Origin of the sequence: uncultured Chitinophaga sp., from assembly GCF_902168175.1 — a bacterium.
Lineage (GTDB): Bacteria > Bacteroidota > Bacteroidia > Chitinophagales > Chitinophagaceae > Chitinophaga.
Genome location: NZ_CABHOU010000069.1, coordinates 1 through 115,343 on the forward strand (window position 1 = coordinate 1; position 115,343 = coordinate 115,343).

Annotated in this window: 99 protein-coding genes and 1 tRNA gene; 48 read left to right on the forward strand and 52 right to left on the reverse strand. The window is 47.4% G+C overall.

Annotation, left to right across the window (positions count from 1 at the left end; translation table 11 throughout):
• The coding region (locus QZT80_RS14250; RefSeq protein WP_295123330.1) for an ATP-binding protein at window positions 1–144 on the forward strand (144 nt) is incomplete at its 5' end.
• Window positions 145–173: 29 nt separating this feature from the next.
• Here the strand turns inward: QZT80_RS14250 and QZT80_RS14255 are convergent.
• Window positions 174–878: a hypothetical protein gene (locus tag QZT80_RS14255; protein ID WP_295123017.1), complete on the reverse strand. Its 705-nt coding sequence runs from the start codon at window positions 876–878 to the stop codon at window positions 174–176.
• Between the two features lie 666 nt (window positions 879–1,544).
• On the opposite strand from QZT80_RS14255, the gene QZT80_RS14260 reads away from it, so the two are divergent.
• The 4 genes from QZT80_RS14260 (at window position 1,545) to QZT80_RS14275 (ending at window position 9,897) form a co-directional block, all read left to right on the forward strand.
• Entirely contained in the window at window positions 1,545–5,540 is a 3,996-nt protein-coding gene (locus QZT80_RS14260) for a caspase family protein (protein WP_295123019.1), read from the forward strand.
• A gap of 4 nt (window positions 5,541–5,544) precedes the next feature.
• Window positions 5,545–6,372 carry a hypothetical protein gene (locus QZT80_RS14265; RefSeq protein WP_295123022.1) on the forward strand — a complete coding sequence of 276 codons (828 nt, stop codon included), beginning with the start codon at window positions 5,545–5,547 and terminating at the stop codon, window positions 6,370–6,372.
• Between the two features lie 177 nt (window positions 6,373–6,549).
• The gene (locus QZT80_RS14270; RefSeq protein WP_295123025.1) at window positions 6,550–7,953 is read left to right on the forward strand and encodes an alkaline phosphatase; all 1,404 of its coding nucleotides are present in this window, start codon (window positions 6,550–6,552) and stop codon (window positions 7,951–7,953) included.
• A gap of 138 nt (window positions 7,954–8,091) precedes the next feature.
• Entirely contained in the window at window positions 8,092–9,897 is a 1,806-nt protein-coding gene (locus QZT80_RS14275) for a hypothetical protein (protein ID WP_295123028.1), read from the forward strand.
• On the opposite strand, the gene QZT80_RS14280 is transcribed toward QZT80_RS14275, so the two are convergent.
• From QZT80_RS14280 to lptC, 6 genes are all read right to left on the reverse strand, one after another.
• A complete protein-coding gene (locus QZT80_RS14280; RefSeq protein WP_295123031.1) occupies window positions 9,894–11,285 on the reverse strand; it encodes a serine hydrolase in 1,392 nt (463 codons plus the stop codon). The two genes, QZT80_RS14275 and QZT80_RS14280, sit on opposite strands and share 4 nt — an antisense overlap.
• 29 nt (window positions 11,286–11,314) lie before the next feature.
• Complete coding sequence (locus QZT80_RS14285; RefSeq protein WP_295123034.1) at window positions 11,315–12,742, reverse strand: M56 family metallopeptidase; 1,428 nt, start codon at window positions 12,740–12,742, stop codon at window positions 11,315–11,317.
• 1 nt (window position 12,743) lies between these two features.
• Window positions 12,744–13,127, reverse strand: coding sequence for a BlaI/MecI/CopY family transcriptional regulator (locus tag QZT80_RS14290; protein WP_295123037.1), 384 nt, complete (start codon window positions 13,125–13,127; stop codon window positions 12,744–12,746).
• Window positions 13,128–13,396: 269 nt separating this feature from the next.
• Window positions 13,397–13,606 carry a hypothetical protein gene (locus tag QZT80_RS14295; RefSeq protein ID WP_295123040.1) on the reverse strand — a complete coding sequence of 70 codons (210 nt, stop codon included), beginning with the start codon at window positions 13,604–13,606 and terminating at the stop codon, window positions 13,397–13,399.
• Window positions 13,607–13,944: 338 nt separating this feature from the next.
• Window positions 13,945–14,018, reverse strand: a tRNA-Pro gene (locus QZT80_RS14300).
• Between the two features lie 72 nt (window positions 14,019–14,090).
• On the reverse strand, window positions 14,091–14,672 hold the full coding sequence (gene lptC, locus QZT80_RS14305) for an LPS export ABC transporter periplasmic protein LptC (RefSeq protein WP_295123043.1): 582 nt from the start codon (window positions 14,670–14,672) through the stop codon (window positions 14,091–14,093).
• Between the two features lie 286 nt (window positions 14,673–14,958).
• Here lptC and QZT80_RS14310 point away from each other — a divergent pair, with 286 nt between their 5' ends.
• The 6 genes from QZT80_RS14310 to QZT80_RS14335 all read left to right on the forward strand — a co-directional run bounded on the left by QZT80_RS14310 (window position 14,959) and on the right by QZT80_RS14335 (window position 21,052).
• Window positions 14,959–15,936, forward strand: a complete 978-nt coding sequence (locus tag QZT80_RS14310; protein ID WP_295123046.1) for a helix-turn-helix domain-containing protein — start codon at window positions 14,959–14,961, stop codon at window positions 15,934–15,936.
• 175 nt (window positions 15,937–16,111) lie between these two features.
• Complete coding sequence (locus QZT80_RS14315) at window positions 16,112–17,377, forward strand: dihydroorotase family protein (protein WP_295123048.1); 1,266 nt, start codon at window positions 16,112–16,114, stop codon at window positions 17,375–17,377.
• Between the two features lie 10 nt (window positions 17,378–17,387).
• The gene (locus tag QZT80_RS14320; RefSeq protein ID WP_295123051.1) at window positions 17,388–17,876 is read left to right on the forward strand and encodes a DUF4199 domain-containing protein; all 489 of its coding nucleotides are present in this window, start codon (window positions 17,388–17,390) and stop codon (window positions 17,874–17,876) included.
• Window positions 17,877–17,897: 21 nt separating this feature from the next.
• Window positions 17,898–18,848 carry a glycosyltransferase family 2 protein gene (locus QZT80_RS14325; protein WP_295123054.1) on the forward strand — a complete coding sequence of 317 codons (951 nt, stop codon included), beginning with the start codon at window positions 17,898–17,900 and terminating at the stop codon, window positions 18,846–18,848.
• Between the two features lie 11 nt (window positions 18,849–18,859).
• Window positions 18,860–20,005 (forward strand): glycosyltransferase, encoded by a 1,146-nt coding sequence (locus tag QZT80_RS14330; RefSeq protein WP_295123057.1) that lies wholly within the window; start codon window positions 18,860–18,862, stop codon window positions 20,003–20,005.
• Between the two features lie 66 nt (window positions 20,006–20,071).
• Window positions 20,072–21,052 (forward strand): hypothetical protein, encoded by a 981-nt coding sequence (locus tag QZT80_RS14335; protein ID WP_295123060.1) that lies wholly within the window; start codon window positions 20,072–20,074, stop codon window positions 21,050–21,052.
• An 862-nt stretch (window positions 21,053–21,914) separates the two neighbouring features.
• Here QZT80_RS14335 and QZT80_RS14340 read toward each other — a convergent pair.
• The 4 genes from QZT80_RS14340 to QZT80_RS14355 are packed head-to-tail and all read right to left on the reverse strand — an operon-like array spanning window position 21,915 to window position 27,626.
• Window positions 21,915–24,443 carry a DNA gyrase/topoisomerase IV subunit A gene (locus QZT80_RS14340; protein ID WP_295123062.1) on the reverse strand — a complete coding sequence of 843 codons (2,529 nt, stop codon included), beginning with the start codon at window positions 24,441–24,443 and terminating at the stop codon, window positions 21,915–21,917.
• Window positions 24,444–24,453: 10 nt separating this feature from the next.
• On the reverse strand, window positions 24,454–24,861 hold the full coding sequence (locus QZT80_RS14345; RefSeq protein ID WP_295123064.1) for a hypothetical protein: 408 nt from the start codon (window positions 24,859–24,861) through the stop codon (window positions 24,454–24,456).
• Window positions 24,854–25,720, reverse strand: a complete 867-nt coding sequence (locus QZT80_RS14350; protein WP_295123068.1) for a DUF1835 domain-containing protein — start codon at window positions 25,718–25,720, stop codon at window positions 24,854–24,856. Before QZT80_RS14350 ends, QZT80_RS14345 begins: the two co-directional genes overlap by 8 nt.
• A 13-nt stretch (window positions 25,721–25,733) precedes the next feature.
• Window positions 25,734–27,626, reverse strand: coding sequence for a DNA topoisomerase IV subunit B (locus tag QZT80_RS14355; RefSeq protein ID WP_295123070.1), 1,893 nt, complete (start codon window positions 27,624–27,626; stop codon window positions 25,734–25,736).
• A 470-nt stretch (window positions 27,627–28,096) separates the two neighbouring features.
• Between QZT80_RS14355 and QZT80_RS14360 the strand changes: the two genes are divergently transcribed.
• Window positions 28,097–28,252 carry a hypothetical protein gene (locus QZT80_RS14360; protein WP_295123073.1) on the forward strand — a complete coding sequence of 52 codons (156 nt, stop codon included), beginning with the start codon at window positions 28,097–28,099 and terminating at the stop codon, window positions 28,250–28,252.
• A gap of 305 nt (window positions 28,253–28,557) precedes the next feature.
• A complete protein-coding gene (locus QZT80_RS14365) occupies window positions 28,558–29,118 on the forward strand; it encodes a hypothetical protein (RefSeq protein WP_295123076.1) in 561 nt (186 codons plus the stop codon).
• 68 nt (window positions 29,119–29,186) lie between these two features.
• On the opposite strand, the gene QZT80_RS14370 is transcribed toward QZT80_RS14365, so the two are convergent.
• Together QZT80_RS14370 and QZT80_RS14375 are read right to left on the reverse strand one after the other, a co-directional pair.
• Window positions 29,187–29,849, reverse strand: a complete 663-nt coding sequence (locus tag QZT80_RS14370; RefSeq protein WP_295123079.1) for a response regulator transcription factor — start codon at window positions 29,847–29,849, stop codon at window positions 29,187–29,189.
• A 52-nt stretch (window positions 29,850–29,901) separates the two neighbouring features.
• Window positions 29,902–32,973 carry a sensor histidine kinase gene (locus tag QZT80_RS14375; RefSeq protein ID WP_295123082.1) on the reverse strand — a complete coding sequence of 1,024 codons (3,072 nt, stop codon included), beginning with the start codon at window positions 32,971–32,973 and terminating at the stop codon, window positions 29,902–29,904.
• Window positions 32,974–33,114: 141 nt separating this feature from the next.
• On the opposite strand from QZT80_RS14375, the gene QZT80_RS14380 reads away from it, so the two are divergent.
• From QZT80_RS14380 to QZT80_RS14390, 3 genes are all read left to right on the forward strand, one after another.
• On the forward strand, window positions 33,115–34,146 hold the full coding sequence (locus QZT80_RS14380; protein ID WP_295123085.1) for an oxidoreductase: 1,032 nt from the start codon (window positions 33,115–33,117) through the stop codon (window positions 34,144–34,146).
• A 261-nt stretch (window positions 34,147–34,407) separates the two neighbouring features.
• Entirely contained in the window at window positions 34,408–36,801 is a 2,394-nt protein-coding gene (locus tag QZT80_RS14385) for a glycoside hydrolase family 31 protein (protein ID WP_295123088.1), read from the forward strand.
• Window positions 36,802–36,931: 130 nt separating this feature from the next.
• A complete protein-coding gene (locus QZT80_RS14390) occupies window positions 36,932–38,155 on the forward strand; it encodes a sterol desaturase family protein (protein WP_295123091.1) in 1,224 nt (407 codons plus the stop codon).
• A gap of 68 nt (window positions 38,156–38,223) precedes the next feature.
• Here QZT80_RS14390 and QZT80_RS14395 read toward each other — a convergent pair whose 3' ends face one another.
• The 20 genes from QZT80_RS14395 to QZT80_RS14490 form a co-directional block, all read right to left on the reverse strand.
• A complete protein-coding gene (locus tag QZT80_RS14395) occupies window positions 38,224–39,396 on the reverse strand; it encodes a HAMP domain-containing sensor histidine kinase (RefSeq protein WP_295123094.1) in 1,173 nt (390 codons plus the stop codon).
• Between the two features lie 602 nt (window positions 39,397–39,998).
• A complete protein-coding gene (locus tag QZT80_RS14400; protein ID WP_295123097.1) occupies window positions 39,999–40,589 on the reverse strand; it encodes a hypothetical protein in 591 nt (196 codons plus the stop codon).
• A gap of 185 nt (window positions 40,590–40,774) precedes the next feature.
• On the reverse strand, window positions 40,775–41,674 hold the full coding sequence (locus QZT80_RS14405; RefSeq protein WP_295123100.1) for a DUF4382 domain-containing protein: 900 nt from the start codon (window positions 41,672–41,674) through the stop codon (window positions 40,775–40,777).
• A gap of 288 nt (window positions 41,675–41,962) precedes the next feature.
• The gene (locus tag QZT80_RS14410) at window positions 41,963–42,118 is read right to left on the reverse strand and encodes a lmo0937 family membrane protein (protein WP_295123103.1); all 156 of its coding nucleotides are present in this window, start codon (window positions 42,116–42,118) and stop codon (window positions 41,963–41,965) included.
• A 117-nt stretch (window positions 42,119–42,235) separates the two neighbouring features.
• Complete coding sequence (gene glgB / locus QZT80_RS14415; RefSeq protein ID WP_295123106.1) at window positions 42,236–44,485, reverse strand: 1,4-alpha-glucan branching protein GlgB; 2,250 nt, start codon at window positions 44,483–44,485, stop codon at window positions 42,236–42,238.
• Window positions 44,486–44,613: 128 nt separating this feature from the next.
• A complete protein-coding gene (locus tag QZT80_RS14420) occupies window positions 44,614–46,404 on the reverse strand; it encodes a DEAD/DEAH box helicase (protein ID WP_295123109.1) in 1,791 nt (596 codons plus the stop codon).
• A 79-nt stretch (window positions 46,405–46,483) separates the two neighbouring features.
• Window positions 46,484–47,791, reverse strand: coding sequence for a 30S ribosomal protein S12 methylthiotransferase RimO (rimO, locus tag QZT80_RS14425; protein ID WP_295123112.1), 1,308 nt, complete (start codon window positions 47,789–47,791; stop codon window positions 46,484–46,486).
• A gap of 185 nt (window positions 47,792–47,976) precedes the next feature.
• A complete protein-coding gene (locus QZT80_RS14430) occupies window positions 47,977–48,852 on the reverse strand; it encodes a cupin-like domain-containing protein (protein ID WP_295123115.1) in 876 nt (291 codons plus the stop codon).
• Between the two features lie 293 nt (window positions 48,853–49,145).
• Complete coding sequence (gene ftsY / locus QZT80_RS14435; protein ID WP_295123119.1) at window positions 49,146–50,105, reverse strand: signal recognition particle-docking protein FtsY; 960 nt, start codon at window positions 50,103–50,105, stop codon at window positions 49,146–49,148.
• Between the two features lie 89 nt (window positions 50,106–50,194).
• Window positions 50,195–50,368, reverse strand: a complete 174-nt coding sequence (locus tag QZT80_RS14440) for a DUF4295 family protein (protein ID WP_295123122.1) — start codon at window positions 50,366–50,368, stop codon at window positions 50,195–50,197.
• A gap of 95 nt (window positions 50,369–50,463) precedes the next feature.
• Entirely contained in the window at window positions 50,464–50,646 is a 183-nt protein-coding gene (gene rpmG, locus QZT80_RS14445) for a 50S ribosomal protein L33 (protein ID WP_295123126.1), read from the reverse strand.
• 31 nt (window positions 50,647–50,677) lie between these two features.
• The gene (rpmB, locus tag QZT80_RS14450; protein WP_295123129.1) at window positions 50,678–50,914 is read right to left on the reverse strand and encodes a 50S ribosomal protein L28; all 237 of its coding nucleotides are present in this window, start codon (window positions 50,912–50,914) and stop codon (window positions 50,678–50,680) included.
• A gap of 158 nt (window positions 50,915–51,072) precedes the next feature.
• Complete coding sequence (locus tag QZT80_RS14455) at window positions 51,073–51,663, reverse strand: carboxymuconolactone decarboxylase family protein (RefSeq protein WP_295123131.1); 591 nt, start codon at window positions 51,661–51,663, stop codon at window positions 51,073–51,075.
• A 62-nt stretch (window positions 51,664–51,725) separates the two neighbouring features.
• A complete protein-coding gene (locus QZT80_RS14460; protein WP_295123134.1) occupies window positions 51,726–52,280 on the reverse strand; it encodes a peroxiredoxin in 555 nt (184 codons plus the stop codon).
• A gap of 520 nt (window positions 52,281–52,800) precedes the next feature.
• Entirely contained in the window at window positions 52,801–53,703 is a 903-nt protein-coding gene (locus QZT80_RS14465; RefSeq protein ID WP_295123137.1) for a serine hydrolase, read from the reverse strand.
• A 69-nt stretch (window positions 53,704–53,772) separates the two neighbouring features.
• Window positions 53,773–54,504, reverse strand: coding sequence for a bacillithiol biosynthesis deacetylase BshB1 (gene bshB1 / locus QZT80_RS14470; protein ID WP_295123140.1), 732 nt, complete (start codon window positions 54,502–54,504; stop codon window positions 53,773–53,775).
• A gap of 89 nt (window positions 54,505–54,593) precedes the next feature.
• On the reverse strand, window positions 54,594–55,205 hold the full coding sequence (locus QZT80_RS14475) for a DUF4294 domain-containing protein (protein WP_295123144.1): 612 nt from the start codon (window positions 55,203–55,205) through the stop codon (window positions 54,594–54,596).
• Between the two features lie 1,068 nt (window positions 55,206–56,273).
• Window positions 56,274–57,278 (reverse strand): alpha/beta fold hydrolase, encoded by a 1,005-nt coding sequence (locus tag QZT80_RS14480; RefSeq protein WP_295123146.1) that lies wholly within the window; start codon window positions 57,276–57,278, stop codon window positions 56,274–56,276.
• A gap of 74 nt (window positions 57,279–57,352) precedes the next feature.
• A complete protein-coding gene (ccsA, locus tag QZT80_RS14485) occupies window positions 57,353–59,812 on the reverse strand; it encodes a cytochrome c biogenesis protein CcsA (RefSeq protein WP_295123149.1) in 2,460 nt (819 codons plus the stop codon).
• 159 nt (window positions 59,813–59,971) lie between these two features.
• Complete coding sequence (locus tag QZT80_RS14490; protein WP_295123152.1) at window positions 59,972–60,370, reverse strand: cytochrome c maturation protein CcmE; 399 nt, start codon at window positions 60,368–60,370, stop codon at window positions 59,972–59,974.
• Between the two features lie 156 nt (window positions 60,371–60,526).
• Here QZT80_RS14490 and QZT80_RS14495 point away from each other — a divergent pair, with 156 nt between their 5' ends.
• From QZT80_RS14495 to QZT80_RS14505, 3 genes are read left to right on the forward strand one after another with little or no spacing between them, the layout of a single operon-like run.
• Window positions 60,527–61,570, forward strand: coding sequence for an agmatinase family protein (locus tag QZT80_RS14495; RefSeq protein ID WP_295123155.1), 1,044 nt, complete (start codon window positions 60,527–60,529; stop codon window positions 61,568–61,570).
• The gene (locus QZT80_RS14500) at window positions 61,563–62,171 is read left to right on the forward strand and encodes a hypothetical protein (RefSeq protein ID WP_295123158.1); all 609 of its coding nucleotides are present in this window, start codon (window positions 61,563–61,565) and stop codon (window positions 62,169–62,171) included. The genes QZT80_RS14495 and QZT80_RS14500 overlap by 8 nt, the downstream gene beginning before the upstream one ends.
• Before the next feature lie 10 nt (window positions 62,172–62,181).
• Complete coding sequence (locus QZT80_RS14505) at window positions 62,182–63,477, forward strand: radical SAM protein (protein WP_295123161.1); 1,296 nt, start codon at window positions 62,182–62,184, stop codon at window positions 63,475–63,477.
• Here QZT80_RS14505 and QZT80_RS14510 read toward each other — a convergent pair.
• Window positions 63,474–64,685 carry an MFS transporter gene (locus QZT80_RS14510; RefSeq protein ID WP_295123164.1) on the reverse strand — a complete coding sequence of 404 codons (1,212 nt, stop codon included), beginning with the start codon at window positions 64,683–64,685 and terminating at the stop codon, window positions 63,474–63,476. The genes QZT80_RS14505 and QZT80_RS14510 overlap by 4 nt on opposite strands.
• A gap of 72 nt (window positions 64,686–64,757) precedes the next feature.
• Between QZT80_RS14510 and QZT80_RS14515 the strand changes: the two genes are divergently transcribed.
• The 4 genes from QZT80_RS14515 to QZT80_RS14530 all read left to right on the forward strand — a co-directional run bounded on the left by QZT80_RS14515 (window position 64,758) and on the right by QZT80_RS14530 (window position 69,443).
• Complete coding sequence (locus tag QZT80_RS14515; protein ID WP_295123167.1) at window positions 64,758–65,531, forward strand: sulfite exporter TauE/SafE family protein; 774 nt, start codon at window positions 64,758–64,760, stop codon at window positions 65,529–65,531.
• Between the two features lie 96 nt (window positions 65,532–65,627).
• Entirely contained in the window at window positions 65,628–66,521 is an 894-nt protein-coding gene (locus QZT80_RS14520; RefSeq protein ID WP_295123170.1) for a hypothetical protein, read from the forward strand.
• 134 nt (window positions 66,522–66,655) lie between these two features.
• Window positions 66,656–68,137, forward strand: a complete 1,482-nt coding sequence (locus QZT80_RS14525) for a DUF5723 family protein (protein WP_295123174.1) — start codon at window positions 66,656–66,658, stop codon at window positions 68,135–68,137.
• A gap of 19 nt (window positions 68,138–68,156) precedes the next feature.
• Window positions 68,157–69,443: a folylpolyglutamate synthase/dihydrofolate synthase family protein gene (locus tag QZT80_RS14530; RefSeq protein WP_295123177.1), complete on the forward strand. Its 1,287-nt coding sequence runs from the start codon at window positions 68,157–68,159 to the stop codon at window positions 69,441–69,443.
• 27 nt (window positions 69,444–69,470) lie between these two features.
• Here QZT80_RS14530 and QZT80_RS14535 read toward each other — a convergent pair whose 3' ends face one another.
• The 5 genes from QZT80_RS14535 to fbp all read right to left on the reverse strand — a co-directional run bounded on the left by QZT80_RS14535 (window position 69,471) and on the right by fbp (window position 73,105).
• Window positions 69,471–70,022 carry an NUDIX hydrolase gene (locus tag QZT80_RS14535; protein ID WP_295123180.1) on the reverse strand — a complete coding sequence of 184 codons (552 nt, stop codon included), beginning with the start codon at window positions 70,020–70,022 and terminating at the stop codon, window positions 69,471–69,473.
• A gap of 9 nt (window positions 70,023–70,031) precedes the next feature.
• Window positions 70,032–70,565, reverse strand: coding sequence for a YfiT family bacillithiol transferase (locus QZT80_RS14540; protein WP_295123182.1), 534 nt, complete (start codon window positions 70,563–70,565; stop codon window positions 70,032–70,034).
• 28 nt (window positions 70,566–70,593) lie between these two features.
• Entirely contained in the window at window positions 70,594–71,358 is a 765-nt protein-coding gene (locus tag QZT80_RS14545; protein WP_295123185.1) for an ABC transporter ATP-binding protein, read from the reverse strand.
• A 144-nt stretch (window positions 71,359–71,502) separates the two neighbouring features.
• Window positions 71,503–72,024 (reverse strand): CAP domain-containing protein, encoded by a 522-nt coding sequence (locus QZT80_RS14550; RefSeq protein WP_295123188.1) that lies wholly within the window; start codon window positions 72,022–72,024, stop codon window positions 71,503–71,505.
• Between the two features lie 67 nt (window positions 72,025–72,091).
• Window positions 72,092–73,105 (reverse strand): class 1 fructose-bisphosphatase, encoded by a 1,014-nt coding sequence (gene fbp, locus QZT80_RS14555; RefSeq protein ID WP_295123191.1) that lies wholly within the window; start codon window positions 73,103–73,105, stop codon window positions 72,092–72,094.
• A 145-nt stretch (window positions 73,106–73,250) separates the two neighbouring features.
• On the opposite strand from fbp, the gene QZT80_RS14560 reads away from it, so the two are divergent.
• On the forward strand, window positions 73,251–74,537 hold the full coding sequence (locus tag QZT80_RS14560) for an aspartate kinase (protein ID WP_295123194.1): 1,287 nt from the start codon (window positions 73,251–73,253) through the stop codon (window positions 74,535–74,537).
• A 36-nt stretch (window positions 74,538–74,573) separates the two neighbouring features.
• Here the strand turns inward: QZT80_RS14560 and QZT80_RS14565 are convergent, their stop codons facing one another.
• Complete coding sequence (locus QZT80_RS14565; RefSeq protein WP_295123197.1) at window positions 74,574–75,017, reverse strand: CBS domain-containing protein; 444 nt, start codon at window positions 75,015–75,017, stop codon at window positions 74,574–74,576.
• Window positions 75,018–75,403: 386 nt separating this feature from the next.
• On the reverse strand, window positions 75,404–77,218 hold the full coding sequence (locus tag QZT80_RS14570; RefSeq protein ID WP_295123200.1) for a beta-galactosidase family protein: 1,815 nt from the start codon (window positions 77,216–77,218) through the stop codon (window positions 75,404–75,406).
• A 157-nt stretch (window positions 77,219–77,375) separates the two neighbouring features.
• Between QZT80_RS14570 and QZT80_RS14575 the strand changes: the two genes are divergently transcribed.
• The 10 genes from QZT80_RS14575 to QZT80_RS14620 all read left to right on the forward strand — a co-directional run bounded on the left by QZT80_RS14575 (window position 77,376) and on the right by QZT80_RS14620 (window position 89,867).
• Complete coding sequence (locus QZT80_RS14575) at window positions 77,376–77,534, forward strand: NYN domain-containing protein (protein ID WP_295123203.1); 159 nt, start codon at window positions 77,376–77,378, stop codon at window positions 77,532–77,534.
• A gap of 5 nt (window positions 77,535–77,539) precedes the next feature.
• Window positions 77,540–78,136, forward strand: coding sequence for an NYN domain-containing protein (locus tag QZT80_RS14580; RefSeq protein ID WP_295123206.1), 597 nt, complete (start codon window positions 77,540–77,542; stop codon window positions 78,134–78,136).
• A gap of 188 nt (window positions 78,137–78,324) precedes the next feature.
• Complete coding sequence (locus tag QZT80_RS14585) at window positions 78,325–78,894, forward strand: RNA polymerase sigma-70 factor (RefSeq protein WP_295123209.1); 570 nt, start codon at window positions 78,325–78,327, stop codon at window positions 78,892–78,894.
• An 80-nt stretch (window positions 78,895–78,974) separates the two neighbouring features.
• Window positions 78,975–80,195, forward strand: coding sequence for a FecR family protein (locus QZT80_RS14590; RefSeq protein WP_295123212.1), 1,221 nt, complete (start codon window positions 78,975–78,977; stop codon window positions 80,193–80,195).
• Between the two features lie 131 nt (window positions 80,196–80,326).
• Window positions 80,327–83,770, forward strand: coding sequence for a SusC/RagA family TonB-linked outer membrane protein (locus QZT80_RS14595; RefSeq protein ID WP_295123215.1), 3,444 nt, complete (start codon window positions 80,327–80,329; stop codon window positions 83,768–83,770).
• A gap of 24 nt (window positions 83,771–83,794) precedes the next feature.
• A complete protein-coding gene (locus QZT80_RS14600) occupies window positions 83,795–85,261 on the forward strand; it encodes a RagB/SusD family nutrient uptake outer membrane protein (RefSeq protein WP_295123216.1) in 1,467 nt (488 codons plus the stop codon).
• A 25-nt stretch (window positions 85,262–85,286) separates the two neighbouring features.
• Complete coding sequence (locus QZT80_RS14605; RefSeq protein WP_295123219.1) at window positions 85,287–86,141, forward strand: DUF4843 domain-containing protein; 855 nt, start codon at window positions 85,287–85,289, stop codon at window positions 86,139–86,141.
• A 23-nt stretch (window positions 86,142–86,164) separates the two neighbouring features.
• A complete protein-coding gene (locus QZT80_RS14610) occupies window positions 86,165–87,721 on the forward strand; it encodes a PKD-like family lipoprotein (RefSeq protein ID WP_295123222.1) in 1,557 nt (518 codons plus the stop codon).
• Window positions 87,722–87,732: 11 nt separating this feature from the next.
• The gene (locus tag QZT80_RS14615; RefSeq protein ID WP_295123225.1) at window positions 87,733–88,878 is read left to right on the forward strand and encodes a TlpA disulfide reductase family protein; all 1,146 of its coding nucleotides are present in this window, start codon (window positions 87,733–87,735) and stop codon (window positions 88,876–88,878) included.
• A 287-nt stretch (window positions 88,879–89,165) separates the two neighbouring features.
• A complete protein-coding gene (locus tag QZT80_RS14620) occupies window positions 89,166–89,867 on the forward strand; it encodes a hypothetical protein (protein ID WP_295123227.1) in 702 nt (233 codons plus the stop codon).
• Window positions 89,868–89,920: 53 nt separating this feature from the next.
• On the opposite strand, the gene QZT80_RS14625 is transcribed toward QZT80_RS14620, so the two are convergent.
• From QZT80_RS14625 to QZT80_RS14655, 7 genes are all read right to left on the reverse strand, one after another.
• Entirely contained in the window at window positions 89,921–91,618 is a 1,698-nt protein-coding gene (locus tag QZT80_RS14625) for a GMC family oxidoreductase (RefSeq protein WP_295123229.1), read from the reverse strand.
• A gap of 38 nt (window positions 91,619–91,656) precedes the next feature.
• Complete coding sequence (locus QZT80_RS14630) at window positions 91,657–92,229, reverse strand: gluconate 2-dehydrogenase subunit 3 family protein (RefSeq protein WP_295123232.1); 573 nt, start codon at window positions 92,227–92,229, stop codon at window positions 91,657–91,659.
• Window positions 92,230–92,478: 249 nt separating this feature from the next.
• Window positions 92,479–93,228, reverse strand: coding sequence for a L,D-transpeptidase family protein (locus QZT80_RS14635; RefSeq protein WP_295123235.1), 750 nt, complete (start codon window positions 93,226–93,228; stop codon window positions 92,479–92,481).
• A 299-nt stretch (window positions 93,229–93,527) separates the two neighbouring features.
• The gene (gene hppD, locus QZT80_RS14640) at window positions 93,528–94,655 is read right to left on the reverse strand and encodes a 4-hydroxyphenylpyruvate dioxygenase (protein WP_295123238.1); all 1,128 of its coding nucleotides are present in this window, start codon (window positions 94,653–94,655) and stop codon (window positions 93,528–93,530) included.
• Window positions 94,656–94,693: 38 nt separating this feature from the next.
• Window positions 94,694–95,686: an aldo/keto reductase gene (locus QZT80_RS14645; RefSeq protein WP_295123241.1), complete on the reverse strand. Its 993-nt coding sequence runs from the start codon at window positions 95,684–95,686 to the stop codon at window positions 94,694–94,696.
• 33 nt (window positions 95,687–95,719) lie between these two features.
• On the reverse strand, window positions 95,720–96,877 hold the full coding sequence (locus QZT80_RS14650; protein WP_295123244.1) for a homogentisate 1,2-dioxygenase: 1,158 nt from the start codon (window positions 96,875–96,877) through the stop codon (window positions 95,720–95,722).
• Window positions 96,878–97,303: 426 nt separating this feature from the next.
• Window positions 97,304–97,825 (reverse strand): ORF6N domain-containing protein, encoded by a 522-nt coding sequence (locus tag QZT80_RS14655; protein ID WP_295123247.1) that lies wholly within the window; start codon window positions 97,823–97,825, stop codon window positions 97,304–97,306.
• Between the two features lie 476 nt (window positions 97,826–98,301).
• Between QZT80_RS14655 and thrA the strand changes: the two genes are divergently transcribed.
• From thrA to rpe, 5 genes are all read left to right on the forward strand, one after another.
• Window positions 98,302–100,746 (forward strand): bifunctional aspartate kinase/homoserine dehydrogenase I, encoded by a 2,445-nt coding sequence (gene thrA, locus QZT80_RS14660; protein ID WP_295123250.1) that lies wholly within the window; start codon window positions 98,302–98,304, stop codon window positions 100,744–100,746.
• A 14-nt stretch (window positions 100,747–100,760) separates the two neighbouring features.
• Window positions 100,761–101,696, forward strand: coding sequence for a homoserine kinase (locus QZT80_RS14665; protein WP_295123253.1), 936 nt, complete (start codon window positions 100,761–100,763; stop codon window positions 101,694–101,696).
• Between the two features lie 20 nt (window positions 101,697–101,716).
• Complete coding sequence (thrC, locus tag QZT80_RS14670) at window positions 101,717–103,027, forward strand: threonine synthase (protein ID WP_295123256.1); 1,311 nt, start codon at window positions 101,717–101,719, stop codon at window positions 103,025–103,027.
• A gap of 88 nt (window positions 103,028–103,115) precedes the next feature.
• Window positions 103,116–104,144 carry a tetratricopeptide repeat protein gene (locus tag QZT80_RS14675; protein WP_295123259.1) on the forward strand — a complete coding sequence of 343 codons (1,029 nt, stop codon included), beginning with the start codon at window positions 103,116–103,118 and terminating at the stop codon, window positions 104,142–104,144.
• Between the two features lie 30 nt (window positions 104,145–104,174).
• Window positions 104,175–104,834 carry a ribulose-phosphate 3-epimerase gene (gene rpe, locus QZT80_RS14680; RefSeq protein ID WP_295123261.1) on the forward strand — a complete coding sequence of 220 codons (660 nt, stop codon included), beginning with the start codon at window positions 104,175–104,177 and terminating at the stop codon, window positions 104,832–104,834.
• Here rpe and QZT80_RS14685 read toward each other — a convergent pair.
• Both QZT80_RS14685 and QZT80_RS14690 read right to left on the reverse strand, forming a co-directional pair.
• Window positions 104,831–105,223: a response regulator gene (locus QZT80_RS14685; protein WP_295123264.1), complete on the reverse strand. Its 393-nt coding sequence runs from the start codon at window positions 105,221–105,223 to the stop codon at window positions 104,831–104,833. The genes rpe and QZT80_RS14685 overlap by 4 nt on opposite strands.
• 6 nt (window positions 105,224–105,229) lie before the next feature.
• Entirely contained in the window at window positions 105,230–108,247 is a 3,018-nt protein-coding gene (locus QZT80_RS14690; RefSeq protein WP_295123267.1) for a PAS domain S-box protein, read from the reverse strand.
• 374 nt (window positions 108,248–108,621) lie between these two features.
• On the opposite strand from QZT80_RS14690, the gene QZT80_RS26735 reads away from it, so the two are divergent.
• The 5 genes from QZT80_RS26735 (at window position 108,622) to QZT80_RS14710 (ending at window position 111,307) form a co-directional block, all read left to right on the forward strand.
• Window positions 108,622–108,762: an AIR carboxylase family protein gene (locus tag QZT80_RS26735; protein ID WP_367112870.1), complete on the forward strand. Its 141-nt coding sequence runs from the start codon at window positions 108,622–108,624 to the stop codon at window positions 108,760–108,762.
• Window positions 108,763–108,769: 7 nt separating this feature from the next.
• Entirely contained in the window at window positions 108,770–108,892 is a 123-nt protein-coding gene (locus QZT80_RS14695; protein WP_295123269.1) for a hypothetical protein, read from the forward strand.
• 89 nt (window positions 108,893–108,981) lie between these two features.
• Window positions 108,982–109,938: a PhoH family protein gene (locus tag QZT80_RS14700; RefSeq protein WP_295123272.1), complete on the forward strand. Its 957-nt coding sequence runs from the start codon at window positions 108,982–108,984 to the stop codon at window positions 109,936–109,938.
• A gap of 157 nt (window positions 109,939–110,095) precedes the next feature.
• The gene (locus tag QZT80_RS14705) at window positions 110,096–110,581 is read left to right on the forward strand and encodes a DUF4878 domain-containing protein (protein WP_295123275.1); all 486 of its coding nucleotides are present in this window, start codon (window positions 110,096–110,098) and stop codon (window positions 110,579–110,581) included.
• 189 nt (window positions 110,582–110,770) lie between these two features.
• Window positions 110,771–111,307: an inorganic diphosphatase gene (locus QZT80_RS14710; protein ID WP_295123278.1), complete on the forward strand. Its 537-nt coding sequence runs from the start codon at window positions 110,771–110,773 to the stop codon at window positions 111,305–111,307.
• Between the two features lie 56 nt (window positions 111,308–111,363).
• On the opposite strand, the gene QZT80_RS14715 is transcribed toward QZT80_RS14710, so the two are convergent.
• Entirely contained in the window at window positions 111,364–112,131 is a 768-nt protein-coding gene (locus QZT80_RS14715) for a C40 family peptidase (RefSeq protein WP_295123281.1), read from the reverse strand.
• A gap of 71 nt (window positions 112,132–112,202) precedes the next feature.
• On the opposite strand from QZT80_RS14715, the gene QZT80_RS14720 reads away from it, so the two are divergent.
• From QZT80_RS14720 to QZT80_RS14735, 4 genes are read left to right on the forward strand one after another with little or no spacing between them, the layout of a single operon-like run.
• Window positions 112,203–112,763: a sigma-70 family RNA polymerase sigma factor gene (locus QZT80_RS14720; protein ID WP_295123284.1), complete on the forward strand. Its 561-nt coding sequence runs from the start codon at window positions 112,203–112,205 to the stop codon at window positions 112,761–112,763.
• Window positions 112,764–112,815: 52 nt separating this feature from the next.
• The gene (locus QZT80_RS14725) at window positions 112,816–113,811 is read left to right on the forward strand and encodes a tetratricopeptide repeat protein (RefSeq protein ID WP_295123287.1); all 996 of its coding nucleotides are present in this window, start codon (window positions 112,816–112,818) and stop codon (window positions 113,809–113,811) included.
• Window positions 113,812–113,870: 59 nt separating this feature from the next.
• Window positions 113,871–114,458, forward strand: coding sequence for a sigma-70 family RNA polymerase sigma factor (locus QZT80_RS14730; RefSeq protein ID WP_295123290.1), 588 nt, complete (start codon window positions 113,871–113,873; stop codon window positions 114,456–114,458).
• A 26-nt stretch (window positions 114,459–114,484) separates the two neighbouring features.
• Entirely contained in the window at window positions 114,485–114,838 is a 354-nt protein-coding gene (locus tag QZT80_RS14735; protein ID WP_295123293.1) for an anti-sigma factor, read from the forward strand.
• Here QZT80_RS14735 and QZT80_RS14740 read toward each other — a convergent pair whose 3' ends face one another.
• Window positions 114,839–115,324: a nucleoside deaminase gene (locus tag QZT80_RS14740; protein ID WP_295123296.1), complete on the reverse strand. Its 486-nt coding sequence runs from the start codon at window positions 115,322–115,324 to the stop codon at window positions 114,839–114,841.
• Between the last annotated feature and the right edge of the window lie 19 nt (window positions 115,325–115,343).

The window sequence follows — 115,343 nt, forward strand, 5'->3', positions numbered from 1 at the left end:
GATCCCTCGCCACATGGATTTGGGACCGGCCTTGCTTTTTGCAGGAAGATCGTTCGTAACCACAAAGGCACTATATCAGCGCAATCCGAAAAAGGAAAGGGTACTATATTTACGATTACGTTGCCGCTTTCGCACAGGCCATAAGGTGCGAATACCAACAGTTTTCGCAAGTGTTATCCCGCCCCCTGCCTTACCTGGGGCATTTCAACATTTACCTTCCCTACGCTGCTTCCCCGCTTCCAGATAAACGCCTTTACAGGGTGTTTTACCGGAACAGGCCCCCGCATACCCACTGCTTCCAGTATCACTTCCATTTCTGTTTTTACCTGTAACAGCACCCTGTCTTCGTTACCGGGCATATCGCCGGCCACCACCTCTATACGGCCACCGCCTTTGTTGTTACATCTTGCACGGTATACCCACTCATCTCCTTCACCCTTCAGGGCATAGCCATCTTCTACCAGTTCGCCGTTAATATCGTAGATGGCAACATGCACGCGCTCCACCATAAAATCGTCGGTAGCCGTGACGTGTATTACATCGCCGCGATGGCCGGTGTAGGCCGTGGTATTAACATCTGTAATTTCAGGCGCATGGTAGTAGTCGCTCACAGCGCGGTTTTGCACGTTCCAATCACGCGGGATATCGTTTTTATACAGTGCAGTCCGCTGTTTATCAAACTTTACCTGCCTGCGGTAATAATCGTTCGCCCCTTTCCAGCGCTGCCTTTCGGCCTCCTGGGCCTCTGTGCCTTTGCCGGGGCGCTTGCAGGGCATTTTAGTAATCTCTATTTGTCCGTAACGTTTACGGACCACTACCTGCCCGGCAAACTGGCCTGTAGCGCCGGAGGAGATAGCATTGTAGTTTCTCAGGATCATGGTTTTTCTGTTTTGGTGTTTATAAATTTCGAGGCTTTCATCACGGGTCCAGTCAGCTCAAATCTGCTTCCCGGATGCAGGCTTAAACACCCGGGACTATTAATACCAAAACGAGCCAGAAGTAACCCAACTTTTTAAGGTTTTTTTCGCTATGGCAGAGCTTTAGCCCTTTCGTTGCCGTTTAATTGCCGGTTGGTTGCCGGTTGGTTACCGGGGACTAATTATGGTAGTAGTATTGCCCCACCGTTTGTCACTCCCCTGAGCGGTTAATGCTCTGCCCTTCAATAAGGACCCTATATCGATCCTATATCCATCCTTTATCCCCCGTTACCACAGGCCTGCGTTTCAGCGGACCTGGATATAGGATGGATATAGGATCGATATAGGATGTGTAGGTAATAATATGTTGTTCACCCGATCGGAAACTGCTTCGGTATGAACGAGATTTTTTTCCGGGAGGGAATTCTATTTAAAAACCTATATTTGATATAACGAGAGATAGTGATATATAAAAAAACAATTGATTAGCTTTTTTTGTTATTCAATTGCCCCAGTTGAGAAGCGATTACGTATGCAGACAGTGACCAGGATGAATTGCTTTTAATATCCCAAATAAAGACACCCCGGATGTAGTATTTAAATTTCCACACCCCATAAAATCATTTTATGCGTTTCGATTCATTACCTGAAATTGAAAAGCGCTTCAAAACGGAAGCCGGCCCTCACCTTAAACCTTTTTCCCTGCCAGTGCCGGGAGAACCGCAGTTAATGTTGAATGGCGTGTTGTATTCGCCACCGCGTACCGGCTACTACCACCCTACCCAACATCCGAAAGAAAGGATAGTGTTGCATTTTACGGCAGGCAATACCCGCTCGGACATGATGAGCCTTACCCAGCAAAACCGGCATGTATCGGTGGCCTTTGTGATAGCGAGAGATGGCACCATTTACCAGCTGTTCCCCTCCGCAGGATGGAGTGGTCACCTGGGAGCAGGCGTGGGTAACCAGGGTACGGGTAATGCAGAAGATAAAGCCACGATTGGCATAGAGATATCTAACTACGGTTACCTGGTGCCCCGCGAAGGGCAGCTGGAAACGATTTATTCCAGGTTAAAAAACCCGGCTACCGGTGTGGTAAGTGCGCCCGACCCCTATTGCAAACTTTCGCAAAAAGAAGCCTATACAGAAATTACCACCCCCTTCCGCGGACAAACCTATTACGCCAATTGTACACCAGAGCAGGTAGAAAGCACCGTCATTTTATTACGCTTCCTGACTGCCAAATACAATATTCCGCGTGAGTTTTTGCCCGAAGCCAAACGTTTTGTTACCACCAATGAAGTACTTACGTTTAAAGGCATTGTAACACATGTTAACTACCGCACTTCCGGCAAATGGGATATTGGTCCTGCCTTTGACTGGAATGCTTTGATCAGTGGCGTAAAAGCGCCTTCATTCGCTGCTAAAAGCGTACAGGCACGCGGGCTTACCAAAGCGCTGGACAGTGAAGAAGCAATAGCAGCGGAGTTTGCAAGCACCAGCAGTGTTGCCGATGAAATGGCGGAGACGACCGATAACGAAGGTTATAATCCAAATGATTTTGAAGATACAGCTGTGCAGGCCAAAGGAGGAGGTCATGGGGGCGGTAAACTGAAAGCCTTACTGGTAGGCATCAACGATTACCAGCAGGTGAACCCTTTAAGTGGATGTGTGAATGATGTACAGCAAATGGAAAAATACCTGTTCAACCGCACGGCCTTCTCCCCTGCCAAAGAAGATGTACGCGTACTTAAAAATGAGCAGGCTACCAGGGCGAACATTATCAGCGGTATAAGAGAGTTTTTGGCAGATGCCGGTGAAAACGACACCCTGCTTTTCTACTACTCCGGCCATGGTGCGCAGGAAGAGGCAGACGAAGTATGGGGAGAACTGGACGGCCTGCTGGAATGCCTGGTATGTTACGATGGCGATAGTGAGTACATGCACGAGTTCCTGTTAACCGATAAAGAACTGCGTTACCTGCTGCATGAACTGTACGAAAAAACAAAGGCGCATATCGTTACTATTTTCGACTGTTGCCATTCCGGCGATAACACACGTGGTGCATTGCAACTGGCCGCTTTGGGTTCCTCCGAAGCTGGTGGCAAAACGAACGGCTTTGATGCCGAGGGCGCGCATAGCCGCCGTGTAAGCGAAGTAGGGCCGAAACGTGAATGGGAACATTTCCTGTTTGCGAAAGAGAAACCCTACGCCAGCATTAAATCTAAAAAACCGGATACCTTTTTACCCGAAGCCCCGCATATACAAATGGCCGGCTGCGAAGACAACCAGTTGTCGCTGGAAGTGAACCGCTCGGGCGTATTTACCAAACGCCTGATCGCCACACTGGATGCAGCAGGCGGTAGTTTAAGCTACAACGCCCTGCGTGATCGTATCCGGCAGGCCTTACGCTTCTCCTTTGCGCAAACGCCCCGTGTATACGCCGCTAAAGAAGCGCAAACATTGCTTAGCAAAGGCTTCCTGAACCAACCAGTGCAAATGGGCGCCTTTGTGTCGGAAATAACTTTTAACAACAAAACCGGCTGGCAACTGAACCTGGGGGCCATCCATGGTTTGCAGCAAGATAGTACCATAGAGATTATTGATAGCGAGAGCGGTAAAAAATACAATGGCTCCCTGCAAAAGATCAATGTTGATTACTCATTCGTGGAAATAGACGGCAGTAAACAGCCGGATGATAAACTGGCGCATAAAGCGGTAGTACGCGGATTGATGACAGGACAGCTGCAACTGGAGCTGAACAACGTAAACGGTAACCCGGGCGACTTATCCGACCTGCTGGAGCAGCTGGAGCAAAAAGCAGAAGGTTACTACGACTTTGTATCCGGCGGCAAAGACGGTGAAAACAGTAAATCACCCGACTACACACTGCATATACGTGGCGGCGATGCGGTGGTTACGCTTCCCGGAGATACTTACCGTCCGCTCGTACTGCCATTACCCGCTGTGCAAAAAGAAGATAATGCGGCTATTGTAAACCTGCTGCAACACATTTCCCGCTGGCGTTTCCTGAAAAACCTGCGTAATCCGCATGTTCCGGACAACTTCCCGACATCGCCACTGGACATTAAGGTGACCCGCATTAATGCAGCCGGAAAGGCTGAACCGTTAAAGGTGAAGAGCGACAGTGTTACCGTAAGTTACGAACAGCGCACCGCACAATGGAAAGCGGAACTGGAAATAAAGATCACGAACACGCAGCAGCAGGACCTGTATGTGGCGGCCGTATTTTTAACCAGCCTTTTCCGGGCCGAAAAACATATGTTACCGGGCGACGGCGTACTAAAAATACCTGCTGGCGAAACAGTATCCGTGGGCTTTAAAAGTCGCCGTACGGTAAGCTTTACGATGGACGATTACATCAGGGAGTACAACTGGAGCGGTACTACAGAACATCTGAAATTTGTAGTAAGTACAGAACTGTTTAGTGCCGATGCTTTACAAATGGAGGGGCTGCAGGAGCCTTACACGTTAAAGGACAGAACAGGCAATTCCCGTTTACGCTCCGGGACCAGGGGGTTAGATGGTCCGGACGAGCCCCGGGACCTGAAACTCGAAGGCTGGACTACGCAGCATTTGCAGATACAGTTATTAAATCCCTTGTACAACACCATCCAGGCCTCTGTTTTAAAAGCCCTGATGGAATATGACGAAACAGCATTTTATGCGGCAGGGCTTTACTACGATGTAACGCTGGACAAAAACGGGCAGCCTACAGAACTCGTATTGAAAGAAGAAATTACAGTGGTCCTGGATAAAGGGCTGTTGGCGAACTTTAAGATATGGGCTGGCAATAAAGTAGAAACGTTGCAACGCAAAAAGATGTACCGCAAGTTGAAAGACACCGGTCGCATACGTATTGTAGCCGAAGGCGACTCCTGGTTCCAGTACCCGATACTGGTGCAGGATACGCTTGATCATCTTTATAAAGTGTATGCCATCCGCAGTTTTGCCGAAGCAGGCGATACGATGGAAAACTACATGAAAGACCGTGAATACCTGGATGCAATTAAGGACGAAGAGGTAGATATATTCCTGGTAAGCGGCGGTGGTAATGATATACTTGGCAGCCAGTTCGAAGGCTTTTTGCGCGACACGCCGGAAGCCGGAGAAGACACGCCCAAGAAATACCTGAAGCCTGAGTTCTTTACCAAACTGCAACAACTGGAAGACTGGTATGTGGAGATGTTCAGGGAACTGCTGATACGTTACCCCGACCTGCACATCATTAGCCAGAGTTATGATTATATCATACCGATAGATACGGTGCAATTCCCCAAGACAACCAGCTGGCTTGGGCAATACATGATCAAAAAGAAAATAGAAGACCAGGCCGAACGCGAAAGAGTAATTGCCTTTATCGTAGACCGGTTTAACGAACACCTGAAAAGAGCGTTAGATAAATTCCCGCAGAACACCAGTTATGTAGATGCCCGTAAACTGGTGGACCGCGACAGCTGGTTCGATGAAATACATCCTACCAACGAAGGCTTTTCGCTGGTAGCCGACAAGTTCGTCGATGCCATCCGCAAAGGCCGGCCCGGTGCCACAAAACCACCCGTAGCCAGTAACACCCCTGTTCATGAACCTCAAAAACCATAATTAGATGTCATTTAGAAAACGGCTTTGTAAAAATCAAACCACTGAATTCCTTCGCGACACCTTTTCGGCCACGCCGCTGAAGGTGCCCGAAGAAAGAATGAAACCACTGATGGTATTGGCCTCGGTAAAAGATGAAACCAAGTTTCGCGGAGAGTTTAAATTCCTGTTGAAAGACACTTCCGCTTTTAATCTTCCCGTGCAAACCACCATCGTATCAGATGTATCCACAGAACGCACCAAAACCATGGACGCCGATGTTGGTTTTAACATACTCGATGGATTTTTTAAAGCCCTGAACTTTAACAGCATTGCCCTGGGCTTCGTGTTAAAAGGCGTTAAACAGATGTCGCTTTCCTTCACCAACGTACAGCGGCAGTGGATAGACCTGGGCGCATTAGGCCAGGCAGTAAGCAAAAACAATATCGATACCGAGAACGCCTCGCTGGCTGTATTTGAAGGTGACGAGGCCGCCGATATGTTGCTGGTAACAGACGCTATTGTAAGCAACAGTTTTTCGATCAACGATGAATCGGGCAGCGATACCTCATTTGATGCCAGCATTCCGCTGATAGAGAAATTCGTGGCCGATGGTAAACTGGCCGTGAAAGTGGCAAAAACATCTAAAACCACGATCACCTTTACCAACGAAACGCCCCTCACTTTTGCCTTTTCCTGCGTAAAACTGGAGTACGATGCCGCTTCAGGCAAAGTAGCGATACGGGAGAACGTTACACCGAAGAAAGGTTTGAAGCCCGGAGATCCCGAATTCCTTTCGCCGCATGTACTGCTGGACGAAAACGAAGCGCGGCCGGGAATGTTAAGCCTGGACTAAAAGATAGAAACGGGTGGCAATTGAATTGCCACCCGTTTTTGTTTAGACCATTTGAACGCCGGATAAATGTTTGGCCTTTGTGTTAGAGGCGATCACTATCAGTGCCGCAAGATTAACTTATTGTTAATTGGGCGGAATGGTTACCCCATCACAGAATAGCCACACATCTTTGCAGCCATGAAAAGAAGAGACTTTTTCCGCAATACATCCCTGGCCGCACTGGGCACCACCATTGCTGTTCCCGGGCGTAGCATAGCCGCCGCCATACAACCGAAGGCACAGGCAAAAAACATCATCTTTTTGGTAAGCGACGGGATGAGTACCGGCACACTTACTATGGCCCACATGCTGCTGCAACGTAAAGAAGGTCGCAGCTCGCAGTGGATAAAGCTTTACGAAGATGGGTTAGCGAAACGTTCCATGATGGATACCGCTTCGGCCAGCTCACTGGTGACGGATTCCGCAGCAGGCAGCTCTGCCTGGGGTGGTGGTGTACGTGTACCCAACGGATCGTTGAACGTGAGTGCCGACGGAACAGAACATCAGCCTATTCTCCAGAAATTTAAAGCTGCGGGTAAATCCGTAGGCTGCGTAACCACTGTGCCCATTACCCATGCCACTCCCGCAGGCTTTTGCGTAAATGTAAAAAGTCGCGGTGACCAGTCAGATATCGCGTTAAAATACCTCGACCTCCGTTTTGATATCATGATGGGCGGCGGACATGAGTTTTTCAGTGCCGATAAACGTAAAGATAAAGCCGATGTGTACGGCCAGTTCCAGCAGAAAGGTTATCAGGTAGTACGCGACCGTAACGCCATGTTATCGATACAACCAGGCAGTAACAAACCCGTACTGGGCGTGTTTCATGAAGACGGTCTGCCCTTTACCCTCGATGCCATGCAGGATACCGGCATTCAAAAAGCAATACCCTCGCTGGCCGAAATGACTAAAACCGCGATCGACTACATGAACACCAATAAAAAAGGTTTCGTGCTACAGGTGGAAGGCGGAAAAGTAGACTGGGCGGCACACTCCAACGATGCAGGTGCATTAATTTACGACCAGATCGCTTTTGATGATGCCATTAAAGTTGCGGTAGACTTTGCACTGAAAGATAAAAACACGTTGGTCTTCATCACTACCGATCACGGTAATGCCAACCCCGGCCTCTTTTACAGCGGCAAAGCCAATATCAATTTCGATAAAATACAGACCTATAAACAATCGAACGACTGGATACTGCATGGCATCACTAAAAACTTTAGCGCAGCACAAGTGATCGAACGTATTGAAGCAGCGCAGGGTTATGCCATTAAACAGGAAGAAGCCGCCGAACTCCTGTCCCACTACACAAAGATGGATGCTGATGGATTGTATAATCCCTACAAACTTCCCTTTAAAGAACTGGGCATGATACAAAGCGCGTACAATGGCATTGGCTGGGGCTCTATGGACCACTCCGCCGACCATGTGGAACTGGCCGTAATGGGGCCAGGCAGTGAGTTAGTGCCGTTGTTTGTAAAGAACTCCGACCTGCATAATATCATGTTAAAGGCGGCGGGAGTTGAGGTGAGGAAGTAAACGTATTCTTGGTCATAAGAAAGCCCTGAGGTTGTGATGACCTCGGGGCTTTTTAGTGGCGTCACTATTTTTTTCACTTTAGCGATAAATACATTTACTTTTGGAAGACCACCTTGCTGTGTATAAATGATAACCGATATGTCCATTGCTAATAGTACTGCAGATAATCTTGAAACGCTCTATAAAACCCGTGCTATTCACTTTTCACAGTTAGAAAGTCAGTTTACGATGAGAGGCCGGTTGTTGTCGTTATTCCGGCTTATTGCCGGTATCCTGATCATCATCGGAGTATTTATGTTCCTGTCGAACATATCTGTCACTTGGATGGCATCGACATTACTCAGTGCGGTAGTCTTCGTGATGCTGGTTGCTGCGCATGGCAGGGCAAACAGGCAGGCGGCTTATTTCGGGTGTTTAAAACGGCTCAATGAGCAGGAAGAAGCGGCATTAAAAGGCGACTATACCAATTTACCGGCAGGCGATGTATATGTCACTCCAGGCCACCCCTACTCCTACGACCTGGACATATTCGGTAAAAACTCCCTGTTCCAGATGCTGAACAGGACCTGCACCACAACCGGAGAACGATTACTGGTAACTACGCTCGAACAGAACGACGTTAATGCAGAAAAGGTACTGCAACGCCAGGAAGCCGTATCCGCCTTAACCCCCATGCTGGAATTCCGGCAACAGTTTATGGCTATTGGACGGGAAAACCAGGAAACGCCCAATGACATCGAACAATTGAACGCATGGTTACACTCCGAAAAAAGCCGCTTAAACAGGCCTTTCCTACGCGTACTGAGTTTTGTGCTGCCAGCTGTCTTTTTTTCTTTGATAGTACTGGCCATAGCGGGCATCGTATCATTCCCTTTCCTGATATTTTCCTTTCTGCTGAACCTGGCATTTATCCAGTCGCTTCACCATCAGCTCAACAAAATACATGCTGTTGTTTCCAACAAACATCACATACTGAATAAATATGCGCGGTTGCTGGAGCTGATGAACAGGCAGCCGTTTAACAGTGAGATCTTAACGGCTTTAGCGGGAGATAGTAAATACGCGCATGCCAGTATAAAATCACTGTCCGTAAAACTCAACTTCTTCGATCAGCGTTTAAACGACGTGGTAGGTTTTATCCTAAACGGATTTTTTCTTTTCGATCTTCACTGTATTGCGGCGATTGACAAGTGGAAAGCCCAACACCGTGAGCAGATGCCCAAGTGGCTGGATAGTATTTTCAAGGTAGACGAACTAAGTTCCCTTGCGAATTTCTCGTTTAATAATCCAGGGTATACGTATCCGGCATTTAGTACCTCCACCTTCTTTGAAGCTGAAAATTTAGGGCATCCGCTGATCAGGAAACACCCTTGTGTGGAGAACAATTTTACTTCTTTAACAGATGAAAAAGTGATCGTACTCACCGGTGCAAATATGTCGGGTAAAAGCACATTCCTCAGAACGATCGGCATTAATATGGTACTGGCCTATGCCGGCGCTCCTGTATATGCTACAACGTTCACCTGTAGCCTCGTGACACTGTACACCAGCATGCGTGTTACAGATTCACTGGGAGAAGATACCTCCTACTTCTACGCAGAAATTAGCCGTCTTTCGCAGATAGCAGATCAGTTAAGGGCAGGCAAACGCATGATGATACTGCTTGACGAGATACTGAAAGGCACCAACTCGGCAGATAAACTGCAAGGTTCCGTTGGTTTGATACAGGAGTTTTTAGCGTACGACTGCCTGTGTATCATCGCCACCCATGATCTTGCACTGGGGGAGCTCGAACAACAGCATCCCGGACAGGTAAGTAATTATTGTTTCGAAAGTCAGATTGAGGAAGACAAACTGACTTTCGACTACACGATCAATAAAGGGATCGCAAAAAATAAGAATGCGACCTTTTTGATGCGCAAGGCAGGGCTGATAAGGCGTTAGGGCTGTACTTGCCCCGTTTCATTCAACTGCAGCACTGGTTTACCCGTTTTACTCCAGGTAGATGGCATTGTGCCCACCCAGCTCGTTACCAGGTTATCTACTTTCCTGTTCTTCCCCCGCTTAAACTCCACCCATATAAAATCTTTATCCAGGTAAAATTGATCGGTATCGGAATGTTTTAATTCATACCTGCGTCCTTTGGGTCTTTGGAAATACATCTTCCCATCAGCCTCTGTAATGTTCACCTGTTCACCGCGGTCGTTTTCATAAAGTCCGGCGTAACCGCCGAGGTGCTGTCGTTCTATAGGGCTTTGCTTAAACTCAAACGGCTTGCCCGCCAGTTCTGCGGCGATGATGCGAGATAAAACCTGCGGGTTCAGCCCCGATTCTGAATTTAAAAGGATGACCACATAAATATCTTCCGCAGGCAGGTACAGCGTTTCAGACATAAATCCGGGTATCAGGCCACCATGGCGATGATACAGGCTGCCACGTAAAGTATCGATATACCATCCGAAACCATAGCGGGCCGATTGTCCATTGTTTAACTTTTGCGCGGCAAAAGCCTGTTCCAGTGTTTTTTTATTTAGCAGTATGCCCGACTTTAATGCCTGGTTCCATTTATACATGTCCATCGCTGTTGATAATATGCCACCGGAGGCGAAGAAGCCCTGCGTATCGTGGAGCGGCATATTAACGATACCCCTGCGAAAAACGCCATACCCTGTTGCACGTCGATTGATCAGCGGTTCATCGCTGGCTACATAGGAAGCGCTCATTCCTGCAGGTTTAAATATGTTTTCAATAATATATTCCTGGTAAGTTTTTCCACTGAGTTTTTCAATGATGTGACCAAGCACCTGGAAATTAGCATTGTTGTATTGCCATTTGCTACCGGCAGGAAAAGCCATGTTCCTGGCGGCATAACGTTCCGCCTCCGCCTGTGTGTTATCGCCCGCCGGGATGTGCAGTGAATCAGCGTACCCATTGCCATTTAAGCCAGAAGTATGCGATAACATTTGCCTGATCGTGATCTGCGATACGGGCGGTTTGCTGTTCACATATTTACCAAGACTGTCGTTCAGTGCAATAAGTCCCTTCTCCACCAGCTGAAGAATAGCCACAGCCGTAAACTGTTTTGTGTTGGAGGCGATGTAATACACCATACCCGTGTCACTAGGTACGCCCAGTTCCATTTGGGCCATACCAAAGGCTTTTTGATAAATGATCTTACCATCTTTGGCGACCAGCGCAGTTCCGCCGGGTTCATCAGGCTTAAACCGGTTCGTCATAAGCGTATCGATCTTATAAATAGTATTGTCCTGCGCCGAAGCGATTGGGCAATAGCATAGCAGGAGCACTGTCAGTGCTCTGAAAAAGATGTTCATATTTATGGAGATTTAAGTGGTAGCTTAGTCTAACGACCTTTCTTTCCATCCGCACTTAACCTGGCCATGGCCAATGCTTTACCGGCCCTGGCCTTGTTCCAGGCATCATCAATTCTGGCAAGCAATCCGAGGTAGCCGGGTAATTGTTCTTCAGGTATCACCGTTTCATTGATCGACAAGGCCACTAACTCATTTTGGGCGATCTGCACATGGTAGGTATTTCCTTCCCAATCCTTTACCGTCATAATCCTGTTCGCCATGTCCTCATTGCTTTTTTCAAAGCGGATGCTCGCCATGCGAAAGGCTGTATCTGCTGGTATTGAGGGCTTTTTTTCCTTAATTGCCTGCCTGGGTTTGGACTTCGGTTTAGGCTGGGATACTGCCTTATTAACAACCAGTTTTTGACGTGGCTGTACGGTATCAGGCGGCAGGGTGTTCGCCGCAACGACCGGCACATGGCTTTTCCGTCCTGAAACAACAAAGGCAGCGAGCGGCAGTGCGAGTACGATTAACAGCGCAATTGCCTTAGTCATAAACCCCGTTGGCCGGTCCCTGTTTTCAATCATGCGGTATAATCGCCTGGCGAGTGGACTGCCCTTAACACTTAGCTGAATAGGAGAAAAGCGATCGTGGGCAATATCGAATGCGAGCAGGCCTTTCAGGTACTCACTTTTATGGCTGGTATGCTTCAGCACCATATCATCGCAACAAATTTCCCGCTGTTCACGGATTAGGCGTGAAAGCCATACCCATCCCGGGTTAAAGAAGAATATTGTATCGGCAACATGCTGTAGCAGGTTGAAGAGGTAATCTTTACGATAGATATGGGCAAGTTCATGAAACAGGATCGCCTCCGCCTGCGCATAAGGCAGTTCAAATAAAAACCCGGCGGGAACGATTATTACCGGACGAAAGTGGCCCAATGTAAGCGGCACACTCACCTTCACCGATTCCAGTAACACGACATTTCTGGGGATTTTCAGGCGTTTGCTGAAGCTGGCAAGCCTGTCCTGCCATTGGCCTGCTGATACCAATGTTGCGGCAGATCGAAGTTGTTGCAGCTCATTAAGACTTCGACATAATCTGTACGTTCTGAAAAGCAGGACAATCGCCCATAAGAAAACGATCCAGCCAGCGTATCCGTCGATCCATGCAAGTATACCGCCATGCTCAATATGAGTGGTCTGCACCTGGAATATTCCGGCTGTATACCGTTCTTTAAGTATTGTGTGATGAGGCAAACTTCTGAACTGGAGGAAGCCTGCTAAAACAGTAGTGAACAAAAAAAGCAACAAGAAACCCGTCAGCATCCTGTATCTCACGGCCGACGAAGACCGTTGAGTGAGGCTTAATCCAATGACCGTTAACACAAATACCCCTGCCCCTATCCATAGCGAATGTAACAGCGTCCAGCCTAAAGCCCGGACCAAGTCAGATGTGATGATCAGTGGTATCATATTATTGCTGGTCAAGTTTTTTAATCAATGCTTCGAATGTCTTCCTTTCCGTAGCACTCAACTTCTTGCCGCCCAGCAGCTGCATTACAAGATCAGATGCAGAGCCTTTGAAGATCCGGTCGACGACCGTATTTAGCAGTATATCTTTTGTTTTCGATTCCTCCTGAGCGGCCGAGTAAACATGCTTCGACTGCGCATCATTCTTTTCAAGCAGCCCCTTTTCCACCATGATCTGCATGAGTTTGAGGGTAGACATGTATATAACCGGGCGAACATGCTCATTCAGGTAATCGTTGACATAGCGGGCCGTTGAAGGGCCCGATTGCCAGAGGACCTGGAGGATTTCCAGTTCCGACTTAGTGGGTTCGTGGGGAGTGTTAACCATAACCGAATGTAAGAAACATTTCTTACAGTAAGAAAAGATTCTTAGTTATTCTTATCAGGTTAAGTTTTCGGGCGACGTTTTTGCGTCCAATGTGGCGCATTAAGGTGCAGACGACTTGGTCATCTCAGGCTACTTTATAGTCAGATTTATAGCTATGCCGGTATAGCCTTTCTTCATTTTTTGACGGGTTCTTATTTCCTTAGATGCATCTTTATTCCGCATCGTCCGACAGGAAACCAACCCTTCGGTCCGGATTATCCGGAAAGCCTTTAATGATGTGTTTGGGGATGCAATAGTTTAAACAGTTCCTTTTGAAGGTCCTCGTTTGACAACTTGTTTAAAAGCTGGCTGTCAATTGCATACCATTTCTTTTTGTTACCCAATACACCAATTACGTAGGTCTGTCCTGCAGGCACGGCTTCGCCTGTTTCAGGGTGTTTTGTAGAAAGATTTACAACTACATCTTTATATTTTGACATTACCTAAGATAACTAAAATAACTGGTAGTGCCCGTTTGTACGGGCAAAAACATATCCCAGGTAAGACAATGCGGTGAGTGGCACGGTGATGTTGGGCAGGAGTGAAAAAATTACGCTTCGATTTAATTATTACTAAATACCGCCAGTGAACTACGTCTAAAAGCAACAGAAAAGGAGTTGATTTAATAAATATCAATGAGTTGCAACGAATCGCGTGAGTAAGTTTATTGAAAAAAATTTGTTTACGGATACATTGATGTGAATTGATAGAACTTCGCGGGAGCCCAAAAGAAAAAGCCCGCAAATATTGCTATTTGCGGGCTTTCGCCTTAAGTTCGTCGGGACGACTAGATTCGAACTAGCGACCTCTTGCACCCCATGCAAGCGCGCTACCGGGCTGCGCTACGTCCCGAACTGTTGTTCTCACGATATTTTCGTGACGGGGTTGCAAAGGTAATTATCTTTTTTATTTTTCAAAATATTTCTACTTCCGCTTCTTCAACTTCGTCAACGTATTAATATCCGACACGGAACGATCGGTATCATCTCCCACATCCATTAAAATCCGTTGAGCGATGATCAGGGTATCGCCTTTCCAATAATACCTGCCGCCCTGCGTAACTGGCGGAACACCGGCTGTGGTATAAATGGAATCGGCTCCCTTAAGCCTGTACTGCAGGAGGTTGCTGCTCACGGGCACCGTGTCGCTGCTGGTTACAGTTCCTTCGTCTACCACATTGCCATTAAGATAGTATTTCACTTCGCTGGTTGCTTCCATGCGATAGCCATAGTTATTGTTCTGGATAGTGGAGCCGGCAATAACGGTAGTGCCGGTATTGTTCTTAGTATCGTAATGGGTGATCATCACTGCCTTCAGGATATCATCGTCCATTTTGGTGGTAAGGGTTTGTACGGCATCTACCGACATACCTACAAAATCATAGGTACCAGCCAATTGGGTACTGCGTTCCTCTTCAAAGGGCACACTTTCTTCCTTTTTGCAGGATATAAGGATGGAGGAAAACATTGCCAGCAGCAACATTACCGGGTAACATCTTTTACGCATTTTACTTGTTATTTGGTACAGGCGAAGCCGCAAATTACAGAACTTACGCGCAATAAACATTGAAATTTAATAAATACATGATAATCAGCTATTTTTTTGACCGGAAATGCAACCTTGCATCTGTGAAAGCGTATTAGTATATTTGATTCCCAGACTGTCAAAATAAAAATATTTTTAGCTGATATATACCCCCTTGATCGCATATTTGTCGTTACTAATATGGGAAAATAGTTATCCGATTTTAGCTTAAGGATTTTTAACTCCTTACCAATTAAACGTTAAACCAATGAACGTTTTACTTATCGAACGGACAGATAACATCGCCATACCTGCAGCACAGGTACCGGCACATCTGGTGAAGCACCTGATCCCTTATGCGCGCACCTACTTCGCCGGCGATGAGCAGGGCGAACTGTTGGAGCTTAATATTAAGATAGGCCCCTTCTCGTTCTGGATGCACTACATCAATATGAGAACGCTCACCACCCTCAACCCTTTTACTGCCGACCATGTACTGGCACTGCATCACTGGTTCGGTGGCAACATTCCGGCTCAACTCAGGGACGGGCACCCGGTTATACTGGGGGATAATGAGTGTAACCTGTTTAACCTGCTGCCTGAAGTACATACTGCCTGGCCGGCGATCGACAGTTCATTGAGCATCCACTTAAACCTGGACCCAACGAGGATAAAGGACGTGGCGGAAAAATACCCGGCGTTCAAAGCCCTGGAGCAACTACCCCTGTTCGATCAAAGTGCCCTGATAAACGGCTTTCCATACAAAATAGACGAGGTAAGGAGAGAAACGCTGAACCGCATTATTTCCTGCAAATATGTACACCAGCAGGCGAAGTATTTCTTCCGCCGCAACTTCCTGGATATGTACCTCCAGTTCCTCACCCAGCTTAAAAATGAGAAATTACCAAAGCTGGAGCTGGACCAACGTACCATAGACCGGTTATCGCTGCTCAAAATGTACCTGAGCAACCATCCCGATTTCGACATCACACTGCCAGCGATGGCTGTTAAGTCGCAGCTGAGCGAAGAGGTGATTACCCGCGGATTTGAGCAGCTTTTTAATATCAGCTTTGATGACTACCTGCTCCAGGTACGGATGTACCGGGCTTACGACCTGCTGATGCAGACGCCCTCCGGCAAATTGGCCGTGGCGCACAAAACCGGGTACTATAGTTACATGGCTTTTATACGTGCATTTATCAAATTCTTTGGTTGCGACCCGGTTACACTGCGCCGCGAACAATAAAAGCTATAAATTTTAACAGTTCTCCAAGTTCCATTATAAAAGCAGCCCCTGCCTGGTTACAGCAGGGGTTTGCTGATTTTAGTATGATCCCTTCTCCCCACCCCTCATTCATCTTTAGCACATTTATATTACATTTGCCCCGGATTGGTTTTGACCATAAAGATTAATTTCTGCAATGCATATATTACTCAAAAACGTACGGATAGTTGCATCTCATTCTCCCTTCAACGGGCAACAAAAGGACATTCTCATTTCAAATGGCATTATTCAAAAGATTGGCGACGAAGTAGTGGCACCGGACGATGCGCAGATAATATCTGCCCGCGACCTCCATGTGTCTGCCGGCTGGGTAGATGTATTCGCCAATTTTTGCGACCCCGGGCAGGAATACAAGGAAGATTTGCAAAGCGGCTCCAGGGCCGCGGCTGTTGGCGGCTTTACCACGGTAATGGTCGTTCCGAACACGCAACCAGCCGTCCAAACAAAACCTCAGGTAGAGTACGTGCTTAGCCAAACCCGTAACGGACTGGTAAACGTATTGCCTATTGGCGCCATCAGCAAAAACATTGAAGGCAGCTCCCTGGCGGAGATGTATGAAATGCGCCTTACCGGTGCGGTAGCTTTCTCGGACGGCCTTAAACCTTTGCAGTCTTCGGGCCTGATGCTCAAAGCCCTGCAATATGTAAAAGCGTTCGACGGAACTGTTATCCAAATACCTGACGATCATACGATATCGGCCCACGGCCTCATGCACGAGGGTATACACTCTACCCGCCTGGGCATGCCCGGCAAACCGGCCATTGCGGAAGAAATCATGGTCCGTCGCGACCTGGAACTGGCACGTTACACCGAATCGCGCATCCACTTCACCGGCGTTAGCACGGCAAAATCGGTAGAACTGATTGCCGCCGCCAAAGCAGAAGGCGTGAAGGTTACCTGCTCAGTTACTCCATACCATCTTACTTTCACCGATGCCGACCTGCAGGATTACGATACTAACCTGAAGGTGAATCCGGCGTTGCGCACGGAAGAAGATGTGGCCGCCCTGAAAGATGCGGTAAAAAAAGGGCTTATCGATTGCTTTGCTACCCATCACCTCCCGCAGGACTGGGATGCCAAAGAGGTGGAATTCGAGTACGCTAAATATGGCATGATTGGCCTGGAAAGCTGCTTTGGCGCACTCCGTACCGCCCTTCCCGAAGTTCCTGCCGAACAAATTGTAGATATGCTGAGCAACGGCGCACGTAAAGTATTTAACCTGCCCACGCCATCTGTGGAAGAAGGCGCACAGGCAGAACTCACGCTGTTTACGCCGGATACGGAGTATACTTTCGGACCTGCACATATCGGTTCTAAATCAAAAAATTCAGCTTATCTTGGCCGCGAACTGAAAGGTGCTGTGGTAGGAATATTCAATAACGGCAAAGCTTACATAGGTTAAAAGACGATTAATGAACACTAAAATACATGTACGCTACGGGCTCATTTTTGCTGCTATAGACATCCTGCTGTTCGTAGTATTTTACAATGTAAATCATCAGCTGCCCAGCTTTTTCTTCCTGATGGCCGTGGCCCTGCTGCTGATCGCTGCTGTAGTTATCTCCTGTTTTCAGTACACAAAACTGACCAGCGATAAACTAACGGTGGGCAACATTTTCTCTAATGGTTTTAGAACGGTAGCGGTAGTAACGGTTGTGTTCGGGCTGGCGGTAGTGATCTTCACTAAAACAATGCCCGGCTTTAAAGAGAAAATGCTGACCGAAGCAAGTGAAAATGCGCGTAAAGCTGATCCAACGCTCACCGATAAAGATATAAAGGAAAACCAGGCCCTCCTTGAACAAAGGCTTACCGCTTCATCACTTGCGGGGATTATTTTCCCTCAATTGATACTCGGTACCATTGCAGCAGGTATTACGGCCTTCGCCCTCAAAAAACAATAGACCTATAATCCGGACAATACAATGAGTTTAGACATATCCGTTATCGTTCCCTTAAAAAACGAAGAAGAATCTCTGCCGGAACTGGCCGCGTGGATCGACCGCGTAATGCAGGCCAACAACTTTTCCTATGAAGTTTGGATGGTAGACGATGGCAGCACCGACGACTCCTGGGAAGTAATTACCCGGATCGCTGCTACCAACAACAACGTAAAAGGTATCCGGTTCCAGCGTAACTATGGCAAATCGGCCGCCCTCAATGAAGGCTTCCGCGCCTGCAAAGGAAACGTAGTAATCACCATGGACGCCGACCTGCAGGATAGTCCGGACGAAATCCCTGAACTGTACAACCTGATCATGCGTGATGGTTATGACCTGATCAGCGGCTGGAAACAGAAGCGTTACGATCCGATCATGAAAACCATTCCCTCTAAATTCTTTAATGGAGTAACGGCTAAAATGAGTGGCATTAAACTGCACGACTTTAACTGTGGCCTCAAATCATATAAAAGAAAGGTAGTAAAATCGATAGAGGTATATGGTGAAATGCACCGATACATCCCGGTAATCGCCAAATGGGCGGGCTTTCGGAAGATCGGTGAAAAGGTGGTGGAACACAGGGCCCGTAAATACGGCGTCACCAAGTTCGGCCTCGAACGTTTCATCAACGGCTTCCTCGACCTCGCCTCTATCATGTTCGTGGGTAAATTCGGAAAACGGCCCATGCATTTCTTTGGCGCACTGGGTTTCGTGTTTTTCCTGTTTGGCTTCGGTATTGCTTTTTACCTGGGCTTTGCCAAAATCGTGAACCTGCAATATAATATGACTGACAGGCCCATCTTTTACCTCTCACTGTTGTTCATGATCATTGGTTCGCAACTGTTCCTTACCGGCTTCATCGCCGAACTGGTTACCCGCAACTCGGCCGACAGGAATAATTACCTGGTGGAACAACGCCTGGATAACAAAGGTTAAACCCTACTGCTTTGACTACGATCACTAATAAGAAAATAGTTATACTTGGTCCGGCCCACCCTTTACGCGGTGGGCTGGCGGCTTTTAATGAGCGCCTCGCGCATGAACTGATGTTGCAGGGCAACGAGGTGAGTATCGAAACGTTCTCGTTCCAGTACCCGTCTTTTATGTTCCCCGGTAAAACACAGTTCGCGGAAGGTGCCGCCCCTGCAGGACTGCGTATCCGCCGTTCGGTGCATTCCATGAACCCGCTCAACTGGCTCCGGATTGGTGCACAACTTCGTAAACAGGCGCCGGATATTATCATTGTTGCTTTTTGGCTGCCGCTGATGGGGCCGAGTTTGGGCACAGTGGTAAAACAGGCGAAAAAGAGTGGTAAAACAAAGGTGATAGGGCTGATACATAACCTGATACCGCACGAAAAGCGGCCAGGTGATGTGCCATTTACGCATTACTTCGTGCGCCAGTGCGATGCGTTTATTACGCTCAGCCAGGAAGTGCTGGACGATCTCCGCCGCATCACCCAAAAACCGGCCATCTTCTCCCCTCACCCGGTGTACGACAACTTTGGCGATGCGGTTCCCAGGCAGGAAGCCATTAAAGCACTCCACCTGGACGCCGGTAAAAAGTACCTGCTGTTCTTTGGTTTTATCCGCGGTTATAAAGGCCTCGATTTATTGCTGGAAGCTATGGCCGACGCACGTCTTAGGGCCAGGAATGATGTGAAGCTGATTATTGCAGGAGAGTTTTACGAAGACCGCAGCAAATACGATAATCTCATTGCGCAACACCGCCTTTCCGATCAGCTGGTACTGGCTACAGACTTCATTCCCAACGAGCAGGTGAAGTATTACTTTTCGGCTGCCGACGCCATTGTACAACCTTACCGCACTGCCACGCAAAGCGGTATTTCCCAAATGGCGTATCACTTCGAAAAGCCAATGGTAGTTACGAATGTGGGTGGATTACCTGAGATTGTACCGGACGGGAAGGCTGGTTACGTAGTAGCTCCCGAACCCGCCGCCATAGCCGATGGCATACTCCGTTTGCTCGACCAGGGCCCGGCCTCGTTCTCCTCCTTTATCAGTGAACAAAAGCAACGGTATTCCTGGCGCAGCTTTACTTTAGCCCTGGGAAATTTGCAGGACACACAATAAAATTTGTCTTAATTTGTTTTTATGATGATGGCCATTGGCTAGCATTAGCGTCAACTTTCGTACAACATGATGATTAAACGACTTATCTGTATTTTACTTATTTCATATATAGCTCCAAAGGCTTACAGCCAGCGGATAACGCCGGCTAATGTCAAGCTGTTGGCGGAAAAAGAAGATTCACTTCGTCATGTGGCAGCGCAAATCATTTTTGCGCAGGAACAGGATAAACGCGAAGCAGCCTGCGACCAGTTTATTCCCGGACTGGTTCAGGCACTAAAAACACCCGGCTCGTTCTTCTATCCTTTCGATTCGTTGCGTACCGTGTCAATCAAATACCCTACAGACAGTAGTTTCCGCATCTTTACCTGGGCCTTTCAACGCGACGACCGATCGTTTCGCCACTACGGTGCCATCCAGATGAAAACGGCGGATAACACGCTGAAGCTGTTCCCGCTTTTCGATAATTCCGACTACATCAACAACCAGGACACCATTACCAGTGCTAAAGCCTGGATCGGTTGCCTGTATTACAATATCGTGCAGCTTCGCTACTTTAACAAGGAGTACTATACCCTTTTCGGTTGGGATGGCAACAACTTCCGCAGCCAGAAGAAACTGATCGAGATGCTCAGTTTCGAGAACGGTCAGCCCGTATTTGGCGCTCCTATGTTCAGTTTTGCTGAAGATACCGTGCGCAAACCTACCAAGAACCGCTTCATCATTGAGTACAAACAGGATGTGAACGTTTCGCTGAACTATAACCAGGAAATGCAGATGGTGGTATATGATCACCTCATTTCCGAAACCAATGAGCCCGGCAAACCCGCCACCTACGTGCCCGACATGGATTACGAGGGCTTTAAATGGAACGCGGGCAAATGGGTACACATCGAAAAAATCTTCCACGACGCCCTCAAACCAGGCCAGGTGCCGGTAGGCAATCCGCTCGACCAACGCAAAAAAGACCTGAAGAACATCAGGACTGACGAGGAAGTGGAAGCCGAAAGACAGGCCGCTACTCCTGCTAAAAAGAAGAAAAAAGGTTAGGGACCATCCACATATTTCTATTCAGCCGCCGTTGTGTCACTCCCTTCAGCGGCTGAATCATTTATGGGCATTTTTACACTATTGTCGCAAATACACCCGCGCATACTAAAACATGCCTGACCGTCCGCTCACCGTCCGCTCATCCTCCGCTCAGGTGCCGCTCAGGTTATATCCACGTTACATCTATCCTCCATCTTAGTACCTACATAAGTAGTGGGCCATCGTGTCATTTGCAGTGCGCGATTATTCACGCGATGTACCTGCTATTACGGCGGTGTATACACCGTACCGTAAACCTAAAGACCACTCCCTTCATCGGCCGAATCATTTATGGGCGTTTAACACTATTGTCGCAAACACACCCGCGAGCTCTAAAACATGCCTAACCGTCCGCTCACCCTCCGCTTATCCTCCGCTTCATCCTGCTTTCTGGTTGCTTCCAGGTAGCGCTACCAGGCCTTCGATATAACGTACTCCTCACAATAAAATGATTGTCAGCGATCGAAGAACGACTACAACGCACCATCAGATTATTGTACGTCATCCATCAATCGCAACGCGACGTAAATCCCTACTGATCATAGTAGGCTCTATTATGTGATAATGTGGGAATCCTACCTCATTCATGGTAAAACCAGTACTGAAATGCCCATCGCGGCGAGCGTATATAACCATCCGCATGATAAACGGCCAGACTAATACTACATTACCGCCTCTCTCCACACTCCACCTAACTCTCTACACTCCATCCTAACTCCAGGGCATGACGATAACATACTATCACTATCGTCGAGGCGAGAACCGTAAGCCATAAAAAAAGCCGGCTGCTCACGCAGCCGGCTCTATCAATACAATCTACTCTTTAGAACAATTCGCCCTGTACCTGCCCGTCTTCTTCTTCCTCTTCCTCATCTTCAGAAAGCAGCTCAGCGCTTATAAAGTCGTCGCCTGCAATGCGGGTACCCACTGTTTTCCAGCCGGTTACTTCAAGGTATTCGTGTAAGGATACCTCTTCCTCCTCAGGATCACGTTTCTTGCCGGTTTTCAGTAATACCACCGGCTCGGCCTGCGTGGTTACCAGTTCCAGGTAGTTTTTAGATCCTTCTTTGATGAAAGAAAACTTGTTGTTCATCGTTAACGTTTCGATCTTAAAACGTTTGGCGTTGAATTGTTTTTTATCAGCATCGAAGTAAATCGCGGATACTATTTTCTCCGGGTTAAACTTCTCAATATATACTGCTTCTTCGGGATCGTAGCGGTTCGTAAGCTCGAAGTTGGTAAGCTCGTAGGTACCGTTCTTGTAGAAAACAATGATCTTATCATCATTTCCGAAGCTGCCTACGTATACACCGCGGCTATCGGAGTTCAAACGGCCAATGGCATCATCGTACCATATCTTGATACCGGCCAGTGTGGATACGCCTTTCTCCTTGAACTTAACGCTGCGCACGGGATACTTCGTTACCTGGTTCCCCATCGAGCTACGGCCTTTAATGGCAATCGTTTCGAAATACAGGTCCAGCTCCTTTATACGGGCGGCTGAGTTAGGGCTCAGTTTTACTGACACCACTTCGGCTTCGCCGTTGGCGTTGGCAGTAAAGTATATCACTTTCGAGTTCTTCTCCCCTTTCGTCAGATCGTATTCCTTATCGCGGGTAATACCGGTTACGTTAAAACGTTTAGCGTAACTAATACCAGTTTTGGCATCGGCATATACCATGTTGTAGGTCATGCGTTCGTCGTTCTTACGGAACACGTCCACATGGATAATATCCTTACCTACAAAGGTTTTGTCGGCTACCTTGGTCACCAGCATTTTACCATCGCGGCGGAAAACGATGATATTATCGATATCAGAGCAATCGGCTACAAACTCGTCTTTTTTCAGTGAGGTGCCTATGAAACCATCTTCTCTGTTTACGTAGATTTTGGTATTGGCAATCGCCACCTGCTGCACCTGGATGGTATCGAAGGTTTTGATCTCCGTTCTGCGTTCCCTGCCCTTACCGTATTTCTTCAACAGGGTTTCGTAATATGAAACGGTGTAGTCTGTAAGGTTGGCCAGGTTGTGTTTTACCTCTTTAATTTCTGCTTCAATACCTTTGATCTGTTCGTTCAGTTCATTGATGTCAAGGCGGTAAATACGGCGTACGGGCTTCTCAGTCAGTTTCAGGATGTCTTCGCGGGCGATGTCGCGCTTCAGGTTCTTTTTATAAGGACCGAAACCTTTATCTATCGCTACTATTACGGCTTCCCAATCTTTATGTTTCTGCTCTAGCTCCTTATAAATGCCCTTCTCAAAGAAGATTTTTTCCAGCGAGGTATAGTGCCATTTATCTTCCAGTTCAGCGAGCTTAATTTCCAGTTCCCGTTTCAGGAGTCCTTTGGTAAACTCGGCCGATTCACGCAGCAGGTCGGACGCGCTGATAAACTTAGGCTTATCCTCTACGATCACACAGGCGTTGGGAGAAATAGATATCTCGCAGTCGGTAAACGCGTACAGCGCATCGATAGTGATATCGGGAGAAATGCCGGGTGCCAGTTGCACCTCTATTTCCACATCTTTCGCCGTATTATCAATTACTTTTTTGATCTTGATCTTACCGTTATCGTTCGCTTTTACGATCGACTCCATCAGACCGGTAGTGGTAATGCCGTGCGGCACGTCTTTCACCAGCAGGGTCTTTTTATCTTTCTCCTCGATATGCGCACGAACGCGTACTTTACCACCACGACGGCCATCGTTGTAGTTCGCTACGTCGATCATGCCACCTGTAAGGAAGTCAGGAAAAAGTTCGAACTTTTTACCGCGCAGGTATTTGATCGAAGCGTCGATAAGTTCGCAGAAGTTGTGCGGCAGAATTTTAGTAGAAAGACCTACTGCGATCCCTTCCGCTCCCTGTGCCAGCAGCAATGGGAACTTCATAGGCAGGAACAACGGCTCGTTCTTACGGCCGTCGTAACTCAACTGCCACTGCGTTGTTTTAGGGTTATAAGCAATGTCCAGCGCAAATTTCGAAGGACGCGCCTCTATATAACGGGCTGCCGCGGCGGAGTCACCCGTGCGGATGTCGCCCCAGTTGCCCTGTGTATCGATCAGTAGTTCTTTTTGTCCCATGTTTACCATCGCATCGGTGATGGAGGCATCGCCGTGGGGATGGTATTGCATGGTTTGCCCGATGATGTTGGCTACCTTATTATAGCGGCCATCATCCATTTCTTTCATGGCGTGCAGAATGCGCCGTTGTACCGGCTTCAGTCCGTCTTCTATACTGGGTACCGCCCTTTCCAGGATCACGTACGAGGCATAATCCAGGAACCAGTTTTCATACATCCCACCAACGTGTATCACATTGTGCAATGAGTCGTCTGATTGTACTTTATCTTCCATGATAGTTAAATTAAATAGTCTTTATCCTTTCTTCAAAATCCTTACGCCATATCCTTACCGAATCTTTTTGCACGTCTTCCAGTGAGTTCATTTCCATGAACGAACAATCGGTAACGGCTTCCAGTTCGTGCCAAACCAATACGGGAACTTCAATCCTGGCGGGGGCTGTAACCAGTAGTGTACGTATTTCCCGCTCATTCAGTCCGCAATAGTGAATATTGGCCTTGCCATTCAGCAGAAACAATACTTCCGGATTCTTATTAGCGCTTTTACCCTCATGGTAATGCTGCCCGCTGGTAGATCCTGCCTTGCGGGTACAGATCATAAATTTGCCGGTGCGCTCGCATTCCCAGTTATAGTTTTCGCCCCGGTCGTCGGCGCCGGTAAGTTCCAGCGCGGATACTTTAATATCAACCATTTTCTGCGGGGTTAGTGGTTTCTTCAAACTCAAGTTCGCCGCTAGGTATCTTCACATCAAAATCCTTCATCGTTTTCAGTTCGCCACGTGCCTGCAGTTTATCCTGTTTAACCAGTTCTTTCAAGCGCCAGCAAAGGAACTGGTCCATCACCGGGTATTTGAATTTGCCCGTAACTGCCGATATCACTTTTGATGCTTTCTGGAACTCTTTGGTAGCCTGCGCCGCCAGTTCTTTATCGTAAAAATCAGTTGCTTCTCCCCTTATCTTTTTGCCACCTTCGAGCAAACGAAGACCGGCATTCTCGTTCATCAATCTCCTCCATTCGTCGCCATCCAGTTCAAATTCGGCAGTAGATACTGCGCGTACCAGCTTCTTCGCCTTCAGGAATTCTTTTGCCAGTATCTGGCTAAGGTGAGTGGGATAAAATACGCCGCCTTTTTCATTCAGGAAAGGCAGGTTGTTGAGGTACAACAGGTGAATTCTGCCAGCGAAACGCTCCAACTGACTGATCAGCCAGTAATAGCCGCAAACGTCCGTAGCATTCTGTCCTGCCCAAATCCAGATTTCCAGTTCTTCCTCCTCGCGTAACCGGCCCTTTATTTCCTTCAAAGGATCTGGCTCTGGTGCAGCTTCCACCACCGGCGCCTCCGGGTCAATTACTGGGACCGGTACGTCCAGTATCTGGTTCCACCACTGCTTACGTGCAGCGCGCCCCTCCGGTGTATCGAGTATAAAAAGAGGGCCTACGGAAAGATCGTCCTCAAAACAAAGCAGCTCGCCCTGCAGCAGAGGGTCCAGTTCAAAGGCCGCTTTTAAGCTGGCGGCGGATGATTGCCCGAATACTATATGTAATACCACTATTAAATACGATTTATGCTTCTTCTATAAGGTCTTTTTCATAACGCAGGTTCCCGATAATGAACTCCTGCCTGTCCTGGGTATTTTTGCCCATGTAATATTCCAACAGCTTCTGAACATGCGTATCGGTGCTTAGGATAATCGGCTCCTTTTTCATGTTCTCATTAATAAACATCCCAAACTCTTCGGGCGATATTTCTCCCAGGCCTTTAAAACGCGTGATCTCTGGTTTGTTACCCAGTTTCTTCACGGCCTTCTGTTTTTCCTCTTCGGAATAACAGTAAATGGTTTCCTGTTTATTACGTACACGGAACAAAGGAGTTTCCAGTACATATACGTGCCCGTTCTTTACCAGGTCGGGGAAAAATTGCAGGAAGAAAGTGAGCAGCAATAAACGGATGTGCATGCCATCCACATCAGCATCGGTAGCTATCACAATGTTATTGTAACGCAGTCCGTCCAGACCGTCTTCTATATTCAGTGCGTGTTGCAGCAGGTTGAACTCTTCGTTTTCGTACACTATCTTTTTAGTCAGACCGAAGCTGTTCAGAGGTTTACCACGAAGACTAAACACAGCCTGGGTTTCCACGTTGCGGGATTTGGTGATGGAACCACTGGCAGAGTCCCCCTCGGTAATAAAGATCGTCGTATCCAGGCGTTTAGCTTCTACTTCCGCTTTCTCTTTTCCGGAAGCGTCTTCATTCATATGGAAACGGCAGTCGCGCAGCTTTTTATTATGAAGATTCGCTTTCTTGGCACGTTCGTTCGCCAGCTTTTTAATACCTGCCAGCTCCTTACGTTCTCTTTCACTCTGCTCGATCCTTTTTTTCATAGCCTCGGCTATGGCAGTGTTTTTATGCAGGAAATCGTCGAGCTGTTTAGACAGAAACTCCAGTACAAACGCCTTCATGGAAGGGCCGCCCTCGAACACTACCAGTGACCCCAGTTTGGTTTTGGTTTGTGATTCGAATACCGGCTCCTGAACACGTACGGATATCGCCGCACAAACAGAAGCGCGAATGTCCGTAGCATCATAATCCTTCTTGTAAAAGTCCCTGATCGTTTTCACAAAAGCCTCGCGGAAGGCAGCCAGGTGTGTACCACCCTGGGTAGTATGCTGGCCGTTCACGAAGGAATAATATTCCTCGCCGTAAGAGTTTTCGTGGGTGATGGCCACTTCTATATCCTCTCCTTTAAGATGGATGATAGGGTAACGCAGGTCTTCCGCATTGGTTTTACGTTGCAGCAGGTCCAGCAGGCCGTTTTTAGAGAAGTATTTTTTCCCGTTGAAGTTCATGGTTAAACCGGCGTTGAGGAAGCAGTAGTTCCACATCTGGTTTTCCAGGAATTCGGGAATATAATGATAGTTCTTAAATACAGTTTCGTCCGGGGTAAAGGTTACAAAGGTGCCGTTAGGCTCTGTGGTAGTAGTTTCCTTGTGTTCTTTGATCAGGTTACCGCGATCAAACTCCGCTACCTTCATTTTGCCATCTCTTACAGATTGCACTTTAAAGTAGCTGGAAAGGGCGTTCACCGCTTTGGTACCCACACCATTGAGGCCCACCGACTTCTGGAAGGCACGGCTATCGTATTTGGCGCCGGTGTTAATCTTACTTACCACATCTACCACCTTACCCAATGGAATTCCACGACCGAAGTCGCGCACGGTAACAGTGTGCTCGGTAACTTTAATTTCTACCTGTTTGCCAAAACCCATCGTGTGCTCATCTATACAGTTATCTACCACCTCTTTAAGCAGGATGTAAATACCATCGTCCATACTGGAACCATCGCCCAGTTTACCAATGTACATGCCCGGGCGCAACCTGATGTGCTCGCGCCAGTCGAGCGATCGTATCGAGTCTTCCGTATAGGCGGCAAATAAATCCTTGTTATCCGTTGCCATATTACTGCGTTTATTTCTTTTTCCTGTTTGTTGAACATGAAGGGGTTACAAAGTCAACAACCTGCTTCCCGATCATCAAATATATGCCAAATACTAAATCTTTTAGCAAAATCCGGTTAATGGCAAAAATAAAGGATTACCCGAATATCCAAAGTAGAATTTATGCACTATACTTAGAATGTTGAAAATTAAATAATTGCGGCCATACTTCCCCATCTTCCCAAATAATTCGTTTTCGTACCCGTACAATCTAAACATTACAACCGCTATCTGCCGCCCGCTCCTGTTAATTAATCGTAATATAACTAATCGTGCCGCAATTGGCGAAAATGAACCCTTCCGACCTCATTATAACACGTTTGTGTAGAACTTACGTCTTTTACTAATTTTCCATTCAAAAATTAGTTTATATGATTAAAATATCTAAATTTACAGTATTGAACTTCTAACAACAGAAAAAACCTTATTCTATGAAGCTATTATTTTTCACACTGGTGTTCTCGGTTCTGATGATCGCATTATTGGTAACTTATATTGTAAAAAGAGAACAGGCATCTATGTACAAATTCAAAGACTTGTTCATCCGCCTTATGCAGAAATTTGATGCATGGCAGATGATGCGCTAATACTGAGTGCGTTACGCACGAACTTCCTTTAGTTAATTTATCCATATCCTATAAATCCCTATACCTATGAAAACCGGCTTACTATTCAAACTGGCTTGCCTTTGCATTGCCTCTATCGTGCTGATGGCTCATTTTATGAAGAAGTATGTTCAACAACTTCGTCACAAACCTAAATTTGCACGATAGCGAACGATCTTTACCTACTTATCCTTTTATTTGCGAAACAGGTATTAAACTGTTTGGAAGGGAATTATCAGGACGATAATTCCCTTTTTTCGTTTCTTTGACAGTATTAATCTGTACGCATGAAGCTGATTTTCACGTTACTGCTTACCGGGCTGGCGCTTTCAGGTCGCGGCCAGGCTAAAAACCTGCAATACCAACGCATTACGGATACGGCAGATCATTATAGTGTGATGATACCACAGGGCTGGCGTTACCTGACTACTCCTGAACATGGCAACCTGGAAGCCTGGAGGCCGGATGACCCTGCAATACCGGAAATAGGCCAGGAAGTAGCGAACCTGGTTATAATGAACTTGAGTTTCAGCCTGCCTGAACTCGTCAAAACCGAGCTTGAACAACAACTAAAAACGAATGGAGCTGTCGTTATAGACTCTGCCACCAGCAATCTGGGCGGCGGGCGAAAGGTATTCATCGGATTGTTTCATTACAAACTACCCGACAACGGCAAAGCCTGGCAGTCTACGGTGGTACTGAGAATACCCGAACCAGGCCGCTGCTTTTTGTTCGAGGGCTCCGGCCCGCAAACTAATCCCTACCTGCTTTCGGTATTTAAAACGATGGGCCTGTCTATCGTGACGGACGAGGAAATGCAAAAAGCTAAAGGGGCGTACAGCCGCTAAAAGAGTTTGATCAATAAAAAAAGGGAGAAGATCTTACGGCCTTCTCCCTTCACTATTTTAAGGCATTCCTACCTGTTAAAATACTTGTTCACCGCATCTGTACGGCTACGTACATGCAACTTCTCATAAATATTATGTACGTGCCTGCGCACGGTTTCAATACTGATAAACAGATTGCTGGCTATCTCCTTGTACAGGAAGCCCTTCGACAACTGGTCGAGTATCTCTTTTTCCCTGGAAGTTAAAGCCTCCAGCGCCGGGTTGGGCTTGGCCTGCTTCTGGAAATAAGCTACTACCCTTCTTGCGATCTGTGAACTCATGGGCGAACCACCGTCATGCAAATCACGAATGGCATCCAGCAACTCACCTGGGGAGGTTTTCTTCAAAATATAACCACTGGCACCTGCTTCCAGGGCCATGAATATCTTGTCGTCGTCCTCATAAACCGTCAGCATCATAAACTGCATGTCGGGAAATTCGGCTTTGAGGCGGGCTATGCACTCAATGCCATTCATACCGGGAAGATTAAAATCCATCAGCACCACGTTGGGCAACAACTGAGGAACACGCTCCAATGCCATCTCAGCATTGTTAAACGCACCTATGCACGCATATCCTTCAGAACCATTGATTAACAACTCCATGGCATTCCGGATATCATGATTATCTTCTACGATAGCTACAGAAATGATATCCATGCTATTTGGGTTCTTTTTTTTCGAATATACCATCTTTAGGATTTAACAGGAATAACACGTAAATGTTATTACAAACAAATTTATATTAATTTAATGGTATATCTAACAAAACTGTTGTTCCATTTTGAGAAAATATTTCTGCCTGGCCTCCAACAACTTCCATCCTTTTCTGTATGTTTTTGAGTCCGTTGCCGAACAGGCGTACCTTTTCGGGATCAAATCCTTGTCCGTTATCCTTAATCCTGATGGTCATATTTTTTTGCACATTTATCTCAATCGTCACTTCTGTCGCCTTCGCATGCTTTAAAATATTATGTAACGACTCCTTCACTGCCAGGTAAATATTACGCCTGGTGCCACCGCTAAGCTTGATATTAGGAATGTTTTCTGAAATGACGAAGTGGTGTTCGATGTGCGCATGCTCCAGGAAATCGGCCGCAAAACTACGCATATAGGCTATCAGGTTGGCCAGCGAGTCGTTCGATGAGTTCATCGCCCAAATAATCTCACTCATTTTATCGACCAGCTCTCCTGCCGCCTCTGATATACGTTCTATCTCTTTGGTCTGACCGCTGTCTTTAATCTTACGCTTTGCTATTTCGCTCAACAACCGGATGGTCGACAAGCCCGACCCCAGATCGTCATGCATATCGCTGGAAATACGTGCGCGCTCCTGGTCTACTGCCTGCTCTTTCTCCAGCTTCAGCTTTTCGTTGCGGATTTTATATTCGAGGTAAAGGGCTGAGAGGTAATAGGCACCGCCTAATACCAGTAACAGCAGCAGGAAACGGAACCAGAGCGACTGCCAGAAAGGTATTTTTATATAGATATCGAGCGTTGTGGGCACTTCGTTCCAGATGCCGTCGTTATTACAGGCTTTTACTTTAAACACGTAACTGCCCGGTGCCAGATTGGTGTAACGCGCCATTTTCTGGTCGCCCGCATCCAGCCAGTCTTCGTCGGCTCCTTCCATCATATACTTCACCTTGTTTTTAAGCGGGTTGGTATATTCCAGCGGCACGTACTCTATGGCGATGGTATTCTGGTTGTAGGCCAGGCTTACTTTTTTGAGCAGGGAAATATTTGTATCGGAAGCATATGGCTTATCTAATACCTCGAGGCGGCGGATCACCACTCTCGATTTGTATTTATTATTAGTGAAGTTCCGTGGATAAAACCCGGTAACGCCGCGAATACCACCAAAAAACAGTTCTCCATCCACCGACTTGTAATAAGCACCGGTGTTAAACTCGTTCGACTGCAGGCCATCTTCATGATTAAACACCATAATTGTGTCTTTAGCTGCGGGATTAATCTGGAACAGGCCCCTGTTGCTGCTCACCCATATGCGGTCTTTATCGTCCAGCAACACGCCATACATGTAGTCGTTCACAATATCGGGGTGGTCGTAACTATTGTAATGTTTGATGGGATTATGTTTCGCATCAAACATGAACAGGCCTTTGTTTGTGGCCAGCATCAACTGTTTGTGCGCGTTTTTATTAATGGATTTCACCTCTGTACCGGTCGGCAGCGGGATGTTGGTCCAGTTGTTATTATCAGGTGTTTTAAAAAAGATATTGGCCTTGGTGCCCACGTAGATGGTGCCATAAAAATCTTCAAAGAAAGAAGTGAGATTTTCACCGGGAAAACGGTGTACGATGGCAGCTTTGTAGTCTTTATCCGTTTCTTTGAACATCAGCAAATACTCGCCCCAGTTAAAATATACTTCCCCGGTAGGCCGCTTACTCACAAATGGAAAGATATCGCGCTGCGGCGGAATACCCAGGGCGGTTACTTTAGCCGTAAGATCTCTGAACTGCTCGGTTTCCACATCAAACAAACCTATTGCATTTCTGAAATGGAACCAGAGTTTTTCATAGTTCTCCCTTGTTATAGCATGCAGATCGGCAGCCGGAAATTTACCCGGTGTTTCGCTATTAGAAATACGTTTTAAGAACTTCCCTCCTTTTTCAAATATATCGAGCCCATCCTGGAACAGGCCTACGTACAACCGCCCATCTTCATGCTTATAAATAGCCTTGGCCATGTTATGGGTGAGGTAAGGCGAACGATATAAACTGAACACCTTTTTATGCGGACTGTATTTCTTCACACCATCGCCGTCGGTACCAATCCACATATTATCCGCACCATCGCGGTAGAGGCTGAACACGTAGTTGAAGGAATGTGTTTCGAAAGTATTGAAGCTAACAATGTGTTTAACAACCTGGTTGGTGGAAATATCATAAATCAATACGCCATTGCTGCCACCAATCCACGCATTTTGCTGGTTATCTACCTCCAGCACTGTGGGTGAAAAGGGAATGCCGTACAGGTTATGTGCATCGTACACCAGGTCGGTGTACTTGTTTGTTTTTTTATTGTAAACAGTAATGTGCCCGTTGCTTACTATCAGTAAAGAGTCGGGATTCAATACCTTCAGCACTGGTTTGGAGGTAATCGTAGGAATGCAGTAGGTAGCGAAGCGCGCGGTAGCAATGTCCATACAAAGTAACTCGCCGGGCACAAAGTTGAGCCATACCTTATTGCCATCTTTAAAAGCGGCCTGTGGCACCATTTTTTTCTTCTGATACTCGGGCGGGTATAAGATCAGCTTTTGCGTTTCATAACTCTTATTGTCAAGCAGATACAAGCCTTTCAGGGGTCGCCATACGTACAGGCTGGCCGAATCTTCACCAAGGATGTTAAACTTGGGGCCGAAGTCGCGCTCTTCTTCATTAACATAGCTGGTATCTTCAAAAACGTTGCGGAAAGTATTCCGGTAACGATCGAACAAACTGATGCCGTTATTGTGTGAAACCAGCAACTGACTACGATTACCCCGGTAAAACGCATAATTGCGGGTACCGGCGATACCAAAGATATTAATGGCAGACCGGCCTTTGCCCGCCGCACCGTACACCAGGTTGCCTGTCCGCCTGGGCACATCGCTTTTGAGGGTTGGATTTGAACGGTATTCATTAAACACGTAACCGTCGAACTGATTCACGGCATCGCCTGTGGAAAACCAGATAAATCCGCCCTGGTCCTGCATAATGCTGTAAATGGTGTTTTGAGAAAGTCCGTCGTTTACGCTGTAGCCATCGAATATATAGGTCTTTTCCTGTGCAGACGCGAACAGGCACGTGGTCATGAACCACAGAAACAATAATTTGCCTATCGGTGTTGGGTTTTGCACTATGGAATAACAGGTTAGGTAGATTGCAAATATATAAATCTGTGCTACACTTTCGAATGTTTTTGTATTTTTCTTATCGCTAACAGTAGAAAACTTATGAAACCGGTCATCCCTTACTTCTTTTTTTTGATGTTGTTGTGTGTACTGAGGTCGGAAGCGCAACAGTCTGATTATAGTATCGTTCCCCTCGTCAAAGCCCCTATCAGCAGCATACGCGGCCTGAGCGTGGTAAGCGATTCGGTGTTGTGGGTATCGGGCACGCAGGGTATGGTGGGCCGCAGTGTGGATGGCGGTAAAGAGTGGAAATGGATGAAAATAACCGGCTGTGACTCCTGCGACTGGCGCGATATAGAGGCGTTCAGCGCCAACAGGGCGGTTATTATCAACGCTGGTGAACCCACTCATATTTTTCTTACTAAAGATGGGGGTACTACCTGGCAAAAAGTATATTTCAACAACACAAAAGGTATTTTTTATGATGGAATGGACTTCTGGAACGACCAGGAAGGCATAGCCGTAGGCGATCCGCTGGGAGGCGTATTTAGCCTGCTGAAAACCAGCAATGGTGGCGAAAGCTGGCAGCCATTCCCCATTAACCCCCCACCCGTAACTGAAGGAGAAGCCAGTTTTGCGGCGAGTGGCACAACTATACGCAGCCTGGGCGGCAAATCCTTCGTCTTTGTGTCTGGCGGAGCTGCCTCGCGACTCTTTTCCTTTAATGGCACCAGCTGGAAGGTACACAACACCCCGCTTATACAAGGTGAAAGCAGCACGGGCGCGTTCTCCATCGCCTTTTCCAACGACCGAAGAGGTATAGCCGTTGGCGGCGACTATCGCCGCGATACCCTGCGTACTAATAATTGTTTTATGACTAAAGATGGTGGCGCTACCTGGGAAGCTCCATCCACGCCCCCACTCGGTTTCCGATCGTCGGTAGAATACATCCGGCCGCAATTACTGATCGCTACCGGCACCTCCGGCACCGATATTTCCGAAAACGGTGGCATACATTGGCACAATATTTCCAGGGAGGGCTACCATGTAGTGCGAAAAGCGAAGAGAGGAGAAAAAGTGTTTCTTGCAGGGGGGAATGGCCGGATAGCAGTATTATTGTCAAAAGAACAATAAAACTGAAGGGGCCGACCGCGGACAGCACCCGCCTTCGACGAAGTACGGTACAATAGTGTAAAGCAAAAATCACATTAATATGAAGTTAAATTTTATAAGTAATAATTCTTGCAGAAACCTCGCCAATACCGTATTTTAGATTAAGAACGATCGCTAATTGCGGTCTTGTTACCGGCAAATCAAGGTTGCGACACAGATTTTTTATTAATTTAGCCCGTAATATGTATCATTAAGATGCCGGGACTTTAGAAAATGTGAATTATGCAAATTACTACCTCATCAGGTAAATACTCCGTTAAACACTACCCAGACGTAATTAAGTCGTGGAAAAAAGAAGGCAATTATTTCTATTTCTATACCACAGAAACTATCCTTGAAGTAAGAGTAGTTTCCGATAAGATCATCCGCTTCCGGTACGCAGCCGACGGTAAGTTCCAGCGCGACTTTTCATACGGTGTTACGGAAAAAATGGAAGAGTCGCCGGTAGACTTCGGCGTCAGGGAGTGGGAAGAAACTTTCGAAATATATACCTCCGCAGTAAGAATATTCATAGCGCGCGATAACCTGCGCATCACCATTACCGACCTCGAAGGCCGTATCATTAACCAGGATGAAATGGGCTTTCACTGGCAGCATTATCTCAAAAAGGGCGGTAAAATCATTTATAGCACAAAACTGATCCAGGAAGGCGAATGCTTTTATGGACTGGGAGATAAACCTACAGAACTCAACCTTCGTGGCAAACGCCTCGAAAACTATGGTACCGATGCTTACGGTTATCTCAAAGATACCGATCCGCTTTACCGCAATATTCCCTTCTACTACGGCCTGCACCATGGCATTGGTTACGGAATATTCTTCGATAATACTTTCCGCACGCTGTTCGACTTTGGCAAAGAACGTGAAGATGTGATGAGCTTCTGGGCCAGGGGCGGTGAAATGAACTACTACTTTATTTATGGGCCAGAACTGATGCAGGTAGCCGAAGCTTATACCCGCATTACCGGTTCTGCCGAACTGCCACCACTATGGGCCCTGGGTTATCATCAGTGCCGCTGGAGCTACTATCCGGACACAAAAGTGAAGGAAATAGCCGCAGAGTTCCGTAAACGTCAGATCCCCTGCGATGCGCTTTACCTTGATATCGACTACATGGAAGGCTTCCGTTGCTTCACCTGGAGCAAGGAAGGTTTCCCCGAACCCGAAAAGTTCATCAAAGGACTGGCCGACGATGGGTATAAGATGGTGGTAATCATCGACCCCGGTATTAAATCTGATCCCGATTACGAAGTATATCAGGAACTGATTAAGAACGATTTTGCCTGTAAACGTGCCGACGGCGCTCCTATGGAAGGCGACGTATGGCCGGGTAAATGTGTATTCCCCGATTTTACCGATCCCAAGGTACGCGACTGGTGGGCAGGACTGTTCCGCGGCCTCACCGAAGCCGGTGTGCGCGGGGTTTGGAATGATATGAACGAACCTGCCGTATTCGAGATCGGCTCGTTCCCCGAGGATGTGAGGCACGATTACGACGGCGAGGACGTGAGCCACCGTAAAGCGCATAACATTTACGGTCACCTGATGAGTAAAGCCACCGCTGCAGGTCTTAAAAAACACCTGATGCCGCGCAGGCCATTCGTGATCACCCGTTCTGCCTACTCCGGCGCACAACGCTGGAGTTCTGTCTGGACCGGCGATAACTGCTCTACCTGGGAACATCTGTGGCTGGCTTCTGTACAATGCCAGCGCCTGGCGGTTTCGGGCCTCTCCTTCGCTGGTAGCGATATCGGTGGTTTCATTGGCGAGCCCGACGGGGAATTGTACACCCGCTGGATACAACTTGCCGCCTTCCACCCGCTGATGCGTACCCATAGTGCCAGCAACGAAACTAACTTCGACCAGGACCCATGGAGTTTTGGCGAAGAGTACGAAGCAATCGTAAAAAAGTTTATACAGCTGCGTTATAGCCTGCTGCCTTACTTATACACCACCTTCTGGCAATATGCCGCGTATGGCACGCCTATGCTGCGTCCCCTAGCGTTTATCTCTCAAAAAGATGTAAACACGCATAACCGCAACCACGAGTTCATGATGGGCGATTCGTTACTCATCAGCCATGTGCATGAAGCTGGTTTAAAGGAAAAAGAAGTCTATTTACCCGAGGGCAAGTGGTACTACTATTTTTCCGATACCCTTTTCGAAGGCAAACAACTCATCACCGTCGAAACGCCTATCGAAGAAATGCCGCTGTTCGTTAAAGCCGGCGCTGTAATTCCTCACTACCCTGCCCTGCAGTACGTTGGCGAAAAAGAAATCGAAGAGATGATCCTGCATGTGTACTTCGGCGAAGAGGTAACGCACAGCATACTGTATGAAGATGCAGGCGATCATTATGGTTACAAAAATGGCCAGTATAACCTCGTACGTTTCAAACAGGGATCGGACGCAAAACAGTTCCGCCTTAAAAAGAAATTCGTAGGCCGTTATAATGCCAGCTACCGCAACCACCATGTATTTATACATGGCCTGCCTTTTACTGCCAAAGAATGTATTATAGATGGCGTTAGTCGCCCGCTGAAAGCTGCAGACTTGAAGAACGGTGTGGTAGAACTCTTACTGGACAGGAAGTTTGAAGAAATACTGATTAAATAATACGATAGCTATCTCCGCGATTATATTCGGGTGCCACATGGCACCCGAACTTATTTATACCATCACTCATCAAATAATATTTTGCCTTTTTCCTATTTCTGTTATATTTGTCTATAAAACCTGTAGACTAATGGAACTAAACCTGCTCGCCTTTGCGATCATAGGCTTTCTGCTATTCATGGGCATCGAATACTTGCTCGCTAAAAAAACCGGGAAGAACTATTTCCAGTTCGCTGAATCAATTGCCAATATTAATGTTGGCATTGCAGAACGGTTGCTGGACGTATTTATCACGGGGCTCTTTTACTTCTTCTTTGACTACATTTATCAACACTTTGCGATATGGCATATTAAACCGCACTGGACCACCTGGGTAGCACTTTTTCTTTTTACAGATTTCATCTGGTATTGGTACCACCGCCTGGCACACGAAGTAAATATTTTGTGGGCGGCGCATGTAGTGCATCACCAGAGTGAGGACTTTAACTACACTGTGTCTGCACGCATTACCGTGTTCCAGGCTATTGCCCGTTCCTTATTTTGGGCGGTGTTGCCACTTATCGGTTTTTCGCCGGCAATGATCACATCGTTATTGCTCGTACATGGCCTCTACCCTTTCTTCATCCACACGCAAACCATTGGTAAACTTGGCATCTTCGAGTACTTCATGGTAACGCCATCGCATCATCGTGTACACCATTCTTCCAACGAAGAGTACCTCGATAAAAACTATGGTGATGTGTTGATTATATGGGACAAACTGTTCGGTACCTTCGTGAAGGAAAAAGACGGTGTGGCCTGTGTATTCGGACTTACTACGCCCTTAAAAAGCTACAGCTTCCTGTGGCAGCAATTCCATTTCGCACTGGAATTGTTTACGGCCTTTCGCCGTACGAAAGGGTTTAAAGGCAAATGGAAAGTAGTGTTCGGCAAGCCCGACGATATCGATGGCAACATACGGCCGGAGCTGGAAAAGAAATGGCTGTTCGCACCCGCAAAAGCCAAGAACACAAAGTTCCAGCGCATATATATCGTAGCACAAACCACTATCAGCCTGGTACTGCTGTTCTTTACACTGCTGTTCGAGAAAATTATCCCAAACGGATTAGCTGCATTGTCGGTATTATTCATCCTGTTAAGCCTCGTTAACACGGGTGCTATACTGGAACAGCGCAAATGGATTTTTTATATTGAATACATCCGCATGATGGTGATATTGGTTACGTTCATCTTCTACTTCCCGCATCTGTATGCAATTGGAACAATATTTTTCGCGGTGCTGCTGGTTACGTTATATTTCCGTACGCTGCAGCAACGCTTCGACCGCGTACTGTTTCAGCGGGCCAACAGCTAATATGACGGAAACAGAAAAGGAAGTCTCATCACGGGACTTCCTTTTTCTATATGGATTATTTTAGTGTATTATGCGCCTACTTCTTTAGGCACGGTAGCAGGCCAGCTTATCAGGAAGTTTGTGCCTTCGCCGACAGTACTGCTAATCTGGAGGTCGCCCCCCAATAATTCGATCTTACGTTTTGCAATAGCCAGTCCAAATCCGCTGCCACCGAACTTCCGGCATACATCCCGGTCGCCCTGGTCAAACGGGCGGAATAAAGAAGGTATTTTATCCATAGAAATACCGGCACTCTGGTCGCATATCTGTATAAACAACTTGCCTGCATTCATGAAGCCCCTTACTCTTACACTTTTACGAGCCTCCGTAAACTTAACCGCGCTGGACAACACATGGCCAATTACTTCGGTAAGCACCTGCTTGTCCGTAATCACTGCACTGGGGAAACGCGGGTCCATCTCTTTCAGTATTTCGATGTCCTGCAATTTTGCTTCATTACTAAACTGATAAACGGTGTTTTCGAGCCAGGCTTTTAACTCGAAGGGATGCAGATTTAATGTCGTTTGTTTCCCCTCTTCAATTTCCGACAACTGGCGCACGTTTTCGATCAGTGCTTTTAGCTGTGCGCTGTTCTTTTGTATGCTGCGTAACTGGTGTCCGCTTATTCGTCCGCCGGAGGCCGGGTTGGCGAGTTCGCTGGTCATTTCCAGTATAGCGTTTAACGGAGCGCTTAGTTCGTTACTCAGTTCACTGATGAATATTGTTTTCGACTGGTTGGCACGGTCCAGCTCCGCCGTTCGTATCCTTACATCTTCCTGCAGCTTTTCACCATGTACCTGTAGTTGCTTTTTCTGGCGCTGGTTCTCATCCCTGCTTTTACGCAAAGTATTATTACGATTGCGCAGGGTGATCAGCAAATCTTCTACGCTCTTCTGGTACTGGAATATGACGATAAAGTTAAGTACTACCACTATGGGGATAATCAGGCGGCGGTAGGAGGTAACAATATTACCCGCCAGTTCGGCCCGAAGACCAAAGAAACCAGCATTCTTTTCATAGGCTATCTCCAGCACGATCAGGCAAAACAATGGCGCTATGGGCGCCAGCCAGCGGCTTAGTTTAGTATGAGGTTTGCTTACCAGCAATATCAGGGTCATAATAAACACGGCCAGCACCTGCGCATCGGCCTCCTGGCCTAATATACTGCCATAATACAGCATAATGCCCAGGAAAATACTCATGAGTAACATTCTCGCAAAAAGATATTTCCCTTTGCTATTGATATATATAACGGTAAAAAACAAGGGAGAACAGCATAGTGCGGGTATGAGTATAACAAGCCGTGGAAATATGAGGTAAAATGTTACACCATAAATAGCGACCAGTATACCGGTAACCAAGGCCATAATATTGACCACACGTACCCGTCTGGCATCTTCTTTACTAAATGTATTAAGTATACCCTTGTTAAAAATGTCTTCGATTTTTTTTCCACAAAATTGGCGACACTGCTGGAATAATTTTTTCACCATGAACAGATGATTGAAGATTAACAATAGATATAAGGGGACATTGCAGTATTACAATCCAAATAAAAAATCAGTACCGCTTAAGCTAATTAGAATTTGCGGCAGTATGGCTACTGCTTCGCACTCATCTAAATACGATAGTGGTGAACTACTGGATTTACTGAATTACAATACCACATATTTGTGTTAGTGCTTCCCTCGTATCTTTCTGTGTCTGATAAACAAAGCGGGGCCTGGGCCCCTGTTGCTGGTTATTGGGGATAGATTTTTTAAGAAGTCACGTTGTAGGCAATAAATAGTTGTTTTCTAATTTGTTATTGTTTTTTCTTTTTTGGTAATGAGGATTTCTGTTCGTGTGGCAAGGCGTTGCCCTGCGGTTTGGCTGCTTTAGCAGCCGATGTATCTACGGGCGCATCTCTTAGCTCCCCGTATTCGTAATATTGTGTTGAATATTTTCCTGTTTCCTCATCAAACACCCTCCATTCGCCGTGCATCACCGGGTTTCCCTGCCTTACGATCTCTACTTCCCTTTCCTCATTGGTAGCCGGGTCTAATACCCTGATGGTATCTTTTTGCCCATCAATATCGGTGGCTACAAAGTTACCTCTCGACATCAGTTTACCATCGTTGAAATAGTACTTGGCAGGCCCGTTCAATACATTATTCTTGTACATTTCTTCGGCAATAATACTGCCGCTGGTGGTATACTTTTTCCAGACGCCTTCTTTGCGGTTGTTTTTGTAAACGCCTTCCCAGCTATAGCCAGGCTCTCCTCGTAATTCCGGTACATTTTCAATCCATGCACCCTGTTTCTGGTTTTTCGAATCGATCTGGTTATTTTTCCCCTGTGCCATAACGTATAACACAGCGAACTGCAGCACAAGGACTACAAATGGTTTTTTCATTCGGGATAGGATTTTAATACAATTTAAAACTTTCTATGGACAAAACATACAACCAGCAGGGTAAAATTGGATGGCTGGTTTAATCTTTAAATGTGCCCCATTTATAACAGCACTTACGCATTAATGAAGGGCCGGTTTAACTGCTCAAACCGGCCCCTCTTTGTATGCTAAGATTTGGAGAAAAGTTACTTCGGGAGGCTGATGGCCGGAACCTTGGTTTCTTTGTTCCGCTTCACTTCAATGCCTGTAAGGGTTGTATCCTTATAACCGTTACCTGCATTAACAAACAGGCTGTAAGTACCTTCTTTCAAACCACGGATCTTGAAGTCACCGCGCTTGGTTGGCAGTGCGTACAAAGTATCAGCGGTATTCCATACGGTCACTACAGGAAATGCATCAGAAGGTGTTACTTTACCGGAAAGGGTACCGGTAACTTTAGGCGTCCATACCAGGATGTATGGTTTCAGTATAAAGGTGCCTCTCCTTACTTCGATAATGGAACGGCTTACGTCGAAATCGAGCCACAGGCGAAGCTGATCTGGCGAGTATTCTTCCCACTCATCATGACGAACGTTCACTATCAGTTTGGTTTCGCCGGTAAGTGATTTCAGCGGATAAGTAATACTGTCTTTTACCAGGGAGTTGTTGTTGCCAATGGTGATACGGATTTTCTTGATCGTACCTTTTGGAACAACCCCGTTCGCAAACAGGGTATCCACACCATTACGGAAGCTCAGGATATCATAAATACCGGCGCGGATGCCCAGGGTATCCCATACTTTACAGGTATCTTTCCTGTCGAAGCGACCATCATCCCACCAGCAACGGTCGTTTTTACCCCAGCGGTTGTCGTCATTGTCGTTGTCGCCACAGGTATCTACCAGTACTTCCACGCTGCGGATGTCGATAAATACCTGGTCAAACAAGCCAGGATCGTCGGTAAGGTAAACCTGAAGTCGCTGTTGATTAGCCCCGATGGTTTCGTTGCCAGACGCAGACTCGTCTTTCGAACAGGACCAGATAATGGTGGATAGAGCTGTCACCGCGATCAGTGACGCAGCTATCTTGCGCGCAAAGTTTTTCATAAATGCCAAGGTTTTTAAGAATTAGGAATACTTAATCAATCAAACTAGCAACTAAAGTTATGGTTAATGGTAGCTGTAAAACGATGATAACCTGGTAGTTATTGCTAACTAGCAAACTTATCTGTTCCATTTCACGCTGTGTTAGATATGGGGAAACTAGAAAGGTTTAACAAACTTTAAACTTTATTTTCAGTTTTTCTTAAGATGGATAAAAGACACGGTTAATTTATTCAAACTCTATATTTGAATACTCATCATTCTCAATGGTTGTAACAGCAAAAGGTCTTTCTATGCCCGTCTGATGATCCTTAGCAATATGGCGATTACAGCAATAACCAACAGTATATGAATAAGTCCTCCCGGATGACCGAAGCCTTCGAAGAAATAGCCGAATATCCACAGTAATATCAGAATAACGGCTATCAGGTAAAGCAAATTGCCCATGGTAGTAAGTTTAGCAATTTACTACAATCATTGTTCCAAACTCACTGTTGAGCTAATGCAGGGCCGCCAGGGCACAAAAAAGCCCCGGTTACTGACCGGGGCGATATGTGTAATTTATCATTGCAGTTTTAGTACGGTACCACCCAATGGTGGCACACGTAATTTAATCGTATAGGGCCTGCCGTTATACTCTTCTTTATAAGCCTTTATTTTTTCTATATTCACTACACCACTACCAAAGTACTGCGCAGCATCGCTATTCAGCACTTCTTTCCAATCCCTGCTCCAGGGTAAACCAATGGCGTAATGTTCGTGCGCATTAGCATTCATATTAAGCACCACCAGCAATACATCGTTATCATCAGCACCTCTGCGGGCATAAATAATAATGCCATTATCCCTGTCACTTAAATCTATCCATTCAAATCCTTCTACCTCAAATTGCCTTTCATACAACGCGGTTTGTGATGTGTAAAGGTGATTCACATCTTTCACAAATTGTTGCAATCCCTTGTGCGACTCGTGTTCCAGTAAATGCCAGCTTAGTTCTGATTTGTAATTCCATTCGTTAGTTTGACCAAACTCCCCGCCCATAAACAGCAGCTTTGTGCCGGGATGTGTATACATGTATGTGTACAACAAACGCAGGTTCGCAAACTTCTGCCAGTCATCGCCTGGCATTTTATATAAAAGCGGTGATTTACCATGTACTACTTCGTCGTGGCTCAACGGCAGCATAAAGTTCTCGCTATAGGCATACATCAGGCTAAAGGTGAAATTATCCTGGTAGTACTTACGCTGATGCTGTTCTTTTTTGAAGTAATCCAGTGTATCGTTCATCCAGCCCATCATCCACTTCATGCCAAAACCTAAACCACCCATAAATACAGGGCGTGAAACGCCGTAGAAGTTGGTAGACTCTTCGGCAATGGTTTGTACATCAGGGAAGCGGCTGTAAATTTCTTCATTCAGTTCTTTCAGGAAGGTAATGGCTTCCAGATTCTCCGGACCGCCATGTTCATTCGGTTCCCAGGTGCCTTCTTTCCGCGAGTAATTCAAATGGATCATAGAAGCTACAGCATCTACCCGCAGGCCATCCACATGAAATTTGTCGAGCCAGTAAATGGCGTTACTGCCCAGGAACGAGCGTACTTCTGCCCGTGCGTAGTTAAAAATATAACTGTTCCAGTCGGGATGGAATCCTTTACGCATATCGGCATACTCGTAAGTGTGCGAACCGTCGAACCGGAACAGACCATGATCGTCGTACGGAAAGTGCGAGCCTACCCAGTCGAGTATTACGCCAATGCCTGCCTGGTGAAAGGCGTCAACAAAGGCCATAAATTCATCGGGTGTGCCGTACCGCGAAGTGGGCGCATAATACCCGGTTTGCTGGTACCCCCACGAACCATCAAACGGATGTTCGCTGATAGGCATCAGTTCTACGTGGGTAAATCCCATCTCTTTCACATAAGGTACCAGTTTGGCGGCTATTTCTCCATAACTGTAAAATACCTCTGCCTCATTCGGATCAGGCTTCCGCCATGAACCCAGATGAACTTCGTACACAGCAAACGGACTTTTCAGGCTGTTTTTACCGGCCCTTTTGTCCATCCACTTCTTATCCTTCCAGTTATAGGCGGTTTCGTGGGTAATAGAAGCCGTTTTAGGCCTCACTTCCCAGTACCGGGCAAATGGATCGCCTTTCCATAATTCCTCGCCCGATTCGGCGCGTATAAAGTATTTATAGAGTTGTCCTGCTTTAACATTGGGCACAAATCCTTCCCAAATGCCGGATTTGTCCCAACGGGGTAATAAGGTATGCTGATGCTGGTCCCAGTTATTGAACTCCCCTACTACTGATACGAATGCGGCAGACGGTGCCCAAACGGCAAAGTAGGTACCTGCTACTCCTTCGTAAGTAACAGCGTGAGAACCGAATTTCTCGTACAGTCCATAATGCCTGCCAGCCTGAAACAGTTCAATATCTTTCGCAGAAAACAGGGTAAACGGTTCAACCGCATTCAGTGTTCTGAATTCATCCGGGGTTTCTGCCAACACAGGTTTTGATTTTTTGGGTTTGATGGGCGTAACCGCCACTTTTCCCGTTGCTTCTTCATTTGCGACGGCTTTTTTCGCTTTCGGAACGGCTGCTTTTTTTGCTGCAGCTTTCTTCGGCGCTTTAGGCTTAGCTACTGCTTCTGGCGCTTTTGCTACTACCGGTTTTACCGCTTTTGTCGCCTTCTTCGCTGGTTCCTTTTCCGCCTTTGGAGCAGCTGCTTTCGCGGTTGCCTTTTTAGGAGATGTGCCTTTTTCGGTTACGGGCTTTTTTTCTTCAGTCCCGGCCTTCTTTTTTGCTGTCGCCATGAGGTGGTTGCATTGGGTTTAATACAAGATAAAGAATTCACCACAAAGCAGGACATAAAAAAACTCCGTGCCTGCATTGGTAATAAAACCTTAGCAAACACGGAGCCAATATACTTGTCTATTTCAGACTATTTTTTGCCTTTGAAAGCGGGGCGTGCGCCATACTCACGCTTCTCACGGAAACCACGGCTACCGCCGCCTTCTCCGCCAGCACCCTGCCAGCCTTTACGGAAACCGCCTTCGGCGCTACGACCGCTGAAAGACTTACGTCTTTCGCCGCCACCACCACCTGAACCACCCTGGCTATCCTGGGAAGCTTCGATGCGTACCGTACGACCGTTATAATCTAACTTTTTAAAGCTTTCGTATACTTTGCTTACTTCGTCATTTTCTACTTCAAAGAAGGAGTAAACACCTTTCAGATCGATACGGCCTATTTTATTGCCACGGATACCTGTGCTATCGCAGAGGAAACGCAACATATCGCCACGGGTAAAATCATCCACAGAGCCCAGGTTAATGAACAGGCGGGTGAATTTACCAGTGCCACGGCTGCTCATGGTATTACCATCACCAGGTGTACGGCGTTCTTCTTTCACGTTCAGATCAGCAGCGTCCTGGTAGTATTCCAGGAATTCGTTGAACTCGAGGGAAGCAAACCTTTTGATCAGGTCTTCTTTCGACATGTCTTTGAACTCCTCGTTAATACGTTCCATGTACGGATCGATCTGCTCTTCGTTCACTACTACGTTGTGTACGCGGTGAACAAGGCCGAACAGTTGTTTTTCGCAAACGGCGAATCCATCGGGCACTTCTGCTTTAATGAATTTCTTACCGATCACTCTTTCGATCTGGCGGATTTTCCCGGTATCGCGACCGCTGATGATAGCGATAGAGATACCTGAACGACCAGCACGGCCGGTACGACCGCTACGGTGGGTATAGTTCTCTACGTCATCTGGAAGGTCATAGTTAATTACGTGTGTAACGCTATCTACGTCAATACCACGGGCAGCTACGTCTGTTGCGATCAGCAGCTGGATGGACCTTTCGCGGAAACGTTTCATCACTTTATCACGCTGCTGCTGGGTAAGATCACCATGCAGCGCGTCTGCATTGTAACCATCCTTGATCAGCGATTCAGCAATTTCCTGTGATTCGATCTTAGTACGGGTAAAGATGATGCCGAAGATCTCTGGATTGAAGTCCACGATACGTTTCAGTGCAGCATACTTTTCGCGGGGACGAACTACATAGTACTCGTGTTCGATGTTCACGTTACCGGTATTTTTACCGCCAACGGTTAACTCAAACGGATTTTCCATGTATTTCTGTGCGATGCGGCGTACTTCCTGTGGCATGGTAGCCGAGAACAACCAGGTGGTTTTCTCTTCAGGTGTGTTAGACAGAATGCTGTTAATGTCTTCCTGGAAGCCCATGTTCAGCATTTCATCCGCTTCGTCCAGTACTACATAACGTACCTGATCGAAGTTTACAGCCTTACGCTCAAGAATATCGAGCAGGCGGCCTGGTGTAGCCACCACGATGTGCGCGCCTCTTTTCAGTTCGCGCAGCTGGAGGCCAATATTGGCGCCACCATATACCGCAACGATGTTTACATCGCCGAGGTGTTTGGAGAAATTCTTAAGGTCATTTACGATCTGTAAACAGAGTTCGCGTGTCGGGCAAAGAATTAATCCCTGTGGGAATTTGGACTTAACGTCCAGCTGGTGCAGTAACGGCAGGCCAAAAGCTGCTGTTTTTCCAGTACCGGTTTGGGCTAAACCCACGAAATCCCTGTCGCCGCCAAGCAATACGGGGATTGCTTTTTCCTGTATGGGAGTAGGTGTTACGAAGCCCAGGTCTAAAACACCTTGCAGAATGGGCTCCTTCAGCCCTAATGATTCAAATGTTGTCATCTTGTGTAAAGCAGGCTTCCTTCGCCTGTTAATTGCAACGGCCTCTACGCCGTTTGGTTATTATATCCAACCCGGACGTCTAGACGATCTCGCCTTCCAGGTCGTAGTCAAATGCTTTTGTGATCTTCACGTTCACGAACTCGCCCGGCTTCAGTCTCCTGTCGGTGTTAATGATTACCTCATTATCCACTTCTACCGAATCAAACTCAGTGCGTGCCAGGTAACGGCCGGATTCTTTCTTGTCCACGATCACGCGGAACACTTTACCGACTTTCTCCTGATTTTTCTCCAGCGATATCTCCTGCTGGGTTTCCATGATATCCTGTGCCCGGCGCTCTTTTTCTTCGGCTGGAATATTATCCTCCAAATCGTGCGCACTGGTACCTTCTTCATGGCTGTAGGTAAATACCCCCACCCTGTCAAAACGAACCTCCTCCAGGAACCTTTTCACATCTTCCACATCTTCCAGTGTTTCGCCGGGGAAACCTGCAATGAGCGTAGTACGAAGGCAAATGCCGGGTACCTGCTCGCGGATAGATTTAACCAGGTCTAATATTTCCTGACGTGTGATCTGGCGCTTCATGGCTTTCAGCATCGGGTCTGCGATGTGCTGCAAAGGCATGTCGAGATAGTTACAGATATTATCACGTTGCTTCATCACCTCTAAAATTTCCATTGGGAACTTAGTGGGATAAGCATAATGTAAACGAATCCATTCCAGGCCTTTTACATCCGCCAAAGCGTTCATAAGGTCGGCCAGACGGCGCTTTTTGTACAGGTCCAAACCATAATAGGTAAGCTCCTGCGCAATCAGCATGATCTCTTTCACGCCGGAACGTACCAGTTTCTCTGCTTCCTGCACCAATTCTTCAATCGGTTTGGAAACGTGCCCACCACGCATCAGCGGAATGGCGCAAAAAGAACAAGTACGGTTACAACCTTCTGCGATCTTGAGATAAGCGTAATGTGATGGTGTACTGAGTAAACGTTCGCCGATCAGTTCTGACTTATAGTCGGCGTCGAATTTCTTAAGAATAAGGGGCAACTCCATCGTACCAAACCAGGCATCTACTTCAGGAATTTCCTGTTCCAGATCGCCACGGTAACGCTCACTAAGACAACCAGTTACATAAACCTTGTCCAGCTTGCCTTTCTTCTTTAAATCTACCTGGTCTAATATAGTGTTGATCGATTCTTCTTTCGCCTTGTCAATAAACCCGCAGGTGTTCACCACTACAATGTTGTGGTCTCTCTTGCCACTTTCGTGTACAACATCAATATCGTTGGCTTTAAGCTGACCGCTTAATACCTCTGAATCCACCATGTTCTTGGAACAACCAAGCGTAATAATATTAACCTTATCTTTTTGTAATGTTCTTGTCTTCAAATGAATGCGATGTTTTTAAGTCCCGGCAGATGGAAGCTATCCAGTTACCGTTACCACCACGAAGACACGCAGACACGAATTGCGAAAACAGCAGACTTACTGTTGTGTGTGTGACTATGAGCCTTAGTGTGGCTGAAGAAGTTGCAAAGTTACAAATAAAATTGAGAAAGTAAGTTAATATTTTATTAAACAAACCGGCTCATCGCTTTTTCGGCCCTTTGTTTGGCCACTTTACGCTTGTAATTGTACCACCATTCGGGTGCTACCTTAATCAGTAAATTGTTCATGCCACGCAGTCCCAGCAAGTGATACACGGCATTCACCTTGCCGCCTATGGTATCGTCGAGGCCCCTAAGGCTCATGGCAAATCCCGGGTCTATATATTCCATATGATGCCAGTACCCGGCAGGCATCCACATGGTATCTCCATGCTCCAGCGTGGTAGTATAAGCCTGCGCATAATTAAGTGCCGGAAAATGCTCCGTTTCCAGTTTTTCATACCACTTTACAAAGCTGGCAGAGCTTTCTACCGTGCAAGGCATCCGGTAAATCAGCTCGCTCTGACTGTTATCCATCAATAACACCTTTTTCCGGCCTATGAACTGGGTATGCATAATATGCGAGAGGTCCAGGTCGTAGTGCATGTGTGCTACGGAGCCCTGCCCGCCCACGAATAGCATCGGGTATTTTTTCAGGAATGTCTTTATAAGTTCGTCCGGGAAAGTAAAATCATCAACGAGTTGCGGCGCGTGCTGGAAGATATTGAACAGGAAGATCCTTAACTGCACAGGCCCCTGCTGCACCATGTCCAGGTAATCGCCAAACTTAATGTAGTCGTCGGCACCGTTTACCAGCACCTTAGCGCCCGCGCGGGTGTTATTATATACGCCTACTGTTTTGTCGCCTACTATCGACTTAAAGTAGTCCCAGGTCCATTTATCCGATGCGGCCCATTTCTTTGATAATCCGGTAATAATGAGCGGTTTCCGTGGTTCATAATAATCTCTTCTGAATGCTTCCGGCGTAATGCTTTCTATTCTGTCGATTTCTTTGATCTGCATGATCGGAATAGTTGGGAGTGAAACAATTTCGCTTATCAAATTTAAGGAATTGAAACATTCAACGCGCAACCCATTGTAAGTGTGTGCATTGCCGGTGGATAAATGCGGTGGAAAAGGCAATAAAAAGGGGGAAACAGACAACAGTTCACTATTGGGCCGCCGTTGTGTCACACCCTTCAACGACACTTCCCTACTCACCATGAAGGTGTATACACCGCAAAATAAAAAGTCCCGGCAAAAGCCAGGACTTCCAGAAAAACATCAAACTTTTCTTACTAAAAATCTTTGATCGGTTATTTCATGCTAAACAGCGAGTCAACAAACTCTACCCGGTTGAACACCTGTAGATCTTCCATTTTCTCGCCGATACCAATGTATTTCACGGGTATTTTAAACTGGTTCGCAATGGCCAGTACTACGCCGCCTTTAGCGGTACCATCCAGTTTGGTGATAGCCAGGGAGGTAACCTCGGTGGCGGCAGTAAACTGTTTGGCCTGTTCCAGGGCATTCTGCCCGGTGGAACCATCCAGTACCAGCAACACCTCATGCGGCGCATCAGGGATGATCTTGTTCATCACCCTTTTGATCTTGCTCAACTCATCCATCAGGTGAATTTTGTTGTGCAGGCGACCGGCGGTATCTATAATAATAACATCTACATCACGCGCAACACCACTTTGTACGGTATCAAAGGCCACAGCGCCCGGGTCGGAACCCATTTGCTGTTTCACGATCGGCACGCCTACCCTTTCGCTCCATATCGTAAGCTGGTCAACCGCAGCAGCACGAAACGTATCCGCCGCGCCCAGCAGTACCGATTTACCGGCCTTCTTGAAGTTATAGGCCAGTTTGCCGATAGTGGTCGTTTTACCTACCCCGTTAACCCCCACTACCATAATTACGTAAGGTTTTTTACCAGCAGGCACATCGAAATCCCGGAAACCGGAATCGGGCGCATCTACCAGCAGGGCCGCTATTTCGTCCTGCAATATTTTATTCAACTCACTCGTATTCAGGTATTTGTCTTTCGAAACACGTTCCTCAATACGATTAATAATTTTCACGGTCGTATCAACTCCCACATCCGCTCCTACCAATGCTTCTTCCAGGTTATCCAGCACTTCTGCGTCCACGGTGGATTTACCCGCAATGGCGCGTCCTATCTTCCCAAGAAAGCTCTCTTTAGTCTTCTGTAAACCCTGGTCCAGGCTCTCCTTCTTTTCACGCGAAAAGAGTTTGTCAAAAAAACCCATTTATTCAAAAGTTGATGGTTAACGGAAAAACACAAAAAGCCGTCCTCTTGTATGGACAGCTTTCGTGCAATATTATCAGTAAAGCCGAATTACTTCTGGTTAAAATACTCCTGAACTTTATCTTTATGGATGATCTGATCCTTAAAGGTATAAGCACCTGATTTAGGAGAGCGAACCGCTTTAATCACTTTCGTCCACACTTTCGACTCAGCCGCCGCTTTCGTGTCTTTTACTTTCGAGTTCTTAGATGCTGCTTTTGCCATCTTATATACAAGTTAATCGTTAATTGTTAAAGGTGTCAATCATCAAGCGCTAATCGTAGTCTTAAACGATTAACAGCCAGGCAATTAAGTTGACCTTATTTAATTTCTTTGTGTACAGTTACTTTCCTCAGAATAGGATTGTACTTTTTCATCTCCAGACGCTCAGGAGTGTTTTTCTTGTTCTTGTTGGTGATGTAACGAGAAGTACCGGGCTGACCAGAGGTTTTATGCTCTGTGCATTCCAGTATTACCTGCACCCTGTTACCTTTTTTTGCCATTTTGTATAAATGTTAAAGTTGATCCTATAAATTAGATTTGCTGGCCGGCCGCACGCAGTTCTTTTACAACTACAAATAAACCTCTTTTGTTGATAGTTCTTAAACCATCAGCAGACACCTTCATAGTGATCCAGCGATCTTCTTCGGCGAGGAAAAAACGTTTTTTCTGCAGATTGGGCAGAAACCTTCTCTTTGTTTTGATGTTAGAGAAAGATACGTGATGGCCTGTAATAGGCTTCTTTCCTGTCACCTGACATACTCTTGCCATGTTCCTTAAAATTTTGGACTGCAAAAGTCGCATTCTTTTGTGGAAATAGCAAATTATATTAACTCTATTTATTCACAAAAAAGTAAGGCGTCTAATTTATTAGACAGTTTTGCAGTGATGTTTATAGTCGAATTTTACTTTAAATCCTTTGTGGTAGCTTACGCCAGCACTACTACGAGACTCTTTACAACCGCCCCTAATCTTACCGCATCTGCAACACGCTGCGGCTCGGTACCATGCTTCAAAAGGGCCTCCTCATGCGAGGTAACACACATTTCGCAGCCATTAAGTGCCGACACTACAAGGCTCAGCAGCTCAAAAAACTCTTTTCCAAGCACCGGGTTTGCCATAATGCTCATACGGATACCCGCTGGTGCATTGGTGTAAAACTCCTTGTTCACGAAGTGACGGAAACGGTAATACACGTTATTGGCGTTCATCAGTGAAGTACAGCTGATGGTTTCGGCAATGTCCTTTTCGGTAGCGCCAGCTTCTGTAGCCAGTTTCTCGAATGCGGACTGTAAGGTACCTAATTTCTCGTTCATAGCCACGGCCACACCAATCAGGTAGGCTTCCTTTTTATTCAGGGTAGCTGCATCCAGCGCATTGGTTACGTTGATTTTCAGGTCTTTCAGGTACCTGGCGTCGGCCGAAGCCAGTTTATCAAGCTGGGCGGGCAGGCCGCTGCCAGACAAACCCACCACCTGCAACAGCTGTTGAGCTGTATCCTGGTTAGTTGTTGCGAACATATGTAAATCTTATTTTTTTCAGATGAAGAAAAGCCGGTGGAAATCCACCGGCTTAGAAAGAATTAAGCTGTCAGCGTAGCTTCGCCTTTCTGCCAGTTGCAGGGGCACAGCTCGTCTGTTTGCAGCGCATCCAGTACACGGATCACTTCTTTCACACTACGGCCTACATTCAGGTCGTAGATAGAAGTCCAACGTACAATACCTTGTGGGTCTACGATGAAAGTAGCACGGTAAGCGATTTTTTCTTCTGCTTCCAGGATACCCAGTTCGTTAGCCAGCGACTTAGAAGTGTCGGCCAGCATCGGGAACTGCAAACCACGCAGATCGTCATGATCTCTTCTCCATGCCGCGTGAACGAACTCGCTGTCGGTAGAAGCACCGATCAGGATCGCGTCGCGGTCAGAAAAATCCTGGAAATGTTTGTTGAACTCAGCGATCTCGGTAGGGCATACGAAAGTGAAATCTTTAGGCCACCAGAACATCACCATCCATTTACCGGAAGAACGGATCTCTTCGGATGAAATGTCATAAAACTCTTTACCTTTTTCGATGGATACAACTGCCTTTTTCTTGAACTCAGGGAATTGTGCACCTACTGAAAGAACTGCATTTTTCATGTTACTATCTCGGTTTATTGATTTTTAAACGGTCTGTTGTTTTTTTCCGGGTGCAAAGTTCATAACATATAGGGTTAAAATCAAATCGATTTTTAAATTTACCTTATCGACTTTATCTATATTGTTTTAAGTAAATATAGATTAAGATAAAGTAGAAATCCGGCAGCAGTAAGGGTTTGTATATTCACAACTGTCTTCCGTAATGAAAAATTAACATTTTAACCCCCTTTCATTGTAACCTTTTGGCACAATATTTAGTTATATAAGGGAAAGAACTTAAAAGACAGGATATATGAAAATTAAAAATGCACTTTTAGTAGTCCTCACGATTGGCCTTGCTTTGATTCCGTTTATCAAAAACAGTATCATTAAACACGATGAATTTGACGCAACCCAGGATCTGTTCATCTAGTTTAAGCGTGTTATGTACCACACTTTTCTACACAAAAAGTTAAGCCGGTAGTCAGGGAATGATCACCGGCTCACATAGCGTAACCGCAGCGGGTCCCATTGTACCGTTTTAAAGCTGCTCCCCAATGGGGAAAGGAGTCCATTTGCTCTTTTTCTCATAGTGCCTCCACAACGTGTACCCCACTTCTCTCATCATTACCAACGCCTCATTCGTTTTGGCCCAGCTCTGGTCCTGGTTATTCTTTGTAATAATACAGTACACATAGTCGCCATGCGGGGCATTTACCATTATCACTTCTGACCTCGAACCGTCTACAGCGCCATTTTTAGACGCTGTACGCACATTTGCGGGCACTTGCTGCAATCCCTGCCCATCCCAGAAGTTACGGGTTAAATTGCGGTAAATACGGTCGCTAATGGCCGGACTGATCACCTTACCGGCGTAAATCATCTCGAACAGGGTGGCCATTTCACGCGGCGAGGTTTGTCCCCAGCCGTATAACCGCTGGTTATCGCGCCTGCCCGGGGTGCGGGAGTTTACGCGGGTATGCTTAAATCCGTGGGCATCCAGCCAGGCATTAATGGCTTCGCCCCCACCCGCCAGCGCCTGCAGCCACAAACTGGCGGTGTTGTCGCTCATCGTCAGCATCAGCATCATTACTTTATTGAGCGCTATCTTTTCCCCGTCCTTAAACGATCCCAGGATATCTTCGCCCGCATACAGCAACGAATCTTTATACTCAAGCTGTTGCCCGTACTGTAATTCCCCTTTAGCTATTTTATCGAACACACCGACGGTAATCGGGGTTTTGATCATGCTCGCTGTAGGAAACACGGTATCGGCATTAATGGCTACTATTTTATTCTTTTTAAGATGATGGACATATACACCCGCCTCCCCATGAAACTTGTCAAGCAGGGGCTTCAGTTTGCGGGTCAACTCCTTATCTTCTTTCTGTGCAAATGCAGGCAGGGCTGCCAGTAACAGCAGGCAAAGGACTTTAATTCTCATGACGTTCGTTTAGATTCAGTAAAATAGGGGTTTTAAACGAAAAGAGCGACATCATCTGCCGCTCTTTTTCTATGATACATTACTGATCAAATCACTGAAACTTCTTAGCCCTACCATCTTCTCGGTGGTAAACCCTTCCGCATACTCCACCCCGATCATCTTCCCCAGCATTTTCGAACGGTATAACACACTGTCGAAGAAACCCTGTCCTGAAATATAGGTCTGCGGCTCGTTATCCATGGCAGCCAGGAACTGGCTTTTAAAACACCTGATCGCTTCGACCTTCTGTTCAATGTAAGGCGTAATATCAATCACGAAATCGGGCTCATGGTAACGGTCCTGTATAAAATGAAACACCTGTTTCGGGCGCCAGGCTTCCTGTGGCACCCCATCGAAGCTGGTTTCTACCTTACGCAGGCCTGCCAGGAAACAACAATCGGCAATCAGTTTACCCGCACGGCCATGGTCGGGATGACGGTCGTCGTGAGCATTGGCCAGCACTATTTCGGGCTTGTATTTACGGATGGCGGTGATAATAGCCATCTGTTCTTCGGTATCATGACGGAAAAAGCCATCTTTCAGGCCCAGGTTTTCCCTTATGTCTACTCCCAGCACCTTCGCGGCCGCCAGAGCTTCCTCCACCCGAAGTTTGGGAGTACCGCGGGTACCCAGTTCCCCACGGGTGAGGTCGATAATTCCAGTCTTTAGTCCCTGCGCCTTATGTGCCAGCAATGTGCCCGCACAACCCAGCTCCACATCATCGGGATGTACCGCTATGGCGAGAATATCCAGTTTCATCATCTTTGCGTATCGTTTTGTGGCTTCCGAGAAAGCCTGTTGCAACAAATAGTTTGCAAAGATGAGTAAAATGCGGCAGGTAAAAAAAAGGGCTAATTGTAGTAGTTGTAGAGTTGCATTTCCTGGACAATAGACTCAATGTCCCGGTCTTCCTCGCGATCGTACTCGCTTTTGAGATTACCGCCGAAGAAAAAGGCTACCGTTTGATAGAGCTGGGCATTAAAACCGCCCTTCAACTCTTTGATGATCTCGAAACAGTTCTCCCCTGTTTCGCGGTGAATAAGCTTCATCAGTATTTTGCCCTGGTAAACCGACAGGTTGGTGAGTTTGTCGCCAAACTGCTCTTTCAGCTCTTTTTCCTTGGATTTGAGGTAGGCTTTGCGCTTTTTCTTGTCGGGCATGGTAGCCAGCTGGGCACCCACGTCTTTTAAAATGCGAGAGGCTGAACGGGCATATGGGTAGGTTACATACACCGCATTTCTGAGCCGTGTCCACTTCTCCCGCTGTTTGCGCAGGCGTTTGGGTAACTTATCAACTACCTCAAAAATACCGAGGGTAATGGAAGGGATCGTATCTGTACCGTAAATAACCGCGCGAACAGGAATACTATCCCTGCCCGAACGCTGCTGTGCATGGCCGTTATAGCTGGCCAGCAAAAGACAGGTAAAAGCTGATATCAGGAATAAGATACTGTTGCGGTACATAAGCTGAATCCACAGGCTAAGGGCCTAATTGAATAACGGGTTTGTTTCTCTAAAATTACTCAGATCATTTTAAAATAAAAAATGATGAGCCTGACTTCCTGTATTAATACGCAAAGGGGGGAAAAGTAACCCTTGGGTAATTATGCTTAGGCCGCTATCATCATATCCTGCGTCCATATGCGAAAACTAAATAAACTGACTATCAGTTGATTAAAATGCCAACCTGATATTTCAAATGACCAATCCCAAAATCGATAATCATCTTTCGGGCAACACCATCCTATATCGATCCTTTACCCATCCTATATCCAAATCTTCTGAAACCCACGCCCCTGCACACGGCGATTAAAGGATCGATATAGGATCGATATACCTTCATCGAACGAACATAGGTCGTTAGCGGGTTTAACGACTTTACCAGGCCAAATACATCTGTAAGCAAGTGAATCTTAAACAAATCCACATGAACTAAATTGTTATATGAGTTATACTCCGCACCTATAAAGGGTTTCAGAGGATTATTATGAGTTTCATTCCCCCTTCCTGCACCCTTCATTCCCTCCTCTTGCATACTTCATTCCTTTTCTCCGCAAACCGGCATTTCACGACCGTACCTTTGCTGCATGCATCGTTATCCAACGCCTGGCTACGGTCGTAAGATGGTTGAAAGGCAACATTTGGGTAAGGGGTAGCCGGGAGGAAAAGCCTCTCTGCTATCAAAAGCGCTTTGACATAATGAACCGAAACGTGTGCGCAAGCAAATGAGTCTTACGTCAATGCATATAGACAAACTGCTAATACGAGTTGTATCCCGCGCTGGAAAAGGGTTTCAGAGGACCAACAGGGCCTTCGTCCCAGGCTTCTCTATCCTTCGTCCCAAGGGTTACTAAGCTTCATCCCATTCTCAGCCAAACGGGCATTTCACGACCGTACCTTAGCAATTCATCGTCATCCAAAGCCTGGCTACCGTCGTAAGACGCTTTAAAGGCACTGTTTGGATAACGGGTAGCCGGGAGGAAAAGCCTCCTGGCTATCAAAAGTTCTTTGACATATTGGTTAAAAATTGCCTCAGCTCACTTCCTGTAAGCCCAGCACGTCTTTCAGGAAGGCGGTGATTTCTCTTTCCACGGCGGGCACGTCTTTGGAAGTAATGCTGGACCCAATTACATGGGCGCCGGCGTTAGGGATAGCTACCGCCTTTTTGAGAGCGGCCGGGGTACCGAGTTCCTCGTTCATCCTGAGCATGGCCGGCACCTTCACGGTAGGGTCCTGCTCTTGTTCATTCTTGTAATAATAGAGGGTGAGCACCGGCTGGCGGATAGCGCGGAACGTTTTGGCTAACATAGTGTTATCGATCAGGTTCTGCAATTCTACTACCGCTTCGAGGCGGTACTTAGAGAACCAGTATTTAGGCTGATCGGGATACTTTGGTGTAGACACTGCATAGTCGCCGCCGCTTACCAGCCGGGAAATCTGCAGCCCCCACGGTGCATCTACCATTTCAATCATCGCTTCGTTGATGGAGATGTTGGGCGAAAGATTGATCACGGCGAATACTTCCTTCGGGAACTGTGCTGCCAGCGTAAGCGCCAGGGTGCCGCCGGTAGATGTACCTACCAGTATCACCTTGTCGCCGAGCTGACGGCCAATAGCCAGGGCCTGGCGGGCATCGCGGAGTAAGCCGGTGGCCGTCATGTGCAACAGTGGCTCACTGGTATCTATACCATGACCATCAAGGCGGGCCAGGTAAAGGTTAGCACCAAAGCGGCGGGCAATGTCACGATGAACAGGGTTACCTTCCATTTCGCTGGCAGAAAAGCCGTGCAGGTAAACGATACTGACGGGTGTTTTATGACGCAGGGAATCGTACCACACGATTTTAGCCTCATTACCAGGTTTAATCCGGTGTTGCTGCTCATTGGCAGCTACATGATGCTCAAGACTGTCTGCAAGGGACGGAACGGCCGGTAAAGGGCCTGTAATAACGGGAGGGGCAGGCCGGGGACCAAGGGCGAAAACAATTGCCAGCAGGGCAAGAACGGCCAGGGGAATAAGCCATTTTTTCTTTAGCATAAGGACTTCCTTTTAATGTACGATAGCGATCCGGCGGAAGTAGCGTAAACTACTTTCGCCGGCCGCCGGACAGGTCATCGTTTGATCCTGTAGTACATACTCATGACGAATCCGACGATCATCACCAATATTCCTATCCAAAGTACATTAATATATGGAAATACGAGCGCACGTAATACGATATAATCATCGGAGTTATCTACCTCTTTGATCATCAGCTCGATCTGTTTTTCCTCGGGGATAATTTTGGAGAACTGTACGTTCAGCGACAGCTCTGCTACCGAATCTTCCACCTGCCCTACCTGGTTACCGCGTAAGTAAAACACAGGGTTCACTTCGAAGTGGCGGGCATCCTTGGTAAATACGTCCAGTTTTGCAGATACGGCTATATCGCCTGCCTGCGGTGTATAACCCGATTTCTTAGGCTGCTGTTCCAGGCCGCGCATCACCATAAAGCCCTGGGAAAAGAACACAGAGTCGCCTTCTTTCAGCTTGTAAGGTTTGAACTTAGCGGCTTCTTTGATCTGCTGTTTGTCAGGCAAGCCAGTTACGTAGGTAAAAATATCTTTAGTCAGATAGTGTTTGGAAGCCGGGTTAGGTGTGATGGTACCCTCCTGCCCTTTTGCGTTCATAAACGCATCGGGATACAGGGTGAAACGCTCGGTAGGCTGCGCATCACGATTAGGCTTACGTTCGTAACGCACTACATAGTACGATTTAGGATCACCCACGGCAGAAGAGTCGCCTACATAGGTCACGTAATAATCACCCATCTGGATAGGCATGTTCTTCGGCAGCATCAGGTTCTCACGCGAGTCCTGCTTGCTTTCTTTCGTAAAGTAACCTTCCAGTACACCAGCCCTGTCTACAGAAAGCACCTGCATTTTAGAGGAAGAGATGAGCACACCCAGCAACACCATACCGAAACCGATGTGTGCCACCGAAGCGCCCGCGGCCTTCATTTTGCCTTTTGCACCGACAAAGATGTATATGAAGTTGCCTGTGATGGCGAAAATACTGGCGAAAAGCATGAAGTAAATGGCTACCAGGAAACCTGCGCCATACTTGCTGTAATTGAGTTTACCGAAAATGATGATCGCTATCGTAGCGACCAGGGAGATAATGATCGGTAACAACAGTTTCTTCAGCACAGTACCTTTTGGCGTATCCTTAAACTTCAGGTACTGGATCATGGCCGTAAGCAGGCCAATCACGATAGCCACCCATATCTGGATCTTGTTATAATAGAATTCAGGTTCTGCCGGTGGCGCCAGGTTCTCTAAACCGGGGATCTTGGCCCAAACAGGGATAGAGGTAGCGTAAGTGATCTGGATGGCCGATACCAGCAGGATCAGCGAGCCCACGAACAACCAGAACTCGCGGCTGTAAGTACTTTCTTCCTTTTTAGGAGATGGGATCTGTTTGTTGTATTTGATCAGCAGCCAGATCGCCGGGATGGTGAAAACGCCCATGAAAATGAGCAACTGTCCGCTCATACCCAGATCGGTAAAGGCGTGAACGGAGGTTTGACCCAAAATACCGCTCCTGGTCAGGAACGTAGAGTACAGTATCAGTACAAAGGAGATAATGAAGAAGAAGAAGGTGGATTTAAGTGCATGCCCGCTGCTTTTGTAAGCCAGCAGGGTATGTATACCTGCCACCAGCGTAAGCCACGGCACCAGGGAGGCGTTTTCCACAGGGTCCCAGGCCCAGTAACCGCCGAAGGTAAGCGATTCGTACGCCCAGGCAGCGCCCATCATAATACCGGTACCCAGCATCATGGTGCCGAACAGCGCCCAGGGTAATGCCGGTTTAATCCATCCGCCAAAGTCTTTGGTCCACAAACCGGCAAAAGCAAAGGCAAAAGGAACGATGGTGCAGGCAAAACCGAGGAACAGTACCGGCGGGTGAATTACCATCCAGTAGTTCTGCAGCAGGATATTAAGACCGTTACCGTCTTTCATAAAGTCCATCTGCATATAATTGGCAGAGGCGAAAATCGGGGCGTTCACATTCTCTTCCCTCATCAGGATGAAGGGGTTGCTGCCCACGTGATAGTCGAAAATATAAATACCCAGCAGCATAGAGCCGAGGCAAACCTGTGCCAGGGATAATACGGTCATTACCGGGGCTTCCCACTTCTTTGTGGTAAATATCAGCACAATGCCCAACAGGCTATGCCAGAAGCTCCAAAGCAGGAAGCTGCCCTCCTGGCCTTCCCAGAAACAAGCCAGCAGGTAGTTCATGGGCAGCGAGCGGCTGGAGTGCTGGAAGGCGTATTTGTACTCGAAGAGGTGATTTGAAATGATATAGTATAAGATGCCGAATACTAAAAGTACCGATGCAGACTGCACAAAAAACGAAAAGCGTGCAAGCTTACGCCAGCTTTCGCTCAACATCACATCTTTATCTCTGGCCCTTACTGAGCAGAAATACGCTGCCGTAGACACTAAAGATGCCACGAAAGCGAGTACCGCAAAGAAATGCCCTAACTGACCGGGAAGTAAATGTTCCCCTACAAATTTCGTTTCCAAGATATACAGTCGGATTGTGTTAAAAACTGCTAAAATAACTATTAAGAGGCTTGAACAGGATGACTTTTGTCATGAATTGTTCATCCCTTGTAAAGGTATAGCCACGGACCTGAGGACCGTGGCTATATTCCCGAGATATAAAATAAATCTATAACCGTATTAAACTTCTTTACCGCTGGTTACGGTTTGTGCGTCTTTGTATTTAGACGGGCACTTCATCAGTATCTTATTACAGTGGAATTCGCCATCTTTCATTTTACCGGTCAGTACCAGTTCCGTGGATTTATCGAAATCAGTCGGGCGCGTGCCATTGTAGATCACTTTCCTGATCTCCCCTGATTTGTCCTTCATGTAAAATGAGAAATAGTTCGCATCTGTTTTCGCATCGTAGTGCATGGTCTTGGTGGTATCCAGGGCCCCAACTACGTGGTAAACCTTTCCTTCCTTGGCATTAGCGGTAGCAAATGTCTCGTACGTTCCGAAATCTCCTATCGTAATAACCAGTGCGGCCACACAAGCCGCGATCATAATCAGCAGTACAATATTGGTCTTCTTCATTTCCTTACCAGATTAAATAACTGCGCAAAATTACGTCAAAATATGTTTCGGGGGCGTTAAAAAAGGAGAAACGGAAAAAGAGAGGGATGAGTTCGCCCATTGATGTTGCCTTTTTACCTTAACTTTGCGGCGAATTCTTGAAAAGTACGACTCATCATGGCTGATTTATCGCAATTTGACCCCAACTCGGTCGGTTTGCTGTCCAACAACATTTTCGGCCTTCCTTTTACCGAGGAAGAAGCCCGGCTGGTATTACTTCCCGTTCCCTGGGAGGTTACCGTTTCTTACAGCAATGGTACGGCACGCGGGCCGGAGCATATTTTTAATGCTTCGCTGCAGGTAGACCTTTTTGACCCCGACGTAAAAGACGGCTGGAAAGAAGGTTTTTACATGCGTACCCCCGACCGCCAGTTACTGCTCCGCAGCGACTACCTGCGCAAAGAGGCCGAATTGTACCTTAAATGCCTGATAGAAGGTGGTGATGTTACCCAAAACGACTTCCTGAAGCGATCGATCAATGATGTGAACACCGGTTCGCAGAAAATGATCCAGTGGGTATACGACCAAACCAAAGAACTGCTGAACAAAGGCAAACTGGTAGGCCTCGTAGGCGGCGACCACAGCACCCCGCTGGGTTTCTTTAAGGCTATCGGCGATCACAAAGGTGACTTTGGCATCCTGCAGATCGACGCTCACTGCGATTTGCGCGACAGCTACGAGGGCTTTACCTACTCGCATGCTTCCATTATGTACAACGCGCTTAAAGAAGTGCCGCAGCTCAAAAAGCTGGTACAGGTGGGTATACGCGACTACTGCGAAGAAGAAGTTAATTATATCAACGAACATAACGACAGGGTAACCACGTTTTTCGACAAAGACATCAAAGAAAGGATGTTTGAAGGCGAGAACTGGAAATCAATCTGCGACAGTATCATCGACACCCTGCCACAGCAGGTATATATCAGTTTTGATATCGATGGCCTGGACCCTAAACTGTGTCCGCATACCGGTACCCCGGTACCAGGTGGTTTTGAAGCAGAGCAAATGTTTTACCTTTTCCGTAAACTGATTGAAAGTGGCCGCCGGTTGATCGGCTTCGACCTCAATGAAGTGAGCGCGGGCCACGATGAGTGGGATGCCAATGTGGGCGCAAGGGTATTGTTTAAGCTGTGTAATTATATGATCAAAAGCAATGCATAAATTCAGAATTCTGCATCCTAATGCCATTACCAGGCTGCGTATGCAACCTGTAATGCATGGTCTTGTTGGCGTGCTTTTCCTGTTTAACGCCATAGGGGCCTACCGTATGCCGGCACCTAACTGGTCGCTGGTGAGTTTGTACATACTGGCCGGTATAGGCAGCCTGGTACTGCCTTTCCAGTTGAGGAAAGCGCGTAAGTTTGCAGAAGTCAATACCTCCGCCCGTTTAATACAGGCATTCCTGTTACTGAGCGGTTGTTTGTATTTCCTGTCGCACCTGGTGCCCATGATCGCGTTTATGTTATTCTTCGCCGGACTGGGTATTGCCTACATCGGGTATGCAGAATATAAGATATTACAAACCTCGTACGCCGTGCTGGACAATACCGGTATTACACTGCCCACCATCTTCTCCCAAAAGCGGTACGGATGGAACGAGCTGAATAACGTAATTTTGCGGAACGACCTGTTTACGATCGACTTTAAGAACAACAAGCTGATGCAGCTGGAAGTGCTGGACGAAATAGGAACTGTAGAAACATCAGACATCAATACATTTTGTGTTCAACGCCTCGGCAAAAAGGCAGACACTAACAGTTAAACAATTACAATTGGATATCGCACCTTACATATTATACTCCGACGGAAAAGGTAATATTTTCGAAGACCTTTCGCTCCATGTAACCGGCCGCAGTGGCTGGGACGCTATGCCCATACCCGACGACGAGTGGATAGAGCTGCCGGAAGGCGGCCAGTTGTACGAACTGCCGGGAAGAAGAGGTATTGGCATCGACGTGGAAACCGGGGATATGGCATTGTGCGATAAAGGCTGGGCCGTTGCGGCATTCATTCCGCCTGCGCATACCGGTTATTATATAGCTGCTTACGAAACACTGGCCGACGCGCCTACCCTGCCCCTGTTCTGCTACACCGCAGTAGGCTGGTACGACGGTAAGTTTTATGTACCTGCCCGCCGTGTAGAGCAGGACATTCGCCAGGAATGCGCCGGCTTTGATGATAAAAAAGTAAAAGAGGGTGTAAAGGAATTGCAGAAGGCATACCCGCACAACCGCCTGGTGAGTCACCTCGCGAACAACTGTGCGCTTACTTACCACTGCCCCGCCGCCCGTAACTATTTTATGGGAAGATGGGAGTGCCCTATCCCCTCTTCACCTGCCTGTAACGCCAACTGTGTAGGTTGCATCTCCTTCCAGCCGGAAGAAGAAACGATCGTGAGCACGCAGGACCGTCTTACGTTTAAACCGACGGCCCAGGAAATCGTAGAGTTTACGGTACCTCACCTGGAAACAGCGCCCTACCCGATCGTAAGTTTTGGTCAGGGTTGCGAAGGCGAGCCTTTGCTGATGTGGGAAACCATTCGGGAGTCTATCATCGAAATGCGTAAACACACACCGAAAGGAAGCATCAACATCAATACCAACGGAAGTAAACCCAACGCCGTAAGAGCCTTGTGCGAAGCTGGCCTTAACAGCATACGTGTAAGCCTTAACTCTGCGCGCGAACATATCTATACACCGTACTACCGCCCGAACAACTACCGCTTCGAAGACATCATCGAAAGCCTGAAAGTGGTACGCGAATTCGGCGGCTGGACTTCCATCAACTACTTCGTATTCCCCGGTATGACCGATAGCGTGGAAGAATATGAAGCACTGCGCAAGCTGATACGCGAAACAGGCCTGAACATGATCCAGTGGCGTAACTTTAATATCGACCCAGACTGGTACCTCGGTAAGATCGGGGCCGGTGAAACGGGTGAGATATTAGGCATGAAGCAACTGATGGACCTGATCCAGGAAGAATTTCCTGATCTGAAGTACGGTTACTTTAACCCTCCAATGGAAAGGATTAAGGGCGATTACGAAGCAGACTTCGCGCACTACTAGGCTTCTTTTACCACTCTTTGCCATAACCACCTGAAACCTGCAAAGGTTAACAGGCAAAGTACGCTCGTTACCAGCCACCAGTTGGTAAAGCCCACCCATTGTGCCATACGCGAACCAAGTGTAGGCGCAATAATGTGTGCCACAGAGTAAGAGATCGTGTATAAAGCCGCGTACTGGCCCCGGTTATGCGAGGCACTGCGCGATATCCAGAATGAGTTCATAAACGGCAATGTCATCATTTCCCCGAAGGTGATGGCGCCCATAAACAGGAAGGCCACCCATATCTGCTGTGGTAATAATACAAAGCCCAGGAAACACACCGCTTCCAGTAAAAGTCCGTAACCGATGAACACCAGGCTATGCCGCTTACCATCCAGTTTAAATATCAGCAACATCTCTACCAGCGCTATCAGCAGCCCGTTCACCGACATACAAATGCCGATCAGGAACTCGTTCATGTGTAACGTTTCCTTGAAGTACACCGGCACGATGGTGAACATCTGGAAGAAGCAAACGGCGTTGATCATACACAGGAAAATGAATACCAGGTAAGGTTTGTCGCGGTAAGCAGAACCACTGGTCATCAGCGGCGTATCGGTATGATGTTCTTCTTTATTGGCTTTAGACGGATCGAGTAAAAAGTGGATCAGGAACGCCGCGACCACACAACTGGCCCCATCTACCCAAAACAAAAGGTCGTAGCTGATGCTGGCGAGTATACCGCCAATAGCGGGGCCAATCGCGAATCCCAGGTTGATAGCTAGGCGGTTAAGCGAATAGGCCCGGGTACGGGTGGTGGCATTGCTGTAATGAGCGATAGCGGAAGCATTGGCCGGACGGAAAGCTTCGCCCACAGAGGCCATACAGAAAATACAAAGCATGATACTGTGCAGGGAGCGCATCTGCCCTAACAGAATGAAGAAAAGTCCGTTTACGAAAAGGCTCCAGAACTGCACACGCGCAAAACCGATAGTGTCAGTGAGTTTACCACCTGCGTAAGCGCCGATTACCGCTCCTGCTCCAAAACATGCCATTACCAGGCCCGCATCGGCGAGCGAGAAATGCAGGTGTTGCGTGAGGTACACCGTCATAAAAGGAATGACCATCGCGCCGCTTCTGTTAATGAGCAGCACGAGCGACAGCAGCCAGGTAGATGGGGACAAACCTCCGTAAGCGCCACGGTACAGCGCAATTGTTTTGTTAAGCATAGTGATCACGCGAAGCTACGCTGAGGCGTATCAAATTCCAAATACTGCCCGCACATTTGTACCTTTGCGCGCATGTTGGAAACTTCAATACTCGTGTTGTGCGCCTTTTCTTTCTGCGCAGGCTTTGTGGATGCGATCGTAGGCGGCGGAGGTCTTATTCAAACACCTGCCCTGCTGTTTCTTTTTCCCAGCTACCCGGTGCCCGCACTGCTGGGCACTACGAAAATACCTTCCTTTTCAGGTACCGCACTGGCCACGTACACCTATTCCAAAAAGGTGCGCATGCACACCAAACTGCTGATCGTAATGGGTATCACAGCTTTTGCCGCTTCCTTTTTAGGTTCGTCGATGGTGAGCAAACTGCCTAACCAATTCCTGAAACCGTTTATGTTGTGTGTGCTGGTAGGCATCGCTATTTATACTTTCCTCAACAAAGGTTTCGGGCAAAATACCGAAGCCAGGCCGCCGGTGCGTAACGCCTGGCCGTTAAGCATTGCCATAGTAGCTGTTATTGGCTTTTACGACGGGTTCTTCGGGCCCGGTACCGGTAGCTTTTTTATTTTATTATTTGTGGGAGTGATGGGATTGGACTTCCTGCACGCCAGTGCGCATGCAAAAAGTGTGAACCTGGCTACCAATATGGCTTCCATCATCTACTTTGGTGTAAAAGGTTTAATTATCTGGAAGATGGCGATACCCATGGCTATCAGTAACCTCTGCGGCTCTTTCTTCGGTGCCAGGCTGGCGATATTAAAGGGTAATAAGATGGTGCGCTACTTTTTCCTGGCGGTGATTTGCTGCACCATACTGCGGTTTGCGTACGATCTGTTCATCAAAGGGCAATAAGCAGCGCAGTTTACCGTTCCCTTAAAAACACCCATCAGCTTAAAGAAAAATACTAACTTTGGATGCCTCCGGCAGGAGCTGTGAAATATATTCATCATGAAGGAACAAACGCAACAGAAGAAAACAAAAGCATTGATAGTGACGTTGGTCGTGCATGCAGCCATATTGGCCATATTGCTCTTCATTCCATTGTCGCATCCTGCTGCGCCGCTTCCAAACCAGGAACTGGGGATGGAAGTAAACCTGGGTACTTCAGATGATGGTATGGGTGATGAACAACCACTGAACCCGAACCCTCCTGCTGCTTCGGCACCTGCACGAACGCCGCAGTCGGCACCGGTTGCACAGGCAACGGAGCAGGGCAATACAGAGGAACTGGCCACTCAAAACGAAGAAGACGCCCCCGAGGTGCCTACTCCGCCTAAACCAGCACCTCCGAAAGAGCATCCTAAAACCATTATGCCGAAACCGGAAAAGGCCAAACCAAAACCGGTAGAAGCTCCCAAACCGACACCTGCTCCTCCTGCGCCTAAACCTAAAGCAATATTCACCTCTAACGGTACATCTACCGCCACTAACTCCGGTAACGGCGCTAATGGCTCTAATAATTCCAATGGTGAAGGCAATACCGGTAAACCCGGCGACCGTGGTAAAATCAATGGCGATCCAAACGCCAAAGGTTACGATGGTGATGGTGGTACAGGTAATACAAGAGGCACCTCTAATCTCCGTTTGTCGGGCCGCAGCCTGTTGCACGCCCCCAGCCCGTCGTTCAGCGGCAGGGAAAGTGGTTATATTGCGGTAGATATTAAAGTAGACCGTTCGGGTAATGTTACGGCTGCCACCTACAATCCTAAAGGTTCCACCCTCAACAACCAGTCACTTATTACCATTGCTGTTAACGCAGCAAAAGAAATCCGTTACAACGCAAATCCCGAAGCGGCGGAAATTCAGTTCGGTAAAATTCGCTTTTATTTCAAAGGACAGTAGTGCTTCGCTACTTGTTTAAGCAATAAATGTCCATTTTCGGGCCTGTTTTTTGCATCTCCAACATTCATGGGATAAACAATCCAATAAGCGATATTAGATTCGCGTTATAGGACGAACGCCCGTTAAACAGGACCATGATATTGCGATACACGATTAGATTGCTTACTATTGCCGGCTTTACGTTAGCTACCAGTCATGCCTACGCGCAGATGTTTCCGGGCTATCAAAACAGTCATTTTGCCGGTATTCACGGCATTAGCTCCAACCCTGCCGCCGCTGCAGGCACCCGTTATAAATGGGACGTTAACATTATTGGCCTCGATGTAAAGGCAGGCAACACGTATGTGAAGGCAGCCAAATCAAGCCTCTTCGCCCCTCCCGAAAAGTTTGTGCGCGATGAAGATTACTTCCTGGATACAGGCGCTACGTACAAGCAGTATGCCTGGGGCTCGGTGGATATCATGATGCCTTCCGTATTGTATTCGATCAACACAGAATCGTCGGTCGCTTTTAGCTGGAGAGTCAGGGCCATGGGCAACGGTGGTGGCATCGAAACCTCTACTGCTAACCTGTTAGCGGAAAACTTCCCGGACAACCCGAAATACTTTAACCGTAATATAGATGAAAAGTACGGCGTTGGCGCCGCACACGCCTGGAACGAGTTTGGGTTTACCTATGCACGTACCATCCGCAACGACATTAGCGGCCGCTGGAAAGGTGGCGCTACCCTTAAGTTCCTGAGCGGCTTTGGTGCCGGATATGGCGCACAACGTAACAGCGCATTACGCCTTATCAATAATCGCTTTGCGGACGTGGAAGGAGAAGTGTTTTTCGGTTACAACCAGGAACTGGACGATGCAGACGATGGCTGGCAAAATGCAGTAGGACTGTTTAAAAACCCGGGGGTAGCCCTCGACCTGGGCCTTATTTATGAATGGCGACCCGATAACGACGGTTTCGGCAGCAGGTACGACGACGAAAGCGCCTGGAACCCAGACTCCGACGATTTCAAAGCACGCCTCGGCATTTCTATTACAGATATTGGCGGCATCAGTTACACGAAGTCGGAAAGCAGCCGGGACCTCGCACTGGACAATAAAAACTTTCCGATAGATGCATTGAGGAAGGTACGCGGCGAAAGCTTATCACAATACCTTAACCGTGTAGGCACCTACTTCCAGGAAGTTCCCTCCAAAGATAAATTTTATATGAACCTGCCTACAGCCCTTAACCTGATGGCAGACTATAATATCAACGACCGCTTCTTCGTATCGGCCAACGCTTCCATTGCTTTAAACAGTTTTACCAAAGACGATCACAAAACTTACGCCCTTACACAACTCCAGATAACACCCCGTTACGATATTAACATGTTCGGCGCTTACCTGCCCTTACAGGTAAACCGTTTCGGCCAGGCCGATGCAGGTGTAGTGCTGCGCGCAGGTCCGCTGGTAATAGGTTCCGCCAGTATTTTCAGTAACCTGATGAGGCAAAAGATCAATCATGCCGATGCTTTTGTAGCTTTGCGGTTAATTCCCATTCATTTTAATAAAGGTGGAGGAGGATGGTTCGGCAAAAAAGCAAGACCTGGCATAGACTGCCCTCCGATGCCCTGAGCATTTGAATACCTGAACGATGAATTACCAGCAGACGATCGAATACCTGTACAACCACCTGCCCATGTTCACGCGCATTGGCGCAGTGGCTTACAAAAAGGACCTTCACAACACGAAGGCCCTGGCAGATATACTACAACACCCGCACAACCAGTTTAAATCCATACATATTGCAGGCACTAACGGTAAAGGCTCTGTAAGTCATATGATGGCGGCCGTACTGCAGGAAGCCGGTTACAAAACCGGCCTGTATACCTCGCCACACCTCAAAGACTTCCGTGAGCGCATACGTGTAAACGGGCAGCCCTGCCGCGAAGAATTTGTTGTGGATTTCGTAGCGAGAATGCAGACCGGCATCACCGACATCGAGCCCTCCTTTTTTGAACTCACCATGATGATGGCCTTCGAGTATTTTAAAGCCGAAAAGGTAGATATCGCTATCATTGAAACGGGGCTGGGCGGGCGGCTGGACAGCACCAATATCATCACCCCCGAACTGAGCATCATCACCAATATCAGCTTCGATCACATGCACATCCTGGGCGACACTTTGCCCAAAATAGCATTTGAGAAAGCAGGCATCATTAAACTGGGTGTGCCGGTAGTGATAGGCGAAACACAGGACGAAGTGAAAGATATATTCCTGGAAACTGCGGAACGTAATAAAGCGGAAATCCACTTCGCGGACCAGCAATGGCGCGTAGTAGGCCGCGAACCTGCACAGGAAAGCCTGACCCTCAACATACTCGAAGATGTAAATCCAGAGGCCAAAACCTTTACACTCGACCTTACCGGTCATTACCAGGAAAAGAACCTATTGTCCGTACTAACGGCTACCAACATACTGCGTAAACAAGGCTGGCAGATCAGCGATGCACAGCTGGCCGCAGGCCTGTCGAACGTGAAAGTGCGCACAGGTATACGCGGGCGCTGGGATGTAATTGCCCAACATCCGTACACCGTGCTGGACGTAGGGCATAACGAAGCCGGTATGCAGGAAATACTGCAACAGCTTACGCTTGTGAACTATAAAAAGCTGCACATTGTTACCGGTTTTGTGAGTGATAAAGATGTAAGTAAGGCGCTGGCTTTGTTGCCAGGTTTTGCGGAATACTACTTTACCAAAGCGCAGATTCCACGCGCCATGAATGAGCAGGAACTGTACGCGCTGGCGCAGGAGAAAGGTCTTAGTGGCACTACCTACCCTACTGTGGCCGAAGCGTTTGCCGCCGCGAAGAAAAATGCGTCGGAAGATGATATGATATTAGTCTGCGGAAGTTTCTTTATCGTAGCAGAAGTACTCTAAAAAAGGGGATCAGCCGATCCCCTTTTTCTATTTGAATTTTATTTCGCCCAGCTTTTCCAGTGCATAGAAAAGGCAGGTAGCATGTAAGCTCTGAATGATCTGGTTGCCCATCAGTAACGCTTTCACTTCTCCCACCGTCATCAGTATCACTTCTATATCTTCATTATGATCTAATTGCTGCTCCTGCACCTTTTTACCGCCTGTTGCCAGGAACATGTGGGTAAGGTTGGTATTAGTGGATGGATTAGCCGAAACGGCGCCCATACTGATCATGTTATCAAAGGCATACCCCGTTTCCTCCAGCAGTTCCCTGCGCATCCCGAATTCAGGATCAGGATCGGTATCGTCCAGCGTGCCACCTGGTATTTCGATGAGGGTGCGGCCTATGGCGTGGCGGTATTGCTTTACCATAATGATCTTACCATCTTCAGTAAGCGCTACGGCATTCACCCAATCGGGGTATTCATGCACATAATAAGCGTCTACGATTTTGCCGTCAGGGGTTTCCGCTTTGTCTTTACGAACGGTAAGCCAGGGTTCTTTGTGTAAGTATTCGGAGTTCAGTAGTTTCCACTTCATAATAATCTGCTACCAGCCTTTGCTTTCTTTAAGATGAACGATATGGGTAAGATGGTGACGCCCGTGCCAGCTATAGTTGGCCAGTGAGTCACGCAGCTTAAAGGTAATGTTATGTTGCGGATGTATGAAACTGCGTTCGAGTTGTTCATCCGTTAGTGCTTCCAGTAAATTGGCCCAGCGGGTGTGCAGGGCATGCAATAAGGTAACGGACATGTTGATGGGCGTGCGCAGTACGTCAGGCAATTCAGCCCACGCAGCCTCGTCGTACGGCTTTATCACCGGCTTATCTTCCGTAAGCGCCAGCTTAAACCTCGTCACCGCATTCGTATGACTGTCGGCCAGGTGATGCACTACCTGCGCTACCGTCCAGCCGCCGGGGCGGTAAGGGGTTTGGAGCTGATGGGCATCGAGGTTCTGCACCGCTATTTCTATCAGGGTGGGTAACTGCCTGATGTCGTTAATGTAGCGGATCCTGTCTTTGTCTGTTACCGTGTCCGGCACTTTGAACCGGCCAATGGGATACTTAAGGGATTCCAGGTCCATAGTCTTTGTGTTTTATAAGGGAGTTTAACTAATCTTCTCTCAGGTCCCTGCCGGTCAGGTGGATAAACACATCCTCCAGGTTGGCCTTCTTCACTTCTTTGTTCCTTTCAAACCCGGATGCTACCAGGTTATCGATCAGCGCATCTGGTGTATCGATGGCGATGATCTTACCGCTGTCGATGATGGCGCAGCGGTCGCAGAGGAACTCCGCTTCATCCATGTAGTGGGTGGTGATGACCACGGTGGTGCCCTGGTTACGTACCTGCTGAATCAGTTCCCAGAGGTTGCGCCTGGCCTGCGGGTCAAGACCAGTTGTAGGCTCGTCCAGGAAAATGATCTTTGGTTTGTTAATGAGGGTGGTGGCGATGGAAAAACGTTGCTTCTGGCCTCCGGAAAGGGCTTTATACTTAGCGCCGGCTTTATCTTCCAGGTTAAAGAGTTTGAGCAGCGCCTTAGGATCAACGGGCTGGTTATACAGTCCGCCGAACAGTTTGATCAGTTCTGTCAGGTTGAGGCCGGGGTAATAACCGGAAGATTGCAGCTGTACACCGATCACTTTTTTGATGGTTTCAGGCTGCTCGTCCAGGTTGAGCCCATCCACCCATACCTCACCGGAGGTTTTAGGACGCAGGGTTTCAATGATTTCGAGCGTGGTAGATTTACCGGCGCCGTTAGGCCCCAGCAGACCGAATATCTCTCCTTCAAACACATCAAAACTGATCCCGTTCACCGCTGTAAAATCGCCGTATTGTTTTACGAGGTTTTTTACAGCAATCATCTTCCTTTTTTCCATGGCGCCAAATTACAATAAAATCTGTTTGGGGAGGGGAAAATGAGGGTGTGTATGTTAGGCTGTCAGTATATACGCCGCATCTTCCCTAAAATGCGAAAAGCAGCACGGCGGATACCGGCTGCTTTTCTATAATAATGATTTTAACTACTTCTTACTCGCCGGGGCCGCAGCCGCGGGTTTGTTGATGAAAATCTGTGTAAAGAAGGTGATATTACCCTTATCCGCCGTACCAATGCCTATCAGGTTGTAATTACCTTCCAGGTTTTTACGGTGGCCGGGACTGTTAATCCAGCCTTTTACCACGGCTTGCGCATCAAGGTTACCATAAGCTACGTTTTCGGCAGCGGCTCTAACAGTACCCATCTTTTTGGAAATATCGTCAACCCTTTCTTCAAAACCCTGGTGACCGAAGCCTGTACGGCCTTTAGCCATGTTTTTGCTATGTTCCCTGGCCTGCTGGCTTACGGTTTCGCTAAGCTCCAGCGGTCCGAGGTTTTTAGACTTACGGTACTTGTTTACGTAAAAAAGGATATCCTCTTCCATATTCCCTTTCGGGGCAGTTGTGGCAGTGCTGTCGGATGGAACGGTGTTTCGGCCGCAGGCTGTTACCTGGATAGTGGCCAGCGCTGCAAATGATAGTACGAAAATTTTTCTCTTCAGTGACATGTATCCTAAACGTATTAGAAAAACAAATATTGTTATCAGTACTGATAAAGAAAAAAGTATGCCATATTTAAGATAGTATCGTCTGGAGTTGTTCCATCAGGCGCTTAGAGCCCAGGAACACGGGAATACGCTGATGAAGCTGCTCAGGTTTTACGTCCAGCAAACGCGTACCGCCGTCCATTAACGCCATACCGCCTGCCTTTTCAACCAGGAACGACATGGGGTTACATTCATAACACAGCCGTAAGCGCCCGTTTTTGTACTTACCGAAAGCGGGGTAAAAGAACACGCCTCCCTGTATAAGCGTACGGTGAATTTCGGCCACCATACAGCCTACGAAGCGATGCCTGTATATCTTTTCCTGCTCGTTTTTCGCCATAAAATGGTCGATCACCTTACGTACCTTTTCTTCATAAAGATGGTAATAACCAACGTTTACGGAGAAAATGTCGCTATCGTCGGGTATCTGCAGGTTAGCATGGGAAAGGCAAAACTCCCCTATGGACGGGTCGAGCGTAAAGCCCTGCACACTACGGCGGGTAGCATATACCAGCATGGTAGAGGAGCCATAAATGATGTAACCGGCCGCTATTTGCTGGGTGCCCGATTGCAGGAAGTCGTTGAGATCGCAGGGCGACCCATTAGGCGTGAGGCGGCGGTAAACGGAGAAAATGGTACCGATCGATACATTTACATCAATGTTACCAGAGCCATCCAGCGGGTCGATCAGCACTACGTACTTCGAATTCATGGAATGCTCATCGGTAAAAGGGATGAACTCTTCGTTCTCTTCAGAAGCCACGCCACAGCAGTAAATACTGTGACGCAGGGAGTTAATGAACTGGTCGTTCGCAAACTCATCGAGCTTTTTTACCGACTCGCCCTGTACATTGGTTTTACCAGCTTCGCCAAGGATATCTGCAATACCGGCCTTGTTTACCTCTACGTTCACACGTTTGGCAGCAAGCCCTATATCCCGCAATAAACCTGATAATTGTCCTGTAGCGCCTGGGAAGTTTCGTAGCTCCTGGATAGTGAATTCATCGAGCGTCATTACTTTTTGGTTGTTCGTACTATTCATTCATGATTGTTTTGGGAGACCCGCAAATTAACCTAAATGAACTGTTTTTTAACGTGGCTGTCATTTCTTGCAAATGAGATTTTTAAACTAATCTAAAGTTGCCGTACTTTGCCGGACATTTTTTTAACAGAAGATCATCCTGTATATGAAGGTTTTCAAATTTGGCGGTGCAAGTTTAGAAAGTATTGAACGCATAAAACACGTTGGCGAAATCGTGCAATCGTTCCCGGAAGACAAAATCCTGATCGTTATTTCTGCCATGGGTAAAACCACGAACGATTTAGAGAAGGTTGCGCAGCACTTTTATATGCGCAAAAGGGAGATTGCCGCCCAGTTACTTTTTAATATCGAGCAGCAACACCTGCTGATTGCCGAGCAATTGCTCGGTAACAAGACCAATGCCCTATTTGGCCAGTTACAGGAGTTTTTTACCGAAGCGGAATGGACGCTGGGCGAAAAGCCCCTCCGCCCCTACGATTACTACTATGATCAACTGGTGGGTTTAGGCGAACTGCTGTCTACCGCCATTGTTAGCGCCTACTTCAACCAGGCCGGCCTTAACAACGTCTGGCTGGATGTACGCGACGTATTCCGTACCGACAGTACCTTCCGCGATGCTAATATCGACTGGGAGGTAACCCAGCGTAATGTGAACGAGAAGGTTAAACCACTTTTTAATACGACGAATGTAATTATCACACAGGGTTTTATAGGTAGTACCGACCAGAACGAAAGCGTAACACTGGGCCGCGAGGGCAGCGACTTCTCCGCCGCCGTATTCGCCAACCTGCTCGATGCCGAAAGTCAAACCATCTGGAAAGATGTAGAAGGCCTTAAAAACGCCGACCCTAAGTTATTCCCGAATACTATCAACATCCCTGAGATCAGCTTTTCTGAAGTAATTGAGATGGCTTATTATGGCGCGCAGGTAATCCATCCTAAAACCATCAAACCTTTACAGAACAAAGATATTCCGCTATACGTAAAATGTTTCCTGGACAAAAACCTGCCGGGTACCGTAATTAAGGAAAATGTAGACGTGGCGCAACTGCCACCATTGATCGTGCTGAAGAAAAACCAGGTGTTGCTGACCATTACCTCTAAAGACTTTGGTTTTATTACGGAAGATAAGATCAGCGATATCTACGATATTTTCCATGCGCTGAAGATCAAGATCAACCTGATGCAGAATGCGGCGATCAGCTTCTCCTGCTGTATCGACAATACGCCGGAGAAGATCGAGCAATTGATCAAAACCCTGCATAATCACTATAAGATCACCTATAACGAAGGCCTGGAGCTGTTAACCGTGAGGTATAACAAAAATGGCCTGCTCGAGGAGCTGGCTAAGGGCAAAACGATCCTGCTGGAGCAGCGTGCGCTGCAAACCACACAACTGTTAATGAAACAGCCATCGGAACAGACAATCTAAAAAATAAAATGGTGCATGGGCTGCGTGCCCGCATTGTTAATGGTGGGTACCGTTAATATACCCCTCCAGACTTTGGATGACAGAGCGCTGTTCGTCAATGATATACTTTACAACGTCGCCGATGGAAATAACCCCCACCAGGCGGTTGTTAGCATCTGTAATGGGTAAGTGCCGGATGTGTTTATCCGTCATTTTCACCATACAATCCTCGATAGAGGCTTCTTCGCTCATGGTAATGGGGTGTTCTGTCATAATTTCACTAATCCGCGTTTCACGGGACGAGCGTCCCTTCAGAATTACCCTTCGTGCGTAATCGCGTTCGGAAAAAATGCCCAGGAACCGGTCGTCATCGATCACCAATAGTGCGCCCACATTGCGGTCGACTAACATTTCCAATGCTTCAAACACGGTACTGTCCGGGCTGATGGAGTATACTGCGTGGCCCTTGGCCTGCAGGATGTTTCTGACTCTTGCTCCCATAACAAGCCTGATTTAAGGTGTGAAAAACTCTAATTAAGTTAAGAATTTATCCGCGATAAATCAAGCAAGGTCAGCTAAGGTTACTAATAAATCTTTATGGAACAGGCATTGGCATGCACCTCAGCCGCCGTTGTGCCGCGCAGATAAACTGGCAGTACGAGGTAAAAACAGACCTCACCGTGCGCGCGGTGATAAAAGCCTTTGACGTCGCCGGAAAATAGGGCGGAGCAGGAAGCACTTACAGACGGTACCCCCCTGCATTTGCCCAATATGGATACTGTTGCTGAAGGGTGTGACACAACGGCGGATGCCAGTAGTCCTGTTGCCTGTCCCAAAAAAGAAAAGCCGGCCATCTATAGACCGGCTTTTACGATATGCTGTTGTTACTAATCCATAGTCGCTGCACCCGAAACGGTAGCAGGCTCCGTTTGGTGCAGGTCGAACACTACGATTTCATTGGCGCCTTTCTTCAGCCATGGCGCAGGGCAATACAGCCTCTTCTGCGGGCCTATTTCCCAGTACCGGCCAAGGTTATGGCCATTTATCCAAACGATGCCTTTTTTGAAATTAGACATGTCGATATAGGTATCGGCGGCGGCCTTTAGCTCCAGGCTGGCTTTGAAGTACTGGCCTGGTTTACCTGCTTCGGGCGCAGCCGGTTGCAGGGTACTGATGAACTTTTCGTCCATCGGCAAACCATAGGCTTCCCAGTTCATGAGCGTCATACCATTAAGGGTTACGCGGTCGGTAATACCTTTACGGTCGATCATGGCCTGGGCAAAGTTGATGCGGCCCATGCCTTCTACGAATATCTCCAGCACCGGGTTAGGTACAAAATTATCTTTCGGCAGGTTGATACTGTTCTCCCCCAGCCTGCGGTCGATTTTACCAATGTATTTGCCATTGAGGTAAATGGTGGCATAGTCGTGCAGGTCGGTGATAACCAGCTTACCGCTTTTGTGGCCGATGAGGGCCGTTTTGTACAGCATGAAGCCATAATCCTGCCCATAAGCCTCAAACGTTTTAGGCTGTGGCGACTTTTGCGGTGTTGGCAAATGTTGCCATACACTGGTGAAAGGCGTAAGCGTTACAGCCGGGAAAGTAGTAGTGGGAATAGGCTTTGGCACTGGTGGCAACTTCCTGCCTTTGGGCAGGTAAGAAGCAATGAGCGCGCGCAGGCTATCGTATTTAGGCGTGGCGGCACCCTGCTCGTTGATAGGCGCATCGTAGTCGTAGCTGGTAATATCCGGCTCATAACCTTTACCGCCGGAATTAGCGCCCGCCCAATAACCGAAGTTAGTACCACCGTGGATCACGTACAGGTTAAAAGAACGTTTAGTGTCCATCAGGAACTTCACTTCCTTCGCTATGCCCGTGATACCCGGCTTCGCATACTTCTCGCCCCAATGCGTAAGCCAGCCCGGGTAAGACTCGCTGCTGAATGCAGGTACATTAGGGTTTTGCTTTTTCGCAGCGGCAAAATCTGCCTCACTGCTACCGGAATCGAGGCCGATAGCGGCATCAGGCACAGTGCCCGCTTCCAGCATAAAGGCCGTGGGACCATCAGCCGTATAGAAAGGAACGTTGATGCCATTCTTTTCCCACAGTGCTTTTAACGCATACAGGTATTCTTTATCGTTACCATAACTGCCATATTCATTTTCTACCTGCACCATCACGATAGGGCCGCCATTGGTCACCAGCAAGGGTTTTACCTCGGCCGACAAGCGTTCAACGTAACGCGTAACCGCTTTCATATACACAGGATCGAGGCAGCGCACTTTCAGATCGGGCGTACGGAGCAGGTAAGCCGGCAAACCGCCAAACTCCCATTCGCCGCATACATAAGGGCCCGGGCGTAATACCGCCAGCATACCTTCCGACTGAACGATACGGATAAACTCCGCGATGTTACGGTTCTCCGAAGCAAAGTCAAATTCACCTTCGTTTGTTTCCAGGTAATTCCAGAAAACATAAGCTGCAATGGTATTACAGCCCATCGCTTTGGCCATCTGTATACGATGGCGCCAGTATTCTTTAGGAATGCGGGCGGGATGCATTTCGCCGCTAATCATGTGGAACGGTTTACCATCCAGCATAAAGGACGACGGTGCCAGTGAAAAGCTGTGTTTGGCCTGTGCCGACACCTGGTTCACATACAGGCTTAACGCTAGGCCGCTTAACAAGAGTAGTTTTCTCATAATGATCACAATAATTAAGAATCGTAAAGCTAAGGGCATACAGCCTGTAACAATGATAGTATTTTAGTAGAGGGCGATAAATATTTACCCACGATTAAAAACGTTAACAGCGCCCCTTGCCATAATTCTAATTAACTTTAAAGAAGAACGATAAAACATGGAAAAAAATAGAGACCTGCGGCTGGCCGTACTCATTGATGCAGACAACGTTTCGTACGCCAACGTAAGTAATGTGCTGGAAGAACTGGCTAAATATGGTACGCCCACCTTTAAACGTATATACGGCGACTGGACCAAACCTCATACTACAGGCTGAAGGGCGTGTTGCTTGAGAATGCCATTACGCCTATGCAGCAGTACAGCTACACCAGCGGTAAAAACTCCACCGACAGCGCCATGATCATCGACGCGATGGATATCCTGTACAGTGATAATGTAGATGGTTTCTGTATTATTTCCAGCGACAGCGATTTTACGCGCCTGGCTATCCGCTTACGCGAGTCGGGCAAGCTGGTCATAGGAATGGGAGAAAAGAAAACACCGATGCCGTTTATATCAGCCTGCGATAAGTTTGTGTACGTAGAAATATTGGGCAATAAAGATGCGGAGAGCGTGGTAGAAGAACCGCATCCCGGCAAAAAGCGGGAGAAAAAGTCGGAGAGTTCAATCAAAACGATCGATAAAAAATTGATCGCACTGATCGCATCGTCGGTAAGCGACCTGGCAAATGAGGAAGGATGGGCCTTTTTAGGCGATATAGGCAACCTTATCCTCAAAAAGCAGCGCGACTTTGACCCAAGAAACTATGGTTTCAAAAAGCTGGCACCATTGATTAAAAGCATTGGAAAGTTTGAGGCTGACGAGCGGCTTTCGGACAAGGAGAAAAACAAACTGGTGTTTATCAGGCTGAAACCATAGAAGGAAGCATCCGGTGACAACATGCTTTGCCGGGTCTTCATTGCTCACAGGGGCCTGCCGGGCGGCGCGAACGGCCGCGCTTGCAAGGACGCGGTTATTATGCTATTTTTGCCGGTATCAACCCAGTCTAGGGGAACTTTCCGCATATTTTGACGTCATCAGAGCATAACATACAGGATGAGGTTGTTTTGATACAACAGTTTCGCGCCGGAAGTGAGGAGGCGTTTACGGCGTTGTATAAACACCTGTACCGGCGGGTGTACTGGTTTGCCAGGAAATTTGTAGATGAAACAGAGGATGCGCGCGACCTGACGGCCGAAACATTTGTACAACTCTGGCAACAGCAAGAAACTTTCGACACCCTCGATGCCATCTCTGCCTTTCTGTATGTTACTGTACGCAATAAGTGCTTCAACCTGCTGAAACACAGGAAAATGAAGGCCAGCCATCAGCAGAACCTGCTGCGCCTGTTAACAGACCGGGAACACGATGGATTTTTTGAAGAACAGGTGAGGGTTCAACTGGTTAGCCGCATTTATGCGGAAATAAACAAGCTGCCCACCCGTATGCGGGAGGTGTTCCTGCTCTCCTACCGCGACGGCCTTAAACCGGCAGAAATAGCGGAACTGCTGCAAATAAAGGCACAAACCGTTACCAATCATCGTGTTAGCGCCGTTAAACTATTACAACTTGCTCTTGGTGAAAGCCTGATGGCCGTAACCCTCATATTACTCCGCGATCGCCCGGATCTGTTCTAAAAAGGAGGCATTCAGAAATAATTTTAAAAAAAGTTTGATTCCGACCAGTTGATTCGGCTCGTTCGATTGTAGTGTATGCGATGATGACCGTAGCCAACCTTACTGAACTACTGCTGAAACACCTGCAGGGCAACCTTACTGAACACGAGCAACAACAGCTGGACGAATGGATTTCGGAATCAAACCGGAACCAGCGTCTTTTTGAATCTGTTGATGACGAGGAACAATTGCGGCAGCAGTTGCTCGCCTATCATATAGAAGAGCTGGAAGACAATGAGGGTATTATCCTGTCAAAGATCCGCCAGCGCATCGGAACCGAAGCGCCTGTAACACCAGTGCGCAGGATACAGCCGGTACGCCGCTGGGTTTGGGCAGCAGCATCTGTAGCACTACTGGTGGCCGCCACCGGCGGATACCTTTTACTGACCAAGGAAAAAACCGTCAGTACTCCCACATCCATCGTTAAAACTCAAACCGATATACTTCCCGGCAAAACCGGGGCTGTACTTACCCTTGCCGACGGCAGCCAGGTAGTGCTCGACAGCATGGGCAACGGCGTTATCGGCACGCAGAACGGCACACAGCTTACGCTGAAAAACGGGGAGCTGGCCTATGATAATGCGGGTGCCGGTGCTGCGGCAGTAGTTTACAACAACCTCGTTACACCCAATGGCAGGCAGTTCCAGCTGGTACTGCCCGATGGCACCAAAGTATGGCTGAATGCTGCTAGCTCACTGAGGTACCCAACAGCCTTTTCCGGCAAAACACGTGAAGTGGCCGTAACAGGTGAAGTGTATTTTGAAGTGGCCCAAAATGCCAACCAGCCATTTATAATAGATATAGATAACCGCGCGCACATCCAGGTGCTGGGCACCAGCTTCAACGTAAATGCTTACGACAACGAAGCGAATATCAAAACAACATTAGTAGACGGCAGCGTGAAGGTGTTTGCGGGCGGACCTGCTAAAGACGGTGCATTCGTGGTGTTACAACCCGGCCAGCAGGCACATATTACCGATGAGGCAAAAGACGCCATCAGGGTGGTAAATCGTGCAGACGTAGATAAAGCCGTGGCCTGGAAGAGTGGCATCTTCAATTTTAATAATTCCAGTTTAGAGGAAGTGATGCGACAGGTAGCACGCTGGTACGATATTGAAGTAGTATATGAAAATACAGTTCCTGACATCAGGTTCGGCGGTAAGTTAAGTAACGATGTAAGCCTGACAGGGCTATTGCAGTCGCTGAAAGAATCGGAAGTGAATTTCCGGATAGAGGGTCGCCGACTGATAGTAATGCCATAAAACAGATGAATATTAAACGTGCATAACCAAACATTGAAGCCTGGCTCAATTGCCAACAACTTTATAAGATAGCCAGGCAAGTATAGACAGTAGTGTAAGCATTTTTCAACCAATCAAACAGCAACCAAAGTATGTCCAAAACTGCTTTTCGCAGCCTGTGGCACGCGCCATTCAGAACAGTTGTTCCGCGCCGCCTTATCAAACGTACGCCGAATGGCGCCGGAGATCCGGGCAAACAGGACGCTCCTGCATCGCAGAGCCCAGCCATGAGAATATTAATGTTTCTATTCCTTGCTGCCACACTCACCATTTCAGCAAACACCTATGCGCAGAAAGTAACATTGTCTGCCAAAGCACTTCCACTGGAAAAGGTGTTAACAGCCGTAGAGAAACAAACAGGGCTTGTATTTTTCTACAACAGGGAGTTGCTCGCCAATTCAAAGCCAGTAACAATCACGGCGAAAGACATGCCGCTTAACCAGTTTTTACCGGCGGTACTAAACGAACAATCGCTGAACTATCGCCTGGAAGGAAAAACGATCACACTGTCGCGCAAACCCAGTCCGGCACCAGCCAGAACAACGCTGGCCGGGGATTCGCTGATTAATGTATCGGGGATCGTAACTACAGAAAACGGGGAACCTATTCCGGGCGTGAGCGTGCAGGTGAAAGGTGGCCGCATCGGGGGTATTACCGATCCAAAGGGTATCTTCCACATGAAGGCGCCCCAAGGCCAGGTACTTGTTATTTCAGCCATTGGTTTTCAGCCGGCAGAAGTGAGGGCGCAGGTGGGCGAACAGCTTTCTGTAAAGCTGGCACTGGCCGTTACAGCGATCAAAGATCATGTGGTAACGGGTATCTATCAACGTAAAAAAGAAAGCTTTACCGGCTCTGCTGCCACTTACACCGTAAATGAACTCAAGATGGTTGGCAACCAAAGTCCGTTGCAGGCGTTAAAAACGCTGGACCCGGCCTTTGCGATTGTGGAGAACACCATGTTTGGTTCCGACCCAAACCGTTTACCAGACGTGGAGATCAGGGGTAAAAGCAGCGTGATCGGTCTTACAGAGCAATATGGTACCAATCCTAACCAGCCGCTGTTTATCCTCGATGGTTTTGAAACCACCTTACAGATCATCAGCGACTTTACGATGGACCGTATTGAGAGCATTACCCTGCTGAAAGATGCTGCCGCTACTGCCATCTACGGATCAAAGGCGGCGAACGGTGTAGTAGTGATCGAAACAAAAAGACCCATGCCAGGCAAACTGCGCATCAACTATAATGTGAACACCTCCTTTAACTTCGCCGACCTGTCAGACTACAACCTGATGAGCGCTGCGGAAAAACTGGAGTTTGAAAAGATGACCAGTTTCCTGGGATCTTATAACAACATCACAGGCAGATTTGCTACCGAGGAGGGCGAAACAAGATACAACACCAGGCTGGCAGAAGTGCAGCGCGGCGTTAACTCGTACTGGATGAACGAGCCGTTGCGTTTTGGTATTAATCACAGGCACACCCTGATCGCAGAAGGTGGCGATAACAACCTGCGCTATGCCGCGTCCATCAGCTACGGACAAAACCAGGGCGTGATGAAAGAGTCGAACCGTAACCTCACGAATGGGAATGTACGCCTCATTTACCGTAAAGACCGCCTGTCTGTATCCAACTCCCTGAGCATTGACCTGGTAAACGCTACGAGAGAATCGATCGCTTTCTCTGAGTTCTCCAGGGCAAACCCTTATTTCAGGAAATATAATTCAACCGGCGGCATCGATAAGGTGCTGGCATCGTTCGTTTATGGAGGGTTAACGACCGCTGTGCAAACAGAAACCTATTACAACCCGGTGTACGACCTGCATAACAACAACGTGAACAAGTCATCCTCACAGGGCTTTACCAATAACCTGGAGATCGAGTGGCGTTTGATGGATGAACTGCGTGCCAGGGTACGTGCCGGCGTTATGCGGACCGCTACCACAGACGAAGTTTTCAGATCACCGTTTAACTCTGAATTTGCCCAGATAGATCCTTTGCTGCAGGGCCGTTACACAGAAACCAACAACCGCCAACTGAACTATGATGGCGATCTGAGCCTGACCTACGGAAAGCTGTTCGCAGAAAAACACATGCTGAACGTAGTGGCGGGTATGCGCCTGAATCAGGTGTCTGCAGATGCCAGCGGCTTTGCCGTATCCGGGTTTGTGAGCGACGAATTTCCTAATGCCTCCTTTGGGTTTGGTTATATGGAAGGCAGCAGGGCCACTTACCGCCAGTCGGTACGCCGCAGTGCGAGCTACTTCCTGAATACAGGTTATGCTTTTGACGAACGTTTCCTGCTGGACGCAACCTTACGTTCTGACGGTGCATCTGTATTCGGCGCTAACCGTCAGTTCACCAACATCTGGTCTACAGGTTTTGCCTGGAACATCCACAAAGAGGCATTTCTACAAGATTATACAGACACGTGGCTGAACAGCCTGCGTTTACGCGCATCTGTCGGCAACCCGGGTAACCAGAACTTCAGTGATTACATCTCGATGAGGGTGTATGGTTACAACAACGCCAATCCGAATCCTTTCGGCCCCAGCGTAATTGTGAACAACCATGGTAACCCGTCGCTGAAATGGCAGAAAACGCTGGACCGCAACCTGGGTATGGATGTACAGGTATTCAAGAACCGCTTGCGTGTAACGGCCGACTACTTCCTCAAAACCACCGATCCATTGCTGGTGTTCGTGCAATTACCTTCCTCTTCCGGTTCTACCACTACTACTGATAATTTCGGTGGCCAGGAGCAGAAAGGTTTTACACTCACGACCAACTACACCGCCATACAGCGCAAAGGTTTCACCTGGATACTTAACCTGAACGCCCGTCACCTGAAATCTAAGTACATGAACTTCGGTAATGCGTTATCGAACTTTAATGAGAAAAATAAAGGTGTAAACATGGTGCGTTACTACGATGGCGCCAGCCCTTCCGACCTGTGGGCAGTACGTTCCCTGGGCATCGACCCGGCTACCGGCCGTGAAATGTTCCTGGATAAAAACGGCAACCACACCTTCATACATAACTACTCGGATGAAAAAGTGGTAGGTAACAGCGACCCTAAAGTAGAAGGTATTATGGGTACCATGATGTCGTACAAAGGCTTCAGCGCCAACATTGCGATCCGTTATCGTTATGGAGGTCAAATCTTCATGCAGACACTGTATGATAAAGTAGAGAACATTCCTTACCAAAACCTGGGCCTGAACCAGGACCGTCGCGCACTGACAGAGCGCTGGCAAAAGCCTGGCGACCAGGCGCGGTTCAAAGCGATTACTGAAGTACGCTCCAACCCAATGTCTTCAAGGTTTGTAGAGGATAATAATATCCTCGCAGGCGAATCTATTTCTGTGGGTTATGAGGCTACACAGGCACGCTGGCTTCAATCCATCGGTGCTTCTTCCCTCACCTTCAGGGCCTATATGAACGATATTTTCAGGCTTTCTACAGTGAAGAACGAACGCGGTATTGATTATCCTTTTGCCCGGTCCGTATCGTTCTCCGCCGGTGTGCGCTTTTAATTGATTACAGCCAAAATGACAACAATGAGAAGAAGATTTTTATATACCTGCCTGATGCTGGCGATCGTGCTAAGCGGATGCAAAAAATGGGTGGATGTACAACCGAGCGACCGCCTGGCGGAAGACAAACTGTTTTCTACCACCCGGGGCTACCTCACCGCCCTCAACGGCGTGTACGCAGAACTCACCAATCCATCGATCTACGGCGAACAAATGTCTGTAGGGGCGCTGGATGTACTGGCGCAGTATTACTTCATGACGACGAGCACGCATCGCTATTTCGACTTCACTACTTTTGCTTACACCACCGACAGGACCAGGACAGCTTTCGATAACATGTGGAAGAAATCCTATGAACTGATCGTGAACTGTAACGTGATACTGGAAAGATGCGGGCAGCCGGAAAATCCGCTTTTGCCAGCGCCTTACTATGGCATTGTAAAAGGCGAGGCACTGGCATTAAGGGCCATGCTGCATTTCGATATGCTGCGCCTTTTCGGACCTAACTGGACAGAACAGAACAAAACCTTTCCCTGCATTCCTTACAACACCGTTACACGTCCTCAATCCAGCGCACTGCTAAGCTCAGAGGCCATTATGGAAAAAGTGATCGCAGATCTGACTGAGGCTGCTACCCTGTTAAAAGATGCGGACCCTATTATTACAGAAGGCGTAAGTCATTCCGCTAATGCCAATGGCAGCAACGACTTCCGGTATCGCCAATATCGCCTGAATTACTACGCAGTAAAGGCATTGCTGGCACGTGCTTACCTGTGGACGCAGGACAATCCTAAAGCCTTACAGGAAGCCCAGGAAGTACTTACGGCAGCGGTGAATCAGGCTAAACCCATCTTTCAGCTTGGAGTTGCCAATCCCACTGCCACTCCGGCCGACTTCGATCACATGATCAGGTCTGAGGTAATGTTTGCACTGTACAAAGTGGAACGTAACCTGATTTACACGACTTACTTCTCCCCCGACCTGGCGAAAGATGTACGTTTAAGTTTCAATAACAATGATGATAACCAGTCGCGTAAAAACGCTCTTTACGACGATCAGAACGATTATCGCCTGAAATCCTGGCTGTTGCTGACGAATACCAACGGTGCGTTCGTTACACACGTTAAATTCAGCGTAACCACTAACAGTCCGGCCCCGGCAATGATGCCGCTGATAAGGATAAGCGAGTTATTGCTGATTGCAGCGGAATGCAGCCCCACGCTGGAAGATGGAACAAGCTATCTGAACCTGTTGCGCACCTTCCGTAACTGCGTGAGCCTTACACCGGCGAACGCCACACAGCTTAAAACTTTCATCACCAGCGAATTCAGGAAAGAGGTAATCGGCGAAGGACAAATGTTCTTTTACTATAAAAGGAACGCGATGACGGCCGTGCCGAACCACGCGCACCTGACCAATACGAAGCAGATGGTGCTGAGTAATTACATCATACCACTGCCACCGAGCGAAGTCGCCGTGAGAGGTAACTAATCTTTCTACTATTAAAAATACTCATATGCTAAGAGGATTAACAGCATTTATATTGATAGCACTGCTCCTTCCCTCCTGTACGAAGGAGATGATGGAATACCAAGGCATGGAGGGCGTTTACTTCGCTGCCAGAAGCGGCCCGTATTACGCAGCTCCCGATAGCTGGCCTTATCGTCCCTATACCAATGTTGAATTTGTACGCCAGCCGGCATCCGTAACAGAGCTGAAGATCAGCATCCCCGTCATGATTACCGGTCCTATGAAAACCTACGACCGCCCGTTCGTGGTAGAAGTCAATCCCGACTCTACCACGGCGGTCGAAAAGGTGCATTATGAGGCGATAGAACGCACCTTCATTGTACCAGCCAATTCGATTTACGGTTATATCCCCGTTACGCTGAAACGTACGCCGGATATGCTGACGGAGAATAAAAAGATAGGACTGCGCCTGGTGGCCAACGAACACTTCGGCCTTGCGTTCCCCGACTGGAAAGCGATACCCGGCCTGGGCACAACCAGTCTTGGCTCCGATACCGCTTTTGATGCTACCCTGCACACCATCAACGTAAGCGACCTGATGGTACAGCCGACAATATGGCGTGGTTCTGTGGTAGTAGCCACTAAAGTGGAAACAGGTTTATGGGGCGCGTTCTCCAGGAAAAAACTGCTGCTGATGTGCCAGCTGCTCAACCTTACCTACCAGGACTTTGATTCAGACGTCACCATGTCGCTGGTACTATCGAGCCTTATTTCGCAGGAGATGGCCCGCTACCTCGTGAACCAGTTTAATGCCGGTACACCTGTAAAGGAAGATGATGGCAGATTAATGTGGTGCGGTACCGTGCCCTGGAGTTCTACCATCGGTGTGCCTTATCAATAACCTTTACCAGTTAAGCATTCAACATGAAAAAATTAAGCATATTACTGATAGCCACTTTGGCAGGTGTTTTTAGTGGTTGTTACAAAGATACCGGCAACTACAACTACAAGGATATTAATGAAATCACCATCACCGGCATGGCCAGCAGTTATTCCGCCATATTTTCGCTGGACGTGCTGCATATCGAGCCCAAGATCAACATGACCGAAGCAGGCAGCGATCCTACCCGCTTCTCATACAACTGGGTATTATGCAAGGGTTACACACCGCTGGACACATTGGGAACAGCCCCTGTACTCGATTACCCTGTAAACATAAGTCCCGACGTATACAACCTGTTCCTGCGCATCAAGGACAACACAACAGGCGTGACCTGGCAAAAAAGCGCTACGCTGACTGTAGGTACACGGTACTCGATGGGACTTATGCTGATGGGCCTCAGCGATAACGGCCATGCCGAAGTAGACATGATTACGATGGTAAACGATACCGTAGTAGTAAAAGGTTTGCTAAGCGCCAGCGGCCTGCCCGCATTAACCGACCCGGTAACGATCATGCACAACGGCGACAAAGATACTTCCAGTAACAAGGGTAGGGTTTGGGTAATGACCAAAAGCGGCTCCTACTACCTCGACCGTAAAACCATGAAAGGCGTTAAAGAAAACGTGTTTGGCCGCATCGTGGTGTTAAGCGATCCGCTGGACAAACAAAGCCTAACGCCCATTCTTTATGCCCCGCAGATAAGAGACAGGGCAGGCAATACAGGCAATGCTTACGCCCGCGCCGTGATGACCAGCGACGGTAACATCTTTCCTACGCATACATTTATCACTGCAGGCGACTTTTACGCTAATCCCGTTAACCGCGAGGAATCCAACTATGGAAAGTTGCTGAAATCAGCACCATACCTGTTTTATTCCATCGCCAATATGAGTTCTGTGATTTGGTACGACACGGAGAACGACCGGTTTATGAACTATTCCACTTTCGGCGTCGGTATATACTCCCTGAAACTGAACGACCTGGTAACAGATGCGTTCCCCTGGAACCAGGGCGCGACAGGCCGTAAGCTGGTATATGGAGAAAACACCCGTAACACAGACGGTGGCGCTACCAATGGTAACTCCTTCGCTATTATGAAAGATGCGGCCAACAAGTTCTTTATCTACAAATTCTACGCATCCGGCGCCGCGCCAATCAAGCGTGATATGTATACCGTGAGCGCTATTGCTACGGATTTTGATAAAGCCAGCTTTTATGCTTTCTCGTCGAGGCGTTCCGTAGTGTTCTATGCAGTAGGCAACAGGCTGTATGGTTATGATTATAACAAAGGGTTGGAGAAGATTTACCAGTTTGCCGATTTAGGAGCAGATGAAATCACCATGTTGAAGTTCGATACACAGATAGATTTTGCAACTAACTCGCTGTACATAGCTACCTACAACGAAACCACAAAGGGAAGGCTGCGCCGCTTCACAGTTGGCACCGATCCTAACACCGTAACTATTGCACCAGTTAACCGCGCAGACTGGGACGGGTTGAGCAAGATTAAAGACATGAACTGGAGAGCTGTTAACTAAAATAAAGGACCATGCATAAAACAATTGGAATATTCATCGCCGGTTGCCTTTTCTCACAGGCGCTTTCTGCACAGAAAGCGTTTCAGATCAGGGGCGACCTGCAGGACACGGCCTACAACGGGCAAAAGGTAACGCTGGGTTATTACGAAGGAACAAGTAAGGTATACAAGGCGGCCATTATTAAGGATGGCAAATTCGTAATCGATGGCAATATCGCAGATCCTGCGCTGGCCTCGCTCAGCACGTCTACCACAGCAGCAGCGCGTAAAGTGAATCCCTGGGTTACCGGCGAGAGCTGCGCCTTTTTCATGGAAGGCGGAGAGATTACACTGACGGGCAAAACATTGGCGCAGGCCGTGGTAAAATCGCCCGGTGGTTCGCAGCAGGATTACCTGGCGCTTAAAAAGCAGTTGAAGTCTTTTGAGGACAGGCAGACCAAAAACTTCGACGAAATACTGAAATCAGCTATCGCCCGCGATACCGCCAACGTACGCAAATTAAATGCGCTTAAAGACGGTATCAAACAACAAATAGACAGTGTGGAAGTAGCCTACCTCACTACCCATACGGCCTCACATGTAACATTGGAACTGATCCGTCAAAGGGTAAATGCCATTACGCTGACGAAGGAAAAAGAAAAGATGCAGGCATGGTACAAGTCGTTGGCCGCACCGCTGAAAGCTACAGCAATTGGCAGGCAGTTGTCTGAGCAAATCAGCACCGCCTTTAAACTCGGTCCGGGCAACCCTTCACTGGACTTTACCCTGAACGATACCCTTGGCAACCCGGTAACGCTGTCGAAGTACCAGGGCAAGTACGTATTGCTTGATTTCTGGGCATCGTGGTGTATGCCATGCCGTGCGGAAAACCCGGCTGTAAAGAAGGCGTATGCACGTTTTAAGGACAAAGGGTTTGAAGTGATTGGCGTATCGCTGGAAAGGCCCGGCGATCGCAAATCATGGGTAGACGCGATTCAGAAAGACGGCCTCCCGTGGATACAAACATCACCTTTAACCGTGGAGGAGCGCGATCATGTAACGAAAATGTACGGCATTACCAGCATTCCCATGAACTTCCTGATCGACCCGAAGGGTAAGATCATTGCCACTTATTTGAGGGGCGATGAGTTGATGAAAAAGCTGGAAGAGATATTATAAATGGAATTTACTGCCAGATGTTCTCGTTGAACGTATATGCCGCAAAGCCACCATGTAAAAGAAAAAGGGGAGCAATGGCTCCTTTTTTTCTTTTATTAAAATCTCTGAGTGCACTTGACAAAAATACGGTCTCCTGAATACTGGCATTAGCGATATAAAATGCTACGAGCTGCTTTTTTTTATATATTTGTTGTGTGAACCCTGCAAATAGTGTCTATACCCGCAAATAGTGTCTATAATTATAATCCCGAGTTAACATTAAATCTATAACCCAAATCTACCCTAAAATGAAAGGTTCAATCCACTTAGTACTTGTATGTACTTTAATAAGCATGCTGTCAAGTTGTACTAAAGAGTCGTCGACACGAAACTTGTCCGAACAGCAGAAAACGTTAATATCTCAACTTAGAAAAGAGTTTCCCAACGTCACATTTACGCCGTTACCATTAGAAAACATAGATAAGGGAATAAAAGAGGAAAATATTGAGGACGTAAGGGCATATTTTCGCGCCAAACCAGATACGATTAACCTGGACGTTAGTAGTATTGCATCTAATGACGGAAACGTTACAACTGCCAAAACTGCTTCGGGAATATATTATTATCACAAGTCAGCACCAATTCCTGCTACTTACACTCAACTGATAGGTACGGCTCAAATATCGTTTAGTACCATACTTTCTGGAGGTTCGCTGTATAATCAAATTACTTCGGTTGGAAGTATGACGTCGGCGCTTTCAATTACAACTTATACGCTTGGCATTCCGGGGGCGAATCAGGTTGTCACATATAGCCTCAACGACAAAAACTCATCATCTGTTATTCAAAATATGGGGGCAACGGTCAATTTACGCTGGTCAGGAATGCTGCACGAACAAAAAACCTGGACAATCGGAGGATTTCCAATGGTTTCGGGTTCAAACACATCTATAAGCGTAACAGACAACTTCTCAGCCGGCTCTATACCACTATTTCCTCCAATTGACTAAATAGCAGCTTATTAAAGCAAGGGCTGACCAAGTGCTGGTCAGCCCTTCTATCGTTATAAATTATTCTTCTTCAGTTCTTTAACGGCAAAGTCGGCTGCACGGGCAGTGAGCGCCATGTATGTGAGCGACGGGTTTACGCAGCTGGCGGAGGTCATAGCCGCGCCATCGGTTACAAACACGTTACTTACAGCATGCAGCTGATTGTTACCGTTCAGTACAGATGTTTTAGGATCGCGGCCCATACGTGCGGTACCCATTTCGTGGATAGCCATACCAGGATAAGAGCCATTGTCGTAAGTTTTAACGTCTTTGATACCGGCAGCTTCCAGCATTTCGGCAGCATCGTTCATCATATCCTTACGCATCTTCATTTCGTTCTCTTTGAACTCAGCGTGGAACTTCAGCACCGGCTGACCCCAATCATCTTTCGTGGAGTTATCCAGCGTTACATAGTTGTCTTCGTAAGGCAGGCATTCGCCGAAACCACCAAGGCCCATTGACCAGGTACCTGGTTCGGTAAGCATTTCTTTAAAATCTTTACCAACACCTACTTCTGCAATACCTCTGCCCCATCCGCCACGGCTGGCGCCACCCTGGTAGCCGAAACCACGAAGGTAATCGCGTTTGTCGCTGCCAATGTTGCGGTAGCGGGGAACATATACACCGTTCGCCCTTCTGCCGAAGAAGTATTTATCGTCATAACCTTCCGCCCTGCCGGACGCACCGTTACGGAAGTGGTGATCCATCAGGTATTTACCCAAAGAGCCACTGTCGTTACCCAAACCATTAGGAAAACGGCTGGAAGTAGAGTTCAGCAAAACAAACGTTGAACCGAGTGTAGAACCGTTTACGAAGAAGATCTTCGCATAGTACTCGGTCATTTCTTTCGTGTTCTTATCGATCACCCTAACACCTGTAGCTTTGCCTAGTTTCTCATCATAAATAATAGAGTTTACGATAGAATCCGGACGCAGTGTGAGGTTACCCGTAGCGGCAGCTGCCGGCAGTGTAGAAGATTGCGTACTGAAGTAAGCACCGAACGGACATCCACGGCTACATAAGTTACGGAACTGGCAGTTGGTACGGCCAGGTAAAGGTTTCGTTATATTCGCCACACGGCCGATGGTCATAACACGGCCATTGAAGCCAGATTTGATCTTAGCTGCCACGTCTTTCTCCACGCAGTTCAGTTCCATTGGCGGCATAAAAATGCTGTCAGGCAACTGGGATAAACCTTCTGCCTGACCGCTGATACCAACGAATTTTTCTACGTACTCGTACCAGGGTTTCAGGTCGGCATAACGGATAGGCCAGTCTACCGCAATACCATCTTTCAGGTTCGCTTCAAAATCCAGATCGCTCCAGCGGTAGCTCTGGCGCCCCCACATAATAGATTTACCACCCACGATATCCGGCCGGTACCAGTCGAAGCGTTTTTCCTCCAGATAAGGGCTTTTAGAATCGTTGATCCAGTAGCTTTCATTATGTTCACTGTACGGATAATCGCGGCTCAGGTAAGGATGGGTTTCTTTTTGGGCGAGCGTAATACGACCGCGGTGAGGAAATTCCCATGGATCTTTCATGGCCGTTTCATATTTACCATGCTCCAGTTGCTTGCCCTTATCCAGCATCAACACTTTAAGTCCTTTTTCGGTGAGCTCTTTTGCAGCCCATCCACCGCTAACGCCGGAGCCTATAACGATGGCATCGTATGTATTTTCCGCTTTGGATTTCAGATTCAGATTTATCATCCCGTAATTTTTTCAGATCAGTTAAAACAGATAATTGCTTAAGCCCAGGCCTTATCGCCTTTTTTGTAAGGCACACAACCTTCGTATTTGGCTGGAATTTTAATGTAACGAAGCGCTTTGGTAGCGCCGGGTTCTGACGTAAAGTAACCGGTGAGGGTAAGTTCCTTCATTAGCTGGAAATAGTGAGGACCATCGCCGTCTTTTTTGTTTTCGCGTTTGTTATACGCTACACGTTCCTTATCTATCTCAGTCAGCAACTCTGTACGTTGTTCGGGAGTGATGTTGGTAAAAGCGGCTTTATACTTTTCGTTGGATTTGTCATTGATGTTTTTCAATCCTTCCACAAAAATCTTCTGCGACTTTTCATCATAACAATCATTCATCATTGTAAGAATGAACTCCTCTACTTTTGCGGCCTTCGCGCCTGGAGTACTGGTTTCGGGGATGATGGTTTCCGCTATTTCCGCAAGCAGGGCTTTGGTTTCAGGCATCTGCAGCGTATAGTTTTTAGGCCCTGCGGTATTACAACCATTAAGGGCGGCCAACGTGGAAGCAGAAATGGCTGTACCCATGATGACGGCCACATTCTTGAGGGCATCTCTTCTGTTCATAATAATAAAATTGATTTGACCTTGAACTCAAGTTCTATTAAATAAAAAAACGTTCCTTAATATGACAACGGTGGAATGGCGTGTTCTCTGCCGCTAACAATTGAGTTGGAAAACCATCGGGTTTGCAAGAAAGCCAAATGCATAACGTGGGTTCCGGAGGTAAAAATTAGTAAATAAAATGGAATTCGAAACAAAAAAATAGGGCAACCCAAGGGCTACCCTACTTCTTTATCTATATTGATACTTTTTTTACATGATATACTTGCCCTGCGAGTTCACCATGACTACAGGCAGCTTATGGTGCTTTTCGAAATAGTCGTATGCCCCCTTCAGGTTTACCCAAAACTTCTGCGACTCGTTATCGTTCAGCGACACGGTGCCCAGGTAGTCCATAGAGCGACTGTTCCCAAATTTCACCGGGAACACATGCACCGGAATAAAGTCCTGGCCTGAGTTTTTGGCGTTTACGGCCATAATATATACTTCTTCAATAAATTCGTCAGTTAAGGGAATACAGCCGATGGTGAGGCAGCTACCATGAATGTAAATCTCCCCACCCGGCTTTTTGGGGTCGCTCAGTACCTTATCCGAATAATTAGGATAGTTGATACCCAGGCTCAGGTGGAAGTTACTGTTAGGATTGAAATCGTTGATATAATAGAACCCTTCTGGTACCTGGCGGTCGCCTTCTTTACGTTTGGGGCCCATTTTGCCCGAGAGTGAGCATACCCTATAGGATTTAAACAGGCGGAAAGTATCCGTTACACTGTTCTTTACCCAAATTTCCATTTCGCTATCCAGCTTAAACGAGCGGATATAAACGTATTTAGCGGGATAACTCATCCCTTTTTTGGCAAATTCGCTCTTGATCGCCTCTTCACGCTCCCGGAAGGCTACCCCTACACGGGGGAACAGCTTCTGGTTTTCCAGGAAAGATTGCTGTGCTTTCGCTCCACCCATGATCAACAACAACAACGCCGATGCAATGATTCTTTTCATAAACAATTACAAATTCTACTTTGATAAATTTCGATAGGCCAGGTAAAACAATAATAGTGCAAAAATAACATATATTACCATTCCCGCTTTCCTCCCGGTCAATTTTAATATGTAATGGGGGTTGCCCGCCCATACCAGGTAAGCCGTAAGTAATTGAAACATACCGGCTAGCGCGAATAACACACCGAATAAATTTTTAGTATCCATATAAAAAAAGACACCCCATTCGATCTAATAACGAACGGGGTGTCTACAAAAATATCCAATCCTTTAAAAAAAATCAAACTTTTAACGGAATCTTAAAGGTTTCCTCTCAATTCCTGCTCGCGTTCGATTGATTCAAAAAGGGCTTTGAAGTTGCCTTTTCCGAATGATTTAGCGCCTTTACGCTGGATAATCTCGAAGAAAACCGTGGGTCGGTCCTGGATAGGCTTCGTGAAAATCTGGAGCAGGTAGCCCTCATCGTCGCGATCTACCAGTATGCCCAGTTCCTTCAGCGGAAGCAGGTCCTCGTCGATTTTACCCACCCTGTCCAGCAGGGTGTCGTAATAGGAACCAGGAACAGTGAGGAATTCTATACCGCGGCTTTTAAGGGCAGTAACGGTTTCGATGATGTTATTGGTAGCAATGGCCACGTGCTGTACACCAGGGCCACCGTAGAAATCGAGGTACTCTTCGATCTGCGACTTCTTTTTGCCTTCTGCAGGTTCGTTAATCGGGAACTTCACACGACCGTTTCCGTTGCTCATTACCTTACTCATGAGCGCGGAATACTCGGTAGAGATATCGCTATCATCAAAGGAAATGAGGTTGCGGAAGCCCATTACTTTTTCGTAGAAGTCTACCCAGGTGTTCATTTCGTTCCAACCCACGTTGCCTACGCAATGGTCTACATACTGCAGACCGGTGCTTTCCGGATTATAAACGCTTTTCCATTCTTTAAAGCCTGGCAGGAAAGCGCCGTTGTAGTTTTTTCTTTCAATGAACAGGTGAACAGTTTCGCCGTAGGTGTATATACCGCTGCGTACCACTTCTCCGAATTCATCTTTTTCTACTACCGGCTCCAGGTAAGACTTAGCGCCTCTTTTCATGGTTTCTTCGTAAGCAGAGCGGGCGTCATCTACCCAAAGGGCTAATACCTTCACTCCATCACCATGCTCATCTACATGCCTGGAAATGTCGGTACCAGGTTTAAGGGATGTTGTTAGTACAAAACGAAGTTTATTCTGCACCAGCACGTAAGAAACACGGTCTTTCACTCCTGTTTCCGGGCCAGCGTAGGCCAGGGACTGGAAGCCGAAAGCGGCTTTGTAAAAATGCGCGGCTTGTTTGGCATTACCTACGTAAAACTCTACGTAATCGGTGCCATTAAGCGGCAGGAAATCTTCTGCCTGTACAGGCGACTCTTTTACAACTGCAGTGTTCATAAAACTAATTTGGTTGGTTTTTGATTTTTCTGATGTTATCAGGTTAATGTTAAAGCGTTCAGATGTTTGTTAATGAAATCAATTTCTTCGGGTGCCAGTTTCAGTTCAATAGCCTTGGCGTTCTGGATGGCCTGATCTGCATTACGCGCGCCTGCAAGGGCCACAGTAATACCCGGGTGGTCGATCGTCCAGCGCAGCACCAGTTGCGAAAGCGAAACACTTTTACTCTCTGCCAGCGGTTTGATCAGCGAAAGGAAAGCATTAATGCGGGCAATATTATCAGGCGTATAAAATCTGTTGCCTGCACGGCTGTCGCCTTCTCCGAATTTATGGTCTGTTTTAATTTTGCCTGTGAGCAGACCGCGCTGCAGGGGGCTGTAAGCCAGTATACCTTTTTTATGTTCGATGCAATACGGCACCATTTCCTGTTCAATGCTTCTTTCCACCATACTGAAAGGCACCTGGTTAGAGGCTAATGACATTACGCTGTTGGCCCTTTTCATTTGGTCTACATTGTAATTACATACACCTGCTTCCCTGATCTTACCCTGTTCTTTCAGGCGTAACACCGCCTCATAAGTTTCCTCGATCGGCGTGGTTTCATCAGACCAGTGAATCTGGTAAAGGTCGATGTAATCTGTACGCAGGCGTTTGAGACTGTCTTCACACTCTTTAATTACCGCCTCTTTACCTGCGTAGCGATAGATATCGATGTCTTTACCGTTATTATCCTTGCTTTTAAAAAAGAACTGACCTTTGGTACCCTCCCAGCTCATGCCGAATTTGGTAAGAATTTGCACCTTGTCGCGGCTGATACCTTCGAGTGCTTCGCCGAGTATTTCTTCACTGGTACCCATGCCATAGATAGGCGCAGTATCAATAGAAGTAACGCCCTGATCAATAGATGCACGGATGGCATTTACCGCATCCCGGCGTTCTGCGCCACCCCACATCCATCCACCAATGGCCCATGCACCAAACGTAATGGCCGATACTTTCAGGTTACTTTCTCCTAATTGCCTGTATTCCATAATGATTAACTTTTAGGGCGTTAAGATAGGCAATTATTCCGCCCAGCTCATTGTGTATTGACTGTCTTCTATACCCAGCGCCTCTTCTGTTATCTGTAACGGATGGAAAGTATCTACCATCACTGCCAGCTCTTTTGTTTCCTTCGCCCCTATGCTCTTCTCCACTGTTCCCGGATGCGGCCCGTGCGGGATACCTGCGGGGTGTAAAGTGATCATCCCGCGTGTTACATGTTTGCGGCTCATGAAGTCACCATCAACATAATAAAGTACTTCATCGCTGTCGATATTGCTGTGGTTATACGGAGCAGGTATTGCCTGCGGGTGATAGTCGAACAAACGCGGGCAGAAAGAGCAAACCACGAAGTTGTGTGCTTCGAAAGTTTGATGCACGGGCGGCGGCTGATGCACGCGGCCCGTGATCGGTTCAAAATCGTGGATTGAAAAGGCAAACGGGTATTCGCAGCCATCCCATCCTATCACATCAAAAGGATGGTGACCGTAATGAATGGGATACATCACACCTTTCTTTTTAATCATGATCAGGAAGTCGCCTTGCTGATCTATTGTTTCAAGATGTTTTGGCTGGCGGATGTCCCTCTCGCAAAAGGGCGCATGTTCGAGCAACTGGCCGTAACGGCTCAGGTAACGTTTGGGATAGCGTATAGGGCTAAAAGATTCGACGATGAAAAGGCGGTTATCCGGTGTGGAAAACTCTATCTTATAAATGGTGCCGCGCGGTATAACGAGGTAATCGCCATAACCGAATTCCAGTACACCGTACTGGGTGCGTAACACTCCACTGCCTTCATGTACGAAGAGCATTTCATCTGCATCGGCATTTTTGTAGAAATGATCGCCCATACTTTGCTGTGGCGCTGCCAGTACAATGTGCAGGTCGTTGTTGACCAGCACGGCTTTACGGCTTTCGAGGAAACCTGCAACCGGCTTAATACTGAAGCCGTTGAAGCTGCGGTGCTTCAGCATTTTCTCCTCCGCAACTTTCGGCAACACGTTATAGGGCTCATCTACCTTAACAATAGCAGTAGGCGGATGACAATGATACAATAACGTGGAATTTGATGAAAAACCTTCCGTGGAAAACAACTGTTCCGAATAAAGCCCACCGTCCGGTTTGCGGAACTGCGTGTGCCGCTTATGCGGAATTTGCCCCAATTGGTGGTAATGTGGCATAAATAATCTTAATTGAATGAAATAATACCCGGCCCTCCAGGCAAAGGAACTTATAAGACAATAAGGGATGCAGCGTATGATACGGACAACTGTCCGTTTGGCTTAAAGAGAAGCAGAATCCATGGCCAGAGTTGCCATCAGATAACAGTACCTTAACTGGTTTTTGTATGTGGACTGTAAATGCACAGGTTAAAATTAGGGTATTTTTTACAGTTGAGAAATTTTTTATTGCCGTATTGCAGAGGGGCCTGCCAGAAGCATTGAAACCTGCTACCGTATTAAATTTAGGGTTTTCAGAGGAGGCTAGATGACCGACAGTAAAGAGTTTGGGCTGGTATCACAAATTGTGATACCAGCCCAAATACGCCACAGACAAGCTACAACAGAAGTTAAAAAACAAGAAATGCTCTATTGGCAAGGGTTTCATTAGCCCTTTTTAAAGCCGATCGGCTGCCTTACTGAGGCAGGGATACCGATAAGTACATCCAGCGCATCAAAAATTTCCTCGAACCGGCCATCGTACTCCAGCTTCATTTGCTGTAACGCCTTCAACAATTCATCGTAATTGGTGGCCAAACGGCGAAGCTTGATAAAAGTGCGCATAATCGAGATGTTCATTTTGATAGCGGCATCGCTGTTTAGTACGCTCGACAGCATGGCAACACCCACTTCTGTAAATGCAAAAGACCTGGCGCCACCCAACTTCTTACGCACGCCAGGATCGTCGGCTACAATCACCATGGCCATCTCCTTATCCGTAAGCTCAAACATAAAATCCGCAGGAAACCGTTCTATGTTACATCGAACGGCTTGTTTGAGCACACGGGTTTCTACTCCATACATGGCAGCCAGGTGAACATCAAGTATCACCCGCTCGTTTCTCACCAGGATAATGTTCCTGATGATCATTTCTTCCGGCAACTCCGGACCTCTTTTTGTTTTGGTCATTAAACCACACTTTAAACGTTAAACAATTATGCTGTTCCGCTATAGCAGAAATAGTTGGGTCAACCTGGGTTTACTTGTGTGGGATTTGAAAAAGATAGTTGCAATATAAGGGTTAAAAACTCACCCCGATCACGTGCCGACAAAAGACAGTGTATATACCGTTGCTGCAACAACCTTCGAAAATCATCAACTAATCATCACAAAATTGAATGATTTCTAAAGTTGGTCCCACTGCATTGTTTTCTCATTCTTATTTTTAACCTTTGTAATCGTTAAGTCATAAAAAAATAGTGCGTTTTAAATCTTCACATATAATCACTACAACACGCCGCATCTCCGCGGTGTACGCCACTATTATGACGACCATTACAACCCCTTGCCGGGGTTAATTATATCATACCGTCCCTCGACCAGGCACCCTGGTACAAAGCAGACAAGGAATGCTGCGTTTTCACTACGTATAAATTTAAAGTTTCATGCAAGTCTTAAAATTTGGTGGCACCTCCGTTGGGAGCGCCAAGGCGATAGATCAAGTTTGCCAGATAGTTAGTCAATATAATAAGAAAGGATTGATGGTTATCGTGGTTTCGGCCATGAGCGGCATTACGGACAAGCTCATTAAAACAGGTGAATTGTCAGGAAAAAGTCAGGAGCAATACAAAGACATCCTCAAAGAAATTGAAGTTAAACACCTGGATACTATCCGCGAACTATTTCCTATCGGCGTTCAAAGCAGCTTGCTGAGCCAGGTAAAAAAGCGACTGAACGAACTGGAACTGCTTTGCGACGGTATTTACCAGGTTGGCGAACTATCTAAACGCTGCCTCGACCAGATCATGAGTTTCGGGGAGCTTCTCTCCTCTTACCTGGTTGCTGAAAGGCTGAAACTACACGGCCTCAATGCTACCTGGAAAGATAGCCGCGAACTGATCATGACCGACGATCATTTTGGAACCGCACAGGTAGACCATGAAATGACTGAACACCAGATTACCAAATACTTTCAGCACGCACCAGCCGAATACATCGTTGTGCCCGGCTTCATCGCCGCCAATGCCGAACGCGATACCACCACCCTTGGCCGTGGAGGCTCCGACTACACTGCAGCCCTGGTGGCCGCTGCGATGGACGCTAACATACTCGAAATATGGACTGACGTTAGTGGTATGATGACTGCCGACCCAAGACTGGTACCACAGGCTATTCCTATTCCTCATATCTCTTATGAAGAGGCGATGGAACTATCGCACTTCGGAGCGAAGGTTATTTACCCGCCCACCATACAACCTGTTATGGACAGGCGCATCCCCATCTGGATAAAGAACACTTTTGCCCCCTACGATTACGGTACACTTATCAAGGACAATGGTGAAAAACCCTTCCCGGTTACCGGCATTTCCGGTATACAGCAAATAGCACTACTTACACTTGAAGGCAGCGGTATGGTAGGAATTCCAGGGTTTTCGAGCCGATTGTTCAATGCGCTGTTACGCGAGCGGATCAATGTAATTCTCATTACCCAAAGTTCGTCGGAACACTCCATTACCGTAGGCATACATGAAACTGATATACTGAAGGCAAAAGCCACCGTAGATAGCGAGTTTTCACAGGAAATTTATGATAAAAAAATAGAGCCGCTGCTGGTGGAGAAAGACCTTTGTATTGTAGCAGCAGTAGGCGACAATATGAAAAATTACCATGGCCTCAGCGGCAAATTATTCGGCGCGCTGGGACGAAATGCGATAAATGTGAGAGCCATTGCACAGGGCTCTACAGAAAAAAACATCTCCGCCGTGATTAATAAAGCCGATGTTAAAAAAGCGCTGAACGTGATACATGAAGCCTTTTTTGAGAACGAAACCAAGCAGGTTAACATATTTGTAGTGGGCGTGGGCAACGTGGGCAGCAAATTGCTGGAGCAACTGCAACAGCAACAAAACTTCCTGCTCAACGAACTTGGCATACAGGTACGCGTGGTAGCCGTTGCGAATAGTAAAAACATGCTTTTCTGCGAAGAGGGTATTCCGCATAATGAGTGGAAAGATAAACTGGCGCAGGGCGATAGCATGGACCTTAAGCAATTTGCAGCAAGACTTAAATCGATGAATCTTCGTAACAGTGTGTTTGTGGATAATACTGCCAGTGAAGAAGTGGCGCGCATTTACGAAGGATTTTTACAACATGGCGTATCGGTAGTTACCTGTAACAAAATAGCCTGCTCGGCAGACTACCCATCTTACAAAAGATTAAAAGACCTGGCCCGTAAGTTTAACGCATCATTCCTTTTCGAAACCAATGTTGGGGCAGGATTGCCGGTTATCAACACCCTTAACGACCTGGTGCGCAGTGGTGATAAAATAAGGACAATTGAAGCCGTATTAAGTGGCAGTCTTAACTTCGTTTTCAACAATTTCGTGAACGACGCCGATTTCCGCAAAGTGGTAAAAGCAGCCCAGGATGAAGGTTATACGGAACCAGATCCACGTATAGACCTGAGCGGTAAAGACGTAATGCGCAAAATACTGATACTGGCACGTGAAAGCGGTGCTGAAATGGAATTGGACGATATCGAAAACCACTCTTTCCTGCCGGCCGAATGCCTGAACGCGCCCGATGTGGACGGCTTTTACGACCAACTGGACGAACACGCCGCACATTTCCAACAGCTGCGCAAAGCCGCCGACGACGAAGGGAAACGCCTGAAGTTCGTAGCCCGTTACAGTAACGGCAAAGCCTCAGTAGGCCTGCAGTCTGTAGCCGCCGACCACCCGTTCTTTAAACTGGAAGGTAAAGACAATATTGTGCTGTACACCACTAACAGGTATTCGGAACAACCCCTGATCGTAAGGGGCGCGGGGGCCGGTGCAGATGTTACCGCATCGGGCATATTTGCAGACATCATGCGGACTGTAAGGAATTAAGCTAACAAACTACAATGATGAACAACGACTGTATAAAAGTATTTGCACCAGGCACCGTAGCCAATGTAGCCTGCGGGTTTGATGTAATAGGATTGGCACTGGACGCTCCGGGAGATGAAATGACCGTAAGCAGGAAAAGCACGCCGGGTATTATTATATCCAATATTGAAGGAGCGCCTAACCTTTCAAAAGAAGTGTCTAAAAATGTAGCAGGTGTTGCATTGCAGGCATTTTTGCAGGAACTGGGGCAACCGGAACTAGGGCTGGACGTAACGATTAGGAAAAACATACAACCCGGCAGCGGTATTGGTTCCAGCGCAGCCAGTTCGGCCGGCGCCGTAGTAGCCGCCAACCTGTTACTGGGCAAACCCTTTACACAGGAGAAACTGGTACGTTTTGCCATGGAGGGCGAGCGGCTTGCCAGCGGTACTGCCCATGCGGATAATGTGGCCCCGGCCATTATGGGCGGTTTTACCCTGGTAAGGAGCTACCAGCCCCTTGACATCATTGCGCTTAATACGCCCGATGATCTTTGGGTAACCGTTATTCATCCGCAGATAGAAGTAAAAACGTCTGACGCGCGTGAAATATTGAAACAACAGGTACAATTGAAAGACGCTATCAGGCAATGGGGCAACGTTGGCGCGCTCGTAGCCGCACTTTACACCAACGACTATGGTCTCATCAGCCGTGCATTGGAAGATGTGATAGTGGAACCGGTAAGGGCCATACTCATCCCTGCCTTTTACGAACTGAAACTAAAATGTAAGGAAGCAGGTGCGCTTGGCGGCGGCATTTCCGGTTCGGGCCCATCGGTATTTATGATGAGCCGTGGCGAAGAAATCGCCCGCAAAGTAGCTTCCGTGATGGACCAGGTGTATGCGCCCATGGGCGTTGATTATAAAATTTACGTTTCCCGCATCAACACCCAGGGGGTGCGTGCGATATAACGTATATAAACACACGAAACATGCAATATTACAGCTTACAAAATCCACAACACCGCGTATCATTCAGAGAAGCGGTTATACAGGGACTGGCGCCGGACCGGGGGCTTTATTTCCCCGCACAGCTGCCACGGCTGGAAAAAGACTTTATAGAAAGGCTGGAAGAATATGATCCTTTGTATATCGGCCGCCATGTAATACAACCCTTCATCGGGGATGAAATTCCGGACAACCACCTCCGGCAGATCGTTTCCGATACCCTGTCCTTCCCTTTCCCGTTGAGGGAAGTGGAACAGAACATTTACTCACTGGAGCTGTTTCATGGCCCCACACTTGCTTTTAAAGATGTGGGCGCCAGGTTTATGGCAGGCTGCCTCGGGTATTTCCGAAAACACGATCCACGTCCGGTGACGGTGCTGGTAGCCACCTCCGGCGATACAGGCGGCGCCGTGGCCAATGGTTTCTACAATGTACCAGGCGTCAATGTGATCATCCTTTACCCCAGCGGAAAAGTGAGCACTTTGCAGGAAAAACAGCTGACTACCCTCGGTGGTAACATTACCGCCCTGGAAATACAGGGAAGCTTTGACGATTGCCAGCGGATGGTAAAAACCGCGTTCCTTGACCAGGAATTACAGGACAATTACATGCTTACCTCTGCGAACTCCATTAACGTAGCGCGCTGGCTTCCGCAGATGTTCTATTACTTCCTCGCGTACAGGAAAATCAAACAATGGAAAAAAGAAGTGGTGATGGCCGTGCCCAGCGGAAACTTCGGTAACATCTGCGCAGGTATGATGGCCGCACAAATGGGACTACCCATTGCACACTTCATTGCAGCCACTAATGTAAATGATACCGTACCCAGGTTCATGCAAAACGGAAAATACGAGCCCAACGCTCCCATCCCTACCCTGTCAAATGCCATGGATGTGTCGGACCCGAGCAACTTCGTCCGCATACTCCAAATGTTTTCAGCGAGCGAAACGGCATTAAAGGCACACCTGTCTTCCTACAGCTTTACCGATGCCCAAACAGTGGCCGCTATCGGCGATGTGTTTAAACAACATAATTACCTGATGGAACCACATGGGGCGGTTGCCTATCTGGGCCTGAAGCAGTATCTGAAAAAGTCGCCGAACAATGTGGGCATCTTCCTTGAAACGGCTCATCCTGTTAAGTTTGAAGACACCATGCCGGAAGATTTACGGGGTGAGATCAGTATTCCTGAGAAAGTAAAACAGCTGTACGATCGTGAAAAACAATCGGTATTGCTTCCAAACGACTATAAATCATTAAAGAACTGGTTGATGGGTCAATCCTACGCAGTGTAATAGCCAAGGCAAACAACTGCATTTAAGGCGTACTTTTATTAGTGCGCCTTTCTTTTTTTTGATAAAAATTTGGCATAGGTTTGAGTCTATGAAATTCCTGAAAAATATTTCCCTATTGATGGCCGGGATAGCATTGACTACTGCCTGTAATAACCAGCAGGCACCGGCGGACAAAACCACCGCATCAGCAGATACAATCCTTTATTCATCACTCGTAAAACCGCTTACCGACTCCATTAAACTATTCCCGCAACAGCACGAACTATATTACCGGCGAGGTTTGGCCATTTTTAATGATGCACCAGAACTTGCACTTAAAGACTTTGAAGCCGCTGCTAAACTCAATCCAGGTTATACAGACTACTGGGCCACTACTGGTGAGGCCGCCCTGGTAACCGAAAAATATAAAACGGCGGTGGAAGCATTCCGGCAGGCATTAGCCACTGCGCCACAGCATCCTTACATCCAGTACAAACTGGCCATTGCCCTTATTGAAGACAAACAGCCGGCGGCGGCAGACAGTCTTTCGGCAGTACTGGCACAAACAGAGGGGGAAAAAGACAAAGGGTATTACCTTAAAGCGCGTATAGCGGAAGACGAAGGCGATACCACAGCCGCTATCAGGCATTTAAAAGAAGCCATTAAAATAGCAGGTAAAGAGAGTGATTATGATGCCGTGATGGAACTTGCAGAGCTGTTAAAACAACGTTCATCCAGGGAGGCTTTGAGGTACTACGCCCTGGCAGCCGAAATAGACCCGGTACTGGCCGAGCCGCATTACGGGGCCGGACTCTTTTTTGAATCGCAGAAACAGCCACAGGAGGCCATCAAAGCTTATCAGCAGGCTATTTTGGTAGACCCGGGATACGAAGACGCCTACCTGGCCATTACCCAAATTTTTATTAGTTCCGGCAAATGGAAAGAAGCAAAGCACTACGCTAACCTTACCGCCCGTAACAAACCTAATAGCGCCAGGGGCTATTATTTCAGGGGACTTAGCGAGGAAAACCTGGGCGATTTTGCGGCTGCTAAAGAGGATTACACGAAAGCATTAGGCTTCAGGAAAAACTTTCCCGAAGCTACAGAAGGGCTGAAGCGCGTTTCGGAAAAGAAATAAACGTACGTTTGTAAGCTAAAAACTGACTCATTGGAAAAACGTAACATAATTATAGCTCCCTCCTTGCTGGCAGCCAACTTCCTGCAATTAGACAGGGAGATGGAAATGATCAATAACAGCGAGGCCGGCTGGCTGCACCTCGACGTGATGGACGGCCGCTTTGTTCCCAATATAAGCTTTGGCCTGCCTGTTATTTCGCAGATTTCCAAAATCGTGAACAAAGTTTGCGATGTACACCTGATGATCCTGGAACCTGAGCGGTACGCGGAGGCTTTCCGCGATGCAGGTGCCCATAACCTTACCGTACACGCCGAAGCCTGTCCTCACCTGCACCGGAACATCCAGCAGATCAAAGACCTGGGCATGACCGCCGGTGTGGCGCTGAATCCACATACTCCCATCGGCCTGCTCGAAAATGTGATCAACGATATCGATGTGGTGCTTATTATGAGCGTGAACCCCGGCTTTGGCGGACAGAAATTCATTCCCCACACCCTTGATAAAATAAAAGCGCTTCGCCAGATGATCGACAGCAGTGGCTCAAAGGCGCTGATAGAGATCGATGGCGGTGTAACGCTGGCAAACGCAGGCGACATCGTTGCGGCTGGCGCAGACGTGCTGGTGGCAGGTAACACCGTTTTCAGCGCAGCCGATCCCAAATCGGTGATCAGCAAACTTAAACAGGCTTAGTCGGCCAGTTGCATAATTACATCGTTGGTAAGCGGTTTGGTAAGATAACCATTCACGAAATCGTAGGAAGAAACACGTTCCTGGTCTTTTTCGTCAATTGAAGAGGTAAGTACGTACACCCTGATCGGCTTGCATAAAGTGCCCCTGAAAGTCTGGAAGGTGTCGAGAAATTCCCAGCCATCCATAACCGGCATGTTCAGGTCCAGCAGTATGATATCGGGCAATTGTGAAGGATCATTCCTGTAGCTGCGAAGATAGTCGAGCACCTCTTGTGCATCGCTGTATTTGCTAACCGCATTGGTAATATTTAAACGATCCAGCATAATCTCAGTGATCTGCTGATGTATCGGGTCATCGTCTACAATAAAAATTGTATTTAATGGCTTCATATTTTCTTATTCGGGCCTAAAAGTAATAATAAATTTCGTTCCTTTTCCTGGTTTACTTTCTGCCAGAATATTCCCACCCATTGCTTCGATCTGGCTCTTCGTGATAAAGAGCCCTATCCCCTTGGCATCTTTGTTCTTGTGGAACGTTTTTCTGAACCCGAACAATTTGTTGCCGTAGCGGTCCAGATCGATGCCCACACCGTTATCTTCCGCCGTAAGCATTACACCACCATCTACCTTGCGGCTTTGGAAGTGTACCATGGGCGAGCGATCGTTTGCGCGGTATTTAATAGCGTTGGTTAGCAGGTTCTGCAATATGCTGTCGAGATAGATTTTGGGGTATTCGATATCCGGCGAATCCGAGAAATCGCAGGTAAGCCGTATACCGCTGGTTTCAATATCCACCGTAAGTATTTCTTTAATTCGCTGCAGCCTTTCAGAAAACGAGAGCTTTTCGCGTTCGAGGTTCAGGTCTTTACGGATCTGCACTACCTCTATAAGATCATTGAGCGTTTCATCTATATTAAGGATCACATCGTGCTGCATATTAATATAGAGTTCACGCTCGCTTTCCGATGTAGTATTATTATATATCTGCATTAGCGCCTTCAGGTTGGCGATAGGCGCACGAAGGTTGTGAGATGTAATGTGGGCGAAGTCTTCCAGCTGTTTGTTCTGATTTACCAGGTATTTGTTCAGGTTTAACAACTGCTCGTTCGCCTTACGTAACTCGCGCTGCATACGTCGGCTTGTGGTTACGTTACGGGTGAAGATAGAGATGCTGCCATCCTGCATGGCGGCCAGCAAAAATTCGTACCACTTATTGGTTTGCGGCAGATAATTGATGAACGATACCGGCCTGCGGTGTTCTATACACTCCGAAAGTTTGGAATGGAATGTACTGCCCGACAGCCATGGGAATACCTCAAATATATTATTACCCAACACCGCCTCGTGGTCAATTATTTCCTCTGCTTTCTTATTGATAAAATTCACCTTTCCATCCTGCCCCATTACAGCATAGCCCATATCGATAGTATCGAAGAAGAGGCTCATAAGTTCTGTATTACGGGAAAGCTGGTCGCGTATCTGGAATTGTTCGGTAATATCCTGTATAACGCCATGTATACGTACGATGCGGCCGTTCCTGAATTCGGGGCGACCGATCATTCTTATCTTGATACTGTTGTTGCGGGCAGTTACCAGCGTGAGTTGCTCGTCGAAAGAGCGGCCGTACTGGCAGCATTCCATAATTACATCTTCTACCCTTGCACGCTCATCATCGCTATAGAAAGTGCCCATCTTTTCCATGGACATCTGCGTATATGGCGGTAATTCGTGTATACGGTATGTTTGCGGCGACCAGCGTACACGGTACGAAGGCACATCGATCTCCCATCCCCCTATTTTACCTATTTCGCCCGTCTGCAACATGAATTCCTGTGCCTTGGCGTTTTCTATCTCCTGTCGTTTCTTATCTGTAATATCATTTACCAACGCCACCACGATCTGGTCTTTGTCTACCGGATCATACACCGGGAACATGGTCAGATCAAGAAATACTTCCCGGTCAGTCTTCGTCCAGTCTTTATCCAGCGAGAAGTCAAGCTTTTTTTCCATCCTCACCATTTTGCCATGCTGCAACACCTGCATAAACAGCTGGTCCAGCTCAAACAATTTGGCAAAAGGATCATTGATCATATTATACGCGTCTTCGTGTTCCCCGTTTACGTTATTGCCAAAGAACAGGCGCTGCGTTTGGTTAACACGGCGTATAAATCCGAAGTTGTCGAACTGAATATACCCGATAGGCAGATTTTCGACAATATTATTAAGAAGGCGTTCGCTTTTTTCGAGACTCAGCTCCGCGAGTTTCTTCTCCGTAATTTCACTCAGGATGAGGAACATGTAAGCCAGCTCGTTCTGTTGCCCAATAACCGGGAAGCCTGTGGCCTCATAGTAAGCTGGCTGGATGCGGGTGACCGCACCATTTTGCACCTCAGTATACTTGAGCAGAATTTCCTTTTTAACCGGCACCCGCCTGCGTATTACCTCTTCGAACATCGCATTAAGGCCATTGTGGCGGTTAATGGGATCGCCCAAGACGTTGTATGGCAGACCGTTTACAGCCAGGTGGCCTTCTCCGAGAATATCCCGCATATAACCGTTCAGGTCTACACTCCAGCCATCAGGCGTATATTGATGCAGGCCTACCGGCAGATTTTCCAGCACACTGCGGAAGAACTGCTCATTTTCGCGGGCCTTTATTTCCTGTTGTTTACGTGCAGTAATATCCAGGCAAATAACCAGGTAACCACCCTTCGCATCCCCTGTAGTAAAGGGGCTTACGGTAGCATCTACCCAAATCATCCGGCTGTCGGCACTATTGTATATAACTTCGTTATGCCATGTTTTACCCGTTCTGAGCGTACGCCAGATGTCATTAACATCGCAGGGCGATTCAACCTGGCTGATGATCTGGCTGAACGGGAGGCCTACCAGCGCCGTGGCCGAGAGACCTGTAGCGTTGCAGAACATTTCGTTTACCCGCATAATGCGCGCACGTTCGTCCAGCATAGCCACAATAGCACAAGCGTCAATGGCCGATTGCACCTGGTGCAACTGGGCATTGGCATTTAGCATATCCTGGTAAAAGGTAAGTTCGTGGCTGACGTTGCGCGAAAGCATGAATGCCCCTGTTACGCGGCCTTCTTCATCGTACAGTGGTTTAAAGGAAATACGATGGTGCGCGCCACCAGGCACCACATTTGGAATGGAACACACATACGTGTTGCTGTCCCCGGCAAGTGCCCTCTTACAATGATATAACCATTGCTGGGCCCATTGCGGGTATGCTTCACAAAGGGATAAAACACTGATGCCTGGTCTGATATCCGCCCCATAAAGTCTGCGGCATTCCGCCGCAAAAACCTTGTTCACCCTCACAAAACGACAATCCATATCAAATATGGCGATGCCGTCCTGGATATCCTCCAGCACCTGACTTAATGCAGCGTCGTTCATGTTGTAAGTAAGTCTGTTGGCATATTATACTCCCGATAATTCACGATCATGCTCTGCTTAGACGGCCAATAAATCAATGCTAAAAGTAGTGATAATATAAGACATTTCCTTGTTATGGTAAAAAATGAATACATACTTAAAAACGTCGTTGGGGATAATATGGGGAAAACCCAAACCCTTTCTGCATAAGGCATTGATACCTAACCGGGTGATGAGGCTGCGCCTTTTCTGCATTTTTTAAAATATCTTTGGTTCAAACGTTAGATAACGAAAGCATTAATTTTTACGGGCTCTGAAAGCGACAAGTCCGCGATGCCTGAGTTACAGAACTTTTTACAATTTTTGGGGACATTGAAAGTGAAATAACTTGGCATCTGCTCACAGTACAGGAAAAAAGTTTTGGCGTTGTTATTGCTGCTGCTGATATAGCTGCTGCTCTGCCCGGTGTGGTTTCTGCCTATACCTCACTCGCGGTTTTAGGTGTTCTCCCGGAAGACAGCTTGCCTGTAACTTAGATGCGCTGTGGCAGTAGGTAAAGCAGGTACGCACAATACCGCAGTATCAGCTGAACAGAAAATCGCTCTCTCCGGCAAAGAGGTGGCTGCTAAAGTACAAACCTTCAAACAAAACGGTTACAAACTATAACGGGTGCTGGCCAACATGCAGAGAGGCTGAAGTTGTACATATTATCCCGGGGAGCGAAACAGTATTCTTTATCTTAAACTTTAGGTCCATTGACAGAGTCGATCATTAACCTGGACAGCGTAAATCCGATTGAGTTTTTCGGGATCAACAACGGCAAACTCGATCTGCTGAAAAAGAAATTCCCCCTGCTTAAGATCCTTTCCCGCGGTACACAGCTGAAAGTGTCGGGAGCGCCTGAAGAGGTAGCCACGGCACAGGAAAAGATCGGCCAGATCGTAAAGTATCTTGAACGTAATGGTAACCTTTCCGAAAACTATTTCGAACAGATTCTCGGGGATGAGGTAACCGGCGTGGACCACTTTAGCGACCGGAATCCGAATGAAGTATTGGTATTTGGCCCCAACGGCCGAACGGTGCGTGCCAAAACGGCCAACCAGAAAAAAATGGTAGGCCTGGTGGACAAAAACGACATCGTGTTTGCCATTGGCCCGGCTGGTACAGGTAAAACCTATACAGCGGTAGCCCTGGCCGTAAGAGCGTTGAAGAACAAGGCCGTACGGAAGATCATCCTTACCCGTCCTGCGGTGGAGGCCGGCGAAAGCCTGGGTTTCCTGCCGGGTGACCTGAAGGAAAAAATCGACCCGTACCTGCGCCCGCTTTACGATGCACTCGACGACATGATACCGGCCGAAAAGCTAACCTATTTCATGACTAACCGCGTGATCGAGATCGCCCCGCTGGCTTACATGCGCGGCCGTACACTGGATAATGCCTTCATCATCCTTGATGAGGCCCAGAATGCGACCGAACTGCAGCTAAAAATGTTCCTTACCCGTATCGGTTCATCAGCTAAAGCCATCATTACCGGCGATCTGACGCAAATTGACCTTCCCAAAAGCCAACGCTCCGGGCTGGAAAAAGCGACCAGGATTCTCCGTAATATTGATGGTATCGGCCACCTGAAACTGGATGAGGAAGATGTAGTGCGTCACAGGCTGGTAAAAGCCATCATCAGGGCTTACGAAGCAAATAAAGACGAAAACTGATTCTAAAAAAGCCAGGCACATGTTGTAACACGTATCACGCGTACGTGTCAACGGTTGCCTGGCTTTAAATTAACAGTACCTTAACTTCCGTAATTGTAAGTTGTGCATTTCAAACAATCCCCCTATTTTTGTCGAAATTTTTTAACTTTTCAGCCACATGAGCTATTATAGGCGACTTGTACTTTTGTTTGGTATTTTCTTTGGCCTTCTGATTGCTGGTTGTCAAAAACAAACCAAGCCCGACGAAGTAGCGCTGGATTTCATGCACGCCATCCAGCAATCTAACTTCGAGCAGGCCAAAGAATATGCTACGAAAGAATCGCACCAGGTGATTACCTTATACTCGATCTTCGACGGCAGGAGAACGGAGGACGAACGGGAAAAGATCAAACACGCCGAAATTAAAGTACTGGATACCAAAGAAGAAGGCGACAAAGCTACGGTAACCATCCTTAACTCATCTGCCAAACAGGAAGAAACCCTGCAGCTTGTGAAAGAAAGCGGCAAGTGGAAAATCTCCCTTACATTCGAAAGCATCATTCCCAACTTCCCCCCTCCGGGCAGCATGGACAGCACCAGCATCGAAAGGATGCAAGACAGCGTGCCTGTGCTCCTGGATTCTGTTGCAGTTCCCGCGCAATAAGAATTTTAGGAAAAACGGACCATGAATATTCAAATTGTGTAAGACTCGGCTCCCACCTTTATAGTTCCACTCTATTATGCCCGCAGATATAATTGCAGGCATTTGTTTCTTATTTCTTAAATTTGCCCCCCTCGGATTACGAGGATATGCAATATTGAACCATATAAGTAAAAAGAAAGCATTAAGATTATGACAACAAATCCTTGGCATGGCGTTAGTTACGGCGATAAAGCACCGCACATCGTTACAGGTATTATCGAAATCCCCCAGGGCTCGCGTGCCAAATATGAGCTGGACAAGGAAAGTGGTTTATTGAAACTCGACAGGGTATTGTATTCATCTGTATATTATCCGGCTAACTATGGCTTCATCCCCAGAACGTATTGCGATGACCATGATCCGCTGGATATCCTCATCATTTCGCAGATAAACTGCGTGCCCATGTGCCTCGTAGATGCTAAAGTGATTGGTGTAATGCAGATGATCGATAGTGGTGAAGCAGACGATAAGATCATTGCCGTTGCCGCGCACGACCAGAGTGTAAACCACATTAACGATATCTCTGAACTGCCCCCGCACTTCATTCACGAAATGCGCCACTTCTTCGAAGAGTACAAAAAACTGGAAAACAAAACCGTAAAGGTGGAAGAGTTCCAGAACAAAGCCGTTGCCGAAAGGATTATCCAGGAAAGCATCGAACTGTACAACACTACTTTTAAGAAGTAATTGGGTAAGTTGATAAAGAAAAAGAGCAGCCGTTTCGTAATGGCTGCTCTTTTTCTTTAAAAATAACGCCTGATCAGGCGAAGTTTGTGCGTTCGTTCGCCGGTATCACTGTTTACGATGCCTTGGTTATCAATAGCATCTATACGCACCTTACCGGAGGAGTGTATGATTTCGTGGTCGTTCATTAACATCCCTACATGCGTTATACGCCCCTCTTCATTATCAAAAAAAGCCAGGTCGCCAGGTTTAGTCTCCTGTAAAAAGCTTACGCCTTCCCCTTGTGTAGCCTGCTGGTAAGCATCGCGTAAAAGCGCGATACCCGCCAGTTTATAAACCGTTTGCGTAAATCCTGAGCAATCAATCCCAAACACCGACTTGCCCCCCCACAGATAGGAGGTATTAAGAAATACCGCCGCATGTTCAAGTATTTTGGTCGCATCGGGTGCCTTCGGCAATTCAAGAAGAGGCTCCTCAAACTGTACCGTAAATTTTCCCCATTTTGTAACACCCCCGCCGTTACTAGCGAAGAGGCAGCCAAAAGGAATGTGCATGAGCTGGCCGTTAAATTTGATGCGATTGACCCACGCGGGAGTATAAAAAGGATGCGGTGTATCAAAAACGTCTTTTTCTACCATTTGCACATGCGAAACCGTAACCCAGCCTTCATAATTATCGTAACGGTTCCGTACCTTCATCCAGCCATCTGAAGTAACTGGTTCTGTTTCAACAAATTCCCCAAACAAAACCTGCGAGATAATTTCGCTTCTGTGCTTTGGCTCCGCCCTCATGGGCATAACCGGTACAATGGTTACAGCGTATGGCATACTAATTGTTATTTTTTTATATAAGTGTTTCAGAATTTGAACACGAAAATGCGTAAATTATAGATAGAAATATGCACCTGCTACTAAATAATATGACCGACAAGGAATTACTGAACCGCGTTCGTAAACTAATGGACGAGGAAGCGGTAGGTACCCTTTTGGAAAGATACAGCCACCTGGTAGTAGCATATAGTCTACCTAAAATGGCCAACCGTGAAAGTGCTGCGCAAGTAATACCGGCACTGTTAAAAGACCTTGACCAGAATTTCCGCACGATGCACATACCCAGGGCCAACGACTGCGTGGAACATACCCTGGAAGACTATTTCAGTCCGAAAAAGCATCCTAACCACGTTTCCCGTGAGGTTCAGGCCATTTACCGGTCCGAATCGCGCGTACAACAGTCTGGCAGCAACCCTATTGCCAGGCAACAGTTAGGTACAGAACTGGAATCGGCGCTTGAAAAGTTAACCGCTGAAGATCAGCAGGTAGTAGCCCTATTCTATGCCGAACAAAAAACCTTTGAAGAGATTGCTGCCGCTAGAGGCATTACAAAAGATAAAGTACGAACGATACTGAAAACGGCTCGCAAAAAATTAGCCACACAACTGATGGACCAGGCCTATGAGTAACTTATTTCCCATACAAGAACGGATCCTAAAGATCTTTACCCCTGTACGATGTTTGAACAGGGACCAGTTACCGCGTTACATAGAAAACAAAATGACGCCGGTAGAGAAACATCTGGTAGAGCAGCACCTCGTTGACTGCGACCTGTGTTATCATGCGCTGCAGTCGCTGGAAAAGGCCGCTAATCGTGAGCCTTACGAGCAACTTACGACCAATACGATCACTTATATCCATCAGAATTACATGCCCGCACCCAAAAACATGGTGCAGCAGAAGGCTATTCGAAAAGGTCGTAAACAGGAAAGCCTGCTAGCTTACTTCTGGACCCTTGCTTTAATAGGCTTTGTTGGCGGTGGCATTTATATCGTACAGGCGGCCATGAAACACCGCGGCCTGCGCAGTCATACGATGACTACGGGGGCAACACCGGCAAATGGCACCGCATCGCAAACACCTGCCGGTGTAACTTATTCTACGCTGTCCGTATCGGACGAAACGCCTGCTACCTCCACCCCCACCGCCCAACTTGCTGTGACCAACGTGGATAGTACGAGAAAAATCGTACAGCCGGCATTAAAAAAAGATACGATGAAATTGCTAGCAGCAGGCCCTCACCCAACCACGCCTAAACGCGATTCTGTTGCAGCATCTGCTCCTAAAAAGAATGTGGTAAAAGATTCTGTTACCCACGTTGCCCCTGCAGCTATTGCGGAAAAAAAGCCGGAAGTAAAGGAAGAGCCTAAAGCAACGCCCCCACCCACCGCAAAAGAAGAGAAGCCGGCGGCAGCAACACCTAAAAGCAGTGTTAACATAGATGAGTCGTTGTACAAATCGGCGCTTATGCTACAGCAGCAAGGCGATCTGGAGCAGGCGATAGACCGTTATAAGAAAGTATCAGGCACCAGTAAGTTTGGCGAGCTTGCTAAGTACCAGATGGCTGTATGCTACAAGAACCGTGGCCAGTCCAGTAAAGCGAAAAAACTTTTCAAAGAAGTAGTTAAGATGGACGGCAGCATGAAAGTGGCTGCTCAAAATGCACTGGATAATTAATCCTGTTTATGGAAATTTAAATCTCCCGCATCTTACTCACAGATTTCTATATTTACACTGTGAATTATCCTAGCTATCAGAACCTTACCGACCTTGAATTGCTGCAACGGTACAAATCCGACAGCAACAGCGAATGGATAGGCATATTATTCGATCGTTATGCCATCCTTTTACTGGGTTTATGTATGAAGTACCTCAAGAATGAAGAGGATGCACGTGACAGTGTTCAGCACATTTTCCTGAAAGTTTTATCGGACGTGCATAAGCACGAAGTACAGCATTTTAAGGCATGGATTTACCAGGTGGCCAAAAACCACTGCCTCATGCAGCTACGCAAAACCAATACCCGTTACAGCAAAGAACTGGATGAGAACACCATGGGCGGCGCCCTGGAACCGGAGTTGGAAAAAGAAGCAAAAGCCGAAAAAGAACAGAAGGACCTGATGCTGGAGAACATGCAGGAGGCGATGAGCATGCTGAATTTGGAGCAACAGGCCTGTGTTAAGCTCTTTTACCTCGATAAACGCTCCTACCAGGAAATAGCCGATGATACGGGCTATTCGTTACTACAGGTGAAAAGCTATATCCAGAACGGAAAGCGGAATCTTAAATTATTATTGGAAAAGTACAGTAAAAATAAACGCTAACTTGCACAAGTAAGCGACAACAGTTTATGAACGATAACTTTCGCGACATATTTGTAGAAACGAACTGCATTCCCCAGCAGGAATTGCTCGACTACCTGCAGGACAACCTCGGGCCGGATGACAGGCGCCGGGTAGAAACGCACCTGGCAGACTGTGAGTTTTGCAGCGACGCGCTGGAAGGCCTTTCCGCCATTACTGAAAAGGAAAAAATACCCGGTGTAATAAGGCAGATGAAGTGGAACGTATTGCAAAACCTCCGCAGGAAAAACCGTAAGAAAAGAAAACTTGAATTTTATACCTCCCTTGTAGTTATTACGCTTGTAATACTCTTTGTTGCCCTCGCCTGTTTCTGGATTTACCACTTCGTGTCAAAGAGGTAGTTAGTATAATTTTCTGTCGCTTTTGTCTGCCCATAAACGAAATACAGCCAGCGCGGCATCGTTCGGAAACGGTATAAATGGTATTTTCTTTTGATCATGTGGCAGCTCTATCTCCCGATAGATAAAGGAATCATCGAACAATATATTTGCAGCATCCTCCTTTGTATTAGCGTAAAAAACGCGTAAAGGTCTGGCCCAGTAGATGGCGCCAAGGCACATAGGACAAGGTTCACAAGAGGTATAAATCTCACAATCGTCCAGTTGAAATTTTTGTAAGCGATTACATGCATCGCGTATAGCCACCACCTCTGCATGCGCAGTGGGGTCATTATGCAGCAACACCTGGTTCCAGCCCTCTCCCACTACTTCATCCCCTCTTACAACGATGGAGCCGAACGGGCCTCCATCTCCATGTTTAACGCCCTTTTCAGACAACACTACCGCCATCTGCATAAACTTTTGCTCTCGATCTCCGATTGGGTACATAAGATTGGTTCGTTTAAAC

Coding starts and splice junctions, on each gene's coding strand:
- QZT80_RS14255 (WP_295123017.1), bottom strand. CDS start 878: ATGATCCTGAGAAACTACAATGCTATCTCCTCCGGCGCTACAGGCCAG.
- QZT80_RS14260 (WP_295123019.1), top strand. CDS start 1,545: ATGCGTTTCGATTCATTACCTGAAATTGAAAAGCGCTTCAAAACGGAA.
- QZT80_RS14265 (WP_295123022.1), top strand. CDS start 5,545: ATGTCATTTAGAAAACGGCTTTGTAAAAATCAAACCACTGAATTCCTT.
- QZT80_RS14270 (WP_295123025.1), top strand. CDS start 6,550: ATGAAAAGAAGAGACTTTTTCCGCAATACATCCCTGGCCGCACTGGGC.
- QZT80_RS14275 (WP_295123028.1), top strand. CDS start 8,092: ATGTCCATTGCTAATAGTACTGCAGATAATCTTGAAACGCTCTATAAA.
- QZT80_RS14280 (WP_295123031.1), bottom strand. CDS start 11,285: ATGAACATCTTTTTCAGAGCACTGACAGTGCTCCTGCTATGCTATTGC.
- QZT80_RS14285 (WP_295123034.1), bottom strand. CDS start 12,742: ATGATACCACTGATCATCACATCTGACTTGGTCCGGGCTTTAGGCTGG.
- QZT80_RS14290 (WP_295123037.1), bottom strand. CDS start 13,127: ATGGTTAACACTCCCCACGAACCCACTAAGTCGGAACTGGAAATCCTC.
- QZT80_RS14295 (WP_295123040.1), bottom strand. CDS start 13,606: ATGTCAAAATATAAAGATGTAGTTGTAAATCTTTCTACAAAACACCCT.
- lptC (WP_295123043.1), bottom strand. CDS start 14,672: ATGCGTAAAAGATGTTACCCGGTAATGTTGCTGCTGGCAATGTTTTCC.
- QZT80_RS14310 (WP_295123046.1), top strand. CDS start 14,959: ATGAACGTTTTACTTATCGAACGGACAGATAACATCGCCATACCTGCA.
- QZT80_RS14315 (WP_295123048.1), top strand. CDS start 16,112: ATGCATATATTACTCAAAAACGTACGGATAGTTGCATCTCATTCTCCC.
- QZT80_RS14320 (WP_295123051.1), top strand. CDS start 17,388: ATGAACACTAAAATACATGTACGCTACGGGCTCATTTTTGCTGCTATA.
- QZT80_RS14325 (WP_295123054.1), top strand. CDS start 17,898: ATGAGTTTAGACATATCCGTTATCGTTCCCTTAAAAAACGAAGAAGAA.
- QZT80_RS14335 (WP_295123060.1), top strand. CDS start 20,072: ATGATGATTAAACGACTTATCTGTATTTTACTTATTTCATATATAGCT.
- QZT80_RS14340 (WP_295123062.1), bottom strand. CDS start 24,443: ATGGAAGATAAAGTACAATCAGACGACTCATTGCACAATGTGATACAC.
- QZT80_RS14345 (WP_295123064.1), bottom strand. CDS start 24,861: ATGGTTGATATTAAAGTATCCGCGCTGGAACTTACCGGCGCCGACGAC.
- QZT80_RS14355 (WP_295123070.1), bottom strand. CDS start 27,626: ATGGCAACGGATAACAAGGATTTATTTGCCGCCTATACGGAAGACTCG.
- QZT80_RS14360 (WP_295123073.1), top strand. CDS start 28,097: ATGAAGCTATTATTTTTCACACTGGTGTTCTCGGTTCTGATGATCGCA.
- QZT80_RS14365 (WP_295123076.1), top strand. CDS start 28,558: ATGAAGCTGATTTTCACGTTACTGCTTACCGGGCTGGCGCTTTCAGGT.
- QZT80_RS14370 (WP_295123079.1), bottom strand. CDS start 29,849: ATGGTATATTCGAAAAAAAAGAACCCAAATAGCATGGATATCATTTCT.
- QZT80_RS14375 (WP_295123082.1), bottom strand. CDS start 32,973: ATGACCACGTGCCTGTTCGCGTCTGCACAGGAAAAGACCTATATATTC.
- QZT80_RS14380 (WP_295123085.1), top strand. CDS start 33,115: ATGAAACCGGTCATCCCTTACTTCTTTTTTTTGATGTTGTTGTGTGTA.
- QZT80_RS14385 (WP_295123088.1), top strand. CDS start 34,408: ATGCAAATTACTACCTCATCAGGTAAATACTCCGTTAAACACTACCCA.
- QZT80_RS14390 (WP_295123091.1), top strand. CDS start 36,932: ATGGAACTAAACCTGCTCGCCTTTGCGATCATAGGCTTTCTGCTATTC.
- QZT80_RS14395 (WP_295123094.1), bottom strand. CDS start 39,396: ATGAGTATTTTCCTGGGCATTATGCTGTATTATGGCAGTATATTAGGC.
- QZT80_RS14400 (WP_295123097.1), bottom strand. CDS start 40,589: ATGAAAAAACCATTTGTAGTCCTTGTGCTGCAGTTCGCTGTGTTATAC.
- QZT80_RS14405 (WP_295123100.1), bottom strand. CDS start 41,674: ATGAAAAACTTTGCGCGCAAGATAGCTGCGTCACTGATCGCGGTGACA.
- QZT80_RS14410 (WP_295123103.1), bottom strand. CDS start 42,118: ATGGGCAATTTGCTTTACCTGATAGCCGTTATTCTGATATTACTGTGG.
- glgB (WP_295123106.1), bottom strand. CDS start 44,485: ATGGCGACAGCAAAAAAGAAGGCCGGGACTGAAGAAAAAAAGCCCGTA.
- QZT80_RS14420 (WP_295123109.1), bottom strand. CDS start 46,404: ATGACAACATTTGAATCATTAGGGCTGAAGGAGCCCATTCTGCAAGGT.
- QZT80_RS14430 (WP_295123115.1), bottom strand. CDS start 48,852: ATGCAGATCAAAGAAATCGACAGAATAGAAAGCATTACGCCGGAAGCA.
- ftsY (WP_295123119.1), bottom strand. CDS start 50,105: ATGGGTTTTTTTGACAAACTCTTTTCGCGTGAAAAGAAGGAGAGCCTG.
- QZT80_RS14440 (WP_295123122.1), bottom strand. CDS start 50,368: ATGGCAAAAGCAGCATCTAAGAACTCGAAAGTAAAAGACACGAAAGCG.
- rpmG (WP_295123126.1), bottom strand. CDS start 50,646: ATGGCAAAAAAAGGTAACAGGGTGCAGGTAATACTGGAATGCACAGAG.
- rpmB (WP_295123129.1), bottom strand. CDS start 50,914: ATGGCAAGAGTATGTCAGGTGACAGGAAAGAAGCCTATTACAGGCCAT.
- QZT80_RS14455 (WP_295123131.1), bottom strand. CDS start 51,663: ATGTTCGCAACAACTAACCAGGATACAGCTCAACAGCTGTTGCAGGTG.
- QZT80_RS14460 (WP_295123134.1), bottom strand. CDS start 52,280: ATGAAAAATGCAGTTCTTTCAGTAGGTGCACAATTCCCTGAGTTCAAG.
- QZT80_RS14465 (WP_295123137.1), bottom strand. CDS start 53,703: ATGAGAATTAAAGTCCTTTGCCTGCTGTTACTGGCAGCCCTGCCTGCA.
- bshB1 (WP_295123140.1), bottom strand. CDS start 54,504: ATGATGAAACTGGATATTCTCGCCATAGCGGTACATCCCGATGATGTG.
- QZT80_RS14475 (WP_295123144.1), bottom strand. CDS start 55,205: ATGTACCGCAACAGTATCTTATTCCTGATATCAGCTTTTACCTGTCTT.
- QZT80_RS14480 (WP_295123146.1), bottom strand. CDS start 57,278: ATGCTAAAGAAAAAATGGCTTATTCCCCTGGCCGTTCTTGCCCTGCTG.
- QZT80_RS14490 (WP_295123152.1), bottom strand. CDS start 60,370: ATGAAGAAGACCAATATTGTACTGCTGATTATGATCGCGGCTTGTGTG.
- QZT80_RS14495 (WP_295123155.1), top strand. CDS start 60,527: ATGGCTGATTTATCGCAATTTGACCCCAACTCGGTCGGTTTGCTGTCC.
- QZT80_RS14500 (WP_295123158.1), top strand. CDS start 61,563: ATGCATAAATTCAGAATTCTGCATCCTAATGCCATTACCAGGCTGCGT.
- QZT80_RS14510 (WP_295123164.1), bottom strand. CDS start 64,685: ATGCTTAACAAAACAATTGCGCTGTACCGTGGCGCTTACGGAGGTTTG.
- QZT80_RS14515 (WP_295123167.1), top strand. CDS start 64,758: ATGTTGGAAACTTCAATACTCGTGTTGTGCGCCTTTTCTTTCTGCGCA.
- QZT80_RS14520 (WP_295123170.1), top strand. CDS start 65,628: ATGAAGGAACAAACGCAACAGAAGAAAACAAAAGCATTGATAGTGACG.
- QZT80_RS14525 (WP_295123174.1), top strand. CDS start 66,656: ATGATATTGCGATACACGATTAGATTGCTTACTATTGCCGGCTTTACG.
- QZT80_RS14530 (WP_295123177.1), top strand. CDS start 68,157: ATGAATTACCAGCAGACGATCGAATACCTGTACAACCACCTGCCCATG.
- QZT80_RS14535 (WP_295123180.1), bottom strand. CDS start 70,022: ATGAAGTGGAAACTACTGAACTCCGAATACTTACACAAAGAACCCTGG.
- QZT80_RS14540 (WP_295123182.1), bottom strand. CDS start 70,565: ATGGACCTGGAATCCCTTAAGTATCCCATTGGCCGGTTCAAAGTGCCG.
- QZT80_RS14545 (WP_295123185.1), bottom strand. CDS start 71,358: ATGGAAAAAAGGAAGATGATTGCTGTAAAAAACCTCGTAAAACAATAC.
- QZT80_RS14550 (WP_295123188.1), bottom strand. CDS start 72,024: ATGTCACTGAAGAGAAAAATTTTCGTACTATCATTTGCAGCGCTGGCC.
- fbp (WP_295123191.1), bottom strand. CDS start 73,105: ATGAATAGTACGAACAACCAAAAAGTAATGACGCTCGATGAATTCACT.
- QZT80_RS14560 (WP_295123194.1), top strand. CDS start 73,251: ATGAAGGTTTTCAAATTTGGCGGTGCAAGTTTAGAAAGTATTGAACGC.
- QZT80_RS14565 (WP_295123197.1), bottom strand. CDS start 75,017: ATGGGAGCAAGAGTCAGAAACATCCTGCAGGCCAAGGGCCACGCAGTA.
- QZT80_RS14570 (WP_295123200.1), bottom strand. CDS start 77,218: ATGAGAAAACTACTCTTGTTAAGCGGCCTAGCGTTAAGCCTGTATGTG.
- QZT80_RS14575 (WP_295123203.1), top strand. CDS start 77,376: ATGGAAAAAAATAGAGACCTGCGGCTGGCCGTACTCATTGATGCAGAC.
- QZT80_RS14590 (WP_295123212.1), top strand. CDS start 78,975: ATGATGACCGTAGCCAACCTTACTGAACTACTGCTGAAACACCTGCAG.
- QZT80_RS14595 (WP_295123215.1), top strand. CDS start 80,327: ATGTCCAAAACTGCTTTTCGCAGCCTGTGGCACGCGCCATTCAGAACA.
- QZT80_RS14600 (WP_295123216.1), top strand. CDS start 83,795: ATGAGAAGAAGATTTTTATATACCTGCCTGATGCTGGCGATCGTGCTA.
- QZT80_RS14605 (WP_295123219.1), top strand. CDS start 85,287: ATGCTAAGAGGATTAACAGCATTTATATTGATAGCACTGCTCCTTCCC.
- QZT80_RS14610 (WP_295123222.1), top strand. CDS start 86,165: ATGAAAAAATTAAGCATATTACTGATAGCCACTTTGGCAGGTGTTTTT.
- QZT80_RS14615 (WP_295123225.1), top strand. CDS start 87,733: ATGCATAAAACAATTGGAATATTCATCGCCGGTTGCCTTTTCTCACAG.
- QZT80_RS14620 (WP_295123227.1), top strand. CDS start 89,166: ATGAAAGGTTCAATCCACTTAGTACTTGTATGTACTTTAATAAGCATG.
- QZT80_RS14625 (WP_295123229.1), bottom strand. CDS start 91,618: ATGATAAATCTGAATCTGAAATCCAAAGCGGAAAATACATACGATGCC.
- QZT80_RS14630 (WP_295123232.1), bottom strand. CDS start 92,229: ATGAACAGAAGAGATGCCCTCAAGAATGTGGCCGTCATCATGGGTACA.
- QZT80_RS14635 (WP_295123235.1), bottom strand. CDS start 93,228: ATGAAAAGAATCATTGCATCGGCGTTGTTGTTGTTGATCATGGGTGGA.
- hppD (WP_295123238.1), bottom strand. CDS start 94,655: ATGAACACTGCAGTTGTAAAAGAGTCGCCTGTACAGGCAGAAGATTTC.
- QZT80_RS14645 (WP_295123241.1), bottom strand. CDS start 95,686: ATGGAATACAGGCAATTAGGAGAAAGTAACCTGAAAGTATCGGCCATT.
- QZT80_RS14650 (WP_295123244.1), bottom strand. CDS start 96,877: ATGCCACATTACCACCAATTGGGGCAAATTCCGCATAAGCGGCACACG.
- QZT80_RS14655 (WP_295123247.1), bottom strand. CDS start 97,825: ATGACCAAAACAAAAAGAGGTCCGGAGTTGCCGGAAGAAATGATCATC.
- thrA (WP_295123250.1), top strand. CDS start 98,302: ATGCAAGTCTTAAAATTTGGTGGCACCTCCGTTGGGAGCGCCAAGGCG.
- QZT80_RS14665 (WP_295123253.1), top strand. CDS start 100,761: ATGATGAACAACGACTGTATAAAAGTATTTGCACCAGGCACCGTAGCC.
- thrC (WP_295123256.1), top strand. CDS start 101,717: ATGCAATATTACAGCTTACAAAATCCACAACACCGCGTATCATTCAGA.
- QZT80_RS14675 (WP_295123259.1), top strand. CDS start 103,116: ATGAAATTCCTGAAAAATATTTCCCTATTGATGGCCGGGATAGCATTG.
- QZT80_RS14685 (WP_295123264.1), bottom strand. CDS start 105,223: ATGAAGCCATTAAATACAATTTTTATTGTAGACGATGACCCGATACAT.
- QZT80_RS14690 (WP_295123267.1), bottom strand. CDS start 108,247: ATGAACGACGCTGCATTAAGTCAGGTGCTGGAGGATATCCAGGACGGC.
- QZT80_RS14705 (WP_295123275.1), top strand. CDS start 110,096: ATGAGCTATTATAGGCGACTTGTACTTTTGTTTGGTATTTTCTTTGGC.
- QZT80_RS14710 (WP_295123278.1), top strand. CDS start 110,771: ATGACAACAAATCCTTGGCATGGCGTTAGTTACGGCGATAAAGCACCG.
- QZT80_RS14715 (WP_295123281.1), bottom strand. CDS start 112,131: ATGCCATACGCTGTAACCATTGTACCGGTTATGCCCATGAGGGCGGAG.
- QZT80_RS14720 (WP_295123284.1), top strand. CDS start 112,203: ATGCACCTGCTACTAAATAATATGACCGACAAGGAATTACTGAACCGC.
- QZT80_RS14735 (WP_295123293.1), top strand. CDS start 114,485: ATGAACGATAACTTTCGCGACATATTTGTAGAAACGAACTGCATTCCC.
- QZT80_RS14740 (WP_295123296.1), bottom strand. CDS start 115,324: ATGTACCCAATCGGAGATCGAGAGCAAAAGTTTATGCAGATGGCGGTA.